The following is a 115343-nucleotide window of genomic DNA, read 5'->3' as shown; positions in this document are numbered from 1 at the left end:
GGCGAACTCTCGTTGAAACTCTCCCTCCGCCGCCACATCGTCATGGAAAAACACAAAGAAGACGTAGAAGCCCTGTACGCGAAGTAATACGCCCCTTTTCGTTTTCTCCTCCGTCGTCACTCACTCACCCCCAGGCGGCGCTCCCGCGGCGTGCCGATCTGCTGGGCGGCCGGTCGGCTGGTGTCGGATTAAAGTGGGCAGGCGCACGGGTAAGTAGTGGGTTCGACGGTGGAGAGGGAATCTGTGGCTGACCACATTCGGGGGGCGCGGGTGCTTGACGTGCTGGGGGCCGGGCAGCCGTGGGAAGTGCCGGATGAGTGGGTGGGTGGGGTTCGGGGGCAGTTGCGGGCCTGGGCCGACGATGCGGGGGCGTTGCGGCCGGGGGTGTTTCCCGAGTTTGTGGTGGGGACTCCTGCGGCGGTGTGGTTCCTGCATCAGGTGGCGCCGCTGCTTGGTGGGTGGATTCCGGTACTGCGGGGTGAGTACGCCGACCTTGCTGCTGTGCTGACTCGCGACTTTCATCGGGCGCCGGTGCGGCTTGGTGGTGACGGGTACGTCGTACGGGTCGCGGCTGGGGACTGGCCGTTGCTGGCCGTCGGGGGTGCGCGCGGGTTCAACGAAGAGGGCCGTCGGCAAGCATTGCAGTTGTCGCGCGATGTCGTGAGTTTGTTTGTCGACGCGCCGCCGTTGGCTGCTCGCGCTCGGGCGTTGACGAGTGCGTTCGATCGGGTGCTGGGTGATCGTGAAGCGACCCGGATGCACGTGCAGGCGGACTACGAGACGATCGTGCAGTTCTGGCAGACCGCCGTACTGAGTGATGCCGAGCGGGCCGTGTTGCCGGAGTTGGCTGGGCCCGCTGCGGCGTTGCAGTATTCGCTCGAGGCGCTGCGGGAGGCGCAGGCGGAGTTGTCTGCTGTGGTTGCGGATGATGAGGCTGTTGAGTTTCCGCAGTTGCTGGCTCGGTTGATTCGCGCGACGGGGCTCAAGAGCCAGCCGCCGACAGTCGGGCAGGTTCTCGGCATCGCCGGGTGGGATGTCGAGCACGCGCTCGCCGAGCTGCGCGACCGCTTCGATCCGCAGGTTTGGTTGCGGCGGAATACGGAGTGGCTGGAGCGTGCGGTGGCGCAGGGGCAGCGGATGCCGGCGCGCTCGTGGGCTGCCGCGGCGACGCGCGTGTCGGTGCACCTGGCCGGCGTACTGGAGAACGGCCCGTGGCCGGAGCCCGAGGTGCCCGACCTGAGCGCGTTCTTCCGGATCCTCGACGGTGATTCCGATTCAGCTGCCGGTACTGCGGGTCAGCCGGCCGCTGCGACTCCCATCCCGCTTGCTTGGGCCTCCCCCACTACGGACGCCACCGACGTGCACGAGGTAAGCGACGGCGGCGTACCCGAGCCGGCGGTTGGCGCGGTCGACGGAGCGGAGGTCGACGACGTACGTCACTCGGCCGACGCCGTGAGCGAACCGACCGACGACGTACGTCAGTCGCCCGATGCGGTGAGCGAGCCGGCGGACGACGTACCGACCCCGGCGCACGACGGTACGGCTGCTCTCGCGACCGGGCCGCGGTCGGAAGGCGAGGAATTGGCTGCCGCGGGCAACGACATCGGTGCGCTGGCCGAGTTGGAGGCGTTGGTCGGGCTGGAGACGGTCAAGGAGTCGGTACGCCGGATGGTGGCCGAGATCAAGACCAACCAGCGGCGCAAGGAGTTCGGGCTGCCCACGCAGGAGCGGGCGCGGCACATGGTGTTCGTCGGCAAACCCGGTACGGCGAAGACGACGATCGCGCGACTGCTCGGGCGGATCTACAAGGAACTGGGCGTGCTCGAGAAGGGGCATGTGGTCGAGGTCGACCGGTCCGACCTGGTCGGTTCCGCCGTCGGTTCCACCGCGCCGATGACCGCGGCGAAGTTCCGCGAGGCACTCGGCGGCGTGTTGTTCGTCGACGAGGCGTACACGCTGGTGCCGGAGAACATCCCGGGTGACTTCGGGCACGAGGCCGTCGCCACCTTGCTGAAGATGATGGAGGACTACCGCGACGAGGTCGTCGTGATCATGGCCGGGTACCACCGCGAGATCCAGCGGCTGATGGAGTCGAACACCGGGCTGGCGTCGCGGTTCCCGAAGCTGCTGGCATTCAGCGAGTACGACACCGACCAACTCGTCGCCATCTTCGAACTCCAGGCGCGCCAGAAGGGCATGATCTTCACCGACGAGGTGATGAAGGTGGTCCGCCGGATCATCCCGCCCGCGCCGCGCGGCCACAACTTCGGCAACGGCCGGTTCATCCGGAACGTGCTCGAAGAGGCGATCTCCAACCAGTCGACCCGGCTGGCGCTGCGCGACCCGGACACCCTGACCGAGCGCGACCTGCGCGAACTCCTTCCCGAAGACATCAAACCGGCCGCCTCGATGCGCGCCGAGGACTACCTCCTCCAACGCCCCGGCACCTAGCACCGGCTGTACTGCGTACGACAGGCAGCCGGGGCACCGAGCACGCCAGGACGACGACGGCCGGCGGACGGAAGCCCACCGGCCGCAACGTGCTCAGCTGGAGCTAGGCCTTGGGCTGGGGGTAGCCGTCGGCGAACTCGGCTTCCTCGTAGACGCGGCGCAGCTCGACCGTGCCGTCGCGGAAGGGCGCCTTCTTGACCCAGTCGACGGCCTCGTCCATCGACTCGACCTGCCAGATCCAGTAGCCGCCGACCAGTTCCTTCGCCTCGGTAAAGGGGCCGTCGACAACACTCTGGCCCTCCTCGGTGAAACTGACCAGCTTGCCTTCGCTGGTGGGCGCGAGGCCCTCACCGGACAGCATCACGCCCGCCTTGGTGAGCAACTCGTTGAACCGGCCCATCTCCGCCAGGTCGTCGATCGCCCGCGGGTCCTTGGGGTACGTCTCTTCGTCCGCCGGCGTCATCTTGATCAGCACCATGACTCGCATGTCTGTCTCCTCGAAGTGGTTGCCAGAGCCCGATTCAACCCTGGCCTCATCACCGCGTCGAACGAAGCACGCCAGGATCGACACCTCCGCAAAGGTTTCCGCGCGGATTTCCGAAGTTTCCGTGGAAAGTGCTCATTGGGTGAGCACTATTGGGCGCGAGGATGGGGACATCGCAATCGAGAACGACACCAGGGAGAACCCGATGTTCCGAGGATTTGCCACCATCAGCTTCTACGCCGACGACCTCGCTGCCGCCCGGGACTGGTACGCCGAACTGTTCGAGCAGGAGGCGTACTACGCGTTCCCGGTGGCGCCCGCGGCCCCGGCGTACGTGGAGTTCCGGGTCGGTGACGACGGGGACGAGATCGGGTTCATCGACCGCAAGTACGCTCCGCCCGGAGCGTCCAACGCCGCCGGCGGCGCGGTCATGCACTGGCACGTGGACGACCTGGCCGGCACCTTCGAGAAGCTGCTGTCGATGGGCGCGAAGGAGTACGCGCCGATCACCGCGCACGGCGACAGCGACTTCGCCACCGCCGCCGTGGTCGACCCGTTCGGCAACGTGCTCGGCATCATGCACAACCCGCACTACCTGGAGATCCAGGCAGCCCGCCAGGCGCAGTAAAACCGACAACGTTTTCTCAGTTGATCCCGTCCCGCTGAGCTCGGCGCGGGACGGGATCGTCGTCCAGGAAGCGGGTGATCCGGACGATGTGGCTGCCGCGGATGTCAAGAACGATGTGACCGGCGTAGCGGCGGTCCTGACGCTCCCCTGTCCCGGCTCCTGGGTTGGTGAAGTAGCAGCGGAAGGCGGGTTGAAGGTTGGCGCCCGACTCCTCGAGCTCAACGATCGAGGTGCGGCCCTCGTTGCTCGCCCGCAAGAAGGCCGCGATCGCCGCCGGGCCGTAGTACTCGTGCGGAGCCGGCGGCATCGCCAGCCAGGCGTCGTCGGTCAGCATGCTGGTGATGGTGGTGATGTCGTCGGCGACAAACGCTTCGGCGAATCGCTTGGCCAGTTGGCGTTCGGCCGACGCATCGGGGATCGGACCGCGGCTGTCGACGGGCAGTGCGGCCCGGGCTCGCTGGAGCGCTCCCTTGATCGCCGTCGGGCTGGTGTCCATCAGCTCGGCGACGTCCGGCGTACTGAAACCGAGTACGTCGACCAGGAGCAGCGCGGCGGCCTGCTTCGGCGGCATCCGTTGGAGCGCGGCGACGAAGGCGAGCTCGACGTTCTCCCGCCGTACGGCGTGGGTCTCGGGGCCGGCGTCGGTGAGTTCGTGCAGCCACTCGTCGGGGTACGGCTGCAGCCAGGTGACGTCGCCGCGTCGCGACGGTGCGGGCGGGTCGAACGGCGGGACCGGTTCGGCGGGCGGGCGGCGTTTGCCGTCGCGAATCGCGTTCAGGCAGCGGTTGGTGGCGATCCGGTACAGCCAGGTCCGCACCGAAGACCTTCCCGCGAACCCGCCGAGCCCCCGCCACGCGGCGAGCAGCACCTCCTGCATCACGTCGTCGGCGTCCGTGACGGACCCGAGCATGCGATAACAGTGCAGATGCAACTCACGGAAGTACGGCGCGGTCAGCTCACGGAAAGCCTCTTCGTCCCCCGCCTGCGCCTGGGCCAACACCGTCACCCCGCCATGGTGCCAGTTCCAGGGTCTGCGGTACTACGAAGTCCGCCGACCGTTCCGTTGACGGTCAAGCTGGTGTCTATCCAGTCATCAGCTCGTCCAACGAAAGGAACACCTCGATGACGGAGACCACCATGACGGCGCTCGACACCGTGCTCGCCTACCACCGCGCGTGGACCGGCCACGACTTCGACCTGGCCATGCGATACCTCGCCGACGACATCGTCTGCGAGGCCCCGGCCGGCCGGATCGAAGGTGCCGCGGCCTTTCGCGATTTCATGGAGCCGTTCTCCAAGACCGTGACCAGCTCGACGCTGCTGTCCGCCTTCGGCGACGAGACCACCGCGTTGCTGATGTACGACACCGTGACCATCCCGGTCCCGCACGCGCCGGGCGCCGAACTGCACACGGTCGAGAACGGCCGCATCACCCACCTGCGGATCATCTTCGACCGCCTGCCCTTCACCCAGGCCCGCACCAGCTAGCCCGGATCGGACGCCTGGAGCAGGTCACCTGCCGCCGGTGAAGGTGATGCCGTTGGTGATCTGCTTCTGGGCGAAGAAGAAGATCACCAGGCAGGGCAGGGTGATCAGCACAGACGTTGCCATCAGCAACGGAGTGTCGGTGCCGTTGACCGACTGGAAACCGGCCAGCGCCAGCGGCAGCGTCTTCCATTGGTCGGAGTTGATGTAGATGGCCGGTCCGAGGAAGTTGTTCCAATAGCCCATGAAGAGCAGGATCGAGACCGCCACCACCGCCGGCCGGGCCAGCGGGAAGTAGACGAGCAGGAACATCCGGAACCAGCCGCAGCCGTCGACGACCGCCGCGTCGGCGAGTTCGGCCGGCATCCGGGCGAAGAACTGGCGGAACAGGAAGATGTAGAAGGGTGAGCCGAAGAACGCGGGCAGGATCAACGGGTACAAGGTGTCGATCATGCCGAGGTTGTTGAAGAGCATGAACTGAGGAACCATCGTCACCTCGCCGGGCAGCAGCATCGTCGCGAGCACGACGGCGAAGACGATCCCGGAGAAGCGCACCTTCAAGCGAGCGAACGCGAACCCCGCCAGGGAACACGAGAAGACGGTGCCGACGATCGGGATGAGCGTCGTCAGCACGGAGTTCAGGGCGTAACGCCAGAAGGGAAAGGACGTGACCGCGCGGCTGTAGTTGGCCCAGAGGAACTCTCGCGGCCAGATGCTCGCACCCGCCGACCCGACGCCGGCGAGCGAGCGCAACGAGGTGGCGACCATCCAGAGGAACGGGTAGACGAACGCTAGCGAGCCGAGAGCGAGTACGACGTACAGGACGATCGTCAGCACCAGGTTGCGGCGCCAGAACGGCCGGTCGGGCCGTCGCACCGCACGAGGTTCGGCGGCGGTCCGTTGGGGTGACTCGACCAGGACAGCCATGACCTCAGCCCTTCCTCACGCGCGGACGGCGGCGGCCGCCTTGGTCGGATTCGTAGTAGACGGCGAACGAACTGCCGCGGGCGGTGACGGCGGTCAGCGCGAGGATGATCACGAAGAGGATCCAGGCGAGGGCCGACGCGTAGCCCATCCGGAAATTCTGGAAAGCGTTGTCGTAGAGGTAGTAGACGAAGAACAACAGCGAGTCCTTGGGCCCGCCGGTGGCGATGAAGCCCTGGGTGAAGATCTGCAGCGCGCCGATGATCCCGGTCAACGCGTTGAACAAGATGATCGGTGACAACTGCGGCAGCGTGATGTGCCAGAACAGACGCGTCACGCCGGCGCCGTCCAGCGCCGCTGCCTCGTACAGGTTGGAGGGGACGTCCTTCAGACCGGCCAGATAGATCACCATCGCTCCCCCGACGGTCCACAGGCTCATCAGGATCACCGTCGGCAACGCCCAGGACGCATCGTTGAACCAGCCCGGCCCCTGGACGCCGACCTTGGCCAGTACGTCGTTCGCCAGCCCGTACTGCGGGTTGAAGACCCACAGGAACAGCACCATCTGGGCAACGCCGGAAACCAGGCTCGGCAAATACCAGATCGTGCGGAAAAGCCGGATTCCTGGCAGGTCGACGTTCATCAGCAGCGCGACCAGGAACGCGAGCGCGGTCTGCAGCGGCACTGAGATCACGGCGTACAGCAAGGTGACCTTCAGAGCCTGGCCCACGCGCGGGTCGCTGAAAGCCTCGCTGTAGTTGGCGAATCCGACGAATCTCGGCGGCGTGATCAGGTCCCACGACGTGAGGCTGACATAGATCGACGACACCATCGGCCCTACGGTGAAGACTGCGAAGCCGATCAGCCAGGGCGAGATGAACAGCCAGAACGCGATGGTCTTGTCGGCCCGCGGCCATTTCCGCTTCGCCCCGTACGCCGCCAGCCCGATGACGGCGTACAGGACGACGAGCAGGATCAGGAACGGGACCAGCGGCACCAGCGCCGCGGGAACTCCCCAGGACTCCGCCAGCGAGCGGATCCAGCCGATCGTCGGGTTCACGGTCTACCTCACTGCTTGAGGGCTCGGGTGCACTTGTCGTTCAGCTGGGGAAGGATCTTCGCGACGTCGTCCTTGCCGGTGCCGAGAGGCGTGTAGCTGGTCATCCCCTTCTCCGCATCACCCGAGATCTGTGCCTCCTTGGCCACCGAGACACCGACCTGACCGGTCTTCAGCGCCGTGGTGAATGCGGCCAGGTTGCGATCCGGCGGCAGTACCTTCTCCAGCGTTGCGGTGGACGCCTCGATGATCGGTACGCCGAGCGCGGTGTTGCCCTGGATCAGCTTGTCCTGAGCGACCTGCTGCGTGCTGGCGAATTCGACGAACTTCTTGGCCGTCTCCAGTTGCTTGCCGGTGGCACTCTTCGCGATCGCGAGCCCGTCGACCTCCATCGGGAATCCCTTGCCCGGAACGGGAACCAGCGTCCAGTTCGGCTTGCTGATCTTGACGAAGTCGGCCACGGTCCAGGGTCCGAAGTCGCTGAAGGTCCCGAGCCGGCCGGCCGCGAACCACTGCGCCTGGTCCTGGCCCTGGATGTCCACCGAAGACGGCGCGTACCGGTTCTTCTGCAGGTCGACGACGTACTGCGCGGTCGCGACGCCGGTCGCGTCGCCGAAGGTGCACGCGGTCGCGTCGGCGTTGTAGTAGCCGCCTCCCGCCGCGGTCAGCCAACCGCGGTACCAAAGGTTGCTGGAACCGAAGACGCGCGTCTTGCCATCTCCGTGGGACAACTTGGCCGCGACGGTACGGAACTCCTCCAGCGTCATCGGCGTGGTCTTGCTCGGCAGCGGGATCCCGGCAGCCTTGAAGGCGTCGACGTTGATCGCCATCACCTTCGGTTTGGCGGCGAACGGCATCGCGTAGTACTTGCCCTGGTACTGCAGCGCCGAGGAGATGTTGGGTTGCACGTATTTCGAGGGGTCCACCTGCTGCTCGGCGAAGCTGGGCGCGAAACCGGCCAGGCTGGTGTTGCTGATCTCCATCACGGTCGACTGGGTGTGGGCCGCGATCGAGGTCTGGAGCTTCTGCTCGTAGTCGGCCTGGATCCAGTTGGTCGTCACCTTCGTGCCGGGGTTGGCCTGCTCGAAGGCGGCCGCGATCGCCTTCAGTGAGGCGGCTTCGGAGTTCGTTCCCCAGAAGGAAAAGGAAATGTCAGCGGACTCTTTGTTTCCGCCCGCTGCCGGCTGGGCGTCACCAGTCGCACAGCCGGCGGCGAGAAGGAGTGCGGCCAGGCCGGCACCAACCGGCAGGAGGCGGCGGTTGAAGAGTTTCATGAGGGGTCCTTGGGGTGAGGGGAGAACCGGGCGGTCTCGCCGGGTTCGAGGGTCCAGGTGCCGGCCGAGCCGATCGACACGTGCAGCGGCCCCGGTCCGCTGTGCACGGTGACCTCGGTGGAGTGCCGCCCTTGCTGGGTGATGCGTAGGTCCCAGGTGCCGACCGGTACGTGGTCGGCCTCCAGCCAGCCGATCTCGGTGGGGAGATGGGAGTCGATGGTCAGGGATGCCGACGCCGCGTCCGGCTCCAGCCCGAGCAGGCCGGCCACCAGGTGCTGGACGACGGTGAAGGAGATCTCCGGATAGTCGTCGCGGCTGTCGATCAGGTGCCGAAGCCAGCGCCAGGCAGACTCGTCGCGACTGTGCCGGAAGAAGACCTGCGGCAAGTAGCTGAAAGCTTCGATGTTGGCCGGCGGATGCTCGAACAGCTGGGTTTCCAGGTAGTCCAGGAAGAGCTCGTTGCGTTCACCGGTCCCGCTCAGGCCGAGCATCGGGACGAACCAGGTCGCCTCCAGTCCCCAGCCGAAGTCGAGACCGGTCTTGTTCCGGCCACGGGCGAACCGCGCCTTGTCCGCGTCCCACCACGAGGTGAGGAAGTCGGCCTGGATCCGCTCGGCACGGTCCAGAAAACGTTTCGAGTCTTTCCGGGCGCCGAGACCCGGCGCAGTGCCGACGAGCTCGGTCGTCGCCGCGTGCTTGCCGAGCGCCCGAAGCGCGGCGTACTGCGTGGCCAGGCCGTCCGCCGCGACGAGCAGCGGGTGTTCGGCGTCCTGCTCGTTGTACGTCGCAGTGCCGAGGAAGATGTCACCAGTGCCCGAGGACTCTGGGACACCGTCACCGTCACGGTCGTGCTCGGCGACGAAGTCGTCCACCGAGTGGAGGTAGTACGCCGCGAGGTCCGGATCTTCGATCCAGCGCCGGTCGCCGGTCCATTCGTACTGGCCGAGCGCGGAGTAGGTGAGGTCGAACACCGCGGGGATCTCCCGGACGAAGTGTTCGTCGCTGTGGTGGTCGAGGGCCGCGATCGCGCCGTCGAAATGGAAGGCCCACAACGGATACCACCGGCGGGCCTTGGTCGCCGACCGGGCGAAGTGCCGCATCATCGCGAAGTTCTCCGCGTCCAGGCCGAGCAGGTGCGCGCCGACCGCCTGGTGGCAGACGTCGCGGGAGTAGAACATCGCCCGGGACGGGTAGCCCGCCCAGTACGACGGCAGGTTGCCCGGCTCAGCATCGGTCCGGACCCAGTCGAGCGCACGCTTGCGGGCCCAGCCGAAGGCGTCCTCGAGATAGCCCAGATCCGACCTGACCGTCAGGTCCGACATCGCCGCCCCTTTCGGGTGAAGATGGGATATTAGCGCTAAAACTAGGCGTGCCGACTGCCTTCGTCAATATCTTCGACGGAATTGATTTTAGCGCTATAGTCGAACCTCTACAGTGCGTACGACGAACAGGAGTGCTCCATGTCGCCTGCTGTCCCGGAGGTCTGTTTCGAGATCAGCTCCCCCGACGGCTCCGTCCGCCGGACGGGTACGGTCTCGGCCGCGGCCGACGTGACGGAGCTTCCGGGTGAGCCCGGCGTGCCGGCCTTCGAGGTGGTGGCGGCGGACCTGAGGACCGAGCCGGTGCGGATCCGGTTCACCTGGCCGGTCGACTCGGCGATCACGCTCTGGCGCGCGACCCAGGGATCGCACCGCGAGCTACCGACAGATTGGGGTTCGCATCGCGATATCCGCTCTGTTCGCTCGGCTCCGGTCGCCGCCTTCGTCGGGCTGGACGACCGCTCACCCCTCACGATCTCGTTGTCGGCGGCGGTCCGCGGCTGCGATTTCGCGGTCGGTGTGAACGAGGAAACAGCCGAGCAGTTGATCCAGCTGACCGTCGACGACATCGAGCCGGCGCAAAGTCCGGCGGATGGTGTGCGGCGGTTCGTCCTGCGGGTTGATCTTCGAGGGCTGCAGTTCGCCGAAGCGCTTCGTGGGGTGAGCGACTGGTGGGCGGCCGAGCTGGGCGACAGGGTCGCGCCGGTGCCGGCGCTCGCGCGGGAGGCGATGTATTCGACCTGGTACAGCGACCATCAGCACGTGTCCGCGGAGTCGGTGGAGCAGCACGCGCGCGAGAGCGCGCAGTACGGGTGCAGTGCGGTGATCGTCGATGACGGGTGGCAGACCGAGGACACCGCTCGCGGGTACGCCCACTGCGGTGACTGGGAGCCGACCAGTAGCAAGTTCCCCGACATGGCCGAACACGTACGCCGGGTGCACGACCTCGGGCTCGCCTACGTGCTGTGGATCGCTCCCCCGCTGATCGGCGCGCACTCGAAGGCTTGGGATCGGTTCCAGGACCGCACCCTCGGGTACGTCGACGGGCTCAGCGCATCGGTGCTCGACCCGCGGTACCCAGAGGTTCGCGACCACATCGTCGAGTGCTGCGTCCGCCCGGTCCGGGACTGGGGCGTCGACGGGCTCAAGATCGACTTCATCGATTCCTGGGCCTGGGAAAGCGCTCCCTCCGTTCCCGACGGCGACTGCGAAACCGTCGACGAAGGCGTCGAACTGATCCTCGCGGCCGTCACGGCTGAGCTCCGGCGACTCCGCCCGAGCTTGCTGATCGAGTTCCGCCAGGACTACGTGAACCCGCGGCTCTGGCAGTTCGGCACCTTCCTGCGGGCCGGCGACTGCGCGATGGACGCGGTCGAGAACAGGGTCCGTACGATCGACGCCCGCCTGCTCGCGGGCGATCGCGCGGTCCACTCGGACATGCTGATGTGGCATCCCGAAGCACCTGCGGAAGCGGTCGCCCGGCAGTTCATCGGCGCGCTGTTCAGTACGCCGCAGGTCTCCGTCGAGCTGGGCAAGCTGTCCGCCGAACACGACCGCGTGGTGCGATTCTGGCTCGCCTTCTGCAAGGACAACGCCGAGACGCTGCTGCACGGCGTACTGACTCCGAGCAGGCCTGACGCCCGCTACACGCAGGTCCGCGCGTCGTCCGAAGAGTGCACGGTGGTGGCCGTTTTCTCCAACCCTGTCGTGCATCTGGCCGACATCAAGCAGCGGCTGCTGCTGGTGAACGGCGGCGAAGAGCCGCGCCTGCTCATCGAAGGTGCCGGAGCTGACCCGGTCGAACTCGTAGTGTTCGACTGCTCAGGCGCAGAGTTGTCCCGTACGACGACCACACCACCCGCCGGCCTCTGGGCCGTCCAGGTACCGGTCGGCGGAGTGGCCCGGATCGAGCGGGTCTGACCAGGTTCGAAGGGGGCTGGATGGCCGAGGCGAAGAAGCAACCGAGACGCCGTACGACGGTGGCCGACGTCGCACGGCTCGCAGGGGTGTCGGCGATGACGGTCTCCAACGTGCTCAACGCGCCGCACCGGGTGAGCGAACCGACGGTCCGGACCGTGCAGGCGGCGATCGACGAGCTCGGCTATACCCCGAACCATGCAGCACGCGCTCTCTCGTCCGGGCGAAGCCAGGTGATCGGACTGCCGCTCTACGTGGAGGACGACGAGTTCAGCGACCAGAACCCCGGCCTGGGTGGATTCCTGCACGGGCTGCTCGGCGGCCTGGTGAAGTCGGCAGCGATCGACGGGTACGGCGTCCACGTGACGACTCCCACCGAGGGAGCAACCGAGATCGCGCTCTACGAGAAGCTGATCGCGGCTCGCCAGGTGGACGCCATCGTCGTACTGGAGACGATGCCGCAGGATCCGCGGATCGAGTTCCTCTCCGCGCGTGGCTTTCCGTTCGTGGCTTTCGGGCGGACGGGCCCGCAGCAGCGCCAGTGCTGGGTGGATGTGGACAACGAGACGTCGATGGGCGCGATCGCCCGGCACCTTCGCGCGACCGGCCGGAGCAGGGCTGCCTACCTGGCGACGGCCAGCAGCTTGCCATGGGTGCACCAGCGTCAGGACGGGTTCCTGCAGGAGTTCGACTCGCCGCACTCGGTGGAGTCGTTCAGCGAGTTGGACGCTGTCGCGGAGTACGTGCTGGGGGTGCTGGATCGGCCGGAGCAGCCGGATGTGTTCGTGGCCGACAACGATGCGTTCGCTGTGGTCGCGATGCGGGCGTTGCAGCGACGTGGCGTGAGGGTGGGTCAGGATGTGGCGGTCACCGGGTTCAACGACTTCCCGTTCGCGAGCATGCTCGACACACCGTTGACGACTGCGCGGATTCCGCTGCGGGACATCGCTTCCTGCCTGTTCTCCCGCGCGCTGCAGGAGATCAACGGCGAGCCCGATCGGCCGGGCCGCCTCGTCACCGCTCCCCTGGTAATCCGCTCCAGCGCCTAGAAACGATCACTCCAGCGGTCAGTTCGCTAGTCGTCAGCGCGGCAGTCCGCTCCAGCGCTTGGCGGCTTCGACGTAGCGGGGTATCCAGGGGGAAGGGTGGCCGGGTTTCCAGGCGATGACCGTGGTGTAGGGCTCGGCGTCGGGGACTGGGCGGTAGACGATGTCGGGGCGGAGGTTTCGCTGGGTGAACGTGACCGGCAGCAGCGCGATCGCCTGTCCGAGGGCGATCACTTCCAGCATCTGGGAGCTGTCCTGCACCACCGGACCGACCGGAGTGCCGGCCGGCCGGCCGTCCCGCTGACCGCTCCAATAGTTGCTACCAGCAACTGTCTGACCCGCGCGGTGGCTGAAGACCTGGCCGCGGAGATCGGCGACGCTGAGCACCTCGCGACTGGCCAGTTCATGGCCGACCGGCAGTGCCGCCATCCGGCCCTCGACAGCCAGCACCTCCTGGGCGAGCGCGTTGTCGAGATGCGGCGAACCGATGATCGCCAGGTCGGCGCGACCGTCCATCACCCGCTCGACCTGCTCGCCGAAACCACTGACCTCGAACTGGATCGCCGGCGCTCCCGGCTCGTCCCGCAATTCCCGGGCGACGAAGTTGAGCAGGTCGGTGGCAGTGCCCGGCTTCGCGGTGACGACGAGGGCCGCGGTCTGCGACCCGGCGCGCCGCGTACGGCGTACCGCGGCGTCGAGGGAGTCCAGGACCTGGGCCGATTCCTTGAGCAAGGTCTCGCCGGCTTCGGTCAGGCTGATCCGGCGCGGATCGGAGCGGTCGAACAACGCCACGCCGAGGCGGCTCTCGAGCGCGCGCATCGCCCGTGAGAGTGGCGGCTGGGCGATGCCGAGCCGCTCGGACGCGCGGGTGATGTTCAGGTCCTCGGCGACCGCGCGGAAGTAGCGCAGTTCACGGATCTCGGGTTCCGCCATACCTCCAGGGTATGCCGGGCTACCCGATCGGTCTTTTTCTTTCCGGCCCGCTGCGACTGAACTGGACGACATGAACACCAATGAGGTCGCACTGGTCACCGGTGCCAACAAAGGAATCGGCCGGGAGATCGCCCGGCAACTCGCAACGCTGGGGCTGACCGTCTATCTGGGGGCCCGCGACAACGAACGCGGCCGGACCGCCGCGGCGGAACTGGCCGGCGACGGCGATGTCCGGTTCGTCCAGCTGGATGTGACCGACCCCGACTCGGTCGCTGCCGCGGTGAAGGCGATCGAGGCGGACGCGGGCCGGCTCGACGTCCTGGTCAACAACGCGGGGATCGCCGTCGAGTGGGACACCGCGCTGGTCGATCTGACGGCCGAGCACCTGCGGACGACGTACGAGGTCAATGTCTTCGGCGTGGTGACGGTGACATCGGCCTGCATCCCGCTGCTCCGTCAGTCGCCGAATGCCCGGATCGTCAACATCTCCAGCAGCCTCGGGTCGCTCGCGAAGTTGAGCGACTTCGAGAGCCCGCAGTCCAAGCATCAACTGCTGGCCTACAGCTCGTCCAAGGCCGCGCTCAACGCACTGACGCTCTCGTACGCCGCCGCGCTCCGGGCCGACGGCATCAAGGTGAACGCCGCCACGCCGGGTCTGGTCCCCACCGATATCAACGCGGGCGCGCCCATCCCCCGCGGCAACCGCACGGTCGCCGACGGAGCCGCCGCACCGGTCTATCTGGCGACCCTCCCAGCCGACGGCCCCACCGGCGTCTCCCGCGGCCCCAACCCCGACGACTCCATCCCCTGGTAACCAATCAAGCCGGTACGCCGGCGCACCAGTTCGGCCGGTACGCCGGTCAGTCGCCCGAAAGCGCTCTCCGGGCGAGCACCATGGTCGTCACCGTCCCGACCACGCCACCCACGCAGATCGCCAGATTCGGCCGGATCAGCGTGCCGAGCACGCCAGCGCGATCCCCACTCCCTGAATCGCCATCAACCCGCTGGTCTGGACGGTGAACAGCCTCCCCCGGTACGCCGGCTCGACGGCGGCGAGCACCAGCGGATCGATCCCCTGGTTGAACGCGTAGCCGGACCCCGAGATCGCCAGCAACACCGCGGCGACGGCGACCGGCGGCTCGGCCACGAAGGCGATCGCGGGCACTTGGGTCAGCAGAATCAGAGGCACCACAAGCCGCCTCCGCACACGTGGCGAGAGCCGCGAAGCAACCAGCTCGCCAACGATCGAACCCACCGCATAGCCGGTCAACAGCGCACCGGCCAGCGACGCGGCGACGCCGAGCTGGCCGGTGTAGGCGACGGCCAGCCCGTCCGGCATCGAGGAAAACGCCGGAACGACCCAGGACAACACGACCAGTCGCCGGAGCCGCGGGTTGCCGAAGACATATCCCAACCCAGCAAGGGATTCCCGCACCGTACTACGAGTTGCCGTGCCGCTCCTCGGCGTCGATGGCGTGCCCACCCCGATGAGCACAGCCGATGCCGCGAACGAGGCGGCGTCGAGCGTCAGCAGCCAACTGGGCCCGACCGCAGCGACGGCGACCGATCCGATCGCCAAGCCGGTCAGGATCGTCAGCTGACCGATTGCCCTGAGCAACGACCTGCCGACCGGGAACAGCTCGGCATCCAGCAGGTGAGCCAGGCTTGCGGCCCGCGCACCGGCGAAGATGGGAGCCACGACGCCGGTCACCAGCAGCAGGGCGAGCAGACCCGCGACCGGCATGCCCGGAATCAGCATCGCCGCGATCGCGGCCGCACAAATCAGATCGCAGCAGACGAGGACGGGCCTGGCCGGGAACCTGTCCGCGATCGAGGAGAGGACTGCTCCGCCGAGCGCGTACGGCAGGAACGAACAGACCAGCACCAAGGCGGACAGCAACGGCGACCGGGTCCGTTCGAAGATCATGATCGCGAGCGCGACCTCGGCCGCGACCGACCCGGCCATCGAGACACCGTGGGCGATGAAGACCGGCCGCAGGCCGGGCACCCGTAGTACGGAGTTGTAGCCCGCGGGGTGGGCGGAGATCGAGGTGGACACGGCAGAGAGCGTGCTCCGGGCGTTCCGGGCGCGCGTACTCTTTCGGCTATGACCGAAAGTTCCCAGCCGTGACGATTCTCAAGTTCGGTCAGGCGGACGCGCTGCGGTGCCGGTTCGGGATCTCACCGTTGTGGGAGACGATCTCGGCGGTCCGGGTGCTGAACGGGCCGCGCCACCGGCCGCTGTACTCGCCCTGGGTCGCGGCCAAGGCCGACGCGACGGCCGGCCTGGAGTTGGAGCTGCTGCGAGCCGTCCAGCCGCGCACCGGCTACACGCCCGACTTCCTCACTCCCCCGCCGAAGGCTTCGCGCGCCCGGTTCGAGACGGAGATCGCGCGCGTTCGGAGTACGCCTCTGCACCAGGTGCGGGCCGAGCTGATCCAGTCCCGCGACACCCGGAACAATCCGGGCGCGCCGACGATCAACAAGATGCTGACCGATCCGGCCGCGGCACGCGAAGGGTTCGCGGCCGAGATCGAGGCCGCCTGGCATGCCTTGATCGAGCCGGACTGGCCGCTGATCAGCCGGGTCCTCGAGGACGACCTCGCCTACCGGGGCAACCAGCTCACCTCGGGTGGACTGGCGAAGCTTTTCGACGATCTGCACCCTGCGCTGGCCTGGGCCGACGACCGATTGATCACGTCCCAGTTCCGGGAGCAGGACCGCGAACTCGAAGGCCAAGGGCTCTTGCTCGTACCAGGAGTCTTCGCCTGGCCGTATCTGGTCCTGGTGACTGCGACCGGCTACCAGCCAACGGTGGTGTATCCGGCTCGTGGTGCAGCCCGGCTCTGGTCCGACGCACCGGCTCCCCCGGATCCACTGGCGACGCTGCTCGGCCGCACCCGGGCGACGCTGCTGGTCGCGCTGGATCCACCCGCGACGACGAGCGCTTTGGCAGCGCAGTACGGGCTGGCTCTGGGGACCGTGGCGGAGCACCTGGGAGCGCTGCACGGGGCGGGTCTGGTGAGCAGACGACGTACGGGGCACCAGGTGCACTACCGGCGTACGGACGTCGGGCAGGCGGTCGTCGACGCCTCGGTGGGCTGACGTGGGCTGACATCCCACCAGGACAAGGCAATGCGGGTCAGAATGCTGCGGTGAGCAAGGTACCGAAGGCGCCCGCGCCCAGTATGCGACACACCCGTCGGTGGCCCGCTTCGCTGGCGGTGATCGTGGTGCTCGGGCTACAGCTCGCAGTACCGCCGCAGCTCATGGACCTGCCGCGCTGGTTGCTGCCCGCCTTCGGTGCCGGGCTGCTGGTGCCGCTGGTCTGGACGAACCCGCTCCGCCTGCACGTGGACGAGCCATGGCTCCGCAAGGTCGAGCTGATCCTGCTGGCGGTGCTGGTGGGGATCAACGCGCTCTACCTGCTCGAGATGATCGTCTACCTCGGCGATCACAGCACCGACGGTCTGGTGCTGGTGAAGGCCGCGTTGCTGATCTGGGTAACCAATGTGGTGGCCTTCGCGGTCTGGTACTGGGAGATCGATCGCGGAGGGCCGTTCGCGCGGATGCCCGAGCACGAGCACGAGGAGGAGCGTGCGGACCTGCTGTTCCCCCAGATGACGCTCGACCTGCCCGGGTGGCAGGACTGGCTCCCAGGTTTCACCGACTACCTGTTCGTCGCTTTCACCGCGGCCACTGCCTTCAGTCCGACCGACACCATGCCACTCACCGCCCGCGCCAAGACGCTGATGGGATTCCAGTCCGGCGTGTCCCTGCTGACCATCGCTATCGTCGCCGCCCGCGCGGTCAACGTTCTCTAGCTCTCTGCCAAGGGAACGGTGCGATGTCCGGCTCCACCCAACCTGCCTTTGCCGCCCGGTCCGCCAGGGTTGCCGAACTGTAGAAACGCAGGAGCAGACGCTTGTCGAGGAGCGCCGGATTACGGTCGGCGAAGGCGTCGAAGTCGTCGACCGGCTCCTCCGTCGCGTGGTGTCCGACCAGTTCCACCCACGCCCTGCTCATGGTCGCGTGATACTTCTGCGGCGCACCGGCGTACCGCGCGGTCTGCTGGATCCCCTCACTGACAAGGCCGATCGCGGCCGCCACCCCGTGCCGGCGAACCGCCAGCCAGGTCAGCCGCACATGCTCGCGATGCCCGAACCGGTCGGCCGTCCGCAGCGTCTCGGTCATCAACGCCTCGAAATCACTCATCACTACCTCCTCCCGCCAGCGCCCTGAGCACCCGGCGAAAGTTGCGGACTACTTCTACCGGCAGATCCGCCAAGGCCCGGTCTTCGATCTCCGCAAGAGCGGCCGCGATCACTCCCGCCGTCTCCCGTCCGTACTCCGTCAGCTCGATCAGGACCGCCCTGCGATCCCCCGCCCGGGCGCCCCGGGTGAGACAGCCCCGCCGCTCGAGCCGATCCAGTACGCCGGTCAGCGTGGTCGGCCTGATCCCTATCGCCGCACCCAGCTCCGACACGGTCCGGGCCCGGCCGTCCGACAGGTTGCCGAGCGCGTTGATCTCGGACGGCGACAGATCGAGGTCCACCAGTTTCGCCGTGAGCTCTTGGAGCGTCGCGTGGGTCGCCCGCTGCAACTCCAGCAGTAGTCGCACAGGTTCTTCCGATTCGGATATCACGATTCCGTACTATACGGATTCGTAGTATCTGCCCGCAACCGCTCACCAGCTGGAATTGCTCTCGACGGGCGTGTAATGAGTGTGAAACAGTTACACCCATGTACAGGAATCGGCCTGGACGACGAGTGGGGAGCTGAGATGCACGCGACGCCGGATGCCGCCCGGACCAAGTCGATCGGGCTCGGGTTCGCCTTGTTCTCGGCGCTGACCTTCGGCGGTTCGGGGCCGTTCGCGAAGGCTCTGATCGGCGCCGGCTTCTCCCCCGAGCAGGCTGCTTGGTTGCGCATTCTGGGCAGTGCCGTCGTCCTCGTCCCGCTGGTGCTCATCCTCCGTGGCCGCGCCGGGGTGCTCGCCGCGCGGAAGTCCTGGCCACAATTGGTGCTCTACGGCCTGACCGGGATCGCCGGCTGCCAGACACTGTTCTTCATCGCTGCCAGCCGGCTGCCGGTCGGCGTGGCGATCCTGCTGGAGTTCACCGGGCCGGTGCTCGTGGTCGGCTGGCTGAAGTTCGGCCGGAAGGTCGCCGTACCGCGGGCTGCCGCGCTCGGCGTGGCCATCGCTCTCGTCGGGCTCGCCACCGTGGTCGAGGTCTGGTCCGGACTCCAACTCGACCTGCTCGGTCTGCTGGCCGGGCTCGCGGCCGCCGCCTGCCAGGCGACGTACTTCATCCTGATCGACAAGCTCACCGGCGTTGCGGATCCGCTGGTGATGACCGCCGCCGGCAGCGTCGTGGGCGCGATCCTGCTGACGGCGATCTCGGCACCCTGGGCCGTCCCGTGGCACTCGCTGACTGACACGATTGCGATCGGCCACCGCTCCGCGCCGGGCTGGATCTTCGCCGCCTGGCTCATCATCGTCAGCACCGTCGTCGCGTACCTCGCCGGCGCCGCCGCAGTACAGCGCTTGTCCGCGGCGATCGGTGGAGCAGTCGCGTACGTCGAGGTCGTCGCGGCCAGCCTGTTCGCCTGGATCCTGCTCGGCGAGACGCTCAAGACGAACCAGATCATCGGTGGCGTCATCGTTCTGCTCGGCGCCTTCGTCGCGCAGTCGTCCGTCGGCAAGGTGACCCCTGGCGAACTCCCGGCCACCAGCGATCCCGAGCCGTCAGAACCTGCCCTCCACCGCGCCACGCTCTGAGCCACCGCCGCTCGAAGCGGGTGGCACGATGGGCGGATGGATCCGATCGCGGCAGTAACGGGTGGCCAGGTTCGCGGGTCGACGAAGGACGGTGTCACCGCCTACTTGGGCATCCCGTATGCCGCCGGACCTCAAGGTGCCGACCTGTACGCCGCGCCGAAACCGGTGACGCCGTGGGACGGCATCCGCGCCACCACCTCGCTCGGCGCAACCGCTCCGCAACCGGGGTACGACCCGCCGTTCGACAAACTGCTGAGCAACCCGATCATCCCTGGCCCTGAATTCCTCAACGTCAACGTCTGGACGCCTGGCGGCTCGGGACTGCCGGTGATGGTCTGGTTCCACGGCGGCTCTTTCCGCAACGGCTCGAACGCAGCCCCGGCGTACGACGGAACGGCCTTCGCCCGCGACGGCGTCGTACTGGTCAGCGTCAACTACCGGCTCGGGGTCGCCGGCTTCGGCGTCGTGGCGGGGGCGCCCAGTAATCGCGGGCTGCTCGACCAACTGGCTGCGCTGGCTTGGGTCCAGGAGAACATCGCGGCGTTCGGCGGCGATCCCGGCCGGGTCACGATCTTCGGGCAGTCTGCTGGTGGGATGAGTGTCGCGACCTTGCTGTCGCTGGCGGCCTCGGAGGGCCTGTTCCAGCGGGCGATCGTGCAGAGTGGATCGGCCGAAGCGGTGGCCCTGGCCAGTGATGCGCGGTTGATGACGGCCGAGTTGGCGCAGCGGCTCGGCATCGAGGCGACGCCCGAGGCACTGGGCGCAGTACCGATTCCTGAGCTGATCAAGGCCCAGCAGGCCGTATCGGTCGACCTCCGGCTGAACCCGGATCCGTCCCGTTTCGGTGCGAGCGTGGTCAAGGCGGGCGGCGGGATCATGCCGTTCTTCCCGGTGGTGGACGGGGAGCTGATCCACGAACTGCCTCTCGACGCGATCGCCGGTGGCGCGGCAGCAGGCGTCGACCTGCTCGTCGGGACGACCACGGAAGAGTTCCGGTTCTTCACCGTGCCCAGCTGGATCGCCGCCGGTATCACCGCCGAGACGCTGCCCGTGCTGCTCAGCCGGGCGGGTCTCGACCCCGCCCTTGCCGGTCCGTACGCCGCCAATCGGCCGGGGCAATCTCCGGGCGAGATCTACACCGCGGTGGCGAGCGACGCCTCCTTCTTGCTGCCGACGATCCGGCTCGCCGAGGCGACCAGCTCCACGGCGTACGTGTACGAGTTCAACTGGAAGTCGCCGCTGCCCGGGCTCGGGTCCTGCCACGCGCTGGAGATTCCGTTCGTGTTCGACACGTTGGCCAACGACCGATCGCCCTTGCAGGGTGACGATCCGCCCCAGGCGCTGGCCGAGCGGATGCACGCGGCCTGGGTGGCGTTCGCCACCACCGGGGATCCGGGCTGGTCGCAGTACGACACGACCTCGAGGCCTGTGATGAGCTTCGATCACCCGGAGTCCCGGCAGCTTGCGGATCCGCGCGGCGACGAACTGGCCCTGCTACGGAAGTAGCTGAACAGACGCCGCTACGGAAGTAGCGACTGGACGAGTTCACGCGGCAGGCCGTGCGTCTCGTGCAGGTAGTTGAAGTCGCTCTGGTCGAGCGTCTTCTGGAACCGTTCGTGGCTGATGATCCGGCGGCCGCGCTCCAGCAGGTTCGCGAACCTGATCTCCTCGTCGATCAGGATCCGGCGGACCAGCGTCGGCAGTTCGCCCTGATGGAAGTGCTCGAGGGTGTGCTTGTACAGCTCCATCGGCAGCTCCGACACGGTGTAGCCGTCGTCGACCCGCCAGAGCAGCGTCAGCACCCGGCGGATCAGTCGGCGCAGCACGTAACCGCGCCCCGTGTTCGACGGGTGCACGCCGTCGCCGACGATCACCATGCTCGACCGGAGGTGGTCGATGACGATCCGCTGCGATTCGAGGTCCAGCTTCCACAGGCTCGGGACGATCCGCATCCACGGCTCGAACAGTGACGTCTCGTACACCGAGTCCTTGCCCTCGAGCAGCATCGTCAGCCGCTCCAGTCCGAGCCCGGTGTCGATGTTGCGCTGCTGCAGTGGCTCCAGGGAGCCGTCGTCGAATCGGCGGTAGCGCATCATCACGTGGTTCCACACCTCGACCCAGCGGTCGTCGGTGGACGGCGTACCGGTCGGCGTACCGTTGCCGGTCCAGAGGAAGATCTCCGAATCGGGACCGCACGGACCGGTCGGGCCGTTCGACCACCAGTTGTCGTCGGTGGTGAGCTCGATCGGCACGCCGAGCGACTGCCAGGTGCGAAGCGATTCCTGGTCCAGCTCGACCTGGTTGTCTCCGCCGAAGACGGTCACGTACAGCTGGCTCGGATCGATGCCGTACCCCTCGGTGAGCAGCTCGTACCCCCACCGCAGCGTCTGCTCGCTGCCGTAGTCGCCGAGTGACCACGATCCGAGCATCTCGAACACGGTCAGGTGGGAACGGTCGCCGACCTCGTCGAGATCGGTGGTTCGCAGACATCGCTGCACCCCGGTCAACCTGCGCCCCATCGGATGTGGTTCGCCTTCGAGATAAGGCGTCAGCGGATGCATGCCGGAGGTCGTGAACAGGACCGGGTCACCGGGGCGCGTGATGAGCGACGAGCCCGTGGTGGGCACGTGGCCGCGGTCGGTGAAGAAGTCGATGAAGGTCTTCTGGAGGCTCATTTCTGGGTTCCTTTGCGGGGTGTGGACCGGAAAGGTGAGCCTGGTTTTCGGGCAAAACAAAACCGGCGGACCGTTTCCGGTCGCCGGTGGTTTCGAAGAAGATGTCAGGCAGCGGCAGCCGGAGAGCACGAAGCTCGTACGGCTGCTGCGAGGCGCGACATCTGATGCATGGGACCCAGAGTACACACACTCCCGCGGGGTTTGTCCACGAGGTTGGCGTCACACCTCGAGCAACTCGCGCAGCGTCTGTCCCGATCGTTGCCAGGTCCACTCGGCCGCGACCCACTCGCGACCGGCCCTGCCCATCGCCTGCGCCTTGGCCGGATCCGTGAGCAACTCCACGAGCCGGACGGCGACCGCGACCGGGTTGTACGGATCCACCAGATACCCGGTCTCCCCGTGCCGCACGGTGTCGGAGGCGCCGCCGGAATCGCCGACCAGCACCGCTTTCCCGGTCGCGGCGGCCTCCAGCGAGACGATCCCGAGCGCCTCCGGTTCCAGCCCGAACCGCCTCGTCCGGCACGGCATCGCGAAGACGTCCGCCGCATCGACGTACGGCGGGATGTCGGCCCACGGCACCGCTCCGGTGAAGCGCACCGCGTGCTCCACGCCCATCGTCTTGGCGAGTGCGGTCAGCGGTTCTCGCGCCGGCCCACCGCCGACGAGGAGCAGAACAGCCGTCGGTACTTCGGCCAGCACACGCGGCCAGGCACGGATCAGCGTGTCCTGTCCCTTGCGCGCGACCAGCCTCGACACGCACGCCACCACCGGAACCCCTTCCAGACCAAGGCCTTTGCGCACCTGCTCGCCACCGCAGCCGGGGTAGAACCTGGAGGTATCGACTCCTGGCGTCAGCCTGCGGACCTTCGCCTTGTCGGACAGGGCTTTCGTGATCTGTCCCTCGCACCAGTTCGAGACCGTGGTCACCGTGTCGGCCGCATCGCCGATCCGCCGCAACGCCTGCCTGGTTCCCGGTAGGCCGGCCCACCAGGTCTCGTGGCCGTGCGTCATCGCCACGATCCGCCTCGCTCCGGCCTTGCGAAGGGGCGGCCCCATCAACCCCAGCGGCGCGGCGGCGCCGAAAAGCACGCGATCCGCCTGATAGCGGCGCATCACGTCGACCGCATGTCTTGTGATGCGTGCCGTAGGCAACAACATCGACGTACGGTCGCGCTCGACCGGAAACGCCAGCCCTGCGTCGTACTGCGTGTCGCCGGGCATCCTGGCGGTCAGGACGATCAGGTCGTCCAGCTGGTCGCAGAGCGAGCGGACGAAGGTCTCGATCCCGCCCTGGCGTGGGGGGAAATCGTTGGTGACGACGAGAACGGTCATCGCGGGACCAGCGGCGGGACCGCCGATCCGTGCTCGCTCGCCCAGGCCCGGCCCATCGCGATCCGCTCCGGTGGGGTCGGGTGGTTCGCGAACATCCAGTAACGCCAGCGACTCGGGTTCAGGCCGGAGATGTTGGTGACCGACAACTGGTGCTCCATGGCAACGAAGTCGACCGGATGGTTCGTGAGGCGGAGCGAGTGGTAGTCAGCGCGGGCCTCGATCTTGCGGCTCACCAGGTTCTGAACGGGTGCTGACAACGCAGTACCGGCGGTGATCATCGCCAACAGCAAAGCGGTGTGGCGTGGGTCGGACATGCGGGCTCCGAGCAACAACCGCAGGAGGACGACCGCGAAGGCTGCGCCCAGCGCGCCGATGAAGGTGCCGTGCAGCACGTCGCCCTCGGCCGCGTGGCCCAACTCGTGAGCGACGACGAGCCGCACTTGCGCCGGTGGAGCGTCCTTGAGCAGCGTGTCGTACACGACGAGCCTTCGGGTCGATCCGAAGCCGGAGACGTAGGCGTTGAGGGAGGTGGTCCGCTTCGAGGCATCCGCCACCAGGACGTCCTTGACCGGTACGCCGTCCTGCTTGGCCAACTGAAGCAGCTCGTCGCGTTGCGCGCCGGGTGCCAGCGAGGTGAAGTTGTTGAAGCGCGGCTCCACCAGGACGGGATAGACGAAGGAGATACCGAGGACCAGAACGGCGCCGGCGATCGCGGCCGAGGCCCACCACCAGGTCCGCCAACGGCGCGCCACGGCGACCAGGCCGAGCGCGATCGCGATCAACACGATTGCCATCAGTAACCAATTGACCGCGCGGTCGCGGATCCACAGTGCCCAGTCCTGGGTCGACAGCCCGTACTTGCGGGCGACTCGTTCGGCCATCACGTCGGTCGGCACGGTCACCAGGCTGGCGAGCAATCCCAACCCTGCAACGAGAATCGGCACCGCGTAGTACCAGCGGAGCTTGATCGCGTCGTACAGGCGACGGCCGAGCGGGGTGAAGCCGATGACCAGCGGCACCAGGAGGGAGAGCACCCAGGAAGCGGTTGACCAGGGCAACAACTCGTGCCGGAACTGGTTCTGCCGGTCGATCTCGGCCGCGGTGAAGTCGAGCGTCGCGTCCGGCTTCGGCAGGTCGATCAGGTGCCAGGGTGTCGTCGTCGCGATCACGGCGATCAGGGCGGCGGCCAGCACCAGCGCGACCACCCGGGGTACGGCGTTTCGCACCGGTCCGGGCACCGGCTCAGACACCGGCGAGCCTTTGCAGGTACTTCTGCCAGTCGGCGACGAACTCCTGTTCCGTCGTACCGAGTACCGTGCGGAACGCGTCGGCCAGGCCGGTCGGGCTCTTCGAGGTGTGCACGGCCCGGTAGAACTTCACCAGCTTCGCCTGACCGTCGCGCTCGCCGATCAGCCGGCAGGCCAGCCAGGCCGCCTCGTACGACTGAGCCAGGTCCGTCGACGAGGCGGAGAACGCGTCCGGCGGCGGAAGCCCCTTCGGCACCTTGCCGGCCCGGATCGATTTGAACAGCTCCTTCGCCGCCGACTCGTCCTGAACGGACACCGCGGTGAAGGCCACGTAGTCGGCGAACCCCTCGGCCAGCCACAGCGGCACCGGCGAGGCGGTCGCCGTCGAGGCGACGTGGGTGGTCTCGTGCGTCAGGACGATCCGGCGGCCCTGCTTGCCCAGTTCGTCGAACAGCTTCGGGTTGGCGACGATCCGCACCGGCGCGCCCGCCTGCGGAGTGTCGAGCTCGGCCATCGTCACCGCGGCGATCTGGGTGTAGGTGCCGGGCTGCGCGCCGAGCACCGACTCCATCTCGGCCTGCTTGGACGGCAGGTAGATGACGGTCTTCTGCCGCCAGTTCTTGCCCCACACCTTGCTGACCGATTCGACCGCCTTGTCGGCCACGGCGGCGTAGTCGTCCGCGTTCGCCTGCGAGTTGAGGCTGATCACCAGGCTGTGCGTGCCCTTGGCGACATCGATCGCGCCGAGCGCCCAGATCGGCCGGCGCTGGCCGGCGACGAACCGTTCGCTGAACGACGCGGCGTACGTCGTACCGGCTCTGGTGACGAAAGTGACCGGCATCGTCTCGCGCGCCGGTTTCGCGTCGTACCCGGTGAGTTGCCAGGACACCTCGACCTGCGCGAGCCAGGACTCGGTGCCGCCGAGGGCGCTCTTGCGATCCGGCTCGAGCGCGCCGGGGTCGTCACTGACGTAGCGCAACTGGAAGGTGGCCAGCGGCAACTTTCCGAGGTTGTTGAAGACCGTGCGGGCCTGGTCGTCGAACGCCTTCGCCTGCGGGTCGATCGTGCTCATGAACGTACCGCGGCTGTCGGTCTTGACCGCGTCGGCCATTCGCTGCAGGACCGCCTCGCCCTCGACAGCGCGGCGTACCCCCTCAGCGGCCTCGTCGGGCGGCTGACTCTGGCCCGGTACGCCGTTGTGGCCGTGCGCGCCGCCGGGGTCGGCGGGGGCGTTGGCGACGTTGCGGAGGCCGGCGTACCCGGCCCCGGCGACCACGACGACTGCCATGCCCAGCGCGACTCGCTTCAGCAGCACCGGCGACAGGTTGGCGGGAAGCCTCAGGTTGCCAGGCTTCAGGTTGCTGAGTTTGAGGTTGCTGAGCTTGGTCAGTTTGAGGTTGCCGAGCAAAGGCGCGCCGCCGCCGGCGGCATGCTGGGCCGGGATCAGAATCGTCGTCTGATCAGACACCGGCTTGGCCGACCGAGGAGCCATCGGATCAACCGCTCGCGACGGATCAACCGCCCGCGACGAATCAGCCGGTCGCGAGGCCGGTTGTGCAGCCGGGGTCGGCGGATCGGCCGGCCTGGTGCCGCCTTGTTCGTCGATCACCTCGGCCCCTCGCTGCTCAGCTGCCCCGGTCCGGGGCATCACTCTAATGTCCCAGGGATCATCTGCCGCTCCGGACAGTGAAGCACTCGGCCGGTGACATGACTCGGCTCCGGGGACCTGCCCCGGAGCCGCCGATCATGTCAGAGGCGAGGATCAGCCCGGGCGGACCGCGCCGGCGTACCCGCTCATGTAGTCGACGTCGTTGATCTGGACCGGCTTGCCCGGACGAGGCGCGTGCACCATCTTGCCGTTGCCGATGTACATCCCGACGTGGTGGATCGGGCTGCCGAAGAAGACCAGGTCACCGGGCATCAGGTTGGAGCGGCTGACGCGGCGGCCCTCGCCGTACTGCGCCGCCGACGAGTGCGACAGCGAGACGCCGGCCTTGCCCCAGGCGTACATCGTCAGGCCGGAGCAGTCGAACGAACTCGGACCGTCGGCGCCCCACACGTAGCTGTCGCCCTGTTGGTCCAGCGCCGCCTGGACGGCGATGCCGGCGCGGCCGCTGACCGGCACGTTCGGCAGGTCGTCGTCCATCCGGCCCTTGTCGCGGCTCGGGCGCTTGGCGCGGGCGTCGTTGGCTTCCTTCTCGTTCTCCGCCTGGATCCGGGCGCGATCGGCGTCGCTGAGCTTGCCGAGCACCTTCTCCGCGGCGTCGAGGTTGGCCTGGAGCTGCTTCTTGAGACCTTCTTGCTGCGCCTTCACGGCCTGCAGCGCGGCGAGCTCGCTCTGCTCACTGGCCTGCAGGTCGGAGAGCTTGCCCTGGGCATCCTGGAACTTGCGGAGCGCCGAGTTCTGCTGGCCGGCGAACGCCTGCGCCGTGGAGGCCTGGCTCAGGAACTGGTCGGGGTTCGTCGACAGCAGCAACTGCGCCGTCGTGGACATCCCGGAGGTCTGGTAGCCGGCGACCGCGAGGGACCCGATCTGCCGCTTGACCGCATCGACCTGGACCTGCTGCTTGGCGATCCCGGCCTGCAGTGCCTTCACCTTGGCCTGCTGGGCGCTGATCTTGCCGCGGAGCTCGTTGGCCGCCTCACCGGCGACCTCGGCCTTCTCCTGCAGATCCGCTACCTGGGCCTTCGCCTGCGCCAGAGTCGGCTTCGGGTCCGCGTCCGCGGCGCCCTGGATGAAAAGCACGCCCGCGGCTACTGCGGTGGTGGTGATGGCGGCGAGGGCAATACCCCTGGTGCGGTTAAAGCGGCCGGTGGACACAGCCTGGTCGGTCCCTTCCTGTGCTCGACGCCGTCCCCGTCGACCGCGCCTGGTTCTCGTTCGGGAGTCCTACCGCTGTAACTCCCGAACGACCCGGCGGGTCACACCTCGGCTAGTCGCTGCCCGGCCGGTCTGGTCAACCGGCACGCTGGGGCAACGAGAGGTAAGAGTAGTAACCGATTCGTGACCGACGCAATTCGCCCCTCTGGTTTGATCCAAACTTAACGTCCGGAAAGCCTTTCCAGCGGAGCTCTCAGACGGCGTCGGCGGCCGGATCCCCTTCTGCAGCAGCGTTTGGCTCGACGCTGCTGACGGCATGTACCAGGCGCAGTGGTGGCACCAGACCCGACTCGGCCAGTACGCCGAGTGCGGCGAGCTCCTCGTCGTCCACCCGGATCGAATTCTGCTCGGGCGGCATCCCGAGCAGCACCGTGACCACGCAGTCACGGCATCCCGGACCTCTCATCACACACGCGTCGCAGTCGATCAGCACAACATCCTCCAAAGTGGGGAAGCACCCGGACTTGCACCCGGCTGAAAAGGACGCTAGAGGGCCCCTCCGACACTTTTCCGCCCCAACCCGTTGCCCCCTCCCCCAAACCCCGGCGTGTACCGACGGACAGGAGGTATCGCGTCACTCTCGGGATTTATCCCGCCGCTCCGCGGATTTCGGCCTCAGGCGAGCCCGAGCAACCCGCCGTACAGGCGACACCTCCTGTCCGTCGGTACACAACGGACCACGGCAACACCCCCGGATCGCAGCCCACTCAAGCCACCTCGTACTACGGAGCGCTCAGGCTCACGCGAGACGCTGCGCCAGCGCGCGCCGGATCGTAGCGACGACCCAGTCGGGGTTCGACAGCACCTGCTCATAGGTGAACCTGAGTACCAGCCAGCCCGCCGCCACCAGTTCGTCGTACCGCCGGCAGTCGGCCGCGAACTCGTGCCGGCCGCCATGGAACTCGTATCCGTCGGCCTCGACCGCGATTCGCGCCTGCCGGTGACCGAGATCGACCCGCGCCCGGAACGAACCCGCCTCGACAACCACCTGCGGCTCGAATCCCTCGATCCCGGCGTCCAGCAGCACCGCCCTGAGTACCGACTCGAGGAAGCTGCCGGCCCACGCGTTCGCCGCGCCCGCGATCCGGCGGGCTTGCGGCGTTCCAGGCCCGCGCATTCGTGCGGCTGCCGCCACCAGGTCCGAACGGCGGATGCTCGTTTTGGCCAGCGCGGCGTCGGCCACGGCCAGTGCTTCGGCAAACGGAAGGATCCGCGCGCAGTCGAGGACGGTGCGCGTGACTGAAGTCGTCCGGCCGGGGAGGTCGCCCGGATCGATCTGTGCCCAGTGGAGAACCGCCGGTGGGCCCGAGCGTGAATGCCTGTTAGGCGGGACAGTGACGTGTGGCAGTTCTGGTGGGGTGAGGAGCGGGAGGCTCCAGTACTCCGCTGCGCTCAGGTGCGAGAGGACTCCGTCGTAGGCGATGGCAACGCGTTGGGCCGCGAACAATCCGGACCGCACGTAGATGCCGCGGGCAACCCGCTCGATCACGCCGCACTTCACCGCCTTGGCGACCGCACGACGAGAACTGCCCGCCACCAACTCGCCGAACGTTGCGCGCCCGCCGCTTCGCACGAGTATCTGCATCACCGCCTCCATCAGCAAACCCTGCCTGTTGATGGCCGATCGGCGTCGAGCGTTGTCCACAGGCGCGTACCGACGGACAGGAGGTATCCCCTCGCGACTCGCTGCGAGCAGGCTCAGCGGCCGCGCGGCGGGCCGCAGTACGGCCGGACCTCCTGTCCGTCGGTACGCGACGGAGCAGCGTGAGGTCGGAGGAGCGCGGTGTACCGGCGTACTGGGACGGCGTACCGGCGTACGGCGTGCCGGCGTACTGGGATGGCATGGCGGCGTACGGGGACGGCGTACCGGCGTGCTGGGTGGGTCAGGCGCGGGTGATGCGGCTCAGGAGGGTTTTGGCGGAGAGGGCTCTGGCGCCCATGGTGATGATGCTGTCGGCTACTTCGCGGTCGGTGGAGACGACCACGACCGGGCGGCCTGGGGGTTCTGCGCGGACCAGTTGGCGGATGACCTCGTCGGCGATGACGCCGGCGGGGCTGAAGCGGACGCGTACGCCGCGGGGCGGGGTGAGCTGGACGGGACCGGAGAGTTCGGCACCGTCGAAGACCACGGTGACCTCGATTCGCCGTTGCGCGACCAGCGCGCCGAGCGCGGTGACGAGGCGTTGCCGCTGGGAGTGCAACGGGGAGTTCGGCCAGGCCGTTTTGGTGACGTTGTAACCGTCGATGATCAGGTGCACCTGCGGAAGGGCCAGGAGCTCGTCGAAGAGCGCGGGATCGTCCTCTGGCGCGGAACGGCCGACCGGTGACGCGGACGGCTCCACCCCGGCGACGGTATCGGCCGGGCGAAGGTCTCCCCCGGGCGGTAAAGCCAGCTCGCGACGGAGTCCTCCTGCGGCCTCGACCAAGGTGTCGAGCAGCAGACGTGTCCTGGTCGAGATGAGTTCGCGCTCTTGCCCCGCAGTACGGCGTGCAGCGTGTTCGACCGCCTCCAGTTCGGTGATGCGCGCCCGGAGTTTGCGCAGCTCACGGTCGACTTCGGCGCGGGCCGCGTCGACGCGTTCGTCGGCTGTGTTCGCCTCGACGGTGCGCAGTTCGAGCTCGCTTTGCAGGCCGGTGATCCGCTGGCGCGCCTCGTTCAGCTTGCGGCGGAGCGTGACGTTCTCCGCCTTGAGTTCGGTGACCTGCTCGCGCAAACGTTCGCGCACCTGCCGCGTCTCGGTCCGGGCTTGGTCGAGTTGCTCGGTGAGCCGGTGGACCACCTCGTCGTCGTGCTTCGGCTGCTCCACCGGAAGTTGGGCAGCGTCTGCGACCCGCTGCTCCCAGTCGCCGGGCCGGAGTAGATACGCGAGCGCGGCCACTTCCACCGGCTCGGCCGCGGGCACCGGGATGCCCTCGGCGACCGCGTCGCCCAGCTCGGGGTGCTCACGCCGTACCTCGAACGCGATCAGCCGGCGGAAATGCTCGTCGGTGTCGAGGATCGGCCCGAGTACGGATGCCGAGAGTTTCGCGCGCTTGCCGGGCGCGAAACTGGCGAACCGCCGCAGCGGGGGTGGGATGTCGGTCGCGGGCAGCTGACCCAGAGCCTGGGCGGCGAGGGTGAGAACCCGTTGCCGCACCGGTTCGGGCAAGGTGGTGGCAGCGGAGCTCGCGGCGGCGCCGGCCTCAGCCACCGGTCCGCAGTCCGGCCGGAACGGCTGCCTGGCTCCGCCAGTGACGCAGACCACAACGACCGGGCCCGACGCCCGGATTCGCAGTGATCGCTTGTGTACGCATGTGTAGAGCGTAGTCGGTCCGATCGCGTGTCACCTGCGGAATTGTCGGTGGGGCCTTCTAGCGTCTTGGCCATGAGCAGCCCATCGCCGGATCACGCCGCTGCCCCGGCGCCCGCGCCGGTCATGCCGATCCGTGGTGTGCAACCGAGTTTCGACGACCTCGGTACGCCGTTGCGCGACGTCACCTTCTGCGTGGTCGACCTGGAGACCACCGGTGGCGCACCGGGCGCCTCGGGGATCACCGAGATCGGCGCGGTCAAGGTCCGCGGCGGCGAGGTGCTCGGTGAATTCCAGACCCTGGTGAATCCGGCCGAGCCGATCCCGCCCTTCATCGCCGTACTGACCGGCATCACCGACCTGATGGTTGCCTCGTCACCCCGGATCGACTCGGTGCTGCCCGCGTTCCTGGAGTTCGCGCGGGGCTGTGTGATGGTGGCCCACAACGCGCCGTTCGACATGGGTTTCCTGAAACACGACAGCCACATCCACGGCTATGACTGGCCCGACTTCGCCGTCGTCGACACGGCCTTGCTGGCCCGCCGGGTGATCACGCCCGACGAGGCGCCGAACTGCAAACTCGGCACGCTCGCGAAGTTGTTCCGGGCAACCACCACCCCGAATCACCGCGCCCTGTCCGACGCGCGGGCCACCGTCGACGTGCTGCACGGTTTGTTCGAGCGGGTCGGCTCCCTCGGCGTACAGACCCTGGAAGACCTGCAGACGTACTCCGCGCGCGTCGCGCCGCAGGTTCGCGCGAAGCGGCACCTGGCCGAGTCGTTGCCGCACGCACCTGGTGTCTATCTGTTCACCGACGACCGCGGCGAGGTTCTGTACGTCGGGAAGTCGAAGGACCTGCGTACGCGCGTCCGGTCGTACTTCACCGCCTCCGAGACCCGCACCAGGATCGGCGAGATGATCGGGATCGCCACCGGCGTCCGCGGTATCGAGTGCGGGACGGCGCTGGAGGCCGAGATCCGCGAGCTGCGGCTGATCGCGGAGCACAAACCGCGGTACAACCGGCGGTCGAAGTTCCCCGAGCGGCAGCACTGGCTGAAGGTGACCGTCGAGCCGTTCCCGCGGCTGTCGCTGGTGAAACAGGTGCGCGACGACGACGCCGGGTATCTCGGACCGTTCAGCTCGCGGAAGACGGCCGAGCGGGCGATGGCGGCGCTGCACGAAGCGTTCCCGATCCGCCAGTGCACGGTCCGGATGTCGCGGACGCCGTCCGTCTCACCGTGTGTGCTGGCCGAGATGGGCCGCTGCGTGGCGCCCTGCGACGGGCGGATCTCGGCGGACTCGTACGGCGAATTCGTCACCGCGCTGCGCTCGGCGCTGACCGTCGACCCGGCGCCCGTCGTCGAGGCGCTGGACCGACGGATCGACGTACTGTCGGCCGACGAGCGGTTCGAGGACGCGGCCGTGCATCGTGATCGGCTCAGCGCGTTCGTCCGGAGCAGCGCGAAGATGCAGCGGATGTCGTCGCTGACGGGGTGCGCGGAGATCTGCGCGGCTCGGCGTACCGATGACGGCGGCTGGGAGTTGCACGTGATCCGGCGGGGGCGGCTGGCCGCGGCGGGGATCAGCCCGCGCGGGACGGATCCGCGGAAGTACCTGGAGATGCTGCGCGCCTCGGCCGAGACGGTCCTGCCCGGAATCGGGCCGGTGGCGAGCGCCTCGCCCGAGGAGATCGAGCTCGTACTGCGCTGGCTCGACTCCCCCGGCATCCGCCTGGTCGAGATGGACGGCACCTGGACCTGCCCCATCAGCGGCGCCGGCCGCCACGTGAGCCGCCTCGACAACTCCTACTCCGAAGACCACCACCACCCGAGCGAACGCCGCCGCCGAATGCGCCCCCTCGGAGCCACCCGCGCCAGCTGAGCCCCCAGCACGGCTCCACCGAGCAGCACAACGCGGTGCGTCGAGCGGCGGGATCGGGGGCGATCGAGCTGCGTGACCGGGTCGGGTGAGCGGCGCGCTCGGGGTCGGGCGAGCGGCGCGATCGGGCTCGGGTGAGCGGCGCGCTCGGGGTCGGGCGAGCGGCGCCATCGGGCTCGGGTGAGCGGCGCGACCGGGGTCGGGCGAGCGGCGCCATCGGGATCGGGTGAGCGGCGCGACCGGGGTCGGGCGAGCGGCGCCATCGGGATCGGGTGAGCAGCGCGACCGGGGTCGGGCGAGCAGCGCGATCGGGGGCGGGTGAGCGGCGCGCTCGAGGTCGGGTGAGCGGCGCGATCGGGGTCGGGTGTGCGGGGCGCATTATGCTGCAGCGGCAGGTTTCGAGGTTTGGTTCCGGGGTTCCGGGTTCGAGGAGAGGACGACATGGTCACCGCGATCGTGTTCATCAAGGCCGACGTCGCACGCATTCCCGAGGTCGCCGAACAGGTGGCGGCGATCGAGGGCGTCAGCGAGGTGTACTCGGTGACCGGCGGGCTGGACCTGATCGCGATGATCCGGGTCGCCCACCACGACGACCTGGCGACCGTGATCCCCGACCACGTGAACCGCGTGCCCGGCGTACTGAGCACCGAGACGCACATCGCGTTCCGTACCTACTCCACCCACGACCTCGAGGCGGCCTTCAGCCTGGGCCAGGAGGACGGCGCCTGAGAGCCGGAATCCGCCCCCTCTCTGACACGAGCTGAAGTTACGGTGAACCCATGAGCAACCCTCCCGCGGGCTGGTATCCGGACCCCACCGGACAGGCCAACACCATCCGCTGGTGGAACGGGACGCAGTGGACCAACAAAACCGAAACCGAGGTCCCCACCGAAACCCCCGCCTCACCCACTGCCGAGACCAAACCGAGCGCCTCCGCAGGCACATCAAGCGGTGCTGACGGCTCAGACGACTCGACTTCGACCGGTTCGCCGAGCGTTGCTCCAGCCGGTACTGCGAACGCCGCCACCAGCTCGACCGAGGCGACGTCGGGTGAAGGGGCCTCCGATCTGGCGAGGTCGGGTCAGCTCAACTCAACTCGAGCGAACTCAGATGAGAACGCGGCTGCCGCGGCGGCTGCTGCCGAGAAACTGAGCGCCGCCGAGAAGGCCAAGGCGACTTGGACTCAGGTGGCGCCGGTTCCGGTACCTGCCAACCACTGGACTCAGCAGCCAGCCCGCCCGATCGATCCGAACGCCAAACCGTCAGCCAGCGCAGCAGCAACTTCTGACAGTGAGGACGCACCGGAGGGCCGCTGGAAGCTCAAGCTGGCCGAGCCGATGCCCGGTACGTCGGGCGACGACTCCGACTCGAACGCCGAGCCCAAGGCAGCGGAGAACGGCGTAGGCAAGCTCGCCGCCGCCGCCGCGGCCGCTGCCAACGGCGCCGGAGCTCCTACTGACGCAACGAGCAACGCAGGTACGTCGGCAGGCGCAGGCGCATCGGCTGATGCGGGCGCGTCGGGTGGCGCAGGTACGTCGGCAGGCGCAGGCGCGTCGGCTGATGCGGGCGCATCGGATGGCGCAGGTACGTCGGCAGGCGCAGGCGCATCGGCTGATGCGGGCGCATCGGATGGCGCAGGTACGTCGGCCGGCGCAGGTACCTCAGGTGATGCGGGCGCGTCGGGGGATGCGGGTGTGTCCGGTGACGGCGATGGTGGTCGTGATGGTGACGCGACCGTGGTTGCTGGTTCGTGGGCGCGGAAGGGTGGCGACCAGGAGTCGCAAACTCAGGAATGGGCGCCGACGAGCTGGACCTCGCGACCAACGCAGGTCAACACGGGCGAAGGCTGGAACGCCGGTACGCAGCAAAGCACGAGTGGTGGCTGGCAAACCGCAGCCAGTACGCCGTGGCAGACAACCGGCGCTCAGCCGGGCGACTCCACCGCACAGGCGGCGACGGGCGGCTGGCAGCCCAACCCCGCAACCCAGAAAGCTGACGCACAAGGCAACGAGGCAGCTGGCAACATCGGGGCCTGGGGCAACAACCAGAGCGCCGACCCAGAAGCCGCCACCGCAATCTGGCAAGCAAACAACACCCAAGCCGGCGAAACCCCCGGCGATGTCACCGCACCCCAAGGCGACACAACGCAGGTCGATGCCGGACCTTGGGGCACCACCGCCGCCGGGCAGAGCACTGGAAGCACCGGCGACCCCGCGCAGGCCGGCCCATGGCAAGCGACCGCTGCGGGACAAGGCGCTGGCAGCACCGGCGACGGCGTGCAGGCCGGCCCATGGCAAGCGACCGCTGCGGGACAAGGCGCTGGCAGCACCGGCGACGGTGTGCAGGCCGGCCCGTGGCAGGCGACTACTGCGGGGCAGGGCGCTGGGGGTGCCGGTGGCGGTGCGCAGGCTGGTTTGTGGCAGGGCGCTGGCGAAGCGGGCGGGGGCGGGGAGGGCGGCGTACTAGGTGGCGGCGGCTGGGCTGGTGCCGGTGCGGCTGGGACTGCTGGTGGTACTGGCGAGGATGGGAAGGCCAGTCTGTGGGAGCCGGCTGCTGGTCAGCAGGGTGATGCGGCGCAAGGTGGTGCTGGCGGGTGGAGTGGGGCCGCTGGTGGGCAGGGCGTCGGGGGCGGCGGGCAGGGTGGTTTGTGGCAGGGGGCTGCTGAGCAGGGCGGGGCTGGGCAGGGCGGCGTACAGGGCGTTGATGGCGCGCAGGGTGGGGCTTGGCAGGGCGGTGGGGTGGCGCTGCAAGGGGCGGGGCAGCAGTGGCAGGGTGGGGGGACGCAGACGACTACTGGCTGGCAGCGGGGTGGGGCTGGGCAGTGGGATGGCGGGGATGGTGGGGACAAGGGTTCGGGGCGTAAGGGTGGGGCGCGCGGATCGGGTGGATCGGGTGCTGGGGGCAACAAGACGACGGTGGTGATTGCGGCGGCGGTGGGCTTGGTGCTCATCGTTGTGGCGGCGGTGTTCTTCATCTTGAAGGACCGGAACGACAACACCGCCGATCCGACCACGTCGCCGACCGCTCCGGTGTCGAGCGGGCCGACCAGCGCCAGCTCCGATCCGACGACGGCGCCGACCTCGGCGCCCACCTCCCAACCGACGACCAAACCGACCGGTCCGCAGAGCACCACTTCGCCCGGGCAGTCGAAGAATCCCAAGCTGCACGAGGGTTCACGGATCGCTTCGGACGCGATCTCGTTCCCGCGGTTGCGGCCGCCGTGGTCGGACCGCAAGCGGCTGGTACCGCAACTGCTCAACTCCAGCGGCCAGTACGTGCTGCTGCAAGAGAACTTCGACGGCAAGAACGACTGGTACGCCGATGTGTTCGTCGGCGCGCTCGGTACGGCGACCCTGTTCAACGGGAACACGCAGGCGACCGCTTCGGATCTGTCGTTCCAGGTCCAGAGTTCGATGTACGGCGACATCCCGGTGACGTTCAAGCCGCTGCGGAACGGACCGGTGAAGCGTTCGGGCAAGGCCGGCTGGTACTACCAGCAGTCGGTCACGGTGAACTCGCCGAAGATCACCGCGAAGGTGCTGACGCTGACTGTCGCCGTCTTCGACCTCGGTGACGGCACCGCAGTCGGCTACATCAGCGACATCCCCACGAACCGGCCGGACCTGATCGCGGCCGAAAGCCAGGTCTACAAGGGAATCAACGTTGGCTGAGAACGAGACCCCGCAACCGCCCCAGCGCCCTCCGGCCAGGCACAGCGCACCCCCGCGCCCCGCCACGCCGCCCGGACCGCCCAACCCGCACCCCGCCTCGGATCGCTCGTCGGATGTGTTGGCGGTGGGGCCGTCGGTGGGGTCGAGTTTGGCGGATGCGTTGTCTTCGGATGCGTTGTCGGGGGGTGCCTCGGTGGGAGATCCGTTGGGGGGACAGTCGCGGGCACCGGCTCCGCCTCCTCCGCCGCCGGCTTTTCCGTCTGCTGAGCAGCCACAAAGCCGGCCGTCTCAGGTGTTGCCGGGGCAACAGGCGCCGGTGGTTCGGCCGCAGGTGGGTCGGCCGCAGCATCAGGTGGGTCGGCCGCAGGATCAGGTGGGTCGGCCGCAGGATCAGGTGGGTCCGCCGCAGGTCCGTTCAGAGCAGTCGGTACGTGGGCAGCAGCCGCAGTTTCCTACTGTGCAAGGGCATCCGGCGCAGGGCCGACCGGGGCAGCAGCTGCCGCCGCAGGGTAGTGCGCAGTCACAGAACTGGGCCGGCCCGCAAGGTAGCGGGCAACCGGTGCAGGGATCTGGACCGCAAGGTGGTCCGCCCCAGAACTGGGGCGGGCCGCAAGGTGGCGGGCAACCGGTGCAGAGTTCTGGACCGCAAGGTGGGCCACCCCAGAACTGGGCCGGGCCGCAAGGTGGGCAGCCGCCGCGTGGTCCGGTGCAGCAGGGTGGTGGGCAGGCGCCGTACGGGCGTGGGCCGCAGCAGCAGTACGGAGGACCGCAGGGCGGTTCGCAGCCGCAGCACTGGGCTGGGGCGCAAGGCGGTTCGCTGCCGCAGTACGGGGCTGGGTCGCAGCCGCAGTATGCCGCTGGGCCGCCGCAAGGTGGTGCGCTGACGCAGTACGGGCCCGGGGCGCAGGGTGGCGGGCAGTACGGGGCTGGGGCGCAGTACGGCGGGCAGGCTGGTGTTGGGGTCGAGGGTGGCGACGACGGGTATGGGGTGGTTGGGCGTCGGCTGAAGTCGGCGGGTGGTGGAGATTCGACGCGGACGCCTCGGTTGGTGGGGGCGGCGTTGCTGGTGGTGGTGGCGTTGCTGACTGCTGTCTGGAGTGTCAACTGGATCTGGTCGAAGGCCGATGCCGTCACGCCCGTCGCGGTGCCGTCGGCGAAGACGCCGTTGAAGACGGTGAATCCGTCGGCGAGCCCGTCGCCGACACCGCCGCCGGTCGGCAAGGTCGTCGGCTCCACTCTTGTTGCCTTCAACAAGGACACGATGCCGCTGATGAGTTCGCAGTGGAGCGACAACTTCGACCGAAGCGGAATGGTCGGCGGCGCCGCGACGTGGCTGACCGTGCACGCGAAGTACGACGGCAAGGGCAGCTGGGGCAACTATGTGTCCTTCGGCCAGCTTCCCAAGGACGTCCCCTACACGAACAGCCCGGCCGGTCTCAAACAAGCGGCCCAGTCCGCCGGCGGCATGGCGCTGACCCGCTTGTACGACGCGAACACCAAGCCGTACGCCGTCACCCACCGCGCGATCACGGTCGGCGGCCACCCCGGCCACGAGATCACCGCCCGGATCCCGGTCAAGGTGCCGAAGCTGAAGGAGACGTACTCCGTCATCCTGATCGCGGTGATCGACCGCGGTGACGGTACGGCGGCCGTCTCGATCGGCGACATCGCCGGCTCGACCCCGCAGTGGTTGCCCGTCTGGCGCAGCCGCGTCGCTCAGATCAAGATCAACAACTGACCAACAGAACAGCCGCCCGCTCCCTCACCGGAAGCGGGCGGCTGTTCTCATCAAGAGACCGCGAAGCTCAACAGACTCTCAGCGCACCTCAGCGCAAGCGGCGATCCACCGCTCCAGCAACGCCTTCGCCGCACCCGAGTCGATCGACTCGACCGCCCGGTCCATCCCAGCGCGAATCCGCGAAACCAACGGTCCCGTGCTCCCGTCATGCGCAGCCAACGCCGCACCGGCATTGAGCAGTACGACGTCGCGCACCGCCCCGCGCTCACCGTCGAGCAGCGCCCGGACCACCTTCGCGTTGTACGTCGCGTCGGCACCCTTCAACGCTTCGGCGGGAACCGGCTCGATCCCCAACTCCCGCGGATCCAGCGTCTCGGGCCCCTCCACAACACCACGTCCGACCGTCCACACCTGCGAAGTCGTCATCGTGGTCAGTTCGTCCAGCCCGTCGTCGCCGTGGAACACCAGCGCGTCGATCCCCCGCCGAGCCAGTACGCCGGCCATCAACCCGGCGATTCGTGAATCCCCAACCCCGACAGCCTGCGCCGAAGGGTTGCCCGGATTCGCCAACGGGCCAAGGAAGTTGAACGTCGTCGGCACGCCGAGCTCACGACGCGGTACGGCGGCATGCCGCAGAGCGGGGTGGAACGCAGGCGCGAAGCAGAACGTGATGCCGGCCAACTCCCCCACCGCGGCCACCTGCGACGCGGTCAGGTCGAGTGGAATCCCGAGCTCTTCCAGTACGTCGGCAGCACCGCACGCCGACGAAGCAGCCCGGTTGCCGTGTTTGAGCACCTTCGCTCCGGCGCCGGCGGCAACGATCGCGGACATCGTGGAAATGTTCACAGTGTGCGCTTGGTCACCACCGGTACCTACGACATCCAGCGTCCGCCCCGGTACGTCGATCCGCGTGGCGAAGTCGCGCATCGTCGCCACCAGGCCCTCGACCTCGACGACGGTCTCGCCCTTGGACCGCAACGCGATCACGAAGCCGGCCAGCTGCGCCGGAGACGCCGCGCCGGACAGGATCTGCTCCATCGCCCACGCCGTCGCCGACGCGTCGAGATCCTCGTGGCGCAACAGCGGATTGAGCACCTGGGCCCAGGTGTACCCGCGTGCCGTAGTACCGGCAGTCATCGCCGGCGGGTCAGGTCGTCGCGGGGAGCTTGGCGGCGCGCGCCCGGAGCAGCTCCGCGGTCGCCTCGGCCAGCTTGATCGGGTCGATCGGGTGCGCCACGGCCGCCTCGGCACGCGACCAGGTCGCCAGCCACGCGTCCTGCGGGCGGCCGATCAGGACCAGTACCGGCGGGCACTGGAAGATCTCGTCCTTCAGTTGCCGGGCGATCCCCATCCCGCCGGCCGGAACGGCCTCGCCGTCCAGGATCGCCAGGTCGACGCCGCCGGCGTCCATGGCCTTGATCACCGCGGGCTCGGTGGCGCACTCGAAGTACTCGAGCTCGGGCAGATCGGCCGCGGGCCGCTTGCCCAACGCCAGCCGGACCGACTCCCGCGTCGTACGGTCGTCGCTGTAGACCAGCACCTTCAGCGGACGCTCTGAGCTCATCGATTCATCCCAAGCTGTGTGTCTGTGACGAGTGGACGTGAAACCAACACGGCGAATGCTACCGGGGACCCTGCTCGGCTCTGCGCGCCTGTTCCTCCAACCGGTCCAGCCGGCGGTCCTCGCGCTTGGCTTCGCGCTGCGACTGCTTCACCCATTGGACGAACAGGACAGCGAAGAAGACGATTCCGATGATGTCGCCGGACCCCCAGAGGAGACCGCCCGCGATGTACTGGTCACGCAGCGGTGACGGCGGCCAGCTCCGGCCGAAGCTGGTGTACCAGTCCTCCGCGATCAGCTTGTTCGCCGACATGATCGTGATGCCGAGGAAGGCGTGGAACGGCAGCGTGAGGAACGTGAGCATCAACCGGAACGGGTAGATCACCCGGCCGGGGACCGGATCGAGGCCGAGCAGCGGCCAGAAGAACAACGATCCGACCACAATGAAGTGGACGTGCAGAAGATCGTGCAGCACCGCCGAGCGCAGCGTGGCGTCGTACCAGCCGCTGAAATAGAGCACCCAGGGGCTCAGGACGAACAGCGTAAAGCCGATCAGCGGGAAGCAGAGCACCTTCGCCAACCGTGAATGCAATACGGAGAGCAACCATTTCCGCGGGTTGGCGGGAAGGGTGCGAAGGGCAAGCGTCACCGGCGCGCCGAGCGCCATCGCCAACGGGGTGAGCATCGACAGGATCATGTGCTGCGCCATGTGAACGCTGATCAGGACCGTGTCGTAGGTGCCGAGAGCGGACTGGGTGGCGATCACCGCACTGCCGAGACCGAGTCCGACGAAGGCGACAGTGCGGCCGACCGGCCACTTGTCGCCGCGCGCGTGAAGGCGATGTACGCCGTACAGGTAGAGGCCGCCGACGACGATGATCACTGCGAGTAACACCGGCTCGAACGTCCACGCCGTGAGCAGACGCGACGGGGTGAACGGCGCGATCTGGTCGCCTGGTCCGGCATGGAGGGGAAGCACGCTTCCACAGTAGAAACAGGTTGTGGCCGACATGCATGGGGGTGGGCGTGCTGTCGGACAGCGGGACCGACATAATGACGCCGTGGCCACTGCAACCGCGCTCCCAGCGTCCCGTGAACACGGACACCATGACCGTCCCAGCATGGTCAGTGTCGGCACGATCGTCTGGCTCTCGAGCGAACTGATGTTCTTCGCCGCCCTGTTCGCGGCCTACTTCACGATCCGGTCCGTGACGACCGCCGCGGCGGCAGCGGGGACCGAGTCCCTGTGGGAAGCGTCGACCGCGATGCTGAACGTGCCGTTCGCCTCGGTGAACACGTTCATCCTGGTCGCGTCGTCGTTCACCTGCCAGGCCGGCGTCTTCGCCGCCGAGCACGGCAAGGTCGGACGCACCGGCGCGCTGGCGAACATCCGCTCCTGGGGTATGCGTGAGTGGTTCATCCTCACCTACCTGATGGGCGCGGTGTTCATCGCCGGCCAGGTGACGGAGTACGCCAAGCTGGTCCACGAGGGCGTGACGATCGCGTCGTCGCCGTACGGATCGGTGTTCTACCTGACCACCGGGTTCCACGGTCTGCACGTGACTGGTGGTCTCATCGCTTTCGTGTTCGTCCTCGCCAGGACGTACATGGCACGCAAGTTCACCCACGAACAGGCCGTCTCGGCGATCGTCGTGTCGTACTACTGGCACTTCGTCGACGTGGTCTGGATCGCCCTGTTCGCGACCATCTACCTGCTCAAATGAGTGAGAAGAGACTTTCCTTGTCACCGGCGCGCTTCCTCTCCGCGCGACGACGGCACCGGTCAGCCGGCCTCGTCGTGCTCCTGTTCGGCCTCCTGGCGGTGGGCTCCGCGTACGCCGCGTTCGCCCCTGACAACGCGGTGGCGGACAACTCGGCCCAGTCCCAGCAGATCGAAGAGGGCAAGAAGCTCTTCGCGGTCGGCTGTGCCAGCTGCCACGGCCTGAACGCCGAGGGCGGTGGCAACGGCGAAGGCAAGCAGGCCGGCCCGTCCCTGATCGGAGTCGGCGCGGCCGCGGTCGACTTCCAGGTCGGCACCGGCCGGATGCCGGCGATGCAGCCCGGCGCCCAGATCCCGCGCAAGACCCCGGCGTACACGCCCGCGGAGATCGAGGCCCTGGCGGCGTACGTCGCGTCCCTGGCCCCCGGCCCGGCGGTACCGGCCGAGGAGTCGTACGACATCAGCAAGGCGACCGACGAGCAGATCACCCGCGGTGGCGAGCTGTTCCGCACCAACTGCACGGCGTGCCACAACTTCGCCGGCCGTGGCGGTGCGCTGCCCGGCGGCAAGTACGCGCCGTCGCTGATGAACGTCGACCCCAAGCACATCTACGAAGCGATGCTGACCGGTCCGCAGCAGATGCCGGTCTTCTCCGACCAGGTACTGCGGCCGGAAGACAAGCGTGACGTGATCGCGTACCTGAACGCGTTGCAGCAGCAGAAGGACCCCGGTGGCTTCGGTCTCGGCCGGCTCGGCCCGGTCTCGGAGGGTCTGTGGGGCTGGCTGGTCGGTATCGGCCTGCTCGTCTGCGTGGCGGTCTGGATCGGCGCCAAGGGCGTCAAGGCCAAGGGAGTGAAGGCAGAGTGAGTGACGAGAAGCTCCCCGTAGTACCTGGTGAGCACGACAGCAGCGTGGTGGTTGCGGAGCCGATCCCGGATCCGGGTATCGAGCCGCACGAGCCGCGGATCACCGATATCGACCCGAAGGCTGCCGACCGGGTCGAGCGCCAGGTCGCGACGCTGTTCAGTCTGGCCGGCCTGCTCGCACTGGGTTCCTGCGTCGCGTACTTCGCGATTCCGCGCGACTCCACGCTCGAGTTCGGCCCGCTGTCCGGCAACGCGAACAACCTGGTCATCGGCCTGTGCCTCGGCCTGGCGCTGTTCATGATCGGCGCCGGCGCGATCCAGTGGGCCAAGAAGCTGATGGTCGACACCGAGATCTCCGAGGAGCGGCACGACGCGCACTCCTCGCCGGCCCAGAAGGCCGACATCATCGAGGGCTTCCAGGTGGGCGTCGCCGAGTCCGGCTTCACCCGCCGCAAGCTGATCCGCCGGTCGCTGATCGGCGCGATGGGCCTGCTCGGCCTGCCGGCCATCGTGATGCTGCGTGACCTCGGTCCGCTGCCCGGCCGGAGCCTCTACAACACGATCTGGGCCAAGGGCATCCGCGTCGTCAACGACGTCACCCTGCGCCCGATCAAGCCGTCCGACCTGATCGTCGGCCAGCTGGTCAACGCGGCGCCCGCGAACCTGGCGCCGATGCAGGAGGAGAGCGCGGTCGAGTACCAGAACGCCAAGGCGAAGGCCTCGGTGATCGTGGTACGGATCGCCCCGAACGAGATCCGGGTCCCCGCGGGCCGGGAGAACTGGGGCGTCGACGGGATCCTGTGCTACTCCAAGATCTGCACCCACGTCGGCTGCCCGATCTCGCTGTACGAGCAGCAGACCCACCACGTGCTCTGCCCGTGCCACCAGTCGACCTTCGACCTGGCCGACGGGGCCAAGGTCGTCTTCGGCCCTGCCGCCCGCCCGCTGCCTCAGCTACCGTTGGCAGTGGACGCGGAGGGCTACCTGGTCGCGCAGAGCGGCTTCACCGAGCCGGTTGGCCCGAGCTTCTGGGAACGAGGGTGACAACAGTGTCCACGACGAAAGACTTCCCACCACCGGTCAAGTGGGTCGATGACCGTCTCGGCATCGGCAAGATCGGCAAGAAGAACCTGCGGAAGGTCTTCCCCGACCACTGGTCGTTCATGCTCGGTGAGATCGCGCTCTACAGCTTCATCATCCTGATCCTGACCGGCATCTTCCTGACCCTGTGGTTCAAGCCGTCGATGGGCGAGGTCGAGTACCAGGGCTCGTACAGCCTGCTCAAGGGCCTGCACATGTCGGAGGCCTACGCCTCCACGCTGGACATCACCTTCGACGTCCGCGGTGGCCTGCTGATGCGGCAGATCCACCACTGGGCGGCCGTGCTGTTCGTCGCCTCGATGATGGTCCACCTGCTGCGCATCTTCTTCACCGGTGCGTTCCGCAAGCCGCGTGAGCTGAACTGGGTGATCGGCTTCGGGATGCTGTTCCTCGGCATCATCGAGGGCTTCATCGGCTACGGCCTCCCCGACGACCTGCTGTCCGGAACCGGTCTGCGCATCACCCAGGGCATGATCCAGGCGTCGCCGGTGATCGGCACGTACCTGAGCTTCTTCATCTTCGGTGGCGAGTTCCCGGGCAACGAGTTCGTCTCCCGGTTCTTCACCATCCACGTCCTGCTCATCCCGGGTCTGATCCTGGCGCTCGTGACGGCGCACCTCTTCCTGGTCGTCTACCACAAGCACACGCAGTACCCCGGCCCCGGGCGGACCGAGAAGAACGTGGTCGGCTACCCGCTGATGCCGGTGTACATGGCGAAGGCCGGCGGCTTCTTCTTCGTCGTCTTCGGCGTCACCGCGCTGATGGGCGCGCTGCTCCAGATCAACCCGGTGTGGCTCTACGGTCCGTACAACCCGGCCGAGGTCACCGCGGGCTCCCAGCCCGACTGGTACATGGGCTGGCTGGAGGGCTCCGTGCGCCTGATGCCGGGATTCGAGTCCCATTTCTGGGGCGTCACGCTCAGCTGGAACCTGCTGATACCGGCGCTGATCATCCCGCCCGCGTTCGTCACCCTGGTGGCCCTGTATCCGTTCATCGAGCAGTGGATCACCGGCGACAAGCGCGAACATCACCTGCTGGACCGGCCGCGCAACATGCCGACCCGGACCGGGATCGGCGCCGCGTTCATCACCTTCTACGGCCTGCTGTGGATCGGTGGCGGCAACGACCTGATCGCGACCCACTTCGGCGTCTCGCTGAACAACGTGACCTGGTTCCTGCGGGTGATGATCTTCCTCGGTCCGGTGTTCGCCTTCTGGGCCACCCGGCGGATCGCGATCTCGCTGCAGCGCTCCGACAACGACCGGATCCTGCACGGACTCGAGTCGGGCATCATCATGCGGTTGCCGCACGGTGAGTACATCGAGAAGCACACCCCGATCTCGACGTACGAGGCCTATGAGCTCACGGCTCGCGACCGGATCCTGCCGCTCGACATCGGTCCCGAGACCGACGAGAACGGCGTACGGGCTCCGAAGCGGGCCATCAACAAGGTCCGCGCGCGGCTCTCCCGGTTCTACTTCGCCGACTCGGTCCAGAAGCCGACCGCCGAAGAAATCGCCGAAGCCCACGCCCACGGCCACCACGACGACCACGAGGAACTCGGCCACGCCGCCGAGGTCCCCGGCCTCACCGGCACCGTCGAGGTCGACGACGAGACAGCCCGAGAACAAATCACCAAGCACTGACCCAGGACCACGAAAGACCCCGGCTGAACCTCTCAGCCGGGGTCTTTTCTTGTACTACGAGGAAAACCCCACGCAGGGCTCCTCCGTCGCCCGCTCCCACCCACCCGGGGTCGCGGCTCCTCCGTCGCCGCTCGAACGAACGCGCGGGAGCCCGGATGCTCCAGCCGGGCCAGCTGGCCTTCATCCGGCGAACGTGCTTCCCCTCCTCCACCAGCTTCCCACCCCGGATCGCGGCTCCCCTGTCGCCGCTCGAACGCGCGACAGCACCCCGGGTCCAGCCGACGGACTCGCAGTCGTCCGGTGCCTCCCCACTCGACTCCTCGTCGCCGCTCGAAGGCGGCAGACCCCGGGTGCGCCAGCCGACGGACTCGCAGTCGTCCTGTCCCTCCCTACCCCGCTCTCTCGTCGCAACTCGAAGGCGGTAGCAACCCGGAGGCGCCAGCCGACGGACTCGCAGTCGTCCCGTCCCTCCCCACCCCGCTCCCCCGTCGCAACTCGAAGGCGGCAGCCCGGATGCACCAACCGACGGACTCGTAGTCGTTCGATGAACTACCCTCACTCCCCTCCCCCGTTGCCGCTCGGCTAACGGCGGTGGAGCGCTCAGGTGGTTTCTGGGGCTGAGGGGCCGTGCCAGGAGTGCCAGAGTTTGCCGTAGGTGCGGTTTGCGGTGACCAGTTCGGTGTGGGTGCCTAGTTCGACGAGTTCGCCGGCCTCCATCACGGCGATTCTGTCCGCGTCGTGGGCTGTTTGGAGGCGGTGGGCGATTGCGATCACCGTGCGACCGCGTAGTACGGCTGCCAGGGATTGTTCTGTACGTCGTGCTGTTCTGGGGTCGAGTTGAGCGGTGGCCTCGTCCAGGATCAGGGTGTGGGGGTCGGCGAGGACGACTCGGGCCAGTGAGAGTTGCTGGGCGGCGGCGCCGTCGAGGGTGTGGTCGGCGCCGAGTTCGGTGTCGAGCCCATGCGGTAGGTCCGCCAGCCACGCCGCTCCGACTGCGTCCAGTGCGGCGTGCAGTTCTGCGTCGGTCGCGTTCGGTCGGGCGATCAGGAGGTTGTCGCGCACGGTGTCGTGGAAGACGTGGTGATCTTGGGTGATGAGTACGACGTGCTCCCGCACGCGATCGGGCGGGAGGTCGGCGACCGGCGTACCGCCGATGGTCACCGAGCCGGTGTGAGGACGGTCGAGACCGGCGAGGAGACGGGCCAGCGTCGACTTGCCCGCACCAGAGGTGCCGACGATGGCCAGCCGCTCCCCCGGCTGCACAAGGAGATTGACGCCGCGCAGGACGTCGCGAGCACCCGTGTAGCTGTAGTGCGCGTTCTCGACCTGGATCCGGTCGCCGGTGGGGTCAACGTCAGGCCCGGCTTCCTCCCCTGGTACGTCGGCCAGTCCTTCGACACGAGCGTACGACGCCCCGGCGCCCTGGAGCTGTTCGATCCACAGCATGAGGGTGTCGAGCGGACCGACCAGCTGGCGCAGGTACACCGTGGCCGTCACCACGACTCCGAGACTGACCGAGCCATGCAGGTAGAGCCCACCTCCCGCGAGAAGCACTGCGGCCACCGGCAGGCCCAACGAGACCTCAGACCACGGAAACAGCACCGTTCGCAGCCACAAAGCCCCTAGGTAGGCGGATCTCGCTCGGGTGATGGCGGACTCCGTGGCCTCGGTCCGACGGTCCTCCAGCCCGAGCAGCTGGATCGTGCGCGCGCCCTTCGCAGTACTGGCCACGACATCGGCCAGCTCGGCACCAGCTGCGGCGACTGCCAGATAAGCCGGCCTGGCACGTCGCAGATACCACCGCACGGCCGCCCCGACACCGAACAGGCACACCAGCCCGCAGAGCCCGAGCCGCACGTCGAGCACCAGCACCGCGACGATGAGGAACAAGGCGTGGACGATGGCCACGAGAACCTCGGGCACGGCCGATCGCAGAGTCAGCGCCACCCGCGAAGCATCAGTGCTGCCGCGGGCGATCAGGTCGCCGGTAGGAAGCTGGTCCGCCCTTCGCGCCGGTAGTGCCAAGGTCCGCTGCAAGAAGCGTTCCCGAACGCGTGCTGCGGTGCGTTCACCGAACCGGTACCCGATCTTGAGAGCCCACCACGTCAAGACCGTCTGCACGATGGTGAACACCAGCGCGCCGAACGCCAGCCGGTCCACCGTGCTGAGTACGTCACCGGATCCGGACCTGGTTTGGATCGTGTCGATGATTCGGCCCAGCAGCCACGGACCGACCAGCCCTGCTGCCGAGGCCAGCCCATTGACGAGGATGAGCCCGGCGACCGCACCGCGGTCCGCCCGCAGATCTCGTACGGCGGCAGCACGGACCTCGGCTGGTCCTGCGATCGGCAGCTGTCTATTCATCGGCCACCTGCTCACCATCGTTCTGAGTGCGAGACACCAGCTCGCGATAGCAGGAATCGTTGCGCAGAAGGTCAGCGTGCGTACCGACCGATGCGGCGTGACCGTCGACCAGGAGGATGACCTCGTCGGCACGGTCGAGCACGAGTGGGGACGCTGTTGTGATGACAGTGGTCCTACCCCGCCGGGCTTCCTGGAGTCGATCGATCATGGCGGCTTCGGTGGTGGCGTCGACCGCCGAGGTCGGATCGATGGCCAGCAGGACATCGGGGGCGGCGTACACCGCACGTGCGAGCTGGAGACGTTGCCGTTGGCCACCAGAGAGGTCGCTTGCGCCGGCGGCGATCACCCCGTCCAGACCACCGGCCAGCGCTTCCACGACGTCCTCGGCCACGGCGGTGTACAGCGCAGTACGGATCCGGTCGTCGTCAGCATCGAGACGTCCAGCGACGATCTCCCGCGCCGTACCGGCGAAGACCTCGGCATGGTTGTCAGCGACAACCAATCGCTGCCTGAATTCTTCGTCGGCGACATCCGCCACCGGCACCCCTGCCCAGGTCACACCGGCCTGAGCACCGGCCTGGGCACCCGCCTGGGCACCGGCCTGGGGGTCGATGGTCAGGTGTCCGAGTCGCTCGATCACCGTGACCGCCTCGGCCGGCCGGGCAGCTACCAATGCGGTGAAGCTGCCGGGACGAATGACCACGCCGGACGCCGGGTCAGCCAGCGGACCACAGCCGGGCGGGATCGCGACCGCAGAGTGGTCGTGGCGGCGCGGTACCGGCAGGTTCAGCAGATCGATGATTCGCTGCCCAGCGACCCGGGCACGAGCAATGTCGCCGCTGCCTTCGATGAAGAAAGCCACCGGAACGGCGAGCACAGCCACGTAGCCGTAGACCGCGACGAGGTCTCCGATGGTGATGTCGCCCGCAGCAGCCATCCTCGCCGACAACCAGACGACGGCGGCCAGGAAGAGGGCCGGCAACCCGGTCGACAAGGCACCCACCCAACTCGACGGTCCGGCGACACGGTAGCCGCGACCCACGAGCCCCTGTGACTGCCGTTCATACCGTTCGGCCACAAACGTCTTCCCGCCGAGCCCGTTGAGCACACGAAGCCCGGCCAGTACGTCGACCAGCCGTGTCGTCAGCCGCCCTTGCTGGAACCTGTACTCCGTGCCGGTGTGCTGGATGCGTCGCAGGAACGGGCCGACAGCGACAGCAAGCAGCGGAACGCCGGCGAGAACCACTGCGGCCAGCAGCGGCGAAATGGTGAACAGCACGACGGCCACGACGGCGTACGCGATCACCGCGCCGACGCCAGGGCCCGTCACCGTCAATGCTTGCGCGACGGTCTGGGCGTCAGCGATGCCGACGGTCACCACCTCGCCGGCGCTGACCCGGCGCGCCAGGGAGGCGCCCAGGCGGGAGGTGTGCCACACCGTGGCCCGGACCGTCCGGAACGACGCGTCCATTCGGATTTTGGTCATTGTGCGATGCCGGCTGATGCCCAGCAGGGCGTTCAGCACACCGACCAGGAGCAGTACGAGAGCCCAGGCGATGAGAGCGGACGTGTCACGGGCGACGAGGCCCTCGTCCACCGCACGAGACAGCACCCAGGGCGGTACTGCGAGGCCAACCGTCCAGCAGGTGCCCAACGCCGCCCCCACGGCGACCCGCCTCGACTGCGACCGGGTCAGCCAGAAGAGGAAGCGATACGAGCTCGTCAGATCAGCTGCCGCGGGCGGGACCCAGGTCTCCGGCATCCGGTCCAACCACCGCCGTACAGCCACCATCCTGCAGCCCTCCGGTTTGTGATTGCATTCACAAGGAGGTTCAGCCTACCGGATAGGGCGTTCGCCCAGCCAGGCAGTGGTGCGCGGCTTCGCCTGGCGCCACGCTTGGCCGGACGACGCAGGGGACCAGGACGCGAGGCACTGCCTGGCTGGCGGTACGACCCCAGCAACCCGGGCCGGCGGGAGCCCGCCGGCCGGGTCCCGAGGCGGGGAGGTCGCCAGCCGGGTCCCGAGGCGTCAGGCGAGGGCGGAGCCTGCCTTGTAGGAGCTGTAGGACTGGTTCCAGTCGGTCCAGCCGTTGCCGGTCTCCATTGGGCGGGCGGTGCCGGTGACGATGACGGGGTCGCCCCGCAGCGTCTGGCCGAAGTACCACTGGGCGTCCTTGAGGCTCATGCCGACGCAGCCGTGGCTGACGTTGGCGCTGCCCTGGCTGCCGGAGGACCAGGGGGCGCCGTGGACGAACTCGCCCGAGCTGGTGACGCGCTGGGCCCACTGGACGTCGTGGATGTCGTAGTAGTTCGGGTCACCGGGCTTGATGCCGATGGTCCGGGCGTCCATCCGCTTGGTCCGGTACTTCTCCATGATGACCTTCACGCCGGAGCGGGTGGTGAACCCGTCCTTGCCCGCGGTGATCGGGATGGTCCGGGCCAGCTTGCCGTCGATCGTGACGGTCATCTGGTGCTTCTTGACGTCGACGTGGGACACGACCGACTTGCCGATCGTGAAGCTGATCTTGCGGCTCGAGGAGCCCCAGACGTTGCCGCCGGCGTTGACGCCCTGGGTGTTCACGTCGACGGTGACCTTGGTACCGGCCGGCCAGTAGACCTTCGGGCGGTAGTTCACCTGCTTGCTGTTCATCCAGTGCCAGGTGCCCTCGACCGGGACCGACGTGGTGACCTTGAGCCGCTTCTCGACGGCAGCCTTGTCGGTGACCGAGCGGTTCCAGAAGATCTGGATCGGCATCGCGACGCCGACGGTCTCACCGTTCAGCGGGGCGACCGAGGCTTTCAGGCTGCTGCCCGCGGACAGCGTCGTGAAGGTGGAGTCGATCTCGATGCTCTTGCCGTCGGTGCCCTGCGCCGTCCCGGAGACCGTGTACGTCGCGCCGGGCTTGAGGCCTTCCTCGGACGTCCACTGCGACTTCTCGGAGTTGAAGGTGCCGGAGACCTTGTCGCCGTCGTCGTCCTTGAGGGTGACGTCCTGGATGGTGCCGGCCGTGGTGGTGACGGTCACAGGCTTGTCCGGCCGTACGGCGGAAGCGCCCTTCGCCGGGACGATCTTGATGTTCGCGGCGGCCGGGTCGTCGGCAGGCTTGCTGCTGTCGTCACCGGGAGTAGTCGAGGCGCCGGGCGTGGAGCTACTCTTCGAGCCACCTGCGGGCGGCGAATCAGCCGACTTGGTGTCACTGCAAGCCGTGCCGATCAGCAGCATCATGCATACCCCAGCCACGGCCAGGCCGTGTTTCCGCACCGTACTACTCAGCACCCTGAACTCCCCTGTCAACGAAATTCCCGCCGGGCAAGGGTAGCTTGCCCGGCGGTCCTACCCACGCACTGCACGTCACCAGCACGGCGAGGCCCCCACGGCCCGCTGTACTGGTGACGTTGTGCAGAACGGTTTGGTTCGGTTTTCTATGAAATTGCGGCGCACCGGCGCACCGGCGCACGCTCAGTGCGCGTGGTCCCCGCGGTAGTACTCGAAGATGAAGCCCGACAGCGTGACGATGCCGAGACCGCAGCCGACGATGAACAGCCACCAGCCGAACACGATGCCGAGGACGACGATCGCCAGCGTGCCGGCGCAGTACAGCGGCCACCAGGAGTACGGCGGGAAGAAGCCGAGCTCGCCGGCGCCTTCCACGATCTCGGCTTCCTTGCGGTCCTCCGGCCGGGCGTCCATCCGGCGCCCGGTCACGCTGAGGTAGAACGCCACCAGCAGGGAGAGGAAGAACGTCATCACCAGGGCGGTGGTGCCGGTCGGGTCCTCCGACATGAGCCAGTAGATCGGCGTGACGATGAGGACGAACACCGTCAGGATGCCGAAGACCCAGGCCTCAGCCTTCATGCCTTGCCCTCCCCGTCCACGCCGGTACCGGCGCTGATGTTGCGTTCAAGGTTCTCGACGCGGCCCTGGTCCTCGCCGGCGTCGAGCAGGTTGTCGCGGGGCGCGCCGGAATCGCCGTACTCCGCCATCGCGATCTCTGGGTGGTGCAGGTCGAAAGCGGGGCTCTCGGACCGGATCCGCGGCAACTGCAGGAAGTTGTGCCGCGGAGGCGGCGAACTGGTCGCCCACTCCAGCGACCGGCCCCAGCCCCACGGGTCGTCGACACCGACCAGAGGCGCCTTCCGCGACTTGTAGACGTTGTAGAAGAACGGCAGCATCGACAGGCCCAGGATGAACGCACCGACGCTGGACACCTCGTTCAGCGTGGTGAAGCCTTCATTGGCCCCGTACGACGCGTAGCGCCGCGGCATCCCCTCGACGCCGAGCCAGTGCTGCACCAGGAACGTCGTGTGGAAGCCGATGAACAGCAGCCAGAAGTGCAGCTTGCCGAGCTTCTCGTCGGTCATCTTCGGCCACCAGAAGTAGAAGCCCGCGAACATCGCGAACACCACCGTGCCGAACACGACGTAGTGGAAGTGCGCGACCACGAAGTACGAGTCGGACAGCTGGTAGTCCAGGGCCGGTGAGGCCAGGATGACGCCGGTGAGACCGCCGAAGAGGAAGGTCGTCAGGAAGCCGATCGACCAGAGCATCGGGGTGTCGAACGACACCGACCCGCCCCACATCGTCCCTATCCAGTTGAAGAACTTCACCCCGGTCGGCACCGCGATCAAGAACGTCATGAAGGAGAAGAACGGCAGGTTCACCGCGCCGGTGACGAACATGTGGTGCGCCCACACCGCCACCGAGAGGACCGCGATCCACAGGGTCGCGCCGACCAGGCCGATGTAGCCGAAGACGGGCTTGCGGCTGAACACCGGCAGGATCTCGGTGATGATGCCGAAGAACGGCAGCGCGATGATGTAGACCTCGGGATGCCCGAAGAACCAGAACAAGTGCTGCCACAGCAGTGGACCGCCGTTGGCCGCGTCGAAGACGTGAGCCCCCAAGGCTCGATCCGCCTCCAGCATCAGCAGCGCGCCGGCCAGGATCGGGAAGGCGATCAGTACGAGGATCGACGTCACCAGGATGTTCCAGGTGAAGATCGGCATCCGGAACATCGTCATACCGGGCGCACGCATGGTGATCACGGTGGTGACGAAGTTGACCGCACCGAGGATCGTGCCCAGACCGGCCATCCACAGACCCATGATCCACAGGTCACCGCCGATGCCCGGCGAGCGGACCGCGTTGGACAGCGGGGCGTAGGCGAACCAGCCGAAGTCGGCCGCGCCACCGGGAGTGAAGAAGCCGGACAGCGTGATGAGTCCGCCGAAGAGGAACAGCCAGAAGCTGAACATGTTGAGTCGCGGGAACGCGACGTCGGGGGCGCCGATCTGGACCGGCATGATCACGTTCGCGAAGCCGACGAACAGCGGCGTCGCGAACAGCAGCAGCATGATCGTGCCGTGCATGGTGAAGAGCTGGTTGTAGACCTCTTCGTTCACGATCTGCAGCCCCGGCTTGGCCAGCTCGGCGCGGATCAGCAGCGCCATCACGCCGCCGATCAGGAAGAAGATGAACGAGGTGATCAGGTAGAGGTGGCCGATCAGCTTGTGGTCGGTGGTGGTCAGCCACTTGACCGCGATCTGGCCCTTGGTCCGTCGGCGCGGCAGGACCGCGGTCGCCGCGATGCCGCCTGTGCGCTCGGCGAAGTCGGTCACTTCTCGCCCTCCTTGCCCGGGTGGCCCGGAATGGTGGTCGCGTCCTGGCCACCGGTCGCGGCGCCGGTCTGGCCGCGGCGGGCCAGGTCTTCCAGGTGCGCCTTGTACTCATCGGGCGTGACCACCTTGACGGTGAACACCATCCGGCTGTGGTAGAGACCACACAGCTCCGCGCACTTACCCGCGAAGGTGCCGGTCTTGGTCGGGGTCAGCTCGAGCTTGTTGGTGCGGCCCGGGATGACGTCCAGCTTGAAGTAGAACGAAGGCACCCAGAAGGAGTGGATGACGTCCGGCGAGGTCAGGTCGAAGTGCACCGACTCGCCCTGCGGCAGCCACAGCTCGGCCGGCTTGTCGAGGGTGCCGGTCTCCCAGACGCCCTGCTGACCGTCGACCGTGTCCTTGTAGTTGAAGGTCCACTGCCATTGCTGGCCGACCACGTTGATGGTGTGCGACGGGTTGTCGGACATCTTCGTGATCTCGTTGCCGTGCTCGACGGTGTAGAAGAACAGCACACCGATGATGGCGAACGGGGCGAGTGTGTACAGCACCTCGAGCGGCAGGTTGTACCGCGTCTGCCGGGGCGCGTCTTCGTTGCGCTTGCGATAGCGGACGACCGCAAAGAGGATCAGGCCCCACACCATCACACCGATGATGAGGGCGGCGATCCAGGCGCCGATCCAGAGGCTCTTCATCGCCTCGGTCCGGTCCGAAGCGCCCTCGGGCAGGCCGAGTCGCTTCCACTGCTCGTTGGTCTGCGACGAGCAGCCGGTCAGCAGCAACGTGCCGACCACTACCGCCGCCGGAACCAGCAAGCGTCGCTTCGCCGGACGTGCGGCGGCCGCGGTCTTCTCCAGACCAGCTGCGCGCTCGACTCCGGGCGTGCCGTTCGAACCCACGGGGCGCCTTTCCCTTCCCAGGTGAGACTGACGACAGAACACTACTGGACACCTCTGACGCTTCTGCGCATAGGTAGGGCTTAGCGTTTCCCGTGTGACCGAGCCTGGGATCCAGCGTGCGTATTTAGATGCCGCGTCGTCCGAACCGCTGCATCCGGCGGCCCGGGAAATGTTGCTGTCGGCAGTGGATTCGGGCTGGGCGGATCCAGCCCGGCTGCATCACGAAGGACGGACCGCCAGACTGCTGCTGGACAACGCCCGCGCGGTGCTCGCAGAGGGTGTCGGTGTGCGACCGGACGAGCTGTACCTGACCACATCGGGCACAGCTGCGATCCACGCCGGCTTGGCCGCTGTAGCCGGCGCCAGGCGCCGAGTGGGGTCCACCGTCGTTCACTCGGCCGTCGAGCATTCCGCAGTGCTGCATGCTGCTGCGGCCGCTGGTACTGCGGTGGAGGTGGGCGTGGATCCGCTCGGCCGGATCGATCGGGACGCCTTCGCTGCCGAGGTGGCCAAGCCCGGGGTTGCTGTTGCTGCGCTGCAGTCGGCGAACCACGAGGTCGGGACGCGCCAGCCGATCGCCTGGGCTGCTGAGGTTTGCGCCGAAGCCGGTGTGCCCTTGTTCGTCGACGGAGCCGCCTCCATCGGGCACGACGTAGTACCGGGCGGTTGGTCGGCGTTGACGGCCAGTGCGCACAAGTGGGGTGGACCGGCAGGCGTCGGGCTGCTCGCAGTACGGAAAGGTACGCGGCTCGCACCGACGTGGCCTGTGGATGAGAGGGAGGACGGACTGTCCCCTGGGCATCCGAACGTTCCGGAGATCCTCGCCGCGGCTGCTGCGCTGCAGGCCCGGCTGACCGAGGCCGATGAGCTCGACAAGCTGCACCGCGCCTGGATCGACGAGCTGCGGCAGCGGATCGCGAACGACATCGCCGACGTGGAGGTGGTCGGCGATCCTGAGGACCGGCTCCCCCACGTACTGACGTTCTCCTGCCTGTACGTCGACGGCGAGGCGCTGGTGACCGCTCTCGATGCTGAAGGCTTCGCCGTGTCGAGCGGCTCAGCCTGTACTTCGAGCACGCTGCGCCCGTCGCACGTGCTGGCCGCGATGGGAGTACTCACGCACGGCAACATCCGCGTCTCGCTCGGCCGCACCAGCACGCACGACGAGGTGGACCGCTTCGCGACGGTCCTTCCGGGCCTCGTCCGGCGGATCCGGGCCGAGGTGGGCATGTGACGCTCGACTGCCGCGGCATGCTCTGCCCACTCCCCGTGATCAAACTCGCCCAGACCATCTCGAAGGTGGCGATCGGCGACACGATCACCGTCCTCGCCGACGACCCGGCAGCCGCCACCGACATCCCCGCCTGGTGCCGGATGCGCTCCCAGGAGCTGGTCTCCGCCGAGAACGAGCAGTACGTCGTACGCCGCGTCAGCTAAATCCGTTGGCGACCGCTACGAGCCCATTGGAACACTGCGGTGTGTGACTGACTTCTCGGTGAAGCCGACCCTGACCGGCGATCTGGTCGTACTGCGGCCCTTGGACGAGGACGACTACGACGCTTTGAGAGCCGCGACGGACGACCCGGAGGTGGGCCGGCTGACCGGCAGCCACGGCGAGATCGCCGAGGAGCGGGCTCGGCAGTGGATGCGGACCCGCAAGGACCAGACCGACCGGCTCGACCTGGCGATCGTGGACAAGGCGACCGGTGAGACCGTCGGCGAGGCCGTCCTGAACGAGTGGGATCCGGACAACGAGTCCTGCAACTTCCGGATCCTGATCGGGCCTGGTGGCCAGGGGCGTGGACTGGGTACCGAGGCGACCCGGCTGATCGTCGGGTACGGGATCGAGGTCCTCGGGCTGCACCGGATCGAGCTCGGCGTCTACTCCTTCAATTCGCGCGCGCGGCGGGCCTACGAGAAGGCGGGTTTCGTCGTCGAAGGGGTACGCCGGGACGCGCTGCGCTGGGACGGCGAGTGGTTCGACTCGATCGTGATGTCGGTGCTGGCGCCCGAGTGGAAGGCAGTACTTTCGGAGGCGTGACCACTGCCGAGGAACTCGTCGCGAAGGCCGAGCGGATCGCCGTACTGACCGGGGCCGGGATCTCCACCGCCTCCGGCATCCCGGACTTCCGCGGGCCGCAGGGGTTGTGGACCAAGAACCCCGCGGCGAGCGTGATGTTCGACATCGACGAGTACGTCGCTTCGCCGGCGGTCCGGGTGGAGGCGTGGAAGTTCCGCCTCGCCGCGCCGATGTGGACCGCCGAGCCGAACCCGGGTCATCTCGCCCTGGTCGAGTTGGAAAAGCAGGGCCGACTGACCGGAATCGCAACCCAGAACATCGACGGCCTGCACCAGAAGGCCGGTTCGTCCCCCGCCCTGGTGCACGAGTTGCACGGCACCGTCCGCTTCGTCGACTGCCTGTCCTGCGCACGTCGCATGCCGATGGACGAAGTCCTCCCCCGGCTCTCCGCAGGCGACGAGGACCCGGCCTGCGAGATCTGCGGCGGCATCCTCAAGTCGGCGACGGTCTCCTTCGGCCAGTCCCTCGACGAGCAAGTCCTCGAGGCAGCCGTCGCCGCCACCCAATCCGCCGACCTCTTCCTCGCCATCGGCACCTCCCTCCAGGTCTACCCAGCCGCCGGCCTCTGCGACCTCGCCCTCCAGTCCGGCACCCCCCTCGTCATCCTCAACGCCACCCCCACCCCGTACGCCGAGGAAGCCACCGCCACCCTCACCACCCCCATCGAAACCACCCTCCCCGCCCTGGTCGGCTGACCACCAAGGTTCGGCCGTTACCTGAACGCGACCTTTGAGGCGTTCCCCACGGCGGGAGGCGGGGTTAGCGTCCGGGCAGATTGTCCTGTCTTGGGGAGGGGTCCCGTCATGAGTAGGTCTCTCGTTCATCGGTTGACAGCGGGGGTGACTGCGGCCGCGCTGGTCGTCGTCGGGCTCGGTACTGCGACACCGGCGCCGGCTCAAGTCGTCGCGGATCGGGTGATCACGGTCGCCGGGTCGCTGCAGAGTGAGTTGGGCTGTCCTGGCGACTGGCAACCGGCGTGTGCGGAGAGTGAGCTCACCAAGGGCACGGGTACGCAGTACGGGCGGGTGTTCGACGTACCTGCCGGGGCGTACGAGTACAAGGTGACGGTCAACGGGAGCTGGGACGAGAACTACGGCGCCGGCGGGACACTCAACGGGGCGAACATCCCGCTGCGGCTCGAGGGACCGGCCAAGGTGCAGTTCAGCTACGACGACACCACCCACCTGGTCACAGTGAAGCCGGTCGACCTCGCCGGTGGGCTGACGCCAGCCGACAAGGCACTGGCGAGCCCGAGCCTGCGCAAGGACCTCACCAAGGAGCGGTTCTACTTCCTGATGGCGGACCGGTTCGCCAACGGTGACAAGTCGAACGACGCGGGTGGGCTGACCGGCGACCGGCTCAGTACTGGACTCGACCCAACTGACAAGGGCTTCTACCACGGCGGCGACCTGGCCGGTGTGATGCAGAAGCTGGACTACATCAAGTCACTCGGTACGACGAGCATCTGGCTGACCCCGTCGTTCAAGAACCGCCCGGTGCAGGGCACGGGCGCGAACGTGAGCGCCGGGTACCACGGTTATTGGATCACCGACTTCACCCAGATCGACCCGCATCTGGGCACCAACGCCGACATGCGCAAGCTGATCACGCTGGCGCACGGCAAGGGGATGAAGGTCTTCTTCGACATCATCACCAACCACACCGCCGACGTGATCGACTACCAGTCCGGGCAGTACGGCTACATCCCGAAGTCCACCAGCCCGTACAAGGATGCCAACGGCAACGTCTTCGACGACAAGGCCTACGCCGGCGGCGACACGTTCCCGCCGCTGGACAAGAACGTCAGCTTCCCGAACGTCCCGGTCTTCCGGACGCCGGCCGACGAGACCGTCAAGGTGCCGGCCTGGCTGAACGACCCGACGCTCTACCACAACCGCGGCGACTCCACCTTCGCCGGTGAATCGGCCGAGTACGGCGACTTCGTCGGGCTGGACGACCTGTTCACCGAGCAGCCGAAGGTCCGCGACGGGATGATCGACGTCTACAAGACCTGGGCCGAGTTCGGGATCGACGGGTTCCGGATCGACACCGTCAAGCACGTCAACATCGAGTTCTGGCAGAAGTTCTCGCCGCAGATCCTGGCCGCCGCGAAGACGAGCGGCGCGAAGAAGTTCTTCATGTTCGGTGAGGTCTACGACGCCGATCCGAGGTTCATGTCGACGTACACGACCAAGGGCGCGCTGCAGGCGACGCTGGACTTCGGCTTCCAGCAGAACGCGGTCGCCTTCGCCGAGGGCAAACCGAGTACGCAGTTGCGCGACCTCTACGCCAACGACGACTACTACACCGACGCCGACTCCAACGCGTACCAACTGCCGACGTTCCTGGGCAACCACGACATGGGCCGGGTCGGGACGTTCCTCAAGCAGAACGGGGCGAACAGCGAGGAGTTGCTCGCCCGCGACAAGCTGGCGCATTCGCTGATGTTCCTGACCCGTGGGCAGCCGGTGATCTACTACGGCGACGAGCAGGGCTTCACCGGTGCGGGTGGTGACAAGGACGCGCGGCAGGACATGTTCGCCACCAAGACGGCCGACTACACCGACGACGAGGTTGTCGACGGCACCGGTACGACCACGATCGGCAGCAAGGACCGATTCGACGTCAATGCGCCTATGTACAAGCACATTGCGGGCCTGCAGAAGCTGCGCGCGCAGTACCCGGCTCTGGCCGACGGGACTCAGGTGCACCGCTACTCGTCAAACGCGGGCGGGCTGTACGCCTTCAGCCGCTTCGGGGCGGACCGTACGGAGTACCTCGTGGTGGCCAACAACGCGACCACTGCGAAGTCGGCGACCATTCCGACGTACATGAAGGACAGCAAGTTCAAGCCGATCTACGGCGGCACGACCACGATCAAGACCGACCGCGAAGGCCGCACGCTGCTAACCCAGGCTCCGTTGTCCGTCACGGTCTACCGCGCCACAACGACGCTGCCGTACCGCGCGAAGGCGCCCGCGATCTACATGAGCTCGCCAGAGCCGGGTGCGTCCGTTGGTGGGCGCGCAGAGATCGCTGCCGCCGTGCCGGAGAACACGCCTGTGACGGTGACGTTCGGCTACCGCCCAGTCGGTACTACGGCGTGGCAGCGACTCGGGTCGGACGACAACGCGCCGTACCGGGTCTTCCACGACGTCAGCGGACTGCCGAAGGGGACCCTGCTCGAGTACAGGGCCGTACTGCGGGACGCCTCGGGCAACTACTCGGTCTCGGGTTCGTACGGGATCGTCGGCGACGCACCGGCACCTGGTGGTGGCGGTGGCGGCGGTACCGGGCCTGTCACCCAGCCGGCCAATGTCAGCGTGCCGGGTGACCACAACAGCGAGATGGGTTGTACCGGCGACTGGCAACCCGATTGCGCGCAGGCACAGCTGACCCTGGACCCGAAGGACAAGGTCTGGAAGGGCACCTACACGCTGCCCGCCGGCGAGCACGCCTACAAGGCCGCGATCAACAAGTCGTGGGACGAGAACTACGGCGCGGGCGGTGCGTCCAACGGCGCCAACATCTCCTACACGGCTCCCGCGACGCCGATGACGTTCTACTACGAGCACGGCCGGCACTTCGTCACCTCCAGCGCGGAGGGGCCGATCATCACCGTTCCTGGCTCGTTCCAGTCCGAGCTGGGATGCCCGGGCGACTGGGCGCCGGACTGCATGCGCCCCTGGCTGACCGACCAGGACGGGGACGGTACCTACACCTGGTCGACCACGGAGATCGGAGCGGGCAGCTATGAGGCGAAGGTCGCGCACAACCTGTCCTTCGACGAGAACTACGGCGCCGGTGGAGCACCCAACGGCGCGAACATCCCCATCACCGTTCCTGGCGACGGGCTGGTCGTCACGTTCAACTACGTACTGGCGACCCACGTGCTGACCGTCACCACGTCCAAGCCGGGCGCACAGCCGGATCTCAAGCAGGCGAAGGCGTACTGGGTCGGGCGCGACCTGCTCGCAGTACCGGCGGTTGCGCATCCCGAGCGGTCTCGCTGGCGGCTGCACTGGTCGCTGACGGGTTCGCTCGCCGTCGACGCGGACGACATCGGTGGTTCCTCGGTTGGGCTGCGGGTTGATCCGGCCGGTTTGCCGGCCGCGGTACTGGCCAAGTTCCCCAAGCTGGCCGGGTACACGGCGCTGCGGATGGATCACGCCGACGCGGCGAAGATCCTGAAAGGGCAGCTCGGCTTGGCGCAGTACGACGACGCCGGTCGGCTGCTGGATGCGACCGGCGTACAGATCCCCGGCGTACTGGATGACCTGTACGGCGGGTCGGCGGCGGGACGCTCGTACGGCGTGACGTGGCGTGGCGGAGTGCCGCGGTTCACCTTGTGGGCGCCGACCGCGCAGAGCGTCGTACTGCTCGTCGGCTCGCAACGCGTTCCCATGAAGGCGAACTCGGACGGCTCGTGGTCCGTGGAAGGCCGGAGATCATGGGAGAACGCTCTCTACCGTTTCGAGGTGAAGGTCTTCGCACCGACCACGGGCAAGGTGGAGACCAACGTGGTGACCGACCCGTACTCCGTGGCGCTCACCACCGACTCGACGTACTCCGTGGCGGTGGATCTCGACAGCTCCGCAGGGAAGCCCGCGCTCTGGTCGAGGACTCCGTCGCCGAAGCTCGCTCGCGGTGTGGACTCGACGATCTACGAGTTGCACGTGCGGGACTTCTCGATCAGCGACCCGACCGTGCCCGCTCCGCATCGCGGTACGTATCTCGCCTTCGCCGACGAGGGCAACGGCACGAAGCACCTGCGGGCGCTGGCAGCGGCCGGGCTCAACACCGTGCACCTGTTGCCGACTTTTGACATCGCGAGCATCCCGGAGAGCGCTCACTCGGATCCCGCTTGCGATCTCAAGTCCTACGCACCGGACTCGGAGCAGCAGCAAGCCTGCGTCACCGCAGTCGCCGCCACCGACGGGTTCAACTGGGGCTACGACCCGTACCACTGGCTCGCGCCGGAGGGCTCCTATGCGACGGCGGCTGCCCGCGACGGGCTGGCGCGGGTTGCCGAGTTCCGCACGATGGTCGGCGGGCTGCACAAGTCGGGGCTGCGCGTAGTACTGGATCAGGTCTACAACCACACCCCTGCCGCCGGGCAAGCGCCGACCTCGGTGCTCGACAAGGTTGTCCCCGGCTACTACCAGCGGCTGAACGCCGTTGGTGGCGTGGAGAACTCGACGTGCTGCAGCAACGTCGCCACCGAGCACACGATGGCCGAGAAGATCATGGTCGACTCGACCGTGTCATGGGCGAAGAACTACCGCGTCGACGGCTTCCGGTTCGACCTGATGGGCCATCACAGCAAGGCCAACCTGCTCAAAGTGCGTGCTGCGCTGGACAAGCTGACGCTCGCGCACGACGGTGTCGACGGCAAGAAGATCTACCTGTACGGCGAGGGCTGGAACTTCGGCGAGGTGGCGGACAACGCTCTCTTCGTCCAGGCGTCGCAGGGCAACCTCGGCGGCACCGGGATCGGTACGTTCTCCGACCGGATGCGGGATGCGGTGCGCGGTGGTGGTCCGTTCGACGACGACCCGCGCGTGCAGGGCTTCGGCTCGGGTGCTGCGAGCGACCCGAACGGTGCGGCCGTGAACGGTACGCCGGCCGAGCAGGCGAAGCGGCTCGCCCACGACACCGACCTGGTGCAGCTCGGGCTGGCGGGCAACCTCCGCTCGTTCACGTTCCACTCGGCGGATGGCGGCGCCGTCGTACGGGGTGACGGGGTCGACTACAACGGCTCGCCTGCCGGGTATGCGGATCAGCCGGACGAGGTGATCAGCTACGTCGATGCCCACGACAACGAAACGTTGTGGGACTCGCTGACGTACAAGCTGCCTGCTGCATTGCCGATGGCGGACCGGGTGCGGATGAACACGTTGTCGCTGGCAACCACTGCACTCGCCCAGACCCCGTCGTTCTGGCACGCCGGCGCCGACCTGCTCCGCAGCAAGTCGCTGGACCGGAACTCCTACAACTCCGGCGACTGGTTCAACACCCTCGACTGGACGGGCGCCGACAACGGGTTCGGCCACGGCCTCCCGCCGAAGGCCGACAATGAAGCCAAGTGGCCGTTCATGAAGCCGCTGCTGGGTAACCCCGCGCTCAAGCCGTCAGCCGCGGACGTGGCAACAGCCTCCGCCGCGGCCGCCGACCTGCTCAAGCTCCGCTTCTCCACACCGCTGTTCCGCCTCGGCTCAGCCGACCTGATCAACCAGAAGGTCAGCTTCCCGCTGAGCGGCACCCCCGCAGCCGTCGCCGGAGTCGTCACCATGCACATCGACGACACCACCGGCCCCAACATCGACCCGTCGTTGAAGGGTGCCCTCGTCATCTTCAACACCACCGGCTCGGCCGTCAGTCAGCAATTGGCCGATTTGAAGGGCGAATCACTCACCCTCTCCCCCATCCAGGCAATCGGCTCGGATTCCGTCGTCAAACAAACCACGTGGACCACGGCGACGGGCACCGCAACAGTCCCGGCCCGCACCGTCGCGGTGCTCCTCCAGCACTGACCTCCGCCGTCCTCCGCGTGTCTCCAACGACTACGCGGAGGACGGCGGCTCAGCCGTTGCACCGGCCGGCGAAGCGACCGGGCGCTCGCACGGACCTGACTGCGCGTTGGGAAAGGCCGGTCCCCGATCAGCCGACCAGGAGCGTTCGACTGGTCGGCTCAACGCCCGACCGCGCTGTGCGCTGCGATCGACCAGCTCGGCACCAGCTGAGCTCGGGCGCTGCGGCCCCGCAGCACAGCACCAGCTGGTGACGAGCGTCGCGACCGGTCAGCTTGGCACCAGCTGAGCTGGAATGCCCCCCCGGCCACAGCGAGTTGTTTGAGCCGCGACGGAGGAGCGGCGACCCGGGGGCCGGCCGACGAAGGAGGCGCGACGCGGGGCCGTAGTACGTGGTCCTTCAGGGGACCCGGACGACGAGGGCTTCCGGGTCCACCGTGGCGACCAGGGTGGTGCCGGCTGGGATTTCGTCGCCGTCCAGTTCGCGGCGGACGGGGTGGGTGGTGCGGAGCTGGATGGTGCGGCCGGTGAAGCGTTCGATGCTGCGGCCCTCCTGGATCCTCTTGACGACCAGGCTCAGCGCCAGGCGCGGCCAGTGGGTCAGCCGGCGCGGTGCGAGGATCACGAGGTCGATCAGGTTGTCGTCCGGGAGGGCGTCGGGCAGCAGCGGGATGTTCGCCTGCAGGGTGCCGACGTTGCCGATCACGACCGTGCGCGCACGGCGCGTGATCGGTGGCCGCTCGTCGATGGTGATCTCGACCTTGACGAACGGGTGGTTGAGGTTCTTCAGCGTGGAGACGATGTACGCCGCCCAGCCCACGTGTTTCTTGAGGTCCTCCGGGGCGTCGGCGATGATCGCGGCGTCCAGGCCGAGTCCGGCCATCACCACGAAGCGGTCGGTGCCGAGTTCGTCGCCTTCGACCTGCACGCTGTCGATCCGGCGCTCCGACCCACCCAGTACTTCGGTCAGCGCGGTATCCAGGTCGAGCGAGATGCCCAGGTTGCGGGCGAGCAGGTTGCCGGTGCCGGCGGGCAGCACGGCGACCGGGATCGCCGTCCGGGCCAGTTCGGCACAGACCACGCGGACCGTGCCGTCACCGCCGGCGATCACGACGAGGTCGACCGTCTCGTCGATCGCGCGGCGGGCCATCGTGACGCCCGCGTCGTCCTCGGTCGTCTCGAGCCACAGCGTGTTCTCGAAATCGTGCTTGGTGAGAGCGGCGTCGACGGTCGACTGGAAGTCTTCCGGCACTTTGACCGGGTTCAGGATTACTGCGGCTCGCAAGAGTTTGTCCGTCCGGAGAGATAGCGTCTGAGGAATGAGCAGCCTTCCACGGAGTACCCCAGAAGCCCAGGGTCTAGCCACTGCCGCGCTGGACTTGTTTGTCGCCGCCCTGGATTCGTCCGACCAGGAGATCCAGACAGTGATGCTGATGCGGCACGGCCACGTGGTGCTGGCCGAGGAGTGGGCACCGTACCGGCTGACCGATCGGCACATGCTGTTCTCGGTGTCGAAGAGCTTCACCTCGATGGCGATCGGCCTGCTCGTCGACGCCGGGCAACTGTCGCTCGACGACCAGGTGATCTCGTTCTTCGACGCCGACGACCTGCCCGCGACGATCAGCGACAACCTGGCCGCGATGCGGGTCCGGCACCTGCTCACGATGACGACGGGACACTCCAAGGACACCGTCGAGAGGCTGAGCCGGGACCGCCGGATGGTGCGGATCTTCCTCGGTCTCGAGGTGGAGGAGGAGCCGGGCACGCTGTTCGTCTACAACAGCGGCGCGACGTACATGTTGTCCGCGATCCTGCAGAAGGTGACCGGCGAGCGGCTGCTCGACTACCTCCGGCCGCGCCTTTTCGAGCCGCTCGGCGCCACCGAGGCGATCTGGGACGTGTCGCGCGAGGGCATCAACACCGGTGGCTGGGGGCTGAGCCTCAACACCGAGTCACTGGCGAACTTCGGACAGTTGCTCCTGCAGCGCGGTGAGTGGGAAGGCCGGCAGCTGATCCCGGCCGAGTGGATCGACGCGGCCACCAGCCGGCAGGTGCCGAACGACAACGAGGACAAGGTGGATTGGCGGCAGGGCTACGGTTTCCAGTTCTGGCGCGCCCGGCACAACACATACCGCGGTGACGGAGCCTTCGGCCAGTACTGCGTGGCGTTCCCCGAGCAGGACGCGAGCCTGATCATCACCAGCGCCTCGCCCGACATGCAGGCCACGCTCGACATCGTCTGGGAACACCTCCTGCCGGCGTTCGAGGGCGCGACCGGCGACGGGACGAAGCGGCCTGCTCGCCTCGAGATCGTGCCGCCGAAGGGCGCGGCGCCGACCGGGAACGGGCGGACGTACCAGTTCGAGCCCAACCAGGCGATGCTGATAGCGGTCCGCCTCGATGCCGACGGCACCGGAACGTTCACCTTCGCAGTCGAGGGCCGAGGCGAGCAGGAGGTCGTCTGTGCTCCCGGCGACTGGCGTGAGCTGACGGACGAGCTGACCGACCCGCCGGCCCGGCTGGTGACCAGCGCGTACGCCGACGGGGACGCCTTCGTGGCGACCTTCCGCTACCTGGAGACTCCGTTCGTGGTGACGATGACCTGCCGCGCCGACGGCGACGCGATGACGATCGATGGGGTCAACAACGTCGGCTTCGGCCCGGCGAGGTTCACCCTGCGCTCGCGGTGACGCGGGTCACAGTCACGAATCTTCTGCCCGCCGTGTCCTTGGGTCGAAACACCTTGAGACAACGGAGGACGAGAGATGAAGATTCTGGTTGCAGGCGCGACGGGTGGGCTCGGAAGGTCGCTGGTGCCGAAGCTGGTGGCGGCCGGGCATGAGGTGACCGGGATGGTCCGGTCGGAGTCGGGCGCGGCCACGGTCAAGGCGCAGGGTGCCGGCGCGGTGGTCGCGGACGGGCTCGACACCGCCGCGGTCAAGGCGGCAGTGGCCGCCACCGAGCCGGAGGTCGTCGTCCACCAGATGACCGCCCTGCGAGGTGGTATCGACTTCAGGAAGTTCGACAAGAGCTTCGCGACGACGAACCAGCTGCGTACCAAAGGCCTGGACAACCTGATCGCCGCGGCGCAGGCGACCGGCGTACGGCGGATCGTCGCGCAAGGCTATGCCGGCTGGAACCTCCAGCACGGTGGTTCCGCGACGAAGACCGAGCAGGATCCGTTGGAACCGACTGCGCCGTCGACGGCCACCGAGACCATGAGCGCGTTACGCTACGTGGAGTCGCGCGTCACCGGGCTCGACGGGATCGAAGGCGTCGTACTGCGGTATGCGAGCTTCTACGGCCCGACCGGCGACATCGGCGCCGGCGGAAGCATGGTCGAGCTGATCCGCAAGCGCCGCCTGCCGCTGATCGGCGACGGTGCCGGGATCTGGTCGTTCATCCACTACGACGACGCCGCGGACGCGACGGTCAAGGCGATCGAGAGTACGGCTACCGGCATCTACCAGATCGCCGACGACGACCCGGCGGCCGCCAATGTCTGGCTGCCCGAGTTCGCCCGGATCCTGGGCGCCAAACCGCCGCGGCACATCCCAACCTGGCTGGGCCGGCTGGCGGTCGGCGAGTTCGGAGCGGCGGCGTTCACCGAGATCCGCGGCGCCGACAACTCGCTGGCCAAGCGCACGTTCGGCTGGCAGCCCGGCTACGCCAGCTGGCGCACCGGTTTCCGCGAAGGTCTGTGAGTTGACCTTGCCGTAACGGCAACTTCTACGGTCGGACCAGAGCCGGAAGGACCGGCTCACCCCAGCGAAGGAGCGACGGAGATGGCCTGGTCGATCGCCGAGGTGGCGCGGATGTCCGGCGTCACCAGCCGCACCTTGCGGCACTACGACGCGATCGGCTTGTTGCCACCGGCATCGATCGGCGGCAACGGCTACCGGTACTACGAGCAGCCGCAACTGCTGCGGCTGCAGCAGATCCTCGTACTCCGTGAGCTCGGCCTCGGCCTGCCCGCGATCGCCGAGGTCCTCGATCAGCAGACGGACGAGGTGGAAGCACTCCGCGACCACCATCGCCGGCTGCTGGCCGAACGCGATCGCCTCGACACCCTGGTCGGCACCGTCGCCCGCACCATCGCTGAACTCCAGCACCGGAAGGGTAGCCAGATGCCGAAGATCAACCGCCCCGAGAATCTGTTCGAGGGATTCGACCCCGGCAAGCACGACTCGGAAGCCGAGCAGCGCTGGCCGGACGAGTGGGCGCAGTCCCAGCAGTTCGTGAGCAGCCTCACGCCGGCCGACAACCAGCGGATGCAGCAGGAACTGACCGACCAACTGGTCCGGATGGCCGAGTTGATGGTGGCCGGCAAGCCGGTCGACGACCCGGCGGTGCAGGCCGAGGTCGACACTCACTACCAGGGCGTCGCGCGCTTCTGGACTCCGGACGCGACGGCATTCAAGGCGCTCGGGCAGAGCTACGTCGACGAGCCGCAGTGGCACGGCGTGTACGAGCAGATCGCAGCCGGCCTGGCGGCGTACCAGCGTGATGCGATGGCGGTCTACGCTGACACGAAGCTGAGCTAGCTTGTTCTGGGGAGGCTGCAGACTCCCCGGATCCGCTGCGTTCTTCGCGAAGGGAAGTCAGTGAGCCTCTCCCCCACCGAGCAAACCGTCCTCGACCGGATCGACGAGGACCTGCTCGTCCGTACGGCACAGTCGTTGCTCCAGGCAACAGGTCAGAATCCGCCGGGCGACGAAGCGGCAACCGTGGCTGCTTTGAGTGCCGCAGCCACGGACCTCGGCCTGGAGGTGCTTGCGGCTCCTGTCGAGCCCGGCCGCGACAATGTGTCCGTCGTGCTGCCCGGCGGTGATGGACCCGGGCTGCTCCTGCTCGGCCACACGGACGTCGTACCGGTTGGCGAGGGCTGGACCAGGGATCCCTTCGGTGGCGAACTGATCGACGGGCGGCTCTACGGCCGCGGCGCCTCCGACATGAAGGGCGGACTTGCCGCGGCCCTCATCGCACTCGCGGCCCTCCGCGGCGTCCCACTCTCGGGACCGGTCGAGCTGGCCGCGATGGTGGACGAGGAGGAGACCGGCAAGGGCATCCGCTCGTACGTCGAATCGGTCGACCGTTCGTTCCTCGGGTGCATCACGGCGGAACCGACTGATCTCCAGACCATCATCGGCGCTCGGGGCGACTCCTACCTGCGGGTTGAGATCCACGGTCGCGCCAGCCATGCAGGCAACCCGGACGGCGGCGCCAACGCGATCTACGGGGCCGTCGCGGTCGTCGGCGAGATCGAACGTCTGCACGAGGAACTGGCCGCTTCGCCGCATCCGCTGCTCGGGGCGGCGACCTGGAGTGTCGGCCGGATCGACGGTGGCACCGGCGGCTCGATCGTGCCGGCCGAGTGCGTGGTGATCGCGGACCGGCGGTTGCTGCCCGGCGAATCGCCGGACGCCGTACTGGCCGAGCTCCGGGCCAGGGTCGAAGGGCTCGGGCTCTCGCAGCGCGGCCTGACGTTCGACCTCGAGATGCCGATGGAGATGCCGGCCTTCGAAACGGCTTCATCGAGCTCGCTCGTATGGGTCGCGGATGGCGCACTTGCCGATGCGGGCGGTCCAGGTCTGCCGCTCGGTGGCTGGACGGCGGCCTGCGACGGGGGCTTCGTCGCCCGCGACCTCGGCGTACCGGTCATCGTCCTCGGCCCCGGCTCGGTCACCACCCAGGCCCACCGTCCCGACGAATCGGTCGCCGTCACCGAACTCCTCATCGCCGCCCGAACCTACGCCCTCACCGCCCTCCGCCTCCTCGGCCCAGCTTGATCACCCGCACGAGCTCTGCCGACGTAGAGCGGCTGCCAGGACTTGGGCCAAGTGGACCGGGTGGCGGTTCGTGGCGTGGGCGATCTGGGTTCTGCAGCTGAAGCCGTCGGCGACGATCTCTGTAGATGGGTCCGCCGCTCGAACAGCGGGCAGGAGAACGCGCTCTCCGATGCTCTTGGAAACGGCGTAGTGGTCGCGTTCGAAGCCGAAGTTGCCGGCCAGGCCGCAACACCCTGAGTCGGGAATCCGCGCTTCGATGCCCGCGGCCTTCATCAGTTTCCGGTCGGCGTCGAAGCCGAGTACGGCGTGCTGATGGCAATGCGTCTGCACCAGCGCCGCTCCGCCGACCCGCGGCGGCTCCCAATCAGCTCCGCTCAGAAACTCGGAGAACGTTTGCGTCGAACCGGCGACGGCCGCGGCGAGCGGGTTGCCGGCCAGCAGGTCAGGGAGCTCCTGGCGAAGAGCCGCCGTGCAACTCGGCTCGAGCCCGACGATCGGCGTACCGGCGGCCAGATGCGGCGCCAGGACCGCGAGAGAGCGCTCCATGACGCGTCTGGCCGTGCTCAACTGGCCGGTCGAGACCCAGGTGAGACCGCAGCACACTCCCTTGTCCGGCAGCACGACCTCGTACCCCGCGGCCTCGAGCACCTCGACCGCGGCCCGACCGACCTCCGGCGCGAGATAGTTGGTGAACGTGTCCGGCCAGAGCAACACCTTGCCCTGGGCACCAATTTTCTTGCTGCGAGCAACGAACCAGTCGGTGAAGGTCTCTGCCGGAAAGGCCGGCACCTCGCGCTCGGCAGCGATCCCGCCCAGTCGTTTCACCAGCCTCGCCGCGGCCAACCAGTTCGCAAGCCGTGGAGCGCGCGAAGCGAACCGGGACCAGAGCGGGAGCCAGCCCATCGACCAGTGCGACAACGGGCGCGCCCACGGCCGGCGCGCGTAGTGGTGATGGGTGAACTCGGCCTTGTACGTCGCCATGTCGACGTTCACCGGACAGTCCGACTGACACCCCTTGCAGGACAGGCAAAGATCGAGCGCATCGCGCACCTCGGTCGATCGCCAGCCGTCGGTGATCAGGTCACCTTCGAGCATCTCCCACAGCAGGTGCGCCCGTCCACGCGTGGAGTGCAGTTCCTCCCGCGTCACCTGGTAGCTCGGGCACATCACCCCACCGGACGTCTGTCGGCACTTGCCGATCCCGACGCACCGGCGCTGCGCCTGCGCGAAGTCGTGATCGTCGGCCGGGTAGTCGAACATCGTCAACAGCTTGCGATCCTTCGCCGCCCCCTGATGCCGGATGCCGGCGTCCAGCGGCGGCGGATCGACGATCATGTGCGGGTTCATCACGCCGGCCGGATCCCAGATCCGCTTCAGCTCGCCGAACAGCCGCACCCCGTCGGCGCCGTACATGCGAGTCAGCAACTCCGACCTCGCCCGCCCGTCGCCGTGCTCCCCCGACACCGAGCCGCCGAGCTCGACGACGAGGTCCGTGGCCTGCTCGACAAACGCTCGGTACGTGGTGAGACCGCGCCGGCTGAGCAAGTCGAAATCGATCCGCATGTGCATGCAGCCCTCGCCGAAGTGCCCGTACGACGCGCCGGACAACCCGTGCCGGGAAAGGAGGTCGTCGAGCCCACGCAGATAGGCACCAAGGCGTGCAGGCGGTACGGCGGCGTCCTCCCAGCCACCCCAGGCTTCGGCACCGTCGGCTCGCCGAGTCGCCAGACCGGCCGCGTCGGTGCGGCATCGCCAAAGCACCGCCTGCGCTCCGGCCTCGGTCACCAGGGACGCGGTCGCCGGTGAACCCGAGTCGCGGAGTTCCTCGATCAACTGCCTGGCCGCTTCAGCCGCAGCAACCTCGTCGGCACCACCGACCTCGACCAGCAACCACGCACGCCCAGCAGGCAACCCCGCCTGTACTGCGGCCTCCCGCACCTCGGTCGGCAATCGCTCGACCAAGTCGGAGTTGATCGACTCCATTGTCAGCGGGCCGTGTCGCAACACGACCGGGACACAGTCCGCCGACGTGATCGAGTCGACGAATCCGAGCACACACAAAACCTTTGCCGCCGGCAACGGAGTCAGCGCGATCGTCGCCCGCAGCATCGCCGCAAACCCGCCCTCACTCCCAGCCATCAGCCTCGCGACATCGAACCCGTACTCCGGCAGCAACCGATGCAACGCATAGCCCGAGATCTGCCGGCTGAACTGCCCGAAGCGCCGCCGGATCAGTAACTCGTTCCGCTCCACCAACTCATGCAAGGCACGCTCGATCGAGAACGCTCGCTCACCACGCAGCTCGGCACCGTCGATGCGCAGCCTCGTCCCATCGGCGAGAACCAGGTCAAGACCCAGCAGGTTGTCCGCCGTCGTACCCCAGGCAACCGAATGCGCCCCACACGCGTTGTTGGCGATCATCCCGCCGAGCGTCGCCCGCGAGCCCGACGACGGATCCGCCCCGAACGCCAGCCCGTACGGCCTCGCCGCCGCCAGCAAATCGGTCAGCACCACGCCCGGCTCCACCACCGCACGCCGCCGCTCGGCATCGATCTCGAGGATCCGATTCACGTGCCGCGACCCGTCGATCACCACCCCGCCGATCGCGTTCCCTGCCATCGACGTACCGCCGCCGCGCAGTACGACGGGCGCTCCCGCGGCCGCGACCAGGCTCACCGCGCCGGCGAGATCCTCCTGATCGGCAGGCACTACGACGAGGTCCGGCACCGCCCGGTAGTTCGAACCATCGGCCGCGTACAACGCTCGGCTCCGCGCGTCCGACGCAACCGAGCCACGCAGTTCCTTGCTCAACGCCCGCTGCAATGCCGCCACGTCAAAGCCGGGACTCACCACACACCACAATCTACCTATCAGCGTCGCCTGACCGTCCCACTAGGATCTCGGCATGCCTCTGCTTGTGGAGCCGGCGCTGCCCGAGGGAACGCTCCGGGACGGCGCCCAGCCCCAGCTCGCGACCAGCGACGGCCTGGTACTACGGCCCTGGCGAGCAGGCGACGCCCCAGTCGTCCAGCAGGCCTTCTCGTGTCCGGACATCCAGCGCTGGCATGTCCGGCGACTCGACAGCCTCGACGAAGCAGTCGAATGGACCAGGCAGTGGGCCGGTCACTGGGACACCGAGAGCTCGGCGAGCTGGGCCGTCGTCGACAGCGACGACCAGCCACTCGGCCAGATCGGCCTCCGCAACATCTCGCTGGCCGAAGCGTCCGCCGACCTCTCCTACTGGGTGATCCCCGCAGCCCGTGGCCGGTCCATCGCCACGCAATCCGTGAACGCCTTGTCAGCTTGGTCTTTCGGCCACCTCGGCTTCCACCGCCTCTCCATCCACCACTCCACGGCAAACACCGCCTCCTGCAAGGTCGCCGAGCGCACCGGCTATCCGCTCGAGGGAATGATGCGGCAAGCCATCAAACACGCAGACGGCTGGCACGACTGGCACCTCCACGGCCGCCTCGCCACCGACCACCAGAGCTAGTACCCGGGGGGTTGACCCTGACACGGTGTCAGACCGTACTGCTGGCCTCATGAACGAATTCCGTACTGCGCAGCAGGCGGCCGATGCGATCAGCGCCGGCCAGGCCTCGTCCCGTGAGCTCACCGAGGAACTCCTCGCCAGGATCGCCGCCGACACGGAGGTGAATGCCATCGTGGAGACGCGTCCGGAGTACGCGCTGCGCCAGGCGACGGTCGCCGACCAGGCGGTCGCGTCGGGCGTTGCCCTCGGCCCGCTGCACGGCGTACCGATGACTGTGAAGGATGCGATCAACGTCGCAGGTCTGCGGACGACGTGGGGTGATCCTGCCTTCGCCGACTATGTGCCTGACACGTCTGCGACGCTTGTCGAGCGACTGGCCGGAGCCGGCGCGATCATCGTCGGCAAGAGCAACGTGCACACGATGCTCGGCGACTTCGGCCAGACCAGCAACGAGCTCTACGGCCGTACGAACAACCCGCACGATCTCACGCGGACGCCGGGTGGCTCCAGCGGGGGCGGTGCCGCGGCACTCGCGGCCGGGCTGACCTACCTGGAGTACGGCTCCGACCTGGTCGGCTCGATCCGCCTTCCTGCGGCCTACTGCGGCGTGTACGGCGTCAAGCCGACCGCTGGCGTCGTACCGCTGGACGGCTTCCAGCCACCCGGCCCACCAGCGCCCGCCACCGAGTTCCCCACGCTGTCGAGCGTAGGCCCGCTCGCCCGGTCGGCGGCCGATCTGCGGACCGCACTCCAAGTCACCGGCGGTCCGCTGGGCAAGGCGATGTCATGGCGACTGGAGCCACCACGCCACCGCAAGGTCCACGAGTACCGCGTGGGCTTCGTCCTCGACCACCCTGACGCACCGGTGACAGCTCAGGTCGGTGCGGCGCTGTCCGACCAGATCGACTCGCTCGCCCGGCAAGGTGTGAAGCTCGTCGAGGGCTGGCCCGAGGGTGTCGATCCGAGCGCTCAGGCAGAGGACTTCGGCTTCCAGGTCGGGCTCTTCTTCGCGCTGAACGGCGGCGGCGACGAGGACTTCGCGAGTCTGCGGCAGATCCTCGACCACGAGCACCGGCGACTGGCGACGAGGGCGACCTGGCAGGCGTACTTCGAGGATGTCGACGTCCTCATCTGCCCGACCAGCTTCACGGCCGCCTTCCCTCATGACGACCGCCCGTTCGACGAACGCACGATCGACGGCCGCCCCTACGACGCGCAGGTGTTCTGGATCTCGCACGCCTCGCTGACCGGACTGCCCGCGGTGAGCATGCCGATCGAGTCCAGCGGTCTGCCTGTCGGAGCCCAGGTGATCGGCCCGTTCCACGAGGACGACACCGCGATCACCTTCGCGGACCTCGTTGCTGGTTCACTCTGAATCATGTTCGCGATCGGGGACTTCGCCCGGCACGGCCGGGTGTCGGTACGGATGCTGCGCCACTACGACGCCATCGGCCTGCTCCGGCCCGCCCACGTCGACGAGGCAACGGGGTACCGCAGCTACGAGGCCGCACAACTGGCGGATCTGAACCGGATCGTCGCGCTCAAGGATCTCGGCTTCACGCTCGAGCAGGTCCGCACGATGCTGGCCGATGAGATCAGCCTGGTCGAGGTCCGTGCGATGCTCGCGCTACGCCGCGCGGAACTCGAAGCCGAGGTGGCCGAGAGCGCCGCGCGGCTCACGCAGGTCGAGTCGCGCTTGCACAGCATCGAGCTGGGCAACGAAGTACCGGCTGTGGTCCTGAAGGACCTGCCGGCCACCCGGTACGTCGCCCTCGAAGGTGTCGCGGAGGACTTCAGGCCGGAGCAGATCGGCCCGGTGATCCGGCCGCTGTGCGCCGAGCTCGGTCAACGGTTGCCTGGGGCAACAGGCGTCGTACCGTCCGGCCGGTTGACCTGTTTCTACGAGACGTCCGGCGACCAGGTGAGGCTGCAGGCCGCAGTACCGGCTGCAGTCCCGTACGACGGAGAGCTGAACGGACTCAGTGTGGTCGACACACCGGCCGTGCGGGCTGCGACTCTGGTGCATCGAGGGCCCATCGATGAGGTACTCCCCGCGTGGCAGGCACTGGCTCGCTGGATCGACGACAACGGCCACCGTTCGAGCGGCCCGGCGCGTGAGCTCTACCTGGACTGCCCCGAAGACCCCGCTCAGTGGGTCACCGAGTTACAGGAGCCACTCACCGCTCCTCAGGGGGAACCATCGCCGCCAGGCCGCTGATCATGACCTGGAGGCCGAACTCGAAGCGCTCGTCACCCAGTGCACCGGCAGTGAGTGCACCAGCCAGCGCCACAGTGAACGGGTAGCGGTCGGCCGGCAGACTCGCGAAATGGTGCCGCATGCCGGCCACGAACGACTCCACATCGTCCACCGTCCAGCCGCTGGCACCTTGCACGCTCTCCTCGAAGGCGACCGCGGTCACGTAGAGATGGAGCATGTCGATCGCCCACGCCGCCGCCTGATCCGGCACCCGGCCGGCCTTGAGGATCGCGAGCATCGCCTCGGTGCTGTCCAGGGCGCGCTCCCCCAGCGGCACCTGCCCGATGGCCGCCCGGGCCACGCCGGGATTGGCCCGCATCACCTCGAGCGTCGACCGCAGCATGTCCTTCAGCTGTTCCTGCCACCTGGCCGGATCGGCCACCGGTAGCTCGATGTCGGCCGCGGCCCGGTCGACCAGCAACTGATCGAGTTCTCGCTTGTTCGCCACATGCGCGTAGAGCGAGGCGGGGCCGGTCTCGAGCGACTGCGCGACCTTGCGCATCGAGACCGCCTCGTAGCCCTGGTCGAGCAGGATCCGCATCGCCGCGTCGACGATCCGTTCGCGGTTCAGCGGCGTACGGGCGGGACGGGCCGGCTTCTCGGGGCTGAGCGGCTGCCACGGCGATGGGTTCATGCGACCACTGTAGCGAACACCGTACTTGACGGGAACACTGTTCGCATGTAGAACATTGTTCGTTCACGAACACCGTTCGAATTGTAGGAGCCACCGATGAGCACCTCCCTCACCACCGACACCGCCCCGCCCCCGGGCCCCGAACAGACCGCGCCCGCCACCGGTACGGCGTACAAGTGGCGCTGGATCGTGCTCGGCACCGTGCTGCTCGCCGAGATCATGGACCTCGTCGACGCCACCATCGTCAACATCGCCGCCCCCTCGATCCGGGCCGAACTGGGCGGCTCCGAATCCGCGCTGCAGTGGATGCTGGCCGGGTACACGCTGGCGTTCGCGATCGGCCTGATCACGTTCGGGCGGCTCGGCGACCTGGTCGGGCGGCGCCGGCTGTTCCTGATCGGCGCGGTCGGGTTCACCATCGCCTCCGCACTCTGCGGGCTCGCGACCTCACCCGAACTGCTGATCGGCAGCCGGGTCGCCCAAGGGCTCCTCGGCGCGGTGATGATCCCGCAGGGCTTCGCCATCCTGAAGTCCGTCTTCCCGGCCGAGGAGACCGGTAAGGCGTTCGGCATGTTCGGCCCCGTGATGGGGCTGTCCGCGGTCGCCGGTCCGGTCATCGCCGGCCTGCTGATCAAGGCGGACCTGTTCGGCACCGGCTGGCGGATGATCTTCTTCATCAACGTGCCGCTCGGCATTCTGGCCGTGCTCGGAGCACTGCGGTTCATGCCCGAGCTGAAGACGCCGGGCGCCACCCGGCTCGACGCGGCCGGCGTGATCCTGGTCAGCCTGGCCAGCGGCCTGCTGATCTACCCGCTGGTGCAAGGCCGCGAGCTCGACTGGCCGGCCTGGACGATCGCGATGATCATCTCGTCCTTCGCCGTGTTCGCTCTGTTCGGCTGGCGCGAGCGCCGGTCCGGCAACCCGGTGATCGACCCGTCGCTGTTCCGCAACCGTGGGTACGTCGCGGGTCTCGGCGTGATCACCACGTTCTTCCTGGCGATGTCCGGCTTTATGCTGGTGTTCAACCTGTTCACCCAGCTCGGCCTGCACTACAGCCCGCTGCGAGCTGGCCTCGCGATGGTGCCGTTCTCGCTGGGCATCGCGATCGGCGCCCCGCTCTCGGCCGGCTTGCTGGCCCCGCGGTTCGGCCGGAAGGCGCTCCAGCTCGGCATTGTCGTGATGGCGATCGCGACGACCGGAGTCTGGTTCACTCTGCACCACTACGGCGTGCAGACCACGATCTGGAACCTGGTGCCGGCGACGCTGGTGATGGGGATCGGCTCGGGCATGGTGTTCGCGCCGCTGTTCGACATCATCCTGGCCTCGATCGACGACAAAGCGGCCGGCTCGGCGTCCGGCGTACTGACCTCGATGCAGCAGTTCGGCGGTGCGATCGGAGTCGCGGTGATCGGCACGGTGTTCTTCCAGCTGATCCCGGCCCACCAGTTCCTCGGCGCCACGAAGACCAGCACGCTGGTCGCCGTCGGCCTGCTGGTGATCAGCCTGCTGGTGACCTTCGCCCTCCCGCGGCGGGCCCGCGAAGACGCCGCTCAGTAGACACGACGAAGCCCCGCTCACCTCTGGGTGAGCGGGGCTTCGGCGTTGCTAACTCAGTTCGGGGCTAGCTCAGTTCGGGGCTAGCTCAGTTCGGGGCTAGCTCAGTTGAACGAGTCGCCGCAGGCGCACGAACCGGTCGCGTTCGGGTTGTCGATCGTGAAGCCCTGCTTCTCGATCGTGTCCACGAAGTCGATCGAGGCACCCTTGAGGTACGGCGCGCTCATCCGGTCCGTCACGACGCTGACGCCGTCGAAGTCGGCCACCACGTCACCGTCGAGCTGACGCTCGTCGAAGAACAGCTGGTACCGCAGGCCGGAGCAACCACCCGGCTGCACGGCGACCCGCAGGGCGAGGTCGTCGCGACCTTCCTGGTCCAGCAGCGCCTTCACCTTGGCAGCCGCACCGTCGGTCAGCAGGATGCCGGTGGCCGTCGACGCGTCAACAGCCTGCTCGGTCTGCGCTTCAGTCATTCCTGACTCCAGTCATCTCTTGAGCGCCCGGCCGCTGTGGGCAGCACGCCGCGCGCGGAAGTTCCGCCGTCATCCGGGCCAACAACCGCCGCCCCGGAACCATTCCCATGGTCGCACACCAATTTGCAGGATCAACCACGCGTCCGGCGCTCAGCGGGCCCAGGTCTTGGCGACCCGCTCGGCCACGGCGGCCAGCGAACCGTGCGGATCGGCGAACGCGCGCTCCTCGCCGACCGCGTCGATCAGCGAATACGCGGACTCCACGCCCATCGTGCGCATCTCCCGCGACCCGATCTGCACCTTTCCCGCCAGTACTACGCAGGGCCGCATCGCCTCGTTGGCCACCTTCGCCACGCCCGCGATCACCTTGCCGTCGCGGGACTGGAAGTCGAACGCCCCTTCGCCGGAGATCACCAGGTCGACCCGGCCCGCCTTCTCGCGCAGCCCTGTGAGTTCGGCCACGAGGTCGATCCCCGATACGCGTTCGGCACCGAGCAGCAACAGTGCGTAACCAAGACCACCCGCCGCACCCGCGCCCTTCGCGTCAGCGGTCTTCCGGCCGGCCAACTCGGCGAACTTGGTCAGCCAGCCGTCGACGGCCGGCTTCCGCTCGTCCGAGATGCCTTTCTGGCTGCCGAAGATGTTGGTCGCGCCGCGCAACCCGAGCATCGGATTCTCCACGTCGCTCGCCGCCACGAACTCGATCCCGGCCGCCCTGGTCCGCGCCGGTTCCAGGTCCACCTCGGTCAAGTTCGCGAGGCCGGCAGCCCCCTTGCTGAGGTCGCCTCCTACTGCGGTGGCGCCGAGCGCGGCGAGGAGGCCTGCGCCCGCGTCGTTCGTCCCCGAACCGCCGAGGCCCAGGATGATCCGCTTCGCTCCGGCGTCGACGGCTGCCGCAATCAACTGGCCCACGCCGTACGTCGTCGCGTCCTCGGGCCGCCGGTCCTTCGGCTCGACCAAATGCAACCCGCATGCCTGCGCGGTCTCGACGTACGCCGTTTCGCCCGCGACGAGCACCGTCGCCGGAACCTCGTCACCAAGCGGCCCGCGCACGGTGACCGACAGCAGCGTGCCGTCGACCACGGCGGACAGCACATCGATGAACCCAGGGCCGCCGTCGGCCATCGGCGCCACCAGCACCTCAGCCTCCGGATCCCGCCGCCGCCACCCTTCCTCGATCGCGGCCGCGGCCTCAACAGCCGTCAACGTCCCAGCAAACTTGTCCGGAGCAATCAGCACGCGCATACCGCCCATCTTTCCCTACTGGGTCGCCACCCCCGCCCACCCCACTTCCCCGCGGACACCCCCATCGCCGCCACCCCACCTCCCCGCGGACACCCCATCGCCACCTCCCCAGCATCGGCCTCGGAAAGACGGCCTTCGTCGGCGAACCTCGTGGAGGGCATGATCGGGCGGGTGACTGACACGACAGCCCGGAAGCAGACGACCCATGAGTACGGCGAGCGGATCGGGGCGACCGCGGTACTGCGGGTCGGCGCGGCCGCGGCTGTGCTCGACGGCGACCGGTTGTTGTTGACCAGGCGCAGCGACAACGGCGAGTGGTGCCTTCCGGGCGGCGGAGTCGATCCCGGTGAACGTCCTGCGGAGACCGCTCAGCGGGAGGTGCTGGAGGAGACCGGGCTGGCCGTGCGAGTAACCGATCTGCTCGGGGTGTACTCCGACCCTGATGTGGTCGTCTCCTATCCGGACGGCAACCGCGCGCAGATCGTCGGCATCCTGTTCCGCGCGGAGCAGGTCGAAGGCACCGCGGGTTTGTCGGACGAGGTCACCGAGGTCGGCTGGTTCACCGCCGAGGAGGCTGCGCAGCTGACCCTCATTGCCAACCACGTGCCGCTGCTCCCCACCGCCTTCGGAACAGATCGGCCCTACTTCAACGAGCCCGTGAACTGACCCCAGTAAGACCAAGGTGACTCACCACCGCGTTGGCAGCCCGACGACCTGACACCAGCGCTCCCTGGATGGACGCAGTGTCTCGGTAGTCCCCAGCGACGAACAGTCCTTCGCCCAGCTCGACCGACTGCCTTGCGACCAGCGGAGCCGGTTGTTCCGGCAGTGCCGCCGGGATGTCGTGTCGCACGACCAGGTCCCAGCCACCGGCCGACTGCCCGTACATCCGGCTCAATTGGATCCGCACCTCGCTCTCGACCGCTGCGGTCGGCCAGAGCGTCGTCGCTTGAACCAGATGGCTGCCGGGCGGCGCATACGACGGGGCAACGTTCGAGACCACTGCGGTGTTCACGACCGGCCCGTCCTGCTTACCGTCGACCAGCAACAACTTGTCCGAGCGCGGCGCTTCGTCCGTCGCGAACCAGTAGGTACTGAGGCCCTTCATCCGCGGCGTCTTCAACGGTACGAGTTCTGCAGCCGGGTCGGTGGCGATCACCACGGCCTTCGCTTCCAGCCTGCCGTCAGTCGTGTCGACCGATGGACCACCAGCAATCGCGGTGGCCGCCACTCCGAGCCGCACTGGGTCGTGGAGGCGCGCAGCCAACTGCTGCGGCAACGCGGCCATCCCGGCGGCCGGCAGACCCGGCGTACCGAGGAGGAAGGCGCGCAGTAGAAGCCTTACGAAGGCAGCCGAGGTCGTGCCGTCGTCCGACGCCAGTACACCGGCCAGGAAGGGCTCGAGGATCTCCGAGCGCAGCCTGCCGGAGACACCGGCTTTGTCGAGTGACTCGGCCAGCGGCTCGTCACTGCCGGCAAGCAGGCGAGGCACCTTGCCAAGCGCGGGCGCTGCCCAGGCCGCCAGCCGAGCCAGTTCGGCCGGCCTGACGTACCCGCTGAGCAGCGAGCGACCGATCAGCTCGGGGTTGCGTCTGGGGTCGGCAACCACCGCAGTACGGCCGTGTGACGCGACAGCGACCCCAGCTGCGAAGGAATGGAGGTCGAGGGCCGGCAGGTCGACGTACCGCTGCACTGCGGGGTAGGACGGGTTCAGTAGCTGGAAGCCACGATCACAGCGGTAGCCGTCGATCACGTCGGTGCGAATGCGGCCGCCGACAGCGTCGGACGCTTCCAGCACGGCGACGGACAGCCCTCGATCCTGGAGGGCGACAGCGCAGTTGAGACCTGCCAGTCCAGCACCGACAACGACGACATCAGCCATGCCGTGATGCTTGCACAGGGCATCGTCATCGGGCGCGTGGACGCGTGTGCGACGAGCGGCGGTAATTTCGCATTCTGGGCAGTGAGGTGCACCACGCGGTACGAGACCTCCCTCATGGCACGATGGTTGACGTGACGACCACCGCAACCGGTTCGAAGTCCCTTCCCCTGCTGTTCCTGGGTCGCGACACCGACCCGCACTCCGAGCGCGGAGTCGAATGCCCGGGGGCACTTCCGCCGGCTTCCGACCCGGACCTCGTCGAGCGGGCGCTGAAGGCCAAGGCCGCGCTCAGCGACCAGGTGTTCGTGCTCGGTCACCACTACCAGCGCGACGAGGTGATCCAGTTCGCCGACGTCACCGGTGACTCCTTCAAGCTGGCGCGCGACGCCGCGGCCCGCCCGGATGCGCCCTACATCGTGTTCTGCGGCGTCCACTTCATGGCCGAGTCCGCCGACATCCTCACCAACGAGAACCAGACGGTGATCCTGCCCGACCTCGCGGCCGGCTGCTCGATGGCCGACATGGCCCGGATCCAGCAGGTCGAGGCGGCCTGGGACGCCCTGGCCGACGCCGGGATCGCGGACGTGACCGTACCCGTCACGTACATGAACTCCAGCGCCGACATCAAGGCGTTCTGCGGCCGCAACGGCGGAGCGGTCTGTACGTCGAGCAACGCGGACGTCGCGCTCGAGTGGGCCTTCCAGCAGGGCGAGAAGGTGCTGTTCCTGCCCGACCAGCATCTCGGCCGCAACACCGCCGTACTGAAGATGGGCATCAGCCTCGACGAATGCGTCGTGTACGACCCGCACAAGCCGGGCGGTGGCCTGACACGTGAGCAACTCGCGGCCGCCAAGATGATTCTGTGGCGCGGGCACTGCTCGGTGCACGGCCGGTTCACGGCGGCGTCGGTCGACGACGTCCGCGCGCGAGTGCCCGAGGTCAAGGTCATCGTGCACCCCGAGTGTCAGCACGAGGTCGTCACCAAGGCCGACCTGGTCGGCTCGACGGAGTACATCATCAAGACCCTCGACGAAGCAGAGCCCGGTACGACGTGGGCCGTCGGCACCGAACTGAACCTCGTGCAGCGGATGGCGAAGCAGCACACCGACAAGAACATCCTCTTCCTGGACAAGACGGTCTGCTACTGCGCGACGATGAACCGCATCGACCTCCCCCACTTCGTCTGGGCCCTGGAGAACCTCGTCGCCGGCACTGTCGTCAACCCGATCAAGGTCGACCCCGACACCGAGAAGTACGCCAAGATCGCCCTCGACCGCATGCTCGCCCTCCCCGGCCGCTCCCACCGCGACTAGCCGTAGGTTTCAGCGGCTAATCGACAGTCCTTCAAATGAAGGATGCAGGTGCTTCGGCGGCTTCGGTTGCGTGGTTCAGCGGCTGGCGGGTTGGGTGGAGTACCAGTCGGCGAGGATGGCGGGCAGGCGATCGGGCGCCCAGCGGGTGACCGGGTCGATCCTTCGCGTGATGTTGCCCAAGGCATCAGCCAGCGCGCCGACGACATCACCGCGCCACGGGACGACCGCACCCTCGCCCGGCCCGACCAGCGCAGCCGGTGCACCACGATCCAGACAGACCACCGGGCATCCACGCGCCAGCGACTCCGCGATCGTCCACGCCGCCGGCGCTCTCAACCACGGCGCCAGCAACGCATCCGCTCGCAGCAAGGAAGTCAGCACCTGCGCCCGCGGTACGTCGCCACGAAACTCCACCCGATCCCGTACGCCGAGGCGCTCGGCCAACCGCTCCGCTCGACGCCAGTCCGGTCCATCCCCCATCACCCGCAACTCCCACCGCGCCGCCGCCGGACGAGCGAGCGCGTTGATCGCGAGCAACAGCCCCTTGTCCGGTACGAGCCGACCAGCGAACACCGCAGTACTGGTGCCCTCAGCACCGAACCCGTCGCCCGGCCCTCCCCCACCGGTCACCGGCCGGATCGCGACCATCGGCTCGACGATCACTCGGCGATCCAGCCGCGCCGCAACATCGTTGTCCTGAGCAACCACCAGATCGGCCTGCCGGGCAGCTCTGCGACTGAACATCCACCGAGTCACGGCCGCACCGATCCGGCGTCCCAACTCAGCCAGCAGACCGCCCTGCCCGAGCCAGTGCGTGAGACTCAACGGAATCGGCGTCGGCAGACTGACCGGCCCCCAGATCACCCGCACCCGGCCCGACGTCGCCGTACCGGTAGGAACGCCCCGCTGGCCGACGGTCAGATGATGGATCACCGCGAAGTCGTGTTCGTCATGCAAACGTTGGACTTTGCGAGCAGCATGACGGAACCACAGCGAATCGGACCACCAGTAGTCCCGCCGCCATGGCAGGTCCAACGGCACCACGATGAGCCCTGGTACGGGCCGCACCACCAACTCCTTGCGGATCAGCTCCGCCGAATCGCCCCGGGTGACCAACCAGACCTCATGATCACGCGCCGCCGCCTTGCACCACGCCCAAGTGGCGCCTGCCTCACGGCGATCACCCGGGCTGCATCTGATGGCGCTGACCAGAATCTTCATCCGACCGCCTGCCCCATCGGACTGGAACCCTTCATACCTGACCCCCCAGGTCGTCCCCCGCCGGCCGATACCTAGAACGGACGTCGAACTCCGAGAGTAGGACAGCTCCCCCACCCTTGCCTAGAACGACAACCGCCCCGCTACGAACCGTACTAATCCAACTACAGACAGCACTTAGCCACCGCCCGCCGAAGCGCCATCAACCCCAACTGGCTGACCTGCATCGACGGAGTGCAGACGCACAAGCAGGCTCACGTGCATCGACCCTTGCGCGGTGAAACTCGTTCTTTTAGGCACCGGAAGCCTTTCCTTGAGCGGTGGCGCCCCTTGGCTGGCATCGTTGCCGGGCCAGCAAACGCTGACAACAGCGGTTGAGGCGCTCACAAGCCGCTCACCAACCTCGCGCCCACAGGACCACAGGTTGGTAGCCCCGCGAACCGCAGCGCGTTAGTCACCCTGCACACCTGCACACCTGCACATCGCAGCACGCCAATCACCCCGCACACCACAGCACGCCAGTCACCCTGCACACCGCAGTACGTCAATCGCTCTGCACACCACAGCGTCTTTGTCGCCGAGCAGGCCGCAGCGAGCCGGTCGCTGCGCAGACCGCAGCACGCCAATCACCCCGCAGACCGCAGCACGCCAATCCCACTGCACCACAGCGCCTTCGTCGCCCAGCAGACCGCAGCGAGCCAGTCGCTGCGCAGACCGCAGCACGCCAATCACCCCGCACACCACAGCACGTCAATCCCACTGCACCACAGCGCCTTCGTCGCCCAGCAGACCGCAGCGAGCCAGCCGCTGTGCAGACCGCAGCACGTTAATCGCTCTGCAGGCTGCTTACTCCCTCGATCAGTAGCGAGCGGAAGACCTTGTCTGCGGCAAGTTCTTTGTCGAACACCGTCTCGATCGACAGCATCGCATCGACCAGCCCGGCCGCTCCCGGACCGGCCGACGTGGCGGCTTCCCGCAACCGCGCCGCCTGCGGATCGTCCAGCGCCAACTCCCGCCCGTTCGCATCCCGCCCGGTGGCGACATAGACCATCCAGCCTGCCACCGCGAGCGAGGCGATCCGCGGCTCCGCTCCGGCTTCGAGCCGATCGCGAACCGTCCCCAACAACCTGACCGGCAGCTTCACCGACCCATCCATGGCAACCTGCGCCGTCCGATGCTTCAACGCCGGATTCGCGAATCGCTCAAGCACACTCGTCCCGTACGCCGCGAGATCAAGCCCCTCAGGAGGAGTCAGAGTCGGAACGACGTCCCGCGTCATCAACTCACCCGCCAGCTCGGCGAGCTCGACGTCGCGAACCGCCTCGGCAATGGTCTCGTATCCCCGAAGACCACCCAGGTACGCCAGCATCGAGTGGGTAGCGTTCAGCATCCGGAGCTTGGCCTGCTCCCACGGCGCGACATCTTCCGTGAGCACAGCACCAGCCCGCTCCCAAGCCGGCCGCGCACCCGCGAAATCGTCCTCGATCACCCACTGGATGAACGGCTCCGCAACAACCAGCGCCTCATCCCGTACGCCGAGCAGCCGCGCGGCTTCCTCCCGGTCGGCGTCCGTCGTCGCCGGCACGATCCGATCCACCATGCTCGCCGGAAAGCGCGTCGACTCCAACTGCCCCGCGAGCCGCGCAGCCAGATTGCCCGACGAGCTGCCGATCGCGACAACGCCAGCTCGCTCCCCCGCCGGCTCGCCATGCGTACCAAGCTTGCTCTGCCTGCCATCTTCGAGCACCGATCTGCCGTCCACTGACCGGGACCGAACGGATCCAAGGGCGGCCGCGTAGTCCTCCATCAAGCGGCGCAGGAAGGGGCCATTGGCAACCAAGTTGTCGCAGGACAGAACTGTGAGCGGTCCGGCTCCAGTCTCCGCTCGCCGAATCAAACCGGCGGCCAGCTGACCGACCACCGTGCGCGGCGGCCTGCCGGCCAAGTCGGCCTGGATCTCGGGATCGGCCAGATCGAGCCCGCCGCCCGCGACGGCCCGATATCCCTTCTCGGTCACGGTCAACGTCACCACTGCCACTGCCGGATCGGCGATTCGCGCCACGACCGCGGCCGGGGCCTCCGGCGCGGTCGACACTTCCCGCATGCTTCCAATCACCTGCAGGGAAGGCGAATCGAGGCCGCGGGTGAGTACGGAGTACAGGCCGTCCTGCGGCGCCAGCTGCTGCCGCACCGACGCCGACCGCTGGCTCACGCCGCTGATGCCCCACCGACTCTCGCCGGTCATCGCCGCGGCCCGCTCGGTGAAGACTGCCTGATGCGCCCGGTGGAAGGCCCCGAGACCGAGGTGCACGATCCCGATGCTCAAACCCCGTGGATCGACCTCCGGCGCCCACTCGACCGGAAGACTCCGCGAACTCAACCGCTCCATCATCCGCAAACCTCCACCGCTCGGGCCGGATGGGCCTGTGATTCTTCAAGAGTCGCGACATGACCGGCACCGCCGAGACCGCCGACGGAAAGCAAGGCGGCAGAAACGCCAAGCCTCACGGCGTCGATCAACGGGTCGCCGAGGGCAAGCCGCGCCGTGACCGTACCGGCAAACGAGTCACTGGCACCCATCTGATCAACTACCACCGGCGTCCTCCGTTTCAGGGGTGTGCGGAGTCGGGTGCCACGCCGCTGGAGGCCCGCACCATCAGTTCGCCGTGCAGAGTTGCGCGAAGGCTGATCGAACCGGGATCGCGATCCTCCAGCAGTCCGAGCAGCAACTCGACGGCAAGCCGGCCGGACTTCTGCTTCGGCAACCGCACGGTGGTCAGGGCGGGGCGGGCCATCCGGGACATGGCGATGTCGTCGATGCCGACCACACTGAGGTCGTCAGGCACCGAGATTCCCCGCGCATGCAGTCGAGCCAGCAGCCCGATCGCGACCAGATCGTTGTAGGCGATCACCGCGGTCGCGCGGGTGGCGACCACCTGGTCGGCGGCGGCCATACCTCCCTCGTAGGTGGGCTGGAACGAACCGACCGGAGCCAGCTCGACCCGGTGGTCGTGCACCGCGGAGTACAGCCCGATCTTGCGGTGCCGGTTGGACCAGGATGCCTTCGGCCCACCGACCCACGCGATCCTGCGATGGCCGAGCGCGACAAGGTGGTCAACCGCCAGCCGCATTCCTTCTTCGTTGTCGAACGTCACCGCGGGAACGCCCTCGACGAGCCGGTTGATCAGCACGACGTTGGTCTCCTGCGCGATGCCGATGAGCTCGTGGTCGGACGACCGCGGCGAACACAGGATCAGTCCGTCGACCTGTTTGGCCAGCGCCCGCACCAGACCGATCTCGGCAGCTGCGTCCTCGTCGGAGTCGGCCAGGAAGACCGCCACATCGGACTCGACGGCGCGGGCCTGGACACCCTTGACCACGCTCGGGAAGAACGGGTTCGCGAGGTCGGGCACGACCAGGCCGATGTTGCCGGTTCGACCGGTGATCAGTCCACGGGCTGCCTTGTTCGGCGCGTAACCGAGGCTGTCGGCGGCAGCCATCACCCGGGCGCGGGTCGTGGGGTTGACCACGTGCGGCAGCGAAAGCGCCCGCGAGACGGTGGATGGGGAGACGCCGGCCAGGCGCGCGACATCGCGAATCGTTGCGGGCATGGCCACCTCCCTATCGCTCACAGGCACTGCGACGCGGTGCCGTGGAGCGAGTCTGCAATCCTTTGCAACACTGTGTCAAGTGGTCCTTCCGCGCTCTGTGGAAAGCGCTCGATTTTCTTTATTTCCTGGACTTGTGTCACGCTTTGATCACTGCAATCCTTTGCAGCACACGTTGCAGCCGATACCTGACGGAGGACTCATGCCGAAGGCTCTGCAGCCCCACCCGGACCGCGCCCTGCCCGCCGGCGAGGCGCGCGATGTCGCCCGGCGGATCCATGAATCGACCCGGTCGCTGCCACTGCTCTGCCTGCATGGGCATGTTGATGCTGCCTTGTTCGCTGCGGACGAGGCATTCGGCAATCCAGCCGACCTGCTGGTCGTGCCGGACCACTACGTGACCCGCATGCTCATATCCCAAGGCGTTTCGCCCGACCGGCTGGGCCTCCCCCGTCTCGACGGCACCCGGACGGCCGAGCCACGCGAGATCTGGCGGGAGTTCTGCTCCCACTGGCACCTCTTCCTCGGTACGCCGAGCAGGTACTGGCTCGAGCACGAGTTCGCCGAAGTCCTCGGGCTGACGGTCGCACCATCCGCCGAGACGGCCGACGACTTGTACGACGAGATCTCCGCGCGTCTGAAGGAGCCGGAGTTCCGGCCTCGCGCGTTGCTCGACCGGTTCGGGATCGAGGTCATCTCGACCACCGATGCGGCGACCGACGATCTCGCTCAGCACGCGAAGATCGCGGCCGACCTGCCCGGCCGGGTGATCCCGACCTTCCGTCCCGACGCGTTGGTTCACCTCGACCGGCCCGGCTGGAGCGACCTCGCCGGTCAACTCGGCGAACTGGCTGGCGCCGACACCTCGTCGTACGAGGGCTACCTGGAGGCGCTCAGGCAACGGCGGCAGGCGTTCATCGCGGCCGGCGCTTTGGCTACCGACCACGGGCATCTGAGCGCGGCGGCTACACCGCTGGAGCAGGGCGAGGCGGCGCGTATCTATGCGTCCGCTCTGCGAGGCGAGGTGTCCGCGGTTGATGCGGCCGCCTTCGCTGGGCACATGTTGTTCCAGATGGCGGCGATCTCTGCCGAGGACGGACTCGTGATGCAACTGCATCCGGGCGTACTACGGGATCACGATCCGGCGATCCACTCGACGTACGGGCCCGACCAGGGGCACGACATTCCGGTGGCGGCCGAGTTCACCCGGTCGCTGCGGCCGCTGCTGGAGCGCTTCGGTCATGCCGAGGGGTTTCGGATGGTGTTGTTCACGGTGGACGAGACTGTCTACTCGCGTGAGCTCGCACCGCTGGCGGGGGTCTATCCGAGCCTGCGGCTGGGTGCGCCTTGGTGGTTCCTCGACAGCCCGGATGGGATGCGCCGGTTCCGCGAATTGGTGACCGAGACAGCCGGCTTCTACAACACTTCCGGCTTCGTCGACGACACACGCGCCTTCCTGTCGATCCCGGCCCGCCATGACCTGGCACGGCGGATCGACGCCGGCTACCTTGCCAAACTCGTCGTCGAACACCGCCTCGACGAGGACGACGCCTTTCAGGTGGCCCAAGACCTCGCCTACAACCTCGCCGCTACGACCTACGCCCGCCGAAGGTAGCACCCTGCTTGTCAGCAGGCCTGCTTGAGAATTGAGACGGCTTGTCTGGCCATCCTGATGCGGCAGATGCGGCACCTGACCAAGGCCGCAGGAGCACAGAGGTCCGGTGCGTTCCTCTGTGAGGGTCGTTGCTGATGACCCTCGCGGCGGTAGTCTCTCGCTCACTTGTCGCTCGGAAACGGAGGATCGATCCAATGGCTTCGCTCATCGAGGACATCGACGCATCCGCGGAGATGATCTCGTACGCTCTCCAGTCGTCCGGCTACCAGGCGGACTTCAGCGCGCAGAGCCTGTGGTCGATCGATCGGTTCTTCGACGACAACTCAGACCGTGGGCAACCGACGCCGGGCGGCCTGCTGGCGACCGACCTCGGTTCGCGGATCTTCGCGCTGGGTGCCTACGTCGGCGAAGTCTTCCGACGCAACGCCGGCGGCACCTGGCAGGCGAACGACGAGGATCCGCGGAACGAGATCAACGTCGAGCTGACCCTGGCCGACGGCGCCACGATCTGGCCCGTCCAACGCGTCATGAAGCGCTACCAGAACGGCCCCGAGGACAGCATCGCCATCTACGCAACAGCACTCGGTCTGAACGTCGGCCCAGCACCCCAGCCTGTTCAACCGCAGAATCCGCCACAGCCGGCCACAAAGCGCCGGTTCTTCGACCGCTGGCGCTAACCCCTTCGACGAGACCCCTCCTCGGGCACGCAGTTCGCACACGCTCCCCCGGCGCAGTTCGCAGGCGCGGGGCACACAGGTCGTATCCGCTCCTCGGTCCCGCGCGTCGTACGCGCTGTTCGGGTGCGCAGTTGGTCGCGCTGTTCGGGTGCGCAGCTGGTCGCGCTGCTCGGGTACGCCGTTGTACGCACCGCTCGGGTACGCGCGTCGTACGCGCCTCGGGTACGCCGTTGTACGCGCCTCGGGTACGCGCGTCGTACGCGCCTCGGGTACGCGCGTCGTACGCGCCTCGGGTACGCCGTTGTACGCGCCGCTCGGGTACGCGCGTCGTACGCGCCTCGGGTACGCGCGTCGTACGCGCCTCGGGTACGCCGTTGTACGCGCCGCTCGGGTACGCGCGTCGTACGCGCCTCGGGTACGCCGTTGTACGCGCTGCTCGGGTACGCCGTTGCTCGCGCCGCTCGGGTACGCGCGTCGTACGCGCCTCGGGTACGCCGTTGTACGCGCCGCTCGGGTACGCCGTTGCTCGCGCTGCTCGGGCACGCGTGTCGCACGCGCTGCTCGGGTACGCCGTTGGTCGCGCTGCTCGGGTACGCAGTTGGGCGCGCTCGTTGGGCGGGGGGTAAGTGCGTGCTGGTGGGTTGTGGGGTGGTGGTGGCATCTGGGGTGGGAATGGGGGAGACTGGGCGCGGGTGACGGGGAGTTACCGGGGGCTAAGTTGACGGGGTGCCTGCGTGGGTGCGGGTGATCACAGCTGGGGGGCTGGTGTGCTGGAGGAAGTTACGCGTATGCAGTGGCGCGCGGTCGAGGAGCGACGGGCTGGGTCGCCGGTGGTTTGTCCCTGCGATCGGACCGTTGCGGATGTTCGGCTGGCGCTGCTGGGGGTGAGGTTGCCGTTCGCGGTATTGGGGGATGTCACTGCGGGTGAGTCTCCGGGTGACGGACGGGTGCGGATTCCGGCTTCTGAGGACGAGATCGCTCGTGGGCTTGCGGCGGGCGAGGTTGTGGTTGGTGACTGTGAGTCGACGCCGGTTGCTGTGCTGAGCGAGCTTTCGTCGGCGGCGGGCGCGGGGCAGGGGTGGATCGAGGGGCGGCTGGCGGGCGTTGGTGAGGGCGTCGAGTTGCCTGACGCCGAGGGGCGGACGCGGGTTGTTGTGGTGGCGGCGCGGCCGTTGACCGAACTTGACGTTGAAGGCGTGCGTCGGCTTGGGGCGGATGACGTGGTGCTGGTCGTGCCTGCGGGAGGTACCAGTCCGGATGGGGTGCCTGCTGCAGTACTTAGGCACTGCCTGGAGGTGGTAGCGCCGGCGGATTTCACGCTGGTGCCGCTTCCTGTGAGCTGGCGTGGGACAGGCGTCGATGAAGCGCTGGGAGCCGCGATCGCTGCCAGGCTTGAAGGAACGCACCTTTGGCGTCTGCGTTCGGCGGCGGAAGCTGGCGCGCACGAGGCTGACTCGCGGCAGGCGGACTCGCCGGAGGCTGACTCGCACGAGGCGGACTCGCAGGAGGCGGACTCTCAGGAGGCGGACTCGCACGCGGCTGACTCGCGGGACGCGGACGCCCGGGTGGCGGACGCGCGGGGCGGTGATGGGCTTTGGGTTGAAGGTCTCGAACGGTTGCGTGAGGCAACCAGTGAGCTGGCTGGTAGCGCGGATGTGTTGCTGGACAAGGTGATGCCTGTGCTCAGTCGGTGGCGGCCGCCTCGGCGGGAGCGTGGGGTGGTGGTGTTCTTCACCGGGTTCTCGGGGTCGGGGAAGTCGACGCTGGCCAAGGGGCTGGCGGATTACCTGACCGCGCAGGTGGATCGGGCTGTGACGTTGCTGGATGGGGACGTCGTACGGCGGTTGCTGTCGTCGGGGCTCGGGTTCGATCGGGCTGGGCGGGATCTGAACGTGCGGCGGATCGGGTTCGTGGCGGCTGAGGTCGCGCGGCACGGTGGGATCGCGGTGTGCGCGCCGATCGCGCCGTACGCCGAATCGCGGGCCGCCGTTCGCGAGATGGTTGAAGCGGTTGGAGATCTCGTGCTGGTTCACGTCGCGACGTCGCTGGAAGAGTGCGAGCGGCGGGACGTGAAAGGGCTGTACAAGAAGGCGCGGGCTGGTGTGGTCACGCAGTTCACGGGGATCAGCGACCCGTACGACGAGCCGCTGGACGCCGAACTGCGGGTGGACACGACTGGGGCCTCCTTCGATGAGTCGCTGGCCGTCATCACCGGTTATCTCGAGGCAGGCGGCTGGCTGCCAACGCAGATCGCGCGGGTCGCGCAGAGCGCGGAGGCCGCGCGGGTCGCGCAGAGCGCGGAGGCCGCGCAGGTCGCGCAGAGCGCGGAGGCCGCGCAGGTCGCGCAGAGCGCGGAGGCCGCGCAGGTCGCGCAGGTCGCGCAGGTCGCGCAGAGCGCGCAGAGCGCGGAGAGCGCGGAGAGCGCGCGGGTCACGCAGCAGGATGCGGAGAGCGCGGAGAGCGGGCAGGGCGCGCGGGGGGCGGAGGGCTTGCCTGGGGGGCAGGGGTTGGCGGTTGATGTGCAAGTGGAGGGGTGAGCTGTGGATTGGGGGTTGGCGGCTGCGGCGTTTGGGGTGGGCGTTGTGGTTGGGCTGACTGGGATGGGTGGGGGCGCGTTGATGACGCCCGTGTTGGTGTTGTTTTTCGGCGTGCCGCCGCTTGCTGCTGTTTCCAGCGACCTCGTCGCGAGTGCGGTGATGAAGCCGGTTGGGGCGGCGGTTCATCTCAAGCGGGGCACTGTTCACCTCAAGCTCGTCGGCTGGTTGTGTGTGGGGTCGATCCCGGCGGCGTTCGGCGGTGTGCTCATCGCCAGGGCGCTCGGCGACGGCGAAGAAGTGCAGACGATCATCCAGCGGGCGCTCGGCGTCGCGCTGTTGATCGCCGCGACCGGACTGGCTGTCCGCGCGTACATCCGCCTGGTCGAGCGCGCCCGCAAGCGCGACGGTCTGCTCCCGCCACTCCCCCAGGGCCGGCCGAAGCTCACCGCCCGGCCGCTCCCAACGATCCTTGTCGGGGTGCTCGGCGGCCTCGTTGTCGGCCTGACCTCAGTTGGTTCGGGTTCGCTGATCATCATCGCGCTGATGGCGCTCTACCCGGGCCTGAAAGCGAGCGAACTGGTCGGCACCGACCTGCTGCAGGCCGTGCCGCTGGTCGCCTCGGCCGCGCTGGGGCATCTGCTGTTCGGCGAATTCCAACTCAATCTGACCGCCGCGATGCTGGTCGGCTGCGTGCCGGGCGTCTGGCTGGGCGCACGGATCTCGTCCCGCGCGCCGGGCGGCCTGATCCGCCGCGTCCTCGCCTTCGTGCTGCTGGCCTCCGCGCTGAAGCTCCTGGGCGTACCGAATGCCGCGACCGGACTGGCCTTGCTCGGCGCCGCCCTGATCGCGCCGCCGCTGTGGATGCTGGTCCGCCGCCGCCACGGCTTCCCGATGCTCGCCCGAGCCGACGCCGCTCCCGACGCAACAGACGCAACCGACGCAACAGGGGCAACCGCCGGCACCACCACCGACGGGACCACCCCGCCAGACCAACTCGAACAGAAGGTTCAAAGCTGATGAGCACGGTCGTCTTCGAGAGCTGGCGGGGCAAGTACGCTGACAGTCCGCGCGCGGTCTCCGAGCGCCTCGGCGTACTCCGCCCCGACCTGCGCCGCATCTGGGTCGTCTCCGACCAGGATGTGGAGCTCCCCGACGACGTGGGCCGCGTGGTCCGCAACACCCCGGCGTACTTCGCCCGGATCGCCGCAGCGAAGTACTTCCTCAACAACGACATGATGCCGCGCTACCCGCTGAAGACGAGCAGGACGACGTACGTGCAGCTGTGGCACGGGACGCCGCTCAAGCGGGTCGGCTTCGATGTCCCAGACGCCCAGTACGACGGAGCAGATCTCTACGCCAAACGCCTCGCCAGAGACGTCAAGCGGTGGGACTACCTCGTCTCACCGAACCACTTCTCGACCGAGAAGCTCTCAAGTGCCTTCCGGTACGACGGATCGGTGCTCGAAATCGGCTACCCGCGCAACGACGCGCTCTCCGGGCCGAACGCCGCCGAACTCCGGGACAAGACCCGCGCCGAGCTCGGCCTCTCCCCCAGCGCCCGCGCGGTCCTCTACACCCCCACCTGGCGCGACGACGCGCTCACCGGGACGGCCAAGCCGAACCCTCTGGCCGCCGAGGTCGAGCAGGTGCTCGCCAATACGCCGGAAGACACCGTTCTGCTGTTCCGGTTCCACCACCTGGTCGCGGCGTCGTCGCCGGTGCCGCGGCATCCCCGCGTGCTGGACGTGAGCAGTCACCCGGACATCCAGGCGCTCTACCTGGCCTCCGATCTGATGATCACCGACTACTCGTCGACGATGTTCGACTTCGCGATCACCGGCCGGCCGATGATCTTCTACACCTACGACCTGGCCGGCTACCGCGACCAGCTCCGCGGCTTCTACTTCGATTTGGAGGCCGAGGCGCCCGGGCCGCTCGTGACGACGACGGCTGAGCTGACCGCGGTACTGAACGACGAAGAGTCGCTCCGGACGTCGTACGCCGGAGCGTACGACGCCTTTCGCGCGAAGTACTGCCATCTCGACGACGGCCACGCCACGGATCGCCTGATCGAGGCCGTCTTCCAGTAGAACTCAGCTGCGCTCGTAGCTGATGTTGTCGAGCAGGCCGTTGAATTGGTCCGTGGACGAGCCGATGATCTCGCCGTCCTCGCCGATCTTGGCGCCGACCGACAGCGGCTCCGAGCCGATCATGTCGAGCGTGCCGATCGGGCCGGTCTTCTCGAGCGTCTCCGGCGGCTGGTTCGTCTCCAGATCCTGAACGGTCAGTTTGACGGTCTTGTCCGCCCGGTGACAGGTCAGCCGGTACCACTTCGACGGGTTCAGCAACGCCTTGGACTTCACCACGACCGCACCGTCGGTCCCGCGGATCACACACGAGGCGTGGTGTTTGTCGACCTGGATCTTGTACTGCGCGGCGTCGGCGTACAGCCCGCGTTGCATCACGTTGTCCCCGTTGTCGATCGCGGTCCCGTTGGACTTCGCGTCCAGCCGGATGTCGGCGCCGAAGGTGAAATCCGACAAGCCGGGCGACAGCCACTCCTCCGGCTCGATCCGAAGCGCGCTGAACGAGCCGCTGGTCTCCCCCGAGTACGGCGGTGTCCGCAGCGCGATACCGCCCTGGTGACCCGTCACGAAGGTCGCCTTCTGCTTGTTGCGGCTGAGCAGGGAGATCTCCGCCGCGGCCGATCCCTCACCGATGATGTCCCGGCCCGCAGCGGGTCCCGGCTCCTGGTCGTCGAAGGTGATCAGCAATTGTGGATTGGGCGGCGGCGTGGTCGTGACCGCCGCCGTGTCGTCGTTCTCCGCGCCGGCCGCCGACCCGCACGACGGCACCGCTGCCAGCGCGACCACCGTCACGCCGGCAGTTCCCCATTTGGTCATCCAGCCCGGCATCCGCCACCTCCTGGCCGAAGCGTAATCCCCCTGCCCGGAGGATGCGTGAATCACCGCGGACTCAGCAGGACTGTCCATGCCGTGGCCGACGGACTCGAGCTGTTCGCCGTCGCCGTCAGGCCGCCCTGCGGTCCGGTCGGTACGGCGGCGCCGCGGTCCGTCAGCAGGGTCGAGATGTACCCGTTCGGGACCCCGAACGACGTACCGCGAACCTGCTCGCCGGCCGGGGCCGTCCACGACGTCGTCGCCGACGACTTGTCCGCCCAGTAGGAGACCCGCCACGCACCGGCGATCGTGTTGTTCACGACCGGAGTGGTGTGCCCAGCGCGGGTCACCGTCTCGTTCATCGAGTCGAAGGCGCCGACCGGAGCGGTCAGGCTGGTCCCCGAGTACGCCGCGACCGTCATCCCTGCCTTGCTGTACGCCGAAAGGTTCACCGACACGTCCTTGCCGGCGTCACCGGCGTCGGCGACCTTCTGCCAGACCCTGGTCACGTATCCGGAGCCGTTGAGCGTCCTGACCAGGTTCCACCCCGTGACCCCGGTCGGACCGGTCAGGGTCGCCGTGGTGTTCTGGGTGAAGAACAACAGCAGTCCGTCACCCGCACTGGTCGACGGCGGCACCGTCACCGTGTGCGTGAGCGCGTTCTGGTTGGACGAGTTCGCTCCCACGAACTCGATCGGGTTCGCCACACTCGACACGACCTGCGGCCGGCTGTCGGTCCCGGTGGCGCCGTCGTCGTCGGTCACCGTCAGCGTGACCGTGTAGGTCCCGCTCGCGGCGTACGTGTGCGAAGCCGTCGGTCCGGTCGCCGTTTCACCGTCGCCGAAGTCCCACGCGTACGACGTGATGCTGCCGTCCGGGTCGCTGGAAGCGGCCCCGTCGAAACTGCAGGCGAGCAGGTCGCAGCTGGCTCCCCACGAAGCCGACGGGCGGATGTTAGGCACCGGACCACTGCCGGCGTACAGGAACGTGCCCTGCGAACGCCAGTCCTGGCCGTCGATACCAGGTCCACTGGTGACCACCGCGGTGCCGGCGACCGGGACGTTGTTGGCGAAGTTGACCCGATGCAGGTTGCCGTCCGCGCTGGTTCCCCAGTAGAGCTGGTTGCCGGACAGGAACATGCCGGACACCTGGCTCCAGTTGATGCCGGTGATGTTGCCGCTGGCCACGAACCGGGAAGCACCGATGATCTGGCTCTCCGGCGTGAAGTAGCGGTAGTAGAGCGACGACTGACCGGCCACGGTGTAGAACAGCCGCCCGTTGCTGAAGAACATCCCCGTGAGGTTGCGCAGATCGGTGGCGAACGCGGTCAGTCCCAGCAGGTTCACTGTGCTTGCAGAGCCGAACGTGGTGCCGTTGTACGACCTGCGCGTCAAGGTGCCGTCGGAGTTGCCGGTGTAGAGGATGCCGTCGATCATCACGGCACCCCGGGCGTTGGTGAAGTTCGCAGTACCGGTGTCGACCGTACTGGCGTCGCCGGCCGTCGTTCCGTCGTACTGGCGGACTGTCGTGGTGGCACCAAGCCGGTAGACGGGGCCCGGCAGTTGGCCGGTGTACCCCGGTGGGGGCGTCAGCGACGAGTTCGGGAACATCGCCAGCCGGCCGTGGAACTCGGAGTTCCGTCCGACCCGGTCGGTGTCGCTGCCCATCAGCAGGCCGCCCGGGACCGAGGTCAGGTCGAAAACGCCGGCACCGCGGGTCCTGGTCGGGTTCCACGAGTAGGGCAGGCCGTTCAGCGGGTCCAGTGCGGCCAGCCCTTCCCGGGACACCGCGCCGGGAGCGGCAGCGTTGCTTCCTCCGGTGTTGTTGAGCCAGCGCTGGTGACCGCCGACGTACACGGCGACGCCGGTGACGGCGACGCTCCACAGCGTGTCACCACCGGTGTAGTCGATCCAGGTGGGCTGCTGGTTGCCGCCGGTCGGTGCCGTCTCCCAGCGGGAGGCCGAGTCACACAGCTTGTCGGGCGGAGTGCCGCCGGTGGTCACGACGACGAAGTACGCGCCGTCCGGGGAGAAGTCGACGTCGTGCACGTAGGTCAGGAACTGCGACGAGCAGTTGGGCTCGAAGCGCGGGGTCGACCAGTTCCGGACGGTGGCCGAGGTGGCGTTCAGGTCCAGCATCACGATCTGGGTCCGGGACAGCCCGCCGACCACCGAGAAGTTGCCGAGCGCAATCAGTTTGGTGCCGTCCGGGGTGATGTCGAACTTGTCGACCTGCAGGGCGCCGCCGCGGACCGGCGAGCCGAAGGTGATGTTGAGATACGGGTCGACCGCGCCGGTCTCCGGGCTCACGGTCGCCATCAAGGTGCGGCTCACACCACCGACCGACGAGAACGGGCCACCGATGAAGATCCGCCCGGCGGACATCTTCATGTCGTAGACCGAACTGTTCACCGATGGCCGGAAGGTGCTGTTCAGGACTCCGTCGGCCAGGTTGATCCTGGCCAGCCGTGGCCTGCTGGTCCCGTTCACGGTGCTGAAACTGCCGCCCACGTACACGGACAAGCCGTCCTCGCTCGGCAGCAAGGTCTCCACCGCACCGTTCAGCGTCGGCAGGAAGCCGTTGTCGAGTGCGCCGGTGGTGGCGTTGTAGGCGAAGATGCTGCGCCGGGCGATCTGCGTCGAGCTGGTGGCCGAGCGGATCGTGGTGAAGGTGCCACCGACGATCACCCGGTTGCCTACCTGGATCAGCGCATGCACTTCGCCGTCGAGCGCGTGTGGCGTCCAGTCGACCGGGTCGTCGCTGACGATCGTGCTCTTCGGCAACTGAACGGCGTCGGCCGAACGGCCCGACCCGACGGTCAGCAGCGTGCCCACCAAGGCGAGCGCGACTGCGGACAACAGCAACAGCGAACGGCGTAATGCCATACGTGGAACCCCCTGGCTGAGCGGGCCCGATGGAGCGCCGACGGCGCTTCCCCCCACCGGGTCCGCTGGATTTCTGTGATGGTGCCGGCATCTCGCTCCGCGGGAAGAGCACCGGCCCACCGGTTGCCCCGCTACAAAAACCCCCTAGGCGGGAGCCACCACTACGCTGAACATCAGCGCCTTTGCCGAGGCCGAGTCCGCGGTAGCGGTCAGCCCTCCGACAGTGCCCGGTGCCAGCGGTCCGCTGTCACCGGTGAGTGCTGTGATCCGGCCGGAACCGGAGCCAGGGGAAGCCAGCCGGACCACCAGGCCGGCGGGCGGCGCCAGCGCGGTCGTCGCGGAGGACTTCTCACCCCAGTAGCTGATCAGGCGCGAACCATCCACCGTCGCCGTCACGGTCGGCGTCGTGTGGGTCGTCTGCAAGACGGTTTCGCTGCCGGCCGCCGATGCGGACACCGTGCCGTCGGTACCCCGGTAGGCGACCAGAGTCGCGTTGGCCTTCGTGAGTGCGGAGGTCGCGACCAGAGCCTGCGTCCCCGCGTCGCCGGCGGTCGCGAGCTTGCGCCAGACCCGGCCGCTCTGCCCGCTCGAGGCGATGGTCTGAACCTGGGTCCAGCCCGCCGGCCCGGTCACCGTCGGCGCCGGATCGTTGTCGGCGAAGAAGAGCAGCAGCAGGTCGCCTGCGGCCACTGCGGACGGCACGGTCACCGGGAACTGGGTCGCGTTCGTGTTCACGCCGTTGGCGCCGACGAAGGTCACCGCCCCGGCGTTCTGGCTGACCGTCACGTTCTGCGAGGCCTGCCCTGTCGCACCGCCGTTGTCCGTCACGGTCAGCGTGACCGAGTAGCTGCCCGCGGCGGCGTACGTGTGGCTCGGGCTCGTACCCGTGCCGGTGTTGCCGTCACCGAAGTTCCAGGCGTACGACGTGATGGTGCCGTCCGGGTCGGTCGAGCCGGCCGAGGAGAAGCTGCAGCTCAGGTTGCTGCAGGTCGACCCGACATGCGCCACCGGCGGCTGATTCGGCGGCGCACCGGCGCCCTGCATCAGGAACAGCGACCGCGCCCGCCACTCGTCCGTGGACACGACAACAGAAGAACCGGTCGGTACGCCGGTCGCGCTGGACCAGCCCGCTCGCTGCAGACCACCACCGGCCGAGCTGGCCCAGTAGATCGAGCCGCCCGTCACGAACATGCCGTTCATCTGCGACCAGGTGATGCCCGCGATGTTGCCGGTGGCAGTGAAGCGCATCGCGCCGACCACGCCGCTCTCCGGCGTGAAGTACCGGTAGAACAAGCTGGTCTGGCCGGCGAGCGTGTAGTAGATCCGGCCTGCGTCGAAGAACAGACCCGTGATCTGGGCGACCTCGCTGTGCCAGGTGCTCATGTTCACGATCAGGTCGCCGGTGTTGATCGCGGACGCGGCTCCGAAGGTGCTGCCGTTGTAGCTGCGGCGGTTGAAGCTGCCGTCCGACCAGCCGGCGTACAGGAAGCCGTTGAGCATGAACGCGCCGCGGTTCGTACTCCAGGCGATCCCGCCGGCACCGACTGCTGTTCGGGTGCCGAAGGTCGTGCCGTCGTACGGCGTGCGGTTGATCAGGTCGGACGCGGGATTGCGAGGTCCGGCCAGGTAGATGTCACCTGGCAGGGTGGGCGTCAGGTTCGGCGCGACAACGGTGCCGCCGGCGAGCGGGAAGAACGCGATCCGCGGGTGGTACTCGAAGTTCGCGCCCAGGTGCTCGGTGTCCGAACCGACCCACAGGCCGGCCGAGGTGGAGAACAGGTCGAAGACGCCGACGCCGCGTTCCCGGGTCGGGTTCCAGGAGAACGGCAGGCCGTTCGCCGGGTCGAGGGCCGCGATGCCCTGCCGCGAGACAGCACCCTGGCCGGGGCTGTCGCCCGCGAAGGGGTTGTTCTGCCAGCGCTGGTGACCGCCGACGTACACGGCGGTTCCGGTGATGGCGACCGCATAGGTGGTGTCGCCGCCGGTGTTGTCCAGCCAGTAGTAGCCGAGCCCGCTGCCCCGCGCGCCGGTGTTGAAGCGCGCGGTCGAGTCGCACGCGATCCCGGCACCGCCGTACGCGCCGGTGGTCGAGACGACGAAGTACGAGCCGTCCGGCGAGAAGTCGAGGTCGCGCATGTACGTCTCGAAGGACCGCGAGCAGGCGGTGTTGTAGAAGTCGGTCTGCCAGTTCTCGACCGCCGCGGTCGCGCCGGTGAGGTTCAGCATGAAGATCTGGTGGTGCTTGACCGCCGAGATGGTGTCGAAGTTCCCGATCCCGACCAGGTGGCTGCCGTCGGGAGTGACGTCCATCTTGATCACGGTGGTCACGCCGCCGTTGTGCAGGCCGGCGATGGACAGCCGCATGAACGCGTCGAAGGCGCCGGTGGTGGCGTTCACCGTGGCCAGCGCGACCTGCGGCTGGCTCTGCACGGTGGTGAAGTTGCCGGCCAGCCAGAGCCGGTTGCCGACCAGGCGCATGTCCTTGATCCGGCCGTTCAGCTTGGGGGCCTTGAAGGTCGGGTCGAGCGCACCGGTAGTCGCGTTGATCCGCGCGGTGCTCGGCGAGCCGGCGCCGCTGACGTTGTTGAAGTACCCGCCGATGTAGACCGTGGAACTGTCGGCCGAGGGGATGATCGTGGTGACTTCACCGTCGGGATTGGGCACGAAGCTCGTGCTGATCGCGCCGGTGGCCGCGTCGAACGCGGCCAGGTTGTTCCGGGTCAGGATCGGCCCACCGGTCGCGGCCTGGATCTGGGTGAAGGTGCCGCCGATCAGGATCGTGTTGCCGACCTGCAGGATGGCTTTCACCGCGCCGTTCAGCACGTTCGGGGTGAAGTTCGCCGGATCGGCGCTCACCACCCGGTCCTGTGGAACGTGGACGGCCTGACTGGCCTGGACCGGGACCACCCAGGCCAGCACGGCCACGGCGATCGCGAGCATCACGGAAACAGCACGGCTGCGCACAAGATCCTCCCCCAAAAACCGCCGCGCAGAATACCCGGCGGATACCACTGAAAACCGGTGAATTGTGGCGCCCCAACTACCACAAGTCACGGAGCACAAATCCCCTGTCGTCGGTATATCGGGAATTGTCTGGAGCTGTTACAGCGGGAGCGGCCGGTGACCGCTCCCGCTGTAATTCGTGATCAACTCGGCGCGACGACCACCGAGAACATCAGCGCCTTCGCCGACGCGGAGTCGGCGGTGGCGGTCAGGCCACCGAGAGTTCCCGCTGCCAGCGGACCGCTGTCGCCGGTCAGCGACGTGATCCGGCCCGATCCGGAACCGCTCGACGCGGCCCGCACCGTCAGCCCGGCCGGCGGCACCATCGAGGTCGTCGCGGACGACTTCTCCCCCCAGTAGCTGACCAGTCGCGCACCGGATACCGAGGACACCACGGTCGGTGTCGTGTGGGTCGTCCGGTTGACCGTCTCGCTGCCCGCGGCCGAAGCCGCAACCGGCGTAGTACCGGAGATTCCGGAGTAGGCCAGCAGGGTGAGGTCGGCCTTGGTGACCGCCGACGTGTTCACCCGGACCTGGCTGCCGGCGTCGGTGGCGGTGGCCGTCTTGCGCCAGACGCGACCGTTCTGGTTCGTCGACGAGACGGTCTGGACCTGCGTCCAGCCGGCCGGCCCGGTCACCGAAGGCGCCGGATCGTTGTCACTGAAGAACAACAGCAACAGGTCCCCCGCGGACACCCCGGCCGGAACGGTCACGGTGAACTGCGAGACGTTCGCGTTCAGGTTGTCCGATCCCTTGAAGGTGATCGGATCCGAGTTCGCCGTCGCCGACCGGGTGGTGCTGTCGGTGCCGCCCTCGCCGTCGTTGACAGTGAGGCCGACGGTGAAGGTGCCCGTCGCGGCGTACGTGTGCGAGGCCGTCACGCCGGTCGCGGTACCGCCGTCGCCGAACGTCCACGCGTACGAGGCGATCGGGCCGTCCGGATCGGTCGAACCCGATCCGTCCACCGAACAGGTCAGCCCGGCACACGAAACGGTGAAGGACGCGGTCGGTGTCGCATTGACGTGCGTCACCGTGACCGATTGCGTCGCCTGCGCGGTACCCCCGTCGTTGTCGGTCACCGTCAAGGTCGCCGTGTAGGTGCCGGCCGCCGGGTAGCGGTGCGCCGGGCTCGCCCCGGTGTCCGTGCCGCCGTCACCGAAGTTCCACGCGTACGACGTGATGGTGCCGTCCGGGTCGGTCGAACCGGCCGAGGAGAAGGTGCAGTTGAGATCGTTGCAGGTGACACCCGTGTGCGCGACCGGCAGCTGGTTCGGCGGAGTGCCGTTCGTGGACTGGAACAGGAACAAGGTGTGCGCCCGCCAGTCGTCGGTGGACACCGTGGTGGACGATCCTGTCGGCGCACCGGTCGCGGACGACCAGTCGGAGCGTCGCAGGTTGCCGTCCGCCGAGCTCGCCCAGTAGATCGACGAGGGCGTGATGAACATGCCGTTCACCTTGGCGAAGTCGACGCCGGCGACGTTGCCGGTCGCGGTGAAGCGGTACGAGCCGACGACCCCGCTCTCCGGCGTGAAGTACCGGTAGTAGAGGTTCGACTGGCCGGCCAGCGTGTAGTAGAGCCTGCCCGCGTCGAAGAACATGCCGCTGATCTGGCTGACTTCGCTGTGCCAGTCGGTCATCGGGACCAGCGCATCGGCGGTGTTGATGGCCGTCGCTGCGCCGAAGGTGGTGCCGTCGTACGTGCGGCGCGTGAAGCTGCCGTCCGAGGAACCGGCGTATAGGACGCCGTTGAGCATGAAGGCGCCACGGTTGTCGCGCCAGCTGATCCCGCCGTTCGGGGTCGAGGTGTGCGCCCCGAACGTGGTCCCGTCGTACGCCGTCCTCGTCACCGCGTCGGCTGCGCCGGTGTCGGTCAGGTCGGTGCGGACGATCTCGATGCCGTTGATCAGCGGGTTCTCCACCACGTTGCTCAGGCTGAGGTCCACGCTGCCGTCACTGGTGATGTCGAACGACTTCATCGTGCCGGTCTGGTCACCCACGTCGGCGACGATGTCGTAGTCGTTGAGCACCGTGGTGCCCTCCAGCGACACGTCGAAGACGCGCTGGCCGACCGACGAGGTGCCGCCGTACCGGTTGGCGAAGTACAGGCGGACCTGCAGCGGTACGCCGTTCGGAACCGGGAAGTTCCAGGTCTGCGCACCCCATCGCTCGGTGTCGAAGATCGCCCGGGGCGTGGAGGCCGGAACCGTCGCGGCGACGTTCGGAACGGGACCGTAGCCGGCCGTGTTGCTGCCCGAGCCGTGGTGTGGATCCGGCGAAGCGCCCGTATCGGCGGCCCAGTCGGAACCGCCGTCGGCGGCACCGAGCGCGTCACCGGCCGCGTTCACGCGGTAGAGGATGCTCGGGCTCGCGGCCGGGCCACGCGGACCGGCGGCGTAGATGTTGTTCGGCAGCCAGGAAGTGTTGTTCGGCTTGACCACCGTGCCACCGGCGAGCGGGAAGAACGCGATCCGCGGGTGGTACTCGAAGTTCGCGCCCAGGTGCTCGGTGTCCGAACCGACCCACAAGCCGGTCGAGGTGGAGTAGAGGTCGAAGACGCCGACGCCGCGTTCGCGGGTCGGGTTCCAGGAGAACGGCAGGCCGTTCGCCGGATCGAGGGCAGCGATGCCCTGCCGGGAAACCGCGCCCGGACCAGGGCTGTCGCCCGCGAACGGGTTGTTCTGCCAGCGCTGGTGACCGCCGACGTACACGGCCGTGCCGGTCGCAGCCACGGCGTACGTCGTGTCGCCGCCGGTGTTGTCGATCCAGCGATAGGACAGGTTGCTACCGCGAACACTGGTCTCCCAGCGGGAGGTCGAGTCACAGGCGACGTTCGCGCCGCCGTACGCGCCGGTGGTGGAGATGACGAAGTACGAGCCGTCCGGGGAAATGTCCAGGTCGCGCATGTAGGTCTGGAAAGCGCCTGAGCAACCCGTGGTGTAGAAGTTGGTCTGCCAGTTCTCCACTGCGGCGCTCGTGCCGGTGAGGTTCAGCATGAACACCTGGTGGTGCTGGGCACCCTCGATGTCGTTGAAGTTGCCGATGGCAACCAGTTCGCTGCCGTCCGGGGTGACGTCCATCTTCATCACGGTCGGCACGCCGCCGTTGTGCACGCCGGCGATGGACAGGCCCATGAACGGGTCGAAGGCGCCGGTGGTCGCGTTGACGGTGGCCAGTGCGGCTTGTGGCTGGTCCTGCACTGTGGTGAAGTAGCCAGCCAGCCAGAGCCGGTTGCCGACCAGACGCATGTCCTTGATCCGGCCGTCCAGCTTCGGCGGCTTGAAAGTGGTGATCCGGGCGCCGGTGGTGGCGTTGATCCGGGCGGTGCTCGGCGAGCCGGCGCCGCTGACGTTGTTGAAGTACCCGCCGATGTAGACGCTCGAGCCGTCACCGGCCGGAATAATCGTGGTGACCTCGCCGTCGGGATTCGGCACGAACGTGGTGCTGATCGCACCAGTGGTGGCGTCGAACGCGGCCAGGTTGTTCCGGGTCAGGATCGGTCCCCCGGTCGACGCCTGGATCTGGTGGAAGTCACCCCCGATCAGGATCGTGTTGCCGATCTGCTGGATGGACTCCACCGAGCCGTCCAGCACGTTCGGGGTGAAGTTCGCCGGATCGGCGCTCACCAACCGGTCCTGTGGAACGTGAACGGCCTGGCTTGCCTGGACCGGGATCACCCAGGCCGGCACCGCCAGGGCGATCGCGAGCATGACGGAATAGACACTTCTTCGCACGAGTTCCTCCCCCGGCCGGCGCACGAGCGTGCACCGGCCCCTGCCCCTGATTACCGGCACCGAGATCCGGTGGCGGTCCCCCTTACACGGAGAGTTAACACCCGCCGGGCGGCTCCGTCAGCACTTCGCCGGGAAATGATCCAGGTTTGTTTTTGACCTGCCACAGGAGCAATCCTGCCAACACCCGGCGTGACAAAGTCTGGCAATTCGATAACGCCGGCACGGGTTCTTCAAGAATGCGCTCCGAGCGGAAATGCCGGACAGCCGCCGACCGGTGAAGGTCGGCGGCTGCCCGGTACTGCGGGGTGGGGGGTCAGTTCGGCGCGAGCACCACCGTGAACATCAGCGCCTTGGCCGACGCCGAGTCCGCGGTCGAGGTGAGCCCACCGACGGTGCCCGGGGTGACCGGGCTGTCGCTGTCCACGGCCAGCGCGGTGATCCGGCCGGTGCCCGTACCGGTGCTGCTCGCTCGCGAGGTCGTCCCGGCCGGGACGGACATCGTGGTCGTGGCCGACGACTTCTCGGCCCAGTAGCTGACCAAACGGCCGCCGACGGTGGCCGTGCTCAGCGTCGGCGTGGTGTGCGCCGCCTGCAGCACGGTTTCGCTGCTGGTCGCCGAGTTGGAGACGCCCGACGCCCCGCGGTAGGCGAGCAGGGTTGCATCGGCCTTGGTCGCCGCCGACGTGGTCACCGCTACCGCGGTACCCGCATCGGTCGCCGTCGCGGTCTTGCGCCACAGCCGGCCGTTCTGGTTGGTCGAGCCCACCGTCTCCACCTGGGTCCAGCCCGCCGGAGCGTTGACGGTCGGGAGCGGGTCGTTGTCACTGAAGAACAGCAGCAACGTGTCGCCGGCCGCGACTGCCGCCGGCACCGTGTTGGTGAAGGAGGCAGCGTTGCCGTTCACCCGGCTGGCGCCGACGAAGTCCACCGTGCGAGCCGGGTCGACGACCGAGACCGACTTGGTGGTCGACGCCGTCGCACCGTCGTTGTCCGTCACCGTCAGGCTGATGGTGTACGTCCCGGCGGCCGCGTAGGTGTGCGACGCCGTCACGCCGGTGCCGGTGGCGTTGTCACCGAAGTTCCACGCGTACCCGGTCAGCGTGCCGTCCGGGTCCTGGGAAGCGGAACCGTCCACCGAGCAGCTGAGGTTGCTGCAGTTGGTGGTGAAGCTCGCCGTCGGGCCCTGGTTGATCCGGGTCACCGTGACGGTGTGCGAGGTGGTGTTGGTACCGCCGTCGCCGTCGGTCACCGTGAGCCCGACCGTGTAGGTCCCGCTGGCCGCGTAGGTGTGCGAAGCGGTGGCCCCGCTGCCCGTCGCGCCGTCACCGAAGTTCCAGGCGTAGGAGCTGATCGGGCCGTCGGCGTCGCTCGACGCGGATCCGTCGAACGAGCAGGTCAGGCTGTTGCAGGTCTCCCCGAAGGTTGCCACCGGCAACGTGTTCACATGGGTGACCACCTTGCTCACCGTCTTGGTGTTGGTGCCGCCGCGGTTGTCGGTGACCGTCAGGCCGACCGAGTAGGTACCGGCCGCCGCGTAGTGGTGCGACGGGTTGGCGTCGGTGCTGGTCCCGCCGTCACCGAAGGTCCACGCGTACGACGCGATGGTGCCGTCAGGGTCGGACGAACCGGCCGAGGAGTAGGTGCAGTTCAGGTCGGTGCAGTTGACCGCGGCCTGGGCCGTCGGCAACTGGTTCGGGCCCTGACCGGTCGGGTCCTGGTAGAGGAACAGCGTGCGGGAGCGCCAGTCGATGCCACCGGTGTTGAGCGACACCGCAGTACCGGCTACCGGTACACCGGTGGCGGAATTGAAGGTCATCCTGCGCAGGGTGCTGTCGCCGGACTGGGCCCAGTACAACTGGTTGCCGGCCAGGAACATACCGGTCACGTTCGACCAGGTGATGCCGGTGACGTTGCCGGTCGCGGTGAAGACGTTCGCACCGACCACGTCGCTCTCCGGCGTGAAGTACCGGTAGTACAGCGAGCTCTGGCCGGAGCGGGTGTAGTAGATCCGTCCGGAGTCGAAGAACATGCCGGTGATGCCCTGCACCTCGCTGTGCCAGGTGGACATGTTGGTCAGCAGGTCACCGGTGTTGACCGCCGTCGGTGCCCCGAAGGTGGTGCCGTCGAACGTGCGCCGGTCGAACCCGCCACTGGACCACCCGGCGTACAGCTGACCGTTGAGCATGAACGCGCCACGGTTGTTGCTCCAGGTGATGCCACCGGCCGGTACCGACGTCAGCGGCGTCGCGGTGGTGCCGTTGTACGACGACTTGCTGATCGTGTTGTCGTAGGTCGGGAAGAGGATGCCGCCGCGGCGGCCGGCGACGAACAGGTTGTTCGGCAGGGTCGGGGTGTTGCCCGGCGGGATCAGGCCGCCGCTGGTGAGCGGGAAGAACGCGATCCGGGCGTGGTACTCCGAGGCGCCGATCCGGTCGGTGTCGGAGCCGACCCACAGGCCGGCCGGGGTCGGCAGCAGGTCGAAGACGCCGACGCCCCGGTCCCTGGTCGGGTTCCACGACAACGGCAGTCCGTTGATCGGGTCGAGTGCCGCGATACCGGGCCGCGAGACCGCACCCTGGCCGGGGCTGTCGGCCGCGAACGGGTTGTTCTGCCAGCGGGCGTGGCCGCCGGTGTAGACCACGGTGCCGGTGATGGCGACCGCGTACGTCGTGTCGCCGCCGGTGTTGTCGATCCACTTGGCCGTCAGCCCGGATCCGCGCGCGTCGATGTTCCAGCGCGAGGTGGAGTCACAGGCGACCATCGAACCGCCGTACGCGCCGGTGGTGGAGATGACGAAGTACGAACCGTCCGGCGAGATGTCGAGGTCGCGCATGTAGGTCTCGAAGCTGCTCGAGCACGCGGTGTTGTAGAAGTTGGTCTGCCAGTTCTCCACCGCGGCGGTCGCGCCGGTCAGGTTCAGCATCAGCGCCTGGTGGTGCTTGACGCCGGAGATCGTGTCGAAGTTGCCGATGGCAACGAGCTCGCTGCCGTCCGGGGTGATGTCGATCTTCATCACGGTGGTCACGCCGCCGTGGTGGACACCCGCGATCTGCAGCGTCATGTACGGGTCGTACGCGCCGGTCGTCGGGTTCACGGTCGCCAGCGCGGTCTGGGCGTTGCCGGCCACGGTGGTGAACAGGCCCGCGATCCACAGCCGCCCGTTGGACAGCCGCAGGTCCTTGACCCGGCCGTCCAGCTTCGGCGCCTTGAAGCCGGTCACCCGGGCGCCGGTGAGGATGTTGATCTTGGCCAGGCTCGGCGAGCCGCCACCGGAGATGTTGTTGAAGTACCCGGCGACGTAGGCGTTCACGCCGTCCTCAGCCGGGATGATCGTGGAGACCTCACCGTCCGGGTCGGGCGCGAAGCTCGCGTCGATCTCGCCCGTGGTCGCGTTGAACGCGGCCAGGTTGTGCCGGGTATAGGTGGTGGTGCCGTCCTTGGACTGGATCTGGGAGAAGTCTCCACCGATCATGATCCGGTTGCCGAACTGCTGGATCGACTTCACCGAACCGTCGAGCACGTTCGGAGTCCAGTTGGCCGGATCGTCGCTGACCAGGTGGTCCTGGCTGACGTGGACGGCATCCGCCGACGGCGCCAGGAAGACCACGAAGCCCGCCAGCGCTGTGACCAGCGCGACGAGCAGACAGACAACAGACTTGCGCACAGTGTTTCCTCTCCCCTGCCCGCCGGCGCTCAGAAGGCCGTGTCGGGCACACCCATGCCTGGCGTACCACTCGCACACCAGGTCCCCTTGGTCGGACAGTAAACACCCTCCGGGACCTGCCCTGCACCACTTCGTCCACAAATCACTTGCCTGTGGCGCCAGATCGCGTTACAAAGAACTTCAGGACACCGAAATATCACCCACAGTGACCAAATCCGGGGTCTCTTTCTCCCCTGCGCGCCAGCTGCCGGACACCTGCTGGTCACGGACAGGTGCTTAAACCGTCACCGATCATTGGCGATCTGCCCACCCTGCGCCTATCCTCTCCGTGGGGGAGCCAGTGTGCCGGGGGGGCGGAACGTTGGCTCAGAGATCAGGTGTGGGGGAATCCAGTTGTCGTCACCGAACGTCGCCGCGGGCGTCGCCGGGCCGCGCCGGCGCAGGCGCTGGTCGGCGGGCTGGCCGCTGTCCGTACTCTTCCTGGGCTTCCCGCTGTGGTGGGTGCTCGGGCTGACCGAGTTCGCGTTCTTCCTGGCTGCGATCCCGATGGCCTGGTCGCTGATCAGCCGCCGGACGGTGATCGCACCGCGGGGCTTCGGCTGGTGGATCGGCTTCCTGGCCGTCGTTCTGGTCAGCGGCACGATGCTCACCACCGACGCGCCGTTCAGCAACCTGAGCCCGCTGGGCAACACCCTGCTGACCTACACCTTTCGGCTGATCTGGTACTTGTCGGTCACGATCGTCCTGCTGTACGTCGGCAACACCAGCCAGGCCGACCTGCCCACCGCCAAGGTGGTCCGGCTGCTGGCCTACATGTTCGTGGTGACCGCGATCGGCGGCCTGCTCGGTGTGGTCGCGCCGCACTTCGAGTTCAAGTCGATGCTCGAGCTGGTGCTGCCGCACTCCGCAGCGACGAACCGCTTCGTGCACGCGCTGATCCACCCGGCCACCGCCGACATCCAGAGTGTGCTCGGCTTCGCCCAGCCGCGGCCGCGGGCGCCGTTCTCCTACGCGAACTCGTGGGGCGCGAACCTCTCCTTCTACCTGCCGTTCTTCCTGTACTCGTGGTTCGGCCGCGACGCCGGCTGGCGCAAGATCGCCGCCGTACCGGTCCTGATCGTCGCCGCCGTTCCCGTCGTCTACTCGCTGAACCGCGGCCTGTGGGGCGTCCTGGTGATCGGCATGCTGTACGCCGTGGTGCAGGTGATCCGCCTTCGCGGCTTCAACGCTGTCGCCTGGCTCGCGCCGGTCGGCGTGCTGATGGTCGTCGGGGCCCTGCTGTCGCCGCTGCCGACGATGGTCAGCGAACGGTTCGCCCACCAGCACAGCAACGAGCGCCGCGGTGAGCTCGCGATCAAGACGGTCGAGTCGACGATCAAGGGCTCGCCGCTGATCGGTTTCGGCAACACCCGTGACGTGGAAGGCAGTTTCGGCTCGATCGCCGGTGGCGCCACCCTGGGCTGCCCGGCCTGCGCGGTACCGCCGTTCGGTACCCAGGGGCACCTGTGGCTGGTGATCTTCGCCCAGGGCCTGCTCGGCACGATAGTCTTCCTGGCCTTCTTCATCGTCCGGTTCGCGCGACACGTCCGCAGCCGTGATCCGGTCGCGATGATCGGGGTGGCCCTGATCATCTTCTTCCTGATCGAGATCTTCGTCTACGACACCTTGGGCTCACCACTGTTCACCTTGATGATCGCGCTCGCGCTGATGTGGCGTGCCGACCGCGACGCGCAGGCCGCACGTCTGCCGGCGACCGACCAGCTGGTGGCGGCCCGATGAGCGCGGATCAGAACGTCGAGCGCCTGCTGCGGACGGTCGGCCGGCTCTGGCCGGGCCACGACGTCGCGCTGGTGAAGAACCGCCGCCGCGACCGGTCCGCCCGGGAGCTGATCTTCGTTCCGTCGCAGGCCTCGCCGCGGCTGCTGGTGCCCGCGGGCCGGCCGGCCGCCGCCGCGAGTGGCCTGCGCAGATTCAGTCGCGCCCTGTCCAGCAAGGAACGTGCCGTCCGGCTCGTCGGCTCCTACGCGTTGCGCCTCGGTGCCGAAGGGCTGCTGACCGACCGGATCCGGATGACCCCGCGAGCCGGTGGCGAGACCTCGATCGAGCAGCACCTGTCGGAGGTGCTCGGTACCGATGTCGTGGTCGGGCTCGGCGTCGGCTCCTTGCGGGCCAACCAGAAGCCGATCCTGCAGGTGTTCGACCGCGATGGGCGCTGCGTCGCCTATGTAAAGGTGGGCGACTCGGAGCTGACCGCAGGGCTGGTCCGGCAGGAAGGCGCCGCACTGGCCGGGCTGGCCAAGCAGGACTGGCATCTGCTCGAAATCCCTGCCCTGCTTCACCTCGGCGACTGGCAAGGGCTCGAGCTGCTGGTGATCTCCGCACTCGACACAGCGGTCCGCCCTGCGGGTGGGCCGCTACTGCAACCACCGCTCGAAGCACTCGACGAGCTGTACGACCGGTACGACGAGGGCTCGGCCGCGCTGAGCACTTCGGCGTACTGGCAGCAGCTGGTCGGCATTGCAGACGAGGTGGAGGACGCGCGGCAGCGTACGGCGTACAAGGAAGCCCTGGAGCGGGTCGAGCAGAGTCACGGGGACGACGAGGTGCGGCTCACTGCTTGGCACGGGGACTTCGCGCCGTGGAACCTCGGGATGCGCAGAGGGCGGCTACAGCTGTGGGACTGGGAGCGCTTCGCCACCGGCGTACCGGCTGGGCTGGACCGAGTGCACTATGTGCTGCACACCAGCACACGAGCTCACGGGTTCTCGGCCGACGTCATTGACACAGCGCTTGCCAGTCCGCACACGCACCACCCGGCATGGTCCCCGGCCGCGCAGGAGTTGCTCGGCGTGCTCTACCTGGCCTCCATCACCGCCCGGTACCTGCTGGGTAGCCAGGGAGACCAGGGCGAAGTCATCCGGCCCACTCTCGACACCGTGCTCGACGCCTTGACCAAGCACAGCCGGCGGCTGTCCGCGCCGACTCCGAAGGGAGCCACCCGATGAGCACCGGCAGCAGCGGCCTGGCCGCCAAGCGCACCGCAGTACTGCGTTCGACCCGGGACGTGTTGCCCGACGGAACGCAGGACGCGATCCGCAAGGCCACCAGGGCCGTCGGCCGGGCCACCGCGGGCGTGCGGATGCTGCCGGACTTCATCGTCGCCGGCGCCCAGCGCTGCGGTACGACGACGCTCTACCGGCTCCTGGTCGAGCACCCGGCCATAGTGCGGCCCCTGTTCCACAAGGGAATCGGGTACTTCGACGTCGGCTACGACCACCCCTGGTCTTGGTACCACGGGCACTTCCCGGTCGCCCCGGTCGCCGCGGCCCGGACCCGCAAGACCGGCCGGCCGATGACGTTCGACAGCAGCGGCTACTACATGTTCCACCCGCTCGCGGCCGGCCGGATCGCCGAGCACCTGCCCGACGTCAAGGTGGTCACCCTGGTCCGCGACCCGGTCGAGCGCGCCTTCTCGGCGTACAAGCACGAACTCGCCCGTGGCTTCGAGACCGAGGACTTCGAGACCGCGCTGGCGTTGGAGGACAGCCGGCTGGCCGGCGAGGTCGAACGGATGCACGCCGACCCGTCGTACCAGAGCTTCCACCACCGCCACCACGCGTACGTCGGCCGCGGCCGGTACGCCGAGCAGATCGTCCGGCTGCAGCAGGCGCTCTCGCCGGAGCAGGTCTTCGTCATCGACGCGAACCGGTTCTTCGACTCACCGGTCGAGCAGTTCGCCCGGCTGCAGGAGTGGCTCGGCCTGCCGGTGCACAACCCGGCGAAGGTCGAGCAGGCCAACGCCCGCCCGAGCAAGCCGATGCCGGCCGCGCTGCGAGAGCGGCTGCTGGCCGGGTTCGAGACCTCCGACACGGAGCTGACCAAGCTCCTCGGCATGCCCCCGAGCTGGCGCCGATGAGGCCTCGCCGTCCGGCGCGCGTCGACGCCGTCGAGCTGACCGCCTACCTGCGTGCGATTCGCAGGGGGACGGTGGCCGTTGCCGTCTGCGCACTGGTCGGCGCGATCCTCGGGATCGGCTGGATGCTGCGTACGCCGAGGGTGTACTCCTCCACGTCGGCCGTGCTGGTCGCGGACGTTCCGCTGTATCTGGCCCGCAAGGGCGAAGAGAACGCGAAGTGGTTCACGATCGACACCGAGGCGTCCCGGCTGGTCTCCGAGCCGGTCCTCGAAGCGACCCGGCGAGCCACCGGTGAACAAGACATCCGGGCCCACCTGCACCTGGCCGCCGTACCGACCACCAAGGTCTTGAAGGTCACCTACAACTCCACCGACAAGGTCGCCGCCCGCAAGGGTGCCGCGACGATGACCGAGGCCTATCTGCAGTTGCGCCGCGCAGACCTGGAGAGCCGCCGCGACGACCGGGTCGAGCTGATCGGCCAGCAGATCGCCACCTTGAACGCACGGCTGGACGAGACCGTCATCAAAGGCAAGGCCAAGGCCGGCAAGATCGCCGAACTGACCGCGAGCCGGACTGCGATCGTGCAGCAGATCGCGGCCCGGCAGGCCGAGTCCCGGCAGGTCCGCACCACCAGCGCGTACCCCGGTCAGATCCTCCGGGTCGGTGACACCACCAAGTCCCGGCGGATCAACCCGTTCGTCGCGCCGGTCGACGGCCTCGTCCTGGGCGGCCTGGTCGGACTGCTGATCGCCTACATCCGGTCGACCCGGCTCGGCCGCGCCTCTGACGTCGCGCGGCTGGTTCCCGGCCGGTCCGTGGTGACGCTGCCGAAGCACTGGTTCGGGCCACCCGGCGTGCGGGTGCACACCTGGGATCCGATCACCGTCGGCGTACTGGGCATCGGCGCGGGCACCGTGATGGTCGCACCACCCGATCGCGAACCGGGCGAGGCCGAGCGATCCGCCGCGGACCAATTGTCCGCGGCCCTGCGCTCGCACGGCCGGGAGTCGCGCGTAGTGGACCGGTCCGTCCTGCCCGCCGACACGATTCCCGCCCTCGACCCGCATCAGGCCAGCACGGTCCTGGTCACCGGTGAAGGGGTCACCAGCGAACCGGGCTCCGTGCTCGCGGCGCTGGCCGGGAACGTCGTACTGATCGTCACCCCGCGCACCCGGCAGCGGGCACTGATCAATGCCGTGCACCGCGCCACCGAGGTCGGTGCGACCGTTCAAGGAGTTGTTTTGCTGACCCGGTTCGCCGTTCCGGACGGCCGGTTCATGCCTGCAGGCTTGCGAAGGAGCAGCTGATGAGTACACCCCCCGTGCCGACCGGTACCGCGGTCCCGACGGTCAGCGTCGTGGTCGCGACACGGAACCGGCCGGAGCTGCTCCGGAAGGCACTCGGTTCGATCGCCGCCCAGGACTACCCGGGGGCGGTCGAGATGGTCGTGGTCTACGACCAGAGCGAGCCCGAGACCGGGCTGGCCGACGACCTCGCACTGACCGGACAGGCGGGCGAGCGGACTCTGACGGTCATCACCAACACACGGGCACCGGGTCTGCCCGGCGGGCGCAACAGCGGCGTAGCCGGTTCCAGCGGCGAACTGCTCGCCTTCTGCGATGACGACGACAGCTGGAAGCCGGAGAAGCTCAGCACCCAGGTGGCGATGCTGACCGCGGCGGACGCCGGCCTGTCGGTGTGCGGCATCGAGATCACGATCGGCGACCAGCGGCACGTACGAGTGCCCAGCCCCGCCGACGTGACCGTGGCCGAACTGGCCCGGCGCCGGGTGATGGAAGCCCATCCGTCCACCGTGCTGGTACGGCGTACAGCCTTCGACCGGATCGGCTGGGTCGACGAGGAACTCCCCGGCGGCTACGCCGAGGACTACGACTGGATGCTGCGGGCCCTGGCCGCCGAGAAGGTTGCCGTCGTCAGCAAGCCGCTGGTCGAGGTGCTCTGGCATCCCGGTTCCTTCTACACCGCGCGCTGGGCAGTCATCATCGAAGCGTTGGACTATATGGTCGACAAACATGCCGTGATCAGGGACAGCCCGCGGGGACTGGCCCGGATCTACGGTCAGAAGGCGGTGGCGTACGCAGCGTTGCGGCGCCGCTCGGAATCATCGCGGTGGGCTCTGCGAGCTCTCCGTCTGGCACCTGGTGAGAAGCGCGGATATCTCGCGCTGGCGATCGCGTCTGGGGTCGTACCGGCGAACAGAGTTCTGCAATGGGCGAACGCGAGAGGGCGGGGAATATGAGTAGCACGGGGACGTACAGCGACACAGACACCAGCCAGCAGGCGCTGGCCAGCCGGTTCAGCTGGGCCGGTTTGGCCCGCCGGCTGCCGATCGTCGCGCTGCTGCTGGTGATCGGCACCGGCCTGGGCTACCTAGCCTCGATCGAGCAGCCGGCCACCTACACCGCGACGGCGACCGTCCTGGTGCAGCCTGCCGACGGCAACCCGTACGCACCGGGCACCCGCGGCCAGAACCTGGCGAACCTCGGCACCGAGGCACAGCTGGTCAGCTCGGACGCGGTCGCCCAGCTGGCCAAGACCACACTGCGCAGCAGTGCTTCGGTCGCCGCTCTGGTCGAGCAGTTGAGCGTCACCAACCCGCCGAACTCGCAGGTTCTCGAGGTCGCCTTCAGCGACATCACACCGGTGGCTGCGCGGAACGGCGCGAACGCCTTCGCCAACGCCTACCTGGTCGCCCGCGAACGCCGCGCGGCCCAGTCGGTGCAGGCCCAGATCAACAACCTGACCAAGGCCCGCACCGCCAACCAGTCCGCGTTGCAGCGAGCCGTCGCCGCGCTCGGAAAGACCGCCGCCGGATCGCCTGCCCGGGCGCTGGCTCAGCAGCGGGTGGAAACGACGACCACAGAGGCCTCCAAGCTGGAAAGCCAGATCAGCGACCTGCGGCTGTTCCAGGGCGACCCTGGTCAGGTGCTGTCGCCGGCGACCACGCCGACGAGCGCTGCCGGCCTGCCGAGCTGGATCCTGCCTGCCGCCGGTGCCGCCCTCGGCCTGCTGCTCGGACTCGTGTTCGCCGTCTGGCGTTCGCTGAACGATCGCAAGCTGCGCACACCCGACGATGTGAAGGCCATGGGCTACCCGGTGCTGAGCACGGTCTACACGACGTCCGTGACGCGCCCGAAGGACCTGCTGTCCGACGTGAAGGCTGAACTGCCCGACGGTGCCCGTCTGCTCCGCAGTGTGCTCGGCGTGACGAGTCCGGAGGGCGGTGCAGTGCTACTGGTCCCGGCAAGCCCGGTCGAGTCCCACACCACCACTCCCCTGGTTCTGGCCGCTTCGCTGGCTCGTGCGGACCAGACCGTCACGCTGGTCGACACCGACGGCGAGCTCACCGAGGCGACCGGGCTGACGAAGCTCAAGGGTCTGGCCGAGGTGCTGACCGACGGGGCCCAGGCGCACGAGGTGGCCACGGAGTACCAGCCGGGGCTTCGTTTCGTCTCGGCCGGCGTGCACCACAGCGGTTCAGTCGACAAGCTGGCGTCGCCGCAGATGCGGGGCTTCCTGGACATGCTGATCCCGGGCAGCCGCTGGCTGCTGGTGGCCGGACCGCTCGCGTCGGCACCGGAGACGCTGACCCTGGCCGATCTCTGCACCGACGTGGTGATCCTGGTCAGCCTGGGGCACACCACGACAGTCGAGCTCCAGCAGGCCGCCGAGGCGGTCACGCGTGGCGGCGCCAAGCTGGCGGGCATCGTCCTCGACGCGCCGGAGAAGCAAGGACTGCTGCACCGCTCGAAGCATGTCGAAACGACGGCCGCCGTGGCCGAAGCGCCGGTGGCCACCCAGGTGCCCGAGAAGGCAACCCCGGCTGCTGCGACCCCGGTTGCAGCAACCTCGGCTGCTCCCTCGGCTGCTCCCTCGGCGCCGGTCGCTGAGGTCACCGAGACGGCGACCGGTCTGGTGCCGGCGCCGAAGGCCCGGCGGGCCGTGGCGGCCGTGGACGCGCGGACGGAAGAGATCCCCAAGATCGACGCTCCGCTGCCTGACTCGTCCACGCGGAACGGGAAGCGGCACGGTCTTGCCGCGGAGGCAACCGAGCCGGCCGCGAACGGCTCGGCCGGCGCCAAGTCGGGCTCTTCGGCCAACGGGGCGTCCAACGGTCATCTGACCAAGACCACCCCGATCGGCTCGAAGCCGCTGCCCACCGATGCGGCCGACGTGCCCGCCACGCCGGCGCCGACGCCCTGGTTCGCCGAGGTCGAGGTCGACGACGACTCCGGCAACGGCGATGAAACCGACCTCGCACCGTCGCGGAGAATGATGTAGTGGCCGTTCCGTTATCCGAAACGACTGACGCACCACCGGCCAGCCTGACGAAGATCGCCCGGGGCGGTTCGGCCAACCTGGTCGGTACGGCGGGTGGTGCGCTGCTCACCCTGCTGCTCACCTGGGTGGTCACCCGTTCCACCGAGGCGACGGTCGCCGGTGGTCTGTTCGCGCTGACCTCGGTGTTCCTGATCGTCGCCGCGATCGCCGAGCTCGGCTCCGACGTTTCGCTGTCCAAGTTCCTGCCGCACT

Annotated in this window: 88 protein-coding genes (2 of these 88 cut by a window edge); 46 read left to right on the top strand and 42 right to left on the bottom strand. The window is 68.0% G+C overall.

Translation table 11 applies throughout. The features are described 5' to 3' along the window. Both DIZ26_RS11825 and DIZ26_RS11820 read left to right on the top strand, forming a co-directional pair. Nucleotides 1–87, top strand: the 3' end of a protein-coding gene (locus tag DIZ26_RS11825) for an AMP-dependent synthetase/ligase (protein WP_112240354.1). 1701 nt of this gene lie to the left of the window's left edge; the window shows 87 of its 1788 coding nt (coding positions 1702–1788); its start codon lies beyond the left edge, outside the window; its stop codon occupies nucleotides 85–87. Nucleotides 88–270: 183 nt separating this feature from the next. Then, nucleotides 271–2451: an AAA family ATPase gene (locus tag DIZ26_RS11820; RefSeq protein WP_112240352.1), complete on the top strand. Its 2181-nt coding sequence runs from the start codon at nucleotides 271–273 to the stop codon at nucleotides 2449–2451. 103 nt (nucleotides 2452–2554) lie between these two features. On the opposite strand, the gene DIZ26_RS11815 is transcribed toward DIZ26_RS11820, so the two are convergent. Further along, complete coding sequence (locus DIZ26_RS11815) at nucleotides 2555–2938, bottom strand: YciI family protein (RefSeq protein ID WP_198676048.1); 384 nt, start codon at nucleotides 2936–2938, stop codon at nucleotides 2555–2557. A 202-nt stretch (nucleotides 2939–3140) separates the two neighbouring features. On the opposite strand from DIZ26_RS11815, the gene DIZ26_RS11810 reads away from it, so the two are divergent. Continuing rightward, complete coding sequence (locus tag DIZ26_RS11810) at nucleotides 3141–3563, top strand: VOC family protein (RefSeq protein ID WP_112240350.1); 423 nt, start codon at nucleotides 3141–3143, stop codon at nucleotides 3561–3563. 16 nt (nucleotides 3564–3579) lie between these two features. On the opposite strand, the gene DIZ26_RS11805 is transcribed toward DIZ26_RS11810, so the two are convergent. After that, on the bottom strand, nucleotides 3580–4569 hold the full coding sequence (locus DIZ26_RS11805; protein ID WP_112240348.1) for an RNA polymerase subunit sigma-70: 990 nt from the start codon (nucleotides 4567–4569) through the stop codon (nucleotides 3580–3582). 116 nt (nucleotides 4570–4685) lie between these two features. Between DIZ26_RS11805 and DIZ26_RS11800 the strand changes: the two genes are divergently transcribed. Next, complete coding sequence (locus DIZ26_RS11800; RefSeq protein WP_232828280.1) at nucleotides 4686–5051, top strand: nuclear transport factor 2 family protein; 366 nt, start codon at nucleotides 4686–4688, stop codon at nucleotides 5049–5051. Nucleotides 5052–5075: 24 nt separating this feature from the next. Here DIZ26_RS11800 and DIZ26_RS11795 read toward each other — a convergent pair whose 3' ends face one another. From DIZ26_RS11795 to DIZ26_RS11780, 4 genes are read right to left on the bottom strand one after another with little or no spacing between them, the layout of a single operon-like run. Beyond that, entirely contained in the window at nucleotides 5076–5975 is a 900-nt protein-coding gene (locus DIZ26_RS11795; protein WP_112240346.1) for a carbohydrate ABC transporter permease, read from the bottom strand. Between the two features lie 4 nt (nucleotides 5976–5979). Continuing rightward, nucleotides 5980–7032: a carbohydrate ABC transporter permease gene (locus DIZ26_RS11790; protein ID WP_198676047.1), complete on the bottom strand. Its 1053-nt coding sequence runs from the start codon at nucleotides 7030–7032 to the stop codon at nucleotides 5980–5982. Between the two features lie 8 nt (nucleotides 7033–7040). Then, nucleotides 7041–8303, bottom strand: a complete 1263-nt coding sequence (locus DIZ26_RS11785) for an extracellular solute-binding protein (protein ID WP_112240344.1) — start codon at nucleotides 8301–8303, stop codon at nucleotides 7041–7043. Then, nucleotides 8300–9625 (bottom strand): hypothetical protein, encoded by a 1326-nt coding sequence (locus DIZ26_RS11780; RefSeq protein ID WP_112240342.1) that lies wholly within the window; start codon nucleotides 9623–9625, stop codon nucleotides 8300–8302. The genes DIZ26_RS11785 and DIZ26_RS11780 overlap by 4 nt, the downstream gene beginning before the upstream one ends. A 138-nt stretch (nucleotides 9626–9763) precedes the next feature. On the opposite strand from DIZ26_RS11780, the gene DIZ26_RS11775 reads away from it, so the two are divergent. Further along, on the top strand, nucleotides 9764–11542 hold the full coding sequence (locus DIZ26_RS11775) for a glycoside hydrolase family 36 protein (RefSeq protein ID WP_112240340.1): 1779 nt from the start codon (nucleotides 9764–9766) through the stop codon (nucleotides 11540–11542). A gap of 20 nt (nucleotides 11543–11562) precedes the next feature. After that, nucleotides 11563–12588, top strand: a complete 1026-nt coding sequence (locus tag DIZ26_RS11770; protein ID WP_112240338.1) for a LacI family DNA-binding transcriptional regulator — start codon at nucleotides 11563–11565, stop codon at nucleotides 12586–12588. 33 nt (nucleotides 12589–12621) lie between these two features. Here DIZ26_RS11770 and DIZ26_RS11765 read toward each other — a convergent pair whose 3' ends face one another. After that, nucleotides 12622–13518, bottom strand: a complete 897-nt coding sequence (locus DIZ26_RS11765) for a LysR family transcriptional regulator (RefSeq protein ID WP_112240336.1) — start codon at nucleotides 13516–13518, stop codon at nucleotides 12622–12624. Nucleotides 13519–13588: 70 nt separating this feature from the next. Between DIZ26_RS11765 and DIZ26_RS11760 the strand changes: the two genes are divergently transcribed. Further along, nucleotides 13589–14332, top strand: coding sequence for an SDR family oxidoreductase (locus DIZ26_RS11760; protein ID WP_112240334.1), 744 nt, complete (start codon nucleotides 13589–13591; stop codon nucleotides 14330–14332). Nucleotides 14333–14467: 135 nt separating this feature from the next. On the opposite strand, the gene DIZ26_RS11755 is transcribed toward DIZ26_RS11760, so the two are convergent. Beyond that, a complete protein-coding gene (locus tag DIZ26_RS11755; RefSeq protein WP_232828279.1) occupies nucleotides 14468–15577 on the bottom strand; it encodes an MFS transporter in 1110 nt (369 codons plus the stop codon). A 68-nt stretch (nucleotides 15578–15645) separates the two neighbouring features. Between DIZ26_RS11755 and DIZ26_RS11750 the strand changes: the two genes are divergently transcribed. Both DIZ26_RS11750 and DIZ26_RS11745 read left to right on the top strand, forming a co-directional pair. Next, nucleotides 15646–16623, top strand: coding sequence for an ArsR/SmtB family transcription factor (locus DIZ26_RS11750; protein WP_112240332.1), 978 nt, complete (start codon nucleotides 15646–15648; stop codon nucleotides 16621–16623). A gap of 50 nt (nucleotides 16624–16673) precedes the next feature. After that, nucleotides 16674–17342, top strand: coding sequence for a hypothetical protein (locus tag DIZ26_RS11745; RefSeq protein WP_198676046.1), 669 nt, complete (start codon nucleotides 16674–16676; stop codon nucleotides 17340–17342). Here the strand turns inward: DIZ26_RS11745 and DIZ26_RS11740 are convergent. Both DIZ26_RS11740 and DIZ26_RS11735 read right to left on the bottom strand, forming a co-directional pair. Then, nucleotides 17329–17733, bottom strand: coding sequence for a hypothetical protein (locus DIZ26_RS11740; protein ID WP_198676045.1), 405 nt, complete (start codon nucleotides 17731–17733; stop codon nucleotides 17329–17331). The genes DIZ26_RS11745 and DIZ26_RS11740 overlap by 14 nt on opposite strands. Beyond that, entirely contained in the window at nucleotides 17726–18139 is a 414-nt protein-coding gene (locus DIZ26_RS11735) for a MarR family winged helix-turn-helix transcriptional regulator (RefSeq protein WP_198676044.1), read from the bottom strand. Before DIZ26_RS11735 ends, DIZ26_RS11740 begins: the two co-directional genes overlap by 8 nt. A 162-nt stretch (nucleotides 18140–18301) precedes the next feature. Here DIZ26_RS11735 and DIZ26_RS11730 point away from each other — a divergent pair, with 162 nt between their 5' ends. Both DIZ26_RS11730 and DIZ26_RS11725 read left to right on the top strand, forming a co-directional pair. Continuing rightward, nucleotides 18302–19300, top strand: a complete 999-nt coding sequence (locus DIZ26_RS11730; RefSeq protein ID WP_112240328.1) for an EamA family transporter — start codon at nucleotides 18302–18304, stop codon at nucleotides 19298–19300. A 36-nt stretch (nucleotides 19301–19336) separates the two neighbouring features. Then, nucleotides 19337–20806 (top strand): carboxylesterase/lipase family protein, encoded by a 1470-nt coding sequence (locus DIZ26_RS11725; protein WP_112240326.1) that lies wholly within the window; start codon nucleotides 19337–19339, stop codon nucleotides 20804–20806. Between the two features lie 14 nt (nucleotides 20807–20820). Here the strand turns inward: DIZ26_RS11725 and DIZ26_RS11720 are convergent, their stop codons facing one another. The 8 genes from DIZ26_RS11720 to DIZ26_RS11685 all read right to left on the bottom strand — a co-directional run bounded on the left by DIZ26_RS11720 (nucleotide 20821) and on the right by DIZ26_RS11685 (nucleotide 30626). Further along, a complete protein-coding gene (locus DIZ26_RS11720; protein ID WP_112240324.1) occupies nucleotides 20821–21975 on the bottom strand; it encodes an alanine--tRNA ligase-related protein in 1155 nt (384 codons plus the stop codon). A 219-nt stretch (nucleotides 21976–22194) separates the two neighbouring features. After that, a complete protein-coding gene (locus DIZ26_RS11715; protein WP_112240322.1) occupies nucleotides 22195–23307 on the bottom strand; it encodes a glycosyltransferase family 4 protein in 1113 nt (370 codons plus the stop codon). After that, nucleotides 23304–24557, bottom strand: a complete 1254-nt coding sequence (locus tag DIZ26_RS11710) for a M48 family metallopeptidase (protein WP_232828278.1) — start codon at nucleotides 24555–24557, stop codon at nucleotides 23304–23306. Before DIZ26_RS11710 ends, DIZ26_RS11715 begins: the two co-directional genes overlap by 4 nt. Next, the gene (locus tag DIZ26_RS11705) at nucleotides 24550–26046 is read right to left on the bottom strand and encodes a hypothetical protein (protein WP_232828277.1); all 1497 of its coding nucleotides are present in this window, start codon (nucleotides 26044–26046) and stop codon (nucleotides 24550–24552) included. Before DIZ26_RS11705 ends, DIZ26_RS11710 begins: the two co-directional genes overlap by 8 nt. A 270-nt stretch (nucleotides 26047–26316) precedes the next feature. Beyond that, nucleotides 26317–27375, bottom strand: a complete 1059-nt coding sequence (locus tag DIZ26_RS11700; protein WP_112240316.1) for a C40 family peptidase — start codon at nucleotides 27373–27375, stop codon at nucleotides 26317–26319. A 253-nt stretch (nucleotides 27376–27628) separates the two neighbouring features. After that, nucleotides 27629–27814: a hypothetical protein gene (locus tag DIZ26_RS11695; protein ID WP_332872725.1), complete on the bottom strand. Its 186-nt coding sequence runs from the start codon at nucleotides 27812–27814 to the stop codon at nucleotides 27629–27631. Nucleotides 27815–28174: 360 nt separating this feature from the next. Next, complete coding sequence (locus tag DIZ26_RS11690) at nucleotides 28175–29020, bottom strand: DUF559 domain-containing protein (RefSeq protein ID WP_232828276.1); 846 nt, start codon at nucleotides 29018–29020, stop codon at nucleotides 28175–28177. A gap of 298 nt (nucleotides 29021–29318) precedes the next feature. Beyond that, nucleotides 29319–30626, bottom strand: a complete 1308-nt coding sequence (locus tag DIZ26_RS11685) for an NYN domain-containing protein (protein WP_112240311.1) — start codon at nucleotides 30624–30626, stop codon at nucleotides 29319–29321. 174 nt (nucleotides 30627–30800) lie between these two features. On the opposite strand from DIZ26_RS11685, the gene DIZ26_RS11680 reads away from it, so the two are divergent. The 4 genes from DIZ26_RS11680 to DIZ26_RS38285 all read left to right on the top strand — a co-directional run bounded on the left by DIZ26_RS11680 (nucleotide 30801) and on the right by DIZ26_RS38285 (nucleotide 38012). Further along, a complete protein-coding gene (locus tag DIZ26_RS11680) occupies nucleotides 30801–32606 on the top strand; it encodes a DEDD exonuclease domain-containing protein (RefSeq protein ID WP_112240309.1) in 1806 nt (601 codons plus the stop codon). A 438-nt stretch (nucleotides 32607–33044) separates the two neighbouring features. After that, nucleotides 33045–33332, top strand: a complete 288-nt coding sequence (locus tag DIZ26_RS11675; protein WP_112240307.1) for an Lrp/AsnC family transcriptional regulator — start codon at nucleotides 33045–33047, stop codon at nucleotides 33330–33332. Between the two features lie 50 nt (nucleotides 33333–33382). Beyond that, a complete protein-coding gene (locus DIZ26_RS38600) occupies nucleotides 33383–36274 on the top strand; it encodes a DUF2510 domain-containing protein (RefSeq protein ID WP_112240305.1) in 2892 nt (963 codons plus the stop codon). Nucleotides 36275–36902: 628 nt separating this feature from the next. Continuing rightward, entirely contained in the window at nucleotides 36903–38012 is a 1110-nt protein-coding gene (locus tag DIZ26_RS38285) for a hypothetical protein (protein WP_232828329.1), read from the top strand. Nucleotides 38013–38090: 78 nt separating this feature from the next. Here DIZ26_RS38285 and trpD read toward each other — a convergent pair whose 3' ends face one another. Genes trpD through DIZ26_RS11650 form a run of 3 tightly spaced genes read right to left on the bottom strand, consistent with a single transcriptional unit; the run spans nucleotide 38091 to nucleotide 40552 of the window. Then, on the bottom strand, nucleotides 38091–39149 hold the full coding sequence (trpD, locus tag DIZ26_RS11660) for an anthranilate phosphoribosyltransferase (protein WP_112240303.1): 1059 nt from the start codon (nucleotides 39147–39149) through the stop codon (nucleotides 38091–38093). 10 nt (nucleotides 39150–39159) lie between these two features. Beyond that, nucleotides 39160–39576, bottom strand: a complete 417-nt coding sequence (locus DIZ26_RS11655) for an Rv3143 family two-component system response regulator (protein WP_112240301.1) — start codon at nucleotides 39574–39576, stop codon at nucleotides 39160–39162. A 58-nt stretch (nucleotides 39577–39634) separates the two neighbouring features. Continuing rightward, entirely contained in the window at nucleotides 39635–40552 is a 918-nt protein-coding gene (locus tag DIZ26_RS11650) for a cytochrome c oxidase assembly protein (protein WP_112240299.1), read from the bottom strand. Between the two features lie 31 nt (nucleotides 40553–40583). Between DIZ26_RS11650 and ctaE the strand changes: the two genes are divergently transcribed. From ctaE to qcrB, 4 genes are read left to right on the top strand one after another with little or no spacing between them, the layout of a single operon-like run. Then, on the top strand, nucleotides 40584–41297 hold the full coding sequence (gene ctaE, locus DIZ26_RS11645) for an aa3-type cytochrome oxidase subunit III (protein ID WP_198676077.1): 714 nt from the start codon (nucleotides 40584–40586) through the stop codon (nucleotides 41295–41297). Continuing rightward, nucleotides 41294–42160: a cytochrome bc1 complex diheme cytochrome c subunit gene (gene qcrC / locus DIZ26_RS11640; RefSeq protein WP_112240295.1), complete on the top strand. Its 867-nt coding sequence runs from the start codon at nucleotides 41294–41296 to the stop codon at nucleotides 42158–42160. The genes ctaE and qcrC overlap by 4 nt, the downstream gene beginning before the upstream one ends. Before the next feature lie 44 nt (nucleotides 42161–42204). After that, nucleotides 42205–43203, top strand: coding sequence for a cytochrome bc1 complex Rieske iron-sulfur subunit (gene qcrA, locus DIZ26_RS11635; protein WP_232828324.1), 999 nt, complete (start codon nucleotides 42205–42207; stop codon nucleotides 43201–43203). After that, entirely contained in the window at nucleotides 43200–44906 is a 1707-nt protein-coding gene (gene qcrB / locus DIZ26_RS11630; protein WP_112240291.1) for a cytochrome bc1 complex cytochrome b subunit, read from the top strand. Before qcrA ends, qcrB begins: the two co-directional genes overlap by 4 nt. A 600-nt stretch (nucleotides 44907–45506) precedes the next feature. On the opposite strand, the gene DIZ26_RS11625 is transcribed toward qcrB, so the two are convergent. The 6 genes from DIZ26_RS11625 to ctaC all read right to left on the bottom strand — a co-directional run bounded on the left by DIZ26_RS11625 (nucleotide 45507) and on the right by ctaC (nucleotide 53785). Beyond that, nucleotides 45507–47270, bottom strand: coding sequence for an ABC transporter ATP-binding protein (locus DIZ26_RS11625; RefSeq protein WP_112240289.1), 1764 nt, complete (start codon nucleotides 47268–47270; stop codon nucleotides 45507–45509). After that, a complete protein-coding gene (locus tag DIZ26_RS11620; RefSeq protein WP_232828274.1) occupies nucleotides 47263–49032 on the bottom strand; it encodes an ABC transporter ATP-binding protein in 1770 nt (589 codons plus the stop codon). Before DIZ26_RS11620 ends, DIZ26_RS11625 begins: the two co-directional genes overlap by 8 nt. A gap of 267 nt (nucleotides 49033–49299) precedes the next feature. Next, nucleotides 49300–50496, bottom strand: a complete 1197-nt coding sequence (locus DIZ26_RS11615; RefSeq protein ID WP_232828273.1) for a L,D-transpeptidase — start codon at nucleotides 50494–50496, stop codon at nucleotides 49300–49302. A 234-nt stretch (nucleotides 50497–50730) separates the two neighbouring features. Beyond that, nucleotides 50731–51126: a cytochrome c oxidase subunit 4 gene (locus tag DIZ26_RS11610; protein ID WP_112240285.1), complete on the bottom strand. Its 396-nt coding sequence runs from the start codon at nucleotides 51124–51126 to the stop codon at nucleotides 50731–50733. Continuing rightward, nucleotides 51123–52859: an aa3-type cytochrome oxidase subunit I gene (gene ctaD / locus DIZ26_RS11605; RefSeq protein ID WP_198676076.1), complete on the bottom strand. Its 1737-nt coding sequence runs from the start codon at nucleotides 52857–52859 to the stop codon at nucleotides 51123–51125. Before ctaD ends, DIZ26_RS11610 begins: the two co-directional genes overlap by 4 nt. Nucleotides 52860–52885: 26 nt before the next feature. Continuing rightward, nucleotides 52886–53785 carry an aa3-type cytochrome oxidase subunit II gene (ctaC, locus tag DIZ26_RS11600; RefSeq protein WP_112240281.1) on the bottom strand — a complete coding sequence of 300 codons (900 nt, stop codon included), beginning with the start codon at nucleotides 53783–53785 and terminating at the stop codon, nucleotides 52886–52888. Between the two features lie 94 nt (nucleotides 53786–53879). Between ctaC and DIZ26_RS11595 the strand changes: the two genes are divergently transcribed. From DIZ26_RS11595 to pulA, 5 genes are all read left to right on the top strand, one after another. Then, nucleotides 53880–55019 carry a cysteine desulfurase family protein gene (locus DIZ26_RS11595; RefSeq protein ID WP_232828272.1) on the top strand — a complete coding sequence of 380 codons (1140 nt, stop codon included), beginning with the start codon at nucleotides 53880–53882 and terminating at the stop codon, nucleotides 55017–55019. Next, on the top strand, nucleotides 55016–55222 hold the full coding sequence (locus DIZ26_RS11590; protein WP_112240277.1) for a sulfurtransferase TusA family protein: 207 nt from the start codon (nucleotides 55016–55018) through the stop codon (nucleotides 55220–55222). The genes DIZ26_RS11595 and DIZ26_RS11590 overlap by 4 nt, the downstream gene beginning before the upstream one ends. Before the next feature lie 43 nt (nucleotides 55223–55265). Then, nucleotides 55266–55826 (top strand): GNAT family N-acetyltransferase, encoded by a 561-nt coding sequence (locus DIZ26_RS11585; RefSeq protein WP_112240275.1) that lies wholly within the window; start codon nucleotides 55266–55268, stop codon nucleotides 55824–55826. Beyond that, nucleotides 55823–56560 carry an SIR2 family NAD-dependent protein deacylase gene (locus tag DIZ26_RS11580; protein ID WP_112240273.1) on the top strand — a complete coding sequence of 246 codons (738 nt, stop codon included), beginning with the start codon at nucleotides 55823–55825 and terminating at the stop codon, nucleotides 56558–56560. Before DIZ26_RS11585 ends, DIZ26_RS11580 begins: the two co-directional genes overlap by 4 nt. Nucleotides 56561–56668: 108 nt before the next feature. Further along, nucleotides 56669–62398: a pullulanase-type alpha-1,6-glucosidase gene (gene pulA / locus DIZ26_RS11575; protein WP_112240271.1), complete on the top strand. Its 5730-nt coding sequence runs from the start codon at nucleotides 56669–56671 to the stop codon at nucleotides 62396–62398. Between the two features lie 397 nt (nucleotides 62399–62795). On the opposite strand, the gene DIZ26_RS11570 is transcribed toward pulA, so the two are convergent. Next, a complete protein-coding gene (locus DIZ26_RS11570) occupies nucleotides 62796–63680 on the bottom strand; it encodes a diacylglycerol/lipid kinase family protein (RefSeq protein WP_112240269.1) in 885 nt (294 codons plus the stop codon). A 34-nt stretch (nucleotides 63681–63714) separates the two neighbouring features. Here DIZ26_RS11570 and DIZ26_RS11565 point away from each other — a divergent pair, with 34 nt between their 5' ends. The 4 genes from DIZ26_RS11565 (at nucleotide 63715) to DIZ26_RS11550 (ending at nucleotide 68184) form a co-directional block, all read left to right on the top strand. Further along, nucleotides 63715–65085, top strand: coding sequence for a serine hydrolase domain-containing protein (locus DIZ26_RS11565; protein ID WP_112240267.1), 1371 nt, complete (start codon nucleotides 63715–63717; stop codon nucleotides 65083–65085). A 75-nt stretch (nucleotides 65086–65160) separates the two neighbouring features. Then, nucleotides 65161–66099, top strand: a complete 939-nt coding sequence (locus tag DIZ26_RS11560) for an NAD-dependent epimerase/dehydratase family protein (RefSeq protein ID WP_112240265.1) — start codon at nucleotides 65161–65163, stop codon at nucleotides 66097–66099. A gap of 81 nt (nucleotides 66100–66180) precedes the next feature. Beyond that, a complete protein-coding gene (locus DIZ26_RS11555) occupies nucleotides 66181–66939 on the top strand; it encodes a MerR family transcriptional regulator (protein ID WP_112240263.1) in 759 nt (252 codons plus the stop codon). Nucleotides 66940–66999: 60 nt separating this feature from the next. Further along, complete coding sequence (locus DIZ26_RS11550) at nucleotides 67000–68184, top strand: M20 family metallopeptidase (RefSeq protein ID WP_112240261.1); 1185 nt, start codon at nucleotides 67000–67002, stop codon at nucleotides 68182–68184. Here DIZ26_RS11550 and DIZ26_RS11545 read toward each other — a convergent pair whose 3' ends face one another. Continuing rightward, nucleotides 68185–71034: an FAD-binding and (Fe-S)-binding domain-containing protein gene (locus DIZ26_RS11545; RefSeq protein ID WP_232828271.1), complete on the bottom strand. Its 2850-nt coding sequence runs from the start codon at nucleotides 71032–71034 to the stop codon at nucleotides 68185–68187. Nucleotides 71035–71089: 55 nt separating this feature from the next. Between DIZ26_RS11545 and DIZ26_RS11540 the strand changes: the two genes are divergently transcribed. From DIZ26_RS11540 to DIZ26_RS11530, 3 genes are read left to right on the top strand one after another with little or no spacing between them, the layout of a single operon-like run. Further along, nucleotides 71090–71677: a GNAT family N-acetyltransferase gene (locus DIZ26_RS11540; RefSeq protein ID WP_112240257.1), complete on the top strand. Its 588-nt coding sequence runs from the start codon at nucleotides 71090–71092 to the stop codon at nucleotides 71675–71677. Nucleotides 71678–71726: 49 nt separating this feature from the next. Further along, nucleotides 71727–73052: an amidase family protein gene (locus DIZ26_RS11535; protein ID WP_112240255.1), complete on the top strand. Its 1326-nt coding sequence runs from the start codon at nucleotides 71727–71729 to the stop codon at nucleotides 73050–73052. Nucleotides 73053–73055: 3 nt separating this feature from the next. After that, nucleotides 73056–73895: a MerR family transcriptional regulator gene (locus DIZ26_RS11530; protein ID WP_112240253.1), complete on the top strand. Its 840-nt coding sequence runs from the start codon at nucleotides 73056–73058 to the stop codon at nucleotides 73893–73895. Here the strand turns inward: DIZ26_RS11530 and DIZ26_RS11525 are convergent. Then, complete coding sequence (locus DIZ26_RS11525) at nucleotides 73855–74568, bottom strand: TetR/AcrR family transcriptional regulator (RefSeq protein WP_112240251.1); 714 nt, start codon at nucleotides 74566–74568, stop codon at nucleotides 73855–73857. The genes DIZ26_RS11530 and DIZ26_RS11525 overlap by 41 nt on opposite strands. 96 nt (nucleotides 74569–74664) lie before the next feature. Between DIZ26_RS11525 and DIZ26_RS11520 the strand changes: the two genes are divergently transcribed. Further along, nucleotides 74665–76125: a DHA2 family efflux MFS transporter permease subunit gene (locus tag DIZ26_RS11520; RefSeq protein ID WP_112240249.1), complete on the top strand. Its 1461-nt coding sequence runs from the start codon at nucleotides 74665–74667 to the stop codon at nucleotides 76123–76125. A 101-nt stretch (nucleotides 76126–76226) separates the two neighbouring features. Here DIZ26_RS11520 and DIZ26_RS11515 read toward each other — a convergent pair whose 3' ends face one another. Next, on the bottom strand, nucleotides 76227–76595 hold the full coding sequence (locus tag DIZ26_RS11515; protein ID WP_112240247.1) for a HesB/IscA family protein: 369 nt from the start codon (nucleotides 76593–76595) through the stop codon (nucleotides 76227–76229). Nucleotides 76596–76745: 150 nt separating this feature from the next. After that, nucleotides 76746–77840: a glycerate kinase family protein gene (locus DIZ26_RS11510; RefSeq protein ID WP_112240245.1), complete on the bottom strand. Its 1095-nt coding sequence runs from the start codon at nucleotides 77838–77840 to the stop codon at nucleotides 76746–76748. A gap of 171 nt (nucleotides 77841–78011) precedes the next feature. Between DIZ26_RS11510 and DIZ26_RS11505 the strand changes: the two genes are divergently transcribed. Further along, nucleotides 78012–78506 carry an NUDIX domain-containing protein gene (locus DIZ26_RS11505; protein ID WP_232828270.1) on the top strand — a complete coding sequence of 165 codons (495 nt, stop codon included), beginning with the start codon at nucleotides 78012–78014 and terminating at the stop codon, nucleotides 78504–78506. Here DIZ26_RS11505 and DIZ26_RS11500 read toward each other — a convergent pair. Next, nucleotides 78487–79722 carry an NAD(P)/FAD-dependent oxidoreductase gene (locus tag DIZ26_RS11500; RefSeq protein ID WP_112240241.1) on the bottom strand — a complete coding sequence of 412 codons (1236 nt, stop codon included), beginning with the start codon at nucleotides 79720–79722 and terminating at the stop codon, nucleotides 78487–78489. The two genes, DIZ26_RS11505 and DIZ26_RS11500, sit on opposite strands and share 20 nt — an antisense overlap. Nucleotides 79723–79853: 131 nt before the next feature. On the opposite strand from DIZ26_RS11500, the gene nadA reads away from it, so the two are divergent. Continuing rightward, nucleotides 79854–81035: a quinolinate synthase NadA gene (gene nadA, locus DIZ26_RS11495; protein WP_112241093.1), complete on the top strand. Its 1182-nt coding sequence runs from the start codon at nucleotides 79854–79856 to the stop codon at nucleotides 81033–81035. A 75-nt stretch (nucleotides 81036–81110) separates the two neighbouring features. Here the strand turns inward: nadA and DIZ26_RS11490 are convergent, their stop codons facing one another. The 4 genes from DIZ26_RS11490 to DIZ26_RS11475 form a co-directional block, all read right to left on the bottom strand. Beyond that, a complete protein-coding gene (locus DIZ26_RS11490; RefSeq protein ID WP_112240239.1) occupies nucleotides 81111–82256 on the bottom strand; it encodes a glycosyltransferase family 4 protein in 1146 nt (381 codons plus the stop codon). An 823-nt stretch (nucleotides 82257–83079) separates the two neighbouring features. Continuing rightward, nucleotides 83080–84645: a mannitol dehydrogenase family protein gene (locus DIZ26_RS38280; protein WP_232828269.1), complete on the bottom strand. Its 1566-nt coding sequence runs from the start codon at nucleotides 84643–84645 to the stop codon at nucleotides 83080–83082. After that, complete coding sequence (locus DIZ26_RS11480) at nucleotides 84642–84848, bottom strand: hypothetical protein (protein WP_269815383.1); 207 nt, start codon at nucleotides 84846–84848, stop codon at nucleotides 84642–84644. The genes DIZ26_RS38280 and DIZ26_RS11480 overlap by 4 nt, the downstream gene beginning before the upstream one ends. 14 nt (nucleotides 84849–84862) lie before the next feature. Further along, complete coding sequence (locus DIZ26_RS11475) at nucleotides 84863–85864, bottom strand: LacI family DNA-binding transcriptional regulator (protein WP_112240237.1); 1002 nt, start codon at nucleotides 85862–85864, stop codon at nucleotides 84863–84865. Between the two features lie 199 nt (nucleotides 85865–86063). Here DIZ26_RS11475 and uxaC point away from each other — a divergent pair, with 199 nt between their 5' ends. From uxaC to DIZ26_RS11445, 5 genes are all read left to right on the top strand, one after another. Further along, a complete protein-coding gene (gene uxaC / locus DIZ26_RS11470; RefSeq protein WP_112240235.1) occupies nucleotides 86064–87476 on the top strand; it encodes a glucuronate isomerase in 1413 nt (470 codons plus the stop codon). A 194-nt stretch (nucleotides 87477–87670) separates the two neighbouring features. Beyond that, a complete protein-coding gene (locus tag DIZ26_RS38275) occupies nucleotides 87671–88153 on the top strand; it encodes a hypothetical protein (protein WP_232828267.1) in 483 nt (160 codons plus the stop codon). A 947-nt stretch (nucleotides 88154–89100) separates the two neighbouring features. Next, entirely contained in the window at nucleotides 89101–90690 is a 1590-nt protein-coding gene (cysC, locus tag DIZ26_RS38595; protein ID WP_269815382.1) for an adenylyl-sulfate kinase, read from the top strand. A 3-nt stretch (nucleotides 90691–90693) separates the two neighbouring features. Next, nucleotides 90694–91707: a sulfite exporter TauE/SafE family protein gene (locus DIZ26_RS11450; protein WP_112240233.1), complete on the top strand. Its 1014-nt coding sequence runs from the start codon at nucleotides 90694–90696 to the stop codon at nucleotides 91705–91707. Next, nucleotides 91707–92780 (top strand): CDP-glycerol glycerophosphotransferase family protein, encoded by a 1074-nt coding sequence (locus tag DIZ26_RS11445; protein ID WP_112240231.1) that lies wholly within the window; start codon nucleotides 91707–91709, stop codon nucleotides 92778–92780. The genes DIZ26_RS11450 and DIZ26_RS11445 overlap by 1 nt, the downstream gene beginning before the upstream one ends. 3 nt (nucleotides 92781–92783) lie before the next feature. Here the strand turns inward: DIZ26_RS11445 and DIZ26_RS11440 are convergent, their stop codons facing one another. The 5 genes from DIZ26_RS11440 to DIZ26_RS11420 form a co-directional block, all read right to left on the bottom strand. Further along, nucleotides 92784–93605 carry a LamG domain-containing protein gene (locus DIZ26_RS11440; protein WP_157979682.1) on the bottom strand — a complete coding sequence of 274 codons (822 nt, stop codon included), beginning with the start codon at nucleotides 93603–93605 and terminating at the stop codon, nucleotides 92784–92786. A gap of 50 nt (nucleotides 93606–93655) precedes the next feature. Next, on the bottom strand, nucleotides 93656–96475 hold the full coding sequence (locus tag DIZ26_RS11435; RefSeq protein WP_112240227.1) for a PKD domain-containing protein: 2820 nt from the start codon (nucleotides 96473–96475) through the stop codon (nucleotides 93656–93658). A gap of 144 nt (nucleotides 96476–96619) precedes the next feature. Next, complete coding sequence (locus DIZ26_RS11430; protein WP_232828266.1) at nucleotides 96620–99439, bottom strand: PKD domain-containing protein; 2820 nt, start codon at nucleotides 99437–99439, stop codon at nucleotides 96620–96622. Nucleotides 99440–99621: 182 nt separating this feature from the next. After that, nucleotides 99622–103209 (bottom strand): PKD domain-containing protein, encoded by a 3588-nt coding sequence (locus tag DIZ26_RS11425; protein ID WP_232828265.1) that lies wholly within the window; start codon nucleotides 103207–103209, stop codon nucleotides 99622–99624. A 313-nt stretch (nucleotides 103210–103522) separates the two neighbouring features. After that, on the bottom strand, nucleotides 103523–106873 hold the full coding sequence (locus DIZ26_RS11420) for a PKD domain-containing protein (RefSeq protein ID WP_112240221.1): 3351 nt from the start codon (nucleotides 106871–106873) through the stop codon (nucleotides 103523–103525). 393 nt (nucleotides 106874–107266) lie between these two features. Here DIZ26_RS11420 and DIZ26_RS11415 point away from each other — a divergent pair, with 393 nt between their 5' ends. The 7 genes in view from DIZ26_RS11415 to DIZ26_RS11385 are tightly spaced (each overlapping or abutting the next) and all read left to right on the top strand, a layout consistent with a single transcriptional unit that may run on beyond the window. Next, nucleotides 107267–108652 (top strand): O-antigen ligase family protein, encoded by a 1386-nt coding sequence (locus DIZ26_RS11415; protein WP_112240219.1) that lies wholly within the window; start codon nucleotides 107267–107269, stop codon nucleotides 108650–108652. After that, entirely contained in the window at nucleotides 108649–109878 is a 1230-nt protein-coding gene (locus DIZ26_RS11410; protein WP_112240217.1) for a hypothetical protein, read from the top strand. The genes DIZ26_RS11415 and DIZ26_RS11410 overlap by 4 nt, the downstream gene beginning before the upstream one ends. Beyond that, a complete protein-coding gene (locus tag DIZ26_RS11405) occupies nucleotides 109875–110789 on the top strand; it encodes a sulfotransferase family protein (protein ID WP_112240215.1) in 915 nt (304 codons plus the stop codon). The genes DIZ26_RS11410 and DIZ26_RS11405 overlap by 4 nt, the downstream gene beginning before the upstream one ends. Next, the gene (locus DIZ26_RS11400; protein WP_112240213.1) at nucleotides 110786–112096 is read left to right on the top strand and encodes a GumC domain-containing protein; all 1311 of its coding nucleotides are present in this window, start codon (nucleotides 110786–110788) and stop codon (nucleotides 112094–112096) included. Before DIZ26_RS11405 ends, DIZ26_RS11400 begins: the two co-directional genes overlap by 4 nt. Beyond that, complete coding sequence (locus tag DIZ26_RS11395; protein ID WP_112240211.1) at nucleotides 112096–113049, top strand: glycosyltransferase family 2 protein; 954 nt, start codon at nucleotides 112096–112098, stop codon at nucleotides 113047–113049. Before DIZ26_RS11400 ends, DIZ26_RS11395 begins: the two co-directional genes overlap by 1 nt. Beyond that, complete coding sequence (locus DIZ26_RS11390) at nucleotides 113046–115091, top strand: hypothetical protein (RefSeq protein WP_157979681.1); 2046 nt, start codon at nucleotides 113046–113048, stop codon at nucleotides 115089–115091. The genes DIZ26_RS11395 and DIZ26_RS11390 overlap by 4 nt, the downstream gene beginning before the upstream one ends. Next, nucleotides 115091–115343, top strand: partial view of an oligosaccharide flippase family protein gene (locus DIZ26_RS11385; RefSeq protein ID WP_112240207.1) — the 5' portion only. It continues 1349 nt past the right edge of the window; 253 of the gene's 1602 nt are visible here — the first part of the coding sequence; its start codon is at nucleotides 115091–115093; the stop codon falls past the right edge of the window. The genes DIZ26_RS11390 and DIZ26_RS11385 overlap by 1 nt, the downstream gene beginning before the upstream one ends.

This window comes from Kribbella monticola (assembly GCF_003261635.1).
Lineage (GTDB): Bacteria > Actinomycetota > Actinomycetes > Propionibacteriales > Kribbellaceae > Kribbella > Kribbella monticola.
Note: the sequence above shows the minus strand (reverse complement) of the source record. Positions and strands in the feature narration are given on the sequence as shown.

Excerpts from the sequence above, each read along its gene's own strand:
- DIZ26_RS11405 (WP_112240215.1), top strand. The coding sequence starts at position 109,875 with ATGAGCACCGGCAGCAGCGGCCTGGCCGCCAAGCGCACCGCAGTACTG.
- DIZ26_RS11395 (WP_112240211.1), top strand. The coding sequence starts at position 112,096 with ATGAGTACACCCCCCGTGCCGACCGGTACCGCGGTCCCGACGGTCAGC.
- DIZ26_RS11535 (WP_112240255.1), top strand. The coding sequence starts at position 71,727 with ATGAACGAATTCCGTACTGCGCAGCAGGCGGCCGATGCGATCAGCGCC.
- qcrC (WP_112240295.1), top strand. The coding sequence starts at position 41,294 with ATGAGTGAGAAGAGACTTTCCTTGTCACCGGCGCGCTTCCTCTCCGCG.
- DIZ26_RS11810 (WP_112240350.1), top strand. The coding sequence starts at position 3,141 with ATGTTCCGAGGATTTGCCACCATCAGCTTCTACGCCGACGACCTCGCT.
- ctaE (WP_198676077.1), top strand. The coding sequence starts at position 40,584 with ATGCATGGGGGTGGGCGTGCTGTCGGACAGCGGGACCGACATAATGAC.
- DIZ26_RS11765 (WP_112240336.1), bottom strand. The coding sequence starts at position 13,518 with ATGGCGGAACCCGAGATCCGTGAACTGCGCTACTTCCGCGCGGTCGCC.
- uxaC (WP_112240235.1), top strand. The coding sequence starts at position 86,064 with ATGCCGAAGGCTCTGCAGCCCCACCCGGACCGCGCCCTGCCCGCCGGC.
- DIZ26_RS11525 (WP_112240251.1), bottom strand. The coding sequence starts at position 74,568 with ATGAACCCATCGCCGTGGCAGCCGCTCAGCCCCGAGAAGCCGGCCCGT.
- DIZ26_RS11440 (WP_157979682.1), bottom strand. The coding sequence starts at position 93,605 with ATGCCGGGCTGGATGACCAAATGGGGAACTGCCGGCGTGACGGTGGTC.
- DIZ26_RS11760 (WP_112240334.1), top strand. The coding sequence starts at position 13,589 with ATGAACACCAATGAGGTCGCACTGGTCACCGGTGCCAACAAAGGAATC.
- DIZ26_RS11795 (WP_112240346.1), bottom strand. The coding sequence starts at position 5,975 with ATGGCTGTCCTGGTCGAGTCACCCCAACGGACCGCCGCCGAACCTCGT.
- DIZ26_RS11400 (WP_112240213.1), top strand. The coding sequence starts at position 110,786 with ATGAGGCCTCGCCGTCCGGCGCGCGTCGACGCCGTCGAGCTGACCGCC.
- DIZ26_RS11675 (WP_112240307.1), top strand. The coding sequence starts at position 33,045 with ATGGTCACCGCGATCGTGTTCATCAAGGCCGACGTCGCACGCATTCCC.
- DIZ26_RS11720 (WP_112240324.1), bottom strand. The coding sequence starts at position 21,975 with ATGAGCCTCCAGAAGACCTTCATCGACTTCTTCACCGACCGCGGCCAC.
- DIZ26_RS11785 (WP_112240344.1), bottom strand. The coding sequence starts at position 8,303 with ATGAAACTCTTCAACCGCCGCCTCCTGCCGGTTGGTGCCGGCCTGGCC.
- DIZ26_RS38275 (WP_232828267.1), top strand. The coding sequence starts at position 87,671 with ATGGCTTCGCTCATCGAGGACATCGACGCATCCGCGGAGATGATCTCG.
- DIZ26_RS11715 (WP_112240322.1), bottom strand. The coding sequence starts at position 23,307 with ATGACCGTTCTCGTCGTCACCAACGATTTCCCCCCACGCCAGGGCGGG.
- DIZ26_RS11555 (WP_112240263.1), top strand. The coding sequence starts at position 66,181 with ATGGCCTGGTCGATCGCCGAGGTGGCGCGGATGTCCGGCGTCACCAGC.
- DIZ26_RS11775 (WP_112240340.1), top strand. The coding sequence starts at position 9,764 with ATGTCGCCTGCTGTCCCGGAGGTCTGTTTCGAGATCAGCTCCCCCGAC.
- DIZ26_RS11655 (WP_112240301.1), bottom strand. The coding sequence starts at position 39,576 with ATGAGCTCAGAGCGTCCGCTGAAGGTGCTGGTCTACAGCGACGACCGT.
- DIZ26_RS11610 (WP_112240285.1), bottom strand. The coding sequence starts at position 51,126 with ATGAAGGCTGAGGCCTGGGTCTTCGGCATCCTGACGGTGTTCGTCCTC.
- DIZ26_RS11740 (WP_198676045.1), bottom strand. The coding sequence starts at position 17,733 with ATGAGTGATTTCGAGGCGTTGATGACCGAGACGCTGCGGACGGCCGAC.
- DIZ26_RS11445 (WP_112240231.1), top strand. The coding sequence starts at position 91,707 with ATGAGCACGGTCGTCTTCGAGAGCTGGCGGGGCAAGTACGCTGACAGT.
- DIZ26_RS11510 (WP_112240245.1), bottom strand. The coding sequence starts at position 77,840 with ATGCGCGTGCTGATTGCTCCGGACAAGTTTGCTGGGACGTTGACGGCT.
- DIZ26_RS11530 (WP_112240253.1), top strand. The coding sequence starts at position 73,056 with ATGTTCGCGATCGGGGACTTCGCCCGGCACGGCCGGGTGTCGGTACGG.
- DIZ26_RS11490 (WP_112240239.1), bottom strand. The coding sequence starts at position 82,256 with ATGAAGATTCTGGTCAGCGCCATCAGATGCAGCCCGGGTGATCGCCGT.
- DIZ26_RS11560 (WP_112240265.1), top strand. The coding sequence starts at position 65,161 with ATGAAGATTCTGGTTGCAGGCGCGACGGGTGGGCTCGGAAGGTCGCTG.
- DIZ26_RS11435 (WP_112240227.1), bottom strand. The coding sequence starts at position 96,475 with ATGGCATTACGCCGTTCGCTGTTGCTGTTGTCCGCAGTCGCGCTCGCC.
- DIZ26_RS11780 (WP_112240342.1), bottom strand. The coding sequence starts at position 9,625 with ATGTCGGACCTGACGGTCAGGTCGGATCTGGGCTATCTCGAGGACGCC.
- DIZ26_RS11475 (WP_112240237.1), bottom strand. The coding sequence starts at position 85,864 with ATGCCCGCAACGATTCGCGATGTCGCGCGCCTGGCCGGCGTCTCCCCA.
- DIZ26_RS11410 (WP_112240217.1), top strand. The coding sequence starts at position 108,649 with ATGAGCGCGGATCAGAACGTCGAGCGCCTGCTGCGGACGGTCGGCCGG.
- DIZ26_RS11565 (WP_112240267.1), top strand. The coding sequence starts at position 63,715 with ATGAGCAGCCTTCCACGGAGTACCCCAGAAGCCCAGGGTCTAGCCACT.
- DIZ26_RS11800 (WP_232828280.1), top strand. The coding sequence starts at position 4,686 with ATGACGGAGACCACCATGACGGCGCTCGACACCGTGCTCGCCTACCAC.
- DIZ26_RS38280 (WP_232828269.1), bottom strand. The coding sequence starts at position 84,645 with ATGATGGAGCGGTTGAGTTCGCGGAGTCTTCCGGTCGAGTGGGCGCCG.
- trpD (WP_112240303.1), bottom strand. The coding sequence starts at position 39,149 with ATGACTGCCGGTACTACGGCACGCGGGTACACCTGGGCCCAGGTGCTC.
- DIZ26_RS11500 (WP_112240241.1), bottom strand. The coding sequence starts at position 79,722 with ATGGCTGATGTCGTCGTTGTCGGTGCTGGACTGGCAGGTCTCAACTGC.
- DIZ26_RS11515 (WP_112240247.1), bottom strand. The coding sequence starts at position 76,595 with ATGACTGAAGCGCAGACCGAGCAGGCTGTTGACGCGTCGACGGCCACC.
- DIZ26_RS11690 (WP_232828276.1), bottom strand. The coding sequence starts at position 29,020 with ATGCAGATACTCGTGCGAAGCGGCGGGCGCGCAACGTTCGGCGAGTTG.
- DIZ26_RS11730 (WP_112240328.1), top strand. The coding sequence starts at position 18,302 with ATGCACGCGACGCCGGATGCCGCCCGGACCAAGTCGATCGGGCTCGGG.
- DIZ26_RS11680 (WP_112240309.1), top strand. The coding sequence starts at position 30,801 with ATGAGCAGCCCATCGCCGGATCACGCCGCTGCCCCGGCGCCCGCGCCG.
- DIZ26_RS11625 (WP_112240289.1), bottom strand. The coding sequence starts at position 47,270 with ATGAATAGACAGCTGCCGATCGCAGGACCAGCCGAGGTCCGTGCTGCC.
- DIZ26_RS11815 (WP_198676048.1), bottom strand. The coding sequence starts at position 2,938 with ATGCGAGTCATGGTGCTGATCAAGATGACGCCGGCGGACGAAGAGACG.
- DIZ26_RS11615 (WP_232828273.1), bottom strand. The coding sequence starts at position 50,496 with ATGATGCTGCTGATCGGCACGGCTTGCAGTGACACCAAGTCGGCTGAT.
- DIZ26_RS11705 (WP_232828277.1), bottom strand. The coding sequence starts at position 26,046 with ATGGCTCCTCGGTCGGCCAAGCCGGTGTCTGATCAGACGACGATTCTG.
- DIZ26_RS38600 (WP_112240305.1), top strand. The coding sequence starts at position 33,383 with ATGAGCAACCCTCCCGCGGGCTGGTATCCGGACCCCACCGGACAGGCC.
- DIZ26_RS11725 (WP_112240326.1), top strand. The coding sequence starts at position 19,337 with ATGGATCCGATCGCGGCAGTAACGGGTGGCCAGGTTCGCGGGTCGACG.
- DIZ26_RS11520 (WP_112240249.1), top strand. The coding sequence starts at position 74,665 with ATGAGCACCTCCCTCACCACCGACACCGCCCCGCCCCCGGGCCCCGAA.
- DIZ26_RS11390 (WP_157979681.1), top strand. The coding sequence starts at position 113,046 with ATGAGTAGCACGGGGACGTACAGCGACACAGACACCAGCCAGCAGGCG.
- DIZ26_RS11620 (WP_232828274.1), bottom strand. The coding sequence starts at position 49,032 with ATGCCGGAGACCTGGGTCCCGCCCGCGGCAGCTGATCTGACGAGCTCG.
- DIZ26_RS11770 (WP_112240338.1), top strand. The coding sequence starts at position 11,563 with ATGGCCGAGGCGAAGAAGCAACCGAGACGCCGTACGACGGTGGCCGAC.
- pulA (WP_112240271.1), top strand. The coding sequence starts at position 56,669 with ATGAGTAGGTCTCTCGTTCATCGGTTGACAGCGGGGGTGACTGCGGCC.
- DIZ26_RS11540 (WP_112240257.1), top strand. The coding sequence starts at position 71,090 with ATGCCTCTGCTTGTGGAGCCGGCGCTGCCCGAGGGAACGCTCCGGGAC.